108 protein-coding genes, 2 tRNA genes, 3 pseudogenes and 1 riboswitch (2 of these 114 only partly in view) are annotated in these 114,157 nt (G+C 59.4%); of the genes and pseudogenes, 63 read left to right on the top strand and 50 right to left on the bottom strand.

Translation table 11 applies throughout. From position 1 onward, the window contains the following. The 6 genes from E5180_RS09670 to E5180_RS09650 form a co-directional block, all read right to left on the bottom strand. Window positions 1–304, bottom strand: the beginning of a protein-coding gene (locus E5180_RS09670) for an AAA family ATPase (RefSeq protein ID WP_138924196.1). Its footprint begins 935 nt before the window's first position; the window shows 304 of its 1,239 coding nt (coding positions 1–304); the start codon lies at window positions 302–304; its stop codon lies beyond the left edge, outside the window. A 270-nt stretch (window positions 305–574) separates the two neighbouring features. Continuing rightward, complete coding sequence (locus E5180_RS09665) at window positions 575–1,279, bottom strand: OmpA family protein (protein ID WP_138924195.1); 705 nt, start codon at window positions 1,277–1,279, stop codon at window positions 575–577. Further along, window positions 1,266–2,705 carry a type II and III secretion system protein family protein gene (locus E5180_RS09660; protein WP_138924194.1) on the bottom strand — a complete coding sequence of 480 codons (1,440 nt, stop codon included), beginning with the start codon at window positions 2,703–2,705 and terminating at the stop codon, window positions 1,266–1,268. Before E5180_RS09660 ends, E5180_RS09665 begins: the two co-directional genes overlap by 14 nt. 211 nt (window positions 2,706–2,916) lie before the next feature. Then, window positions 2,917–3,780: a Flp pilus assembly protein CpaB gene (gene cpaB, locus E5180_RS09655; protein ID WP_138924193.1), complete on the bottom strand. Its 864-nt coding sequence runs from the start codon at window positions 3,778–3,780 to the stop codon at window positions 2,917–2,919. Window positions 3,781–3,906: 126 nt separating this feature from the next. Continuing rightward, the gene (locus tag E5180_RS15750) at window positions 3,907–4,080 is read right to left on the bottom strand and encodes a hypothetical protein (RefSeq protein ID WP_171048936.1); all 174 of its coding nucleotides are present in this window, start codon (window positions 4,078–4,080) and stop codon (window positions 3,907–3,909) included. 89 nt (window positions 4,081–4,169) lie between these two features. After that, complete coding sequence (locus E5180_RS09650) at window positions 4,170–4,352, bottom strand: hypothetical protein (protein WP_138924192.1); 183 nt, start codon at window positions 4,350–4,352, stop codon at window positions 4,170–4,172. Between the two features lie 364 nt (window positions 4,353–4,716). Between E5180_RS09650 and E5180_RS09645 the strand changes: the two genes are divergently transcribed. Next, window positions 4,717–5,520 carry a lytic transglycosylase domain-containing protein gene (locus E5180_RS09645; protein ID WP_171048935.1) on the top strand — a complete coding sequence of 268 codons (804 nt, stop codon included), beginning with the start codon at window positions 4,717–4,719 and terminating at the stop codon, window positions 5,518–5,520. A gap of 84 nt (window positions 5,521–5,604) precedes the next feature. On the opposite strand, the gene E5180_RS09640 is transcribed toward E5180_RS09645, so the two are convergent. The 6 genes from E5180_RS09640 to tldD form a co-directional block, all read right to left on the bottom strand. Further along, window positions 5,605–6,231 carry a 3-oxoacid CoA-transferase subunit B gene (locus tag E5180_RS09640; RefSeq protein ID WP_138924191.1) on the bottom strand — a complete coding sequence of 209 codons (627 nt, stop codon included), beginning with the start codon at window positions 6,229–6,231 and terminating at the stop codon, window positions 5,605–5,607. Continuing rightward, window positions 6,231–6,926 (bottom strand): CoA transferase subunit A, encoded by a 696-nt coding sequence (locus E5180_RS09635; protein ID WP_138924190.1) that lies wholly within the window; start codon window positions 6,924–6,926, stop codon window positions 6,231–6,233. Before E5180_RS09635 ends, E5180_RS09640 begins: the two co-directional genes overlap by 1 nt. Before the next feature lie 196 nt (window positions 6,927–7,122). Continuing rightward, window positions 7,123–7,695, bottom strand: coding sequence for a L,D-transpeptidase (locus tag E5180_RS09630; RefSeq protein ID WP_138924189.1), 573 nt, complete (start codon window positions 7,693–7,695; stop codon window positions 7,123–7,125). A gap of 102 nt (window positions 7,696–7,797) precedes the next feature. Then, window positions 7,798–10,464, bottom strand: a complete 2,667-nt coding sequence (gene topA / locus E5180_RS09625) for a type I DNA topoisomerase (RefSeq protein WP_138924188.1) — start codon at window positions 10,462–10,464, stop codon at window positions 7,798–7,800. A gap of 246 nt (window positions 10,465–10,710) precedes the next feature. Further along, the gene (dprA, locus tag E5180_RS09620) at window positions 10,711–11,850 is read right to left on the bottom strand and encodes a DNA-processing protein DprA (protein ID WP_171048934.1); all 1,140 of its coding nucleotides are present in this window, start codon (window positions 11,848–11,850) and stop codon (window positions 10,711–10,713) included. A gap of 209 nt (window positions 11,851–12,059) precedes the next feature. Next, the gene (gene tldD, locus E5180_RS09615; RefSeq protein ID WP_138924187.1) at window positions 12,060–13,484 is read right to left on the bottom strand and encodes a metalloprotease TldD; all 1,425 of its coding nucleotides are present in this window, start codon (window positions 13,482–13,484) and stop codon (window positions 12,060–12,062) included. Window positions 13,485–13,663: 179 nt separating this feature from the next. Here tldD and coxB point away from each other — a divergent pair, with 179 nt between their 5' ends. The 9 genes from coxB to E5180_RS09570 all read left to right on the top strand — a co-directional run bounded on the left by coxB (window position 13,664) and on the right by E5180_RS09570 (window position 21,179). Beyond that, on the top strand, window positions 13,664–14,560 hold the full coding sequence (coxB, locus tag E5180_RS09610) for a cytochrome c oxidase subunit II (protein ID WP_093733360.1): 897 nt from the start codon (window positions 13,664–13,666) through the stop codon (window positions 14,558–14,560). Window positions 14,561–14,625: 65 nt separating this feature from the next. Further along, window positions 14,626–15,561 (top strand): heme o synthase, encoded by a 936-nt coding sequence (gene cyoE, locus E5180_RS09605; protein ID WP_138924186.1) that lies wholly within the window; start codon window positions 14,626–14,628, stop codon window positions 15,559–15,561. Continuing rightward, window positions 15,561–15,737 carry a cytochrome C oxidase assembly protein gene (locus E5180_RS09600; RefSeq protein WP_093733358.1) on the top strand — a complete coding sequence of 59 codons (177 nt, stop codon included), beginning with the start codon at window positions 15,561–15,563 and terminating at the stop codon, window positions 15,735–15,737. Before cyoE ends, E5180_RS09600 begins: the two co-directional genes overlap by 1 nt. Next, complete coding sequence (locus tag E5180_RS09595; RefSeq protein ID WP_138924185.1) at window positions 15,737–16,312, top strand: cytochrome c oxidase assembly protein; 576 nt, start codon at window positions 15,737–15,739, stop codon at window positions 16,310–16,312. Before E5180_RS09600 ends, E5180_RS09595 begins: the two co-directional genes overlap by 1 nt. Before the next feature lie 23 nt (window positions 16,313–16,335). Then, on the top strand, window positions 16,336–17,139 hold the full coding sequence (locus tag E5180_RS09590) for a cytochrome c oxidase subunit 3 (protein WP_093733356.1): 804 nt from the start codon (window positions 16,336–16,338) through the stop codon (window positions 17,137–17,139). Between the two features lie 119 nt (window positions 17,140–17,258). Beyond that, entirely contained in the window at window positions 17,259–17,939 is a 681-nt protein-coding gene (locus tag E5180_RS09585; protein WP_138924184.1) for an SURF1 family protein, read from the top strand. 8 nt (window positions 17,940–17,947) lie between these two features. After that, window positions 17,948–19,336 (top strand): threonine synthase, encoded by a 1,389-nt coding sequence (gene thrC, locus E5180_RS09580; RefSeq protein ID WP_138924183.1) that lies wholly within the window; start codon window positions 17,948–17,950, stop codon window positions 19,334–19,336. Then, window positions 19,333–20,595 (top strand): M16 family metallopeptidase, encoded by a 1,263-nt coding sequence (locus tag E5180_RS09575; protein WP_138924182.1) that lies wholly within the window; start codon window positions 19,333–19,335, stop codon window positions 20,593–20,595. The genes thrC and E5180_RS09575 overlap by 4 nt, the downstream gene beginning before the upstream one ends. Then, on the top strand, window positions 20,595–21,179 hold the full coding sequence (locus E5180_RS09570) for a GNAT family N-acetyltransferase (RefSeq protein ID WP_138924181.1): 585 nt from the start codon (window positions 20,595–20,597) through the stop codon (window positions 21,177–21,179). Before E5180_RS09575 ends, E5180_RS09570 begins: the two co-directional genes overlap by 1 nt. 83 nt (window positions 21,180–21,262) lie before the next feature. Here the strand turns inward: E5180_RS09570 and E5180_RS09565 are convergent, their stop codons facing one another. Then, a complete protein-coding gene (locus E5180_RS09565) occupies window positions 21,263–21,859 on the bottom strand; it encodes a GcrA family cell cycle regulator (protein WP_138924180.1) in 597 nt (198 codons plus the stop codon). A 431-nt stretch (window positions 21,860–22,290) separates the two neighbouring features. On the opposite strand from E5180_RS09565, the gene E5180_RS09560 reads away from it, so the two are divergent. The 3 genes from E5180_RS09560 to E5180_RS09550 all read left to right on the top strand — a co-directional run bounded on the left by E5180_RS09560 (window position 22,291) and on the right by E5180_RS09550 (window position 25,445). Next, window positions 22,291–23,466, top strand: a complete 1,176-nt coding sequence (locus E5180_RS09560; RefSeq protein ID WP_138924179.1) for an aspartate aminotransferase family protein — start codon at window positions 22,291–22,293, stop codon at window positions 23,464–23,466. A 78-nt stretch (window positions 23,467–23,544) separates the two neighbouring features. After that, window positions 23,545–24,450: an ornithine carbamoyltransferase gene (gene argF / locus E5180_RS09555; RefSeq protein WP_138924178.1), complete on the top strand. Its 906-nt coding sequence runs from the start codon at window positions 23,545–23,547 to the stop codon at window positions 24,448–24,450. Next, window positions 24,447–25,445 (top strand): 2-dehydropantoate 2-reductase, encoded by a 999-nt coding sequence (locus tag E5180_RS09550; protein ID WP_138924177.1) that lies wholly within the window; start codon window positions 24,447–24,449, stop codon window positions 25,443–25,445. The genes argF and E5180_RS09550 overlap by 4 nt, the downstream gene beginning before the upstream one ends. Before the next feature lie 38 nt (window positions 25,446–25,483). On the opposite strand, the gene E5180_RS09545 is transcribed toward E5180_RS09550, so the two are convergent. Together E5180_RS09545 and E5180_RS09540 are read right to left on the bottom strand one after the other, a co-directional pair. Beyond that, entirely contained in the window at window positions 25,484–26,965 is a 1,482-nt protein-coding gene (locus E5180_RS09545) for an inorganic phosphate transporter (protein ID WP_138924176.1), read from the bottom strand. Between the two features lie 69 nt (window positions 26,966–27,034). After that, window positions 27,035–27,493, bottom strand: coding sequence for an NUDIX hydrolase (locus E5180_RS09540; RefSeq protein ID WP_093733345.1), 459 nt, complete (start codon window positions 27,491–27,493; stop codon window positions 27,035–27,037). Window positions 27,494–27,650: 157 nt separating this feature from the next. Here E5180_RS09540 and gndA point away from each other — a divergent pair, with 157 nt between their 5' ends. Beyond that, window positions 27,651–29,078: an NADP-dependent phosphogluconate dehydrogenase gene (gndA, locus tag E5180_RS09535; RefSeq protein WP_138924175.1), complete on the top strand. Its 1,428-nt coding sequence runs from the start codon at window positions 27,651–27,653 to the stop codon at window positions 29,076–29,078. 14 nt (window positions 29,079–29,092) lie between these two features. On the opposite strand, the gene truA is transcribed toward gndA, so the two are convergent. Further along, a complete protein-coding gene (gene truA / locus E5180_RS09530) occupies window positions 29,093–29,878 on the bottom strand; it encodes a tRNA pseudouridine(38-40) synthase TruA (protein WP_138924174.1) in 786 nt (261 codons plus the stop codon). Window positions 29,879–29,970: 92 nt separating this feature from the next. On the opposite strand from truA, the gene E5180_RS09525 reads away from it, so the two are divergent. The 5 genes from E5180_RS09525 (at window position 29,971) to E5180_RS09505 (ending at window position 36,440) form a co-directional block, all read left to right on the top strand. Beyond that, entirely contained in the window at window positions 29,971–31,383 is a 1,413-nt protein-coding gene (locus tag E5180_RS09525) for a YcjX family protein (RefSeq protein WP_138924173.1), read from the top strand. Then, window positions 31,380–31,835: a GNAT family N-acetyltransferase gene (locus tag E5180_RS09520; protein ID WP_138924172.1), complete on the top strand. Its 456-nt coding sequence runs from the start codon at window positions 31,380–31,382 to the stop codon at window positions 31,833–31,835. The genes E5180_RS09525 and E5180_RS09520 overlap by 4 nt, the downstream gene beginning before the upstream one ends. Further along, window positions 31,835–32,836, top strand: a complete 1,002-nt coding sequence (locus E5180_RS09515) for a YcjF family protein (protein ID WP_138924171.1) — start codon at window positions 31,835–31,837, stop codon at window positions 32,834–32,836. Before E5180_RS09520 ends, E5180_RS09515 begins: the two co-directional genes overlap by 1 nt. 196 nt (window positions 32,837–33,032) lie before the next feature. After that, the gene (gene ileS / locus E5180_RS09510; RefSeq protein WP_138924170.1) at window positions 33,033–35,948 is read left to right on the top strand and encodes an isoleucine--tRNA ligase; all 2,916 of its coding nucleotides are present in this window, start codon (window positions 33,033–33,035) and stop codon (window positions 35,946–35,948) included. Window positions 35,949–35,981: 33 nt separating this feature from the next. Then, window positions 35,982–36,440, top strand: a complete 459-nt coding sequence (locus tag E5180_RS09505) for a methylated-DNA--[protein]-cysteine S-methyltransferase (protein WP_138924169.1) — start codon at window positions 35,982–35,984, stop codon at window positions 36,438–36,440. A 43-nt stretch (window positions 36,441–36,483) separates the two neighbouring features. Here the strand turns inward: E5180_RS09505 and E5180_RS09500 are convergent, their stop codons facing one another. Continuing rightward, window positions 36,484–37,179 carry a CDP-alcohol phosphatidyltransferase family protein gene (locus E5180_RS09500; protein ID WP_093733338.1) on the bottom strand — a complete coding sequence of 232 codons (696 nt, stop codon included), beginning with the start codon at window positions 37,177–37,179 and terminating at the stop codon, window positions 36,484–36,486. 189 nt (window positions 37,180–37,368) lie between these two features. Between E5180_RS09500 and rpmB the strand changes: the two genes are divergently transcribed. The 3 genes from rpmB (at window position 37,369) to E5180_RS09485 (ending at window position 38,677) form a co-directional block, all read left to right on the top strand. Next, the gene (gene rpmB, locus E5180_RS09495; protein ID WP_138924168.1) at window positions 37,369–37,668 is read left to right on the top strand and encodes a 50S ribosomal protein L28; all 300 of its coding nucleotides are present in this window, start codon (window positions 37,369–37,371) and stop codon (window positions 37,666–37,668) included. Between the two features lie 99 nt (window positions 37,669–37,767). Continuing rightward, window positions 37,768–38,112: a hypothetical protein gene (locus E5180_RS09490; RefSeq protein ID WP_138924167.1), complete on the top strand. Its 345-nt coding sequence runs from the start codon at window positions 37,768–37,770 to the stop codon at window positions 38,110–38,112. 46 nt (window positions 38,113–38,158) lie between these two features. Beyond that, window positions 38,159–38,677: a copper chaperone PCu(A)C gene (locus E5180_RS09485; RefSeq protein WP_138924166.1), complete on the top strand. Its 519-nt coding sequence runs from the start codon at window positions 38,159–38,161 to the stop codon at window positions 38,675–38,677. A 39-nt stretch (window positions 38,678–38,716) separates the two neighbouring features. Here the strand turns inward: E5180_RS09485 and E5180_RS09480 are convergent, their stop codons facing one another. Both E5180_RS09480 and E5180_RS09475 read right to left on the bottom strand, forming a co-directional pair. Next, complete coding sequence (locus E5180_RS09480) at window positions 38,717–39,430, bottom strand: NAD-dependent deacylase (protein ID WP_138924165.1); 714 nt, start codon at window positions 39,428–39,430, stop codon at window positions 38,717–38,719. A gap of 57 nt (window positions 39,431–39,487) precedes the next feature. Further along, window positions 39,488–40,453 (bottom strand): LysR family transcriptional regulator, encoded by a 966-nt coding sequence (locus E5180_RS09475; RefSeq protein ID WP_138924164.1) that lies wholly within the window; start codon window positions 40,451–40,453, stop codon window positions 39,488–39,490. Window positions 40,454–40,633: 180 nt separating this feature from the next. Between E5180_RS09475 and E5180_RS09470 the strand changes: the two genes are divergently transcribed. The 7 genes from E5180_RS09470 to E5180_RS09440 all read left to right on the top strand — a co-directional run bounded on the left by E5180_RS09470 (window position 40,634) and on the right by E5180_RS09440 (window position 45,264). After that, window positions 40,634–41,515 (top strand): carbon-nitrogen hydrolase family protein, encoded by an 882-nt coding sequence (locus E5180_RS09470; RefSeq protein WP_093733332.1) that lies wholly within the window; start codon window positions 40,634–40,636, stop codon window positions 41,513–41,515. Window positions 41,516–41,596: 81 nt separating this feature from the next. Next, complete coding sequence (gene infA / locus E5180_RS09465) at window positions 41,597–41,815, top strand: translation initiation factor IF-1 (RefSeq protein ID WP_005851736.1); 219 nt, start codon at window positions 41,597–41,599, stop codon at window positions 41,813–41,815. A 54-nt stretch (window positions 41,816–41,869) separates the two neighbouring features. Then, complete coding sequence (locus tag E5180_RS09460) at window positions 41,870–42,448, top strand: Maf family protein (RefSeq protein ID WP_138924163.1); 579 nt, start codon at window positions 41,870–41,872, stop codon at window positions 42,446–42,448. Beyond that, the gene (locus E5180_RS09455) at window positions 42,445–43,467 is read left to right on the top strand and encodes a ribonuclease E/G (RefSeq protein ID WP_138924162.1); all 1,023 of its coding nucleotides are present in this window, start codon (window positions 42,445–42,447) and stop codon (window positions 43,465–43,467) included. Before E5180_RS09460 ends, E5180_RS09455 begins: the two co-directional genes overlap by 4 nt. Continuing rightward, window positions 43,464–43,655: a DNA gyrase inhibitor YacG gene (locus E5180_RS09450; RefSeq protein ID WP_138924161.1), complete on the top strand. Its 192-nt coding sequence runs from the start codon at window positions 43,464–43,466 to the stop codon at window positions 43,653–43,655. The genes E5180_RS09455 and E5180_RS09450 overlap by 4 nt, the downstream gene beginning before the upstream one ends. A 102-nt stretch (window positions 43,656–43,757) precedes the next feature. Beyond that, window positions 43,758–43,832, top strand: a tRNA-Phe gene (locus E5180_RS09445). A gap of 272 nt (window positions 43,833–44,104) precedes the next feature. Continuing rightward, window positions 44,105–45,264, top strand: a protein-coding gene (locus E5180_RS09440; protein WP_138922942.1) for an IS3 family transposase whose coding sequence is annotated in 2 segments (ribosomal slippage) — window positions 44,105–44,354 and window positions 44,354–45,264 — 1,161 coding nt in all. Because the reading frame shifts where the segments join, the coding sequence is not laid out codon by codon here. A 371-nt stretch (window positions 45,265–45,635) separates the two neighbouring features. On the opposite strand, the gene E5180_RS09435 is transcribed toward E5180_RS09440, so the two are convergent. The 5 genes from E5180_RS09435 to E5180_RS09415 form a co-directional block, all read right to left on the bottom strand. After that, window positions 45,636–46,841, bottom strand: a complete 1,206-nt coding sequence (locus E5180_RS09435; protein WP_138924160.1) for a cation:proton antiporter domain-containing protein — start codon at window positions 46,839–46,841, stop codon at window positions 45,636–45,638. A gap of 41 nt (window positions 46,842–46,882) precedes the next feature. Then, window positions 46,883–47,641, bottom strand: coding sequence for a flavodoxin family protein (locus E5180_RS09430; RefSeq protein ID WP_138924159.1), 759 nt, complete (start codon window positions 47,639–47,641; stop codon window positions 46,883–46,885). A gap of 40 nt (window positions 47,642–47,681) precedes the next feature. Next, entirely contained in the window at window positions 47,682–48,116 is a 435-nt protein-coding gene (locus E5180_RS09425) for a DUF6789 family protein (RefSeq protein ID WP_138924158.1), read from the bottom strand. Between the two features lie 242 nt (window positions 48,117–48,358). Beyond that, the gene (locus tag E5180_RS09420; protein ID WP_138924157.1) at window positions 48,359–49,033 is read right to left on the bottom strand and encodes a cysteine hydrolase family protein; all 675 of its coding nucleotides are present in this window, start codon (window positions 49,031–49,033) and stop codon (window positions 48,359–48,361) included. Window positions 49,034–49,154: 121 nt separating this feature from the next. Then, on the bottom strand, window positions 49,155–49,592 hold the full coding sequence (locus E5180_RS09415) for a MerR family transcriptional regulator (RefSeq protein WP_138924156.1): 438 nt from the start codon (window positions 49,590–49,592) through the stop codon (window positions 49,155–49,157). Window positions 49,593–49,667: 75 nt separating this feature from the next. Here E5180_RS09415 and E5180_RS09410 point away from each other — a divergent pair, with 75 nt between their 5' ends. From E5180_RS09410 to E5180_RS09385, 6 genes are read left to right on the top strand one after another with little or no spacing between them, the layout of a single operon-like run. Next, entirely contained in the window at window positions 49,668–50,057 is a 390-nt protein-coding gene (locus tag E5180_RS09410) for a mercuric transporter MerT family protein (RefSeq protein ID WP_138924155.1), read from the top strand. A 14-nt stretch (window positions 50,058–50,071) separates the two neighbouring features. Further along, window positions 50,072–50,368 carry a heavy-metal-associated domain-containing protein gene (locus E5180_RS09405; RefSeq protein ID WP_138924154.1) on the top strand — a complete coding sequence of 99 codons (297 nt, stop codon included), beginning with the start codon at window positions 50,072–50,074 and terminating at the stop codon, window positions 50,366–50,368. After that, a complete protein-coding gene (gene merF / locus E5180_RS09400; protein WP_138924153.1) occupies window positions 50,365–50,601 on the top strand; it encodes a mercury resistance system transport protein MerF in 237 nt (78 codons plus the stop codon). Before E5180_RS09405 ends, merF begins: the two co-directional genes overlap by 4 nt. Continuing rightward, window positions 50,598–52,013, top strand: coding sequence for a mercury(II) reductase (merA, locus tag E5180_RS09395; RefSeq protein WP_138924152.1), 1,416 nt, complete (start codon window positions 50,598–50,600; stop codon window positions 52,011–52,013). Before merF ends, merA begins: the two co-directional genes overlap by 4 nt. 40 nt (window positions 52,014–52,053) lie before the next feature. Beyond that, entirely contained in the window at window positions 52,054–52,380 is a 327-nt protein-coding gene (locus E5180_RS09390; protein ID WP_254700450.1) for a hypothetical protein, read from the top strand. Between the two features lie 45 nt (window positions 52,381–52,425). Further along, on the top strand, window positions 52,426–53,772 hold the full coding sequence (locus E5180_RS09385; protein WP_138924150.1) for a dihydrolipoyl dehydrogenase family protein: 1,347 nt from the start codon (window positions 52,426–52,428) through the stop codon (window positions 53,770–53,772). A gap of 717 nt (window positions 53,773–54,489) precedes the next feature. On the opposite strand, the gene E5180_RS09380 is transcribed toward E5180_RS09385, so the two are convergent. Continuing rightward, window positions 54,490–55,254: a YiiX/YebB-like N1pC/P60 family cysteine hydrolase gene (locus tag E5180_RS09380; protein ID WP_254700449.1), complete on the bottom strand. Its 765-nt coding sequence runs from the start codon at window positions 55,252–55,254 to the stop codon at window positions 54,490–54,492. A gap of 164 nt (window positions 55,255–55,418) precedes the next feature. Further along, a complete protein-coding gene (locus tag E5180_RS15745; protein ID WP_171048933.1) occupies window positions 55,419–55,595 on the bottom strand; it encodes a hypothetical protein in 177 nt (58 codons plus the stop codon). Window positions 55,596–56,182: 587 nt separating this feature from the next. Here E5180_RS15745 and E5180_RS09375 point away from each other — a divergent pair. Beyond that, window positions 56,183–56,803, top strand: coding sequence for a hypothetical protein (locus E5180_RS09375; protein ID WP_138924148.1), 621 nt, complete (start codon window positions 56,183–56,185; stop codon window positions 56,801–56,803). A gap of 26 nt (window positions 56,804–56,829) precedes the next feature. Here the strand turns inward: E5180_RS09375 and E5180_RS09370 are convergent, their stop codons facing one another. Together E5180_RS09370 and E5180_RS09365 are read right to left on the bottom strand one after the other, a co-directional pair. Further along, the gene (locus tag E5180_RS09370) at window positions 56,830–57,042 is read right to left on the bottom strand and encodes a hypothetical protein (protein WP_138924147.1); all 213 of its coding nucleotides are present in this window, start codon (window positions 57,040–57,042) and stop codon (window positions 56,830–56,832) included. Window positions 57,043–57,243: 201 nt separating this feature from the next. Then, a complete protein-coding gene (locus E5180_RS09365) occupies window positions 57,244–57,525 on the bottom strand; it encodes a hypothetical protein (protein WP_138924146.1) in 282 nt (93 codons plus the stop codon). Between the two features lie 674 nt (window positions 57,526–58,199). Here E5180_RS09365 and E5180_RS15950 point away from each other — a divergent pair. The 11 genes and pseudogenes from E5180_RS15950 to urtE form a co-directional block, all read left to right on the top strand. Beyond that, window positions 58,200–58,792 (top strand): annotated as a pseudogene (locus E5180_RS15950) (IS3 family transposase); the annotation flags it as partial. Between the two features lie 763 nt (window positions 58,793–59,555). Continuing rightward, window positions 59,556–61,008, top strand: a pseudogene (locus tag E5180_RS15940) (Hint domain-containing protein). Beyond that, window positions 60,963–61,571, top strand: a pseudogene (locus E5180_RS09345) (UTP--glucose-1-phosphate uridylyltransferase); the annotation flags it as partial. The pseudogenes E5180_RS15940 and E5180_RS09345, both read left to right, overlap by 46 nt. 230 nt (window positions 61,572–61,801) lie before the next feature. Next, entirely contained in the window at window positions 61,802–62,872 is a 1,071-nt protein-coding gene (locus E5180_RS09340; protein ID WP_138924143.1) for a malate/lactate/ureidoglycolate dehydrogenase, read from the top strand. Window positions 62,873–63,036: 164 nt separating this feature from the next. Continuing rightward, window positions 63,037–64,173: a TAXI family TRAP transporter solute-binding subunit gene (locus tag E5180_RS09335; protein WP_138924142.1), complete on the top strand. Its 1,137-nt coding sequence runs from the start codon at window positions 63,037–63,039 to the stop codon at window positions 64,171–64,173. Between the two features lie 94 nt (window positions 64,174–64,267). After that, the gene (locus tag E5180_RS09330) at window positions 64,268–66,262 is read left to right on the top strand and encodes a TRAP transporter permease (protein ID WP_138924141.1); all 1,995 of its coding nucleotides are present in this window, start codon (window positions 64,268–64,270) and stop codon (window positions 66,260–66,262) included. 350 nt (window positions 66,263–66,612) lie between these two features. Then, entirely contained in the window at window positions 66,613–67,905 is a 1,293-nt protein-coding gene (urtA, locus tag E5180_RS09325) for an urea ABC transporter substrate-binding protein (RefSeq protein ID WP_138924140.1), read from the top strand. A 76-nt stretch (window positions 67,906–67,981) separates the two neighbouring features. Beyond that, window positions 67,982–69,916, top strand: coding sequence for an urea ABC transporter permease subunit UrtB (urtB, locus tag E5180_RS09320; RefSeq protein WP_138924139.1), 1,935 nt, complete (start codon window positions 67,982–67,984; stop codon window positions 69,914–69,916). A gap of 3 nt (window positions 69,917–69,919) precedes the next feature. Further along, window positions 69,920–71,086 carry an urea ABC transporter permease subunit UrtC gene (gene urtC / locus E5180_RS09315; protein WP_138924138.1) on the top strand — a complete coding sequence of 389 codons (1,167 nt, stop codon included), beginning with the start codon at window positions 69,920–69,922 and terminating at the stop codon, window positions 71,084–71,086. Beyond that, window positions 71,083–71,835: an urea ABC transporter ATP-binding protein UrtD gene (urtD, locus tag E5180_RS09310; protein ID WP_138924137.1), complete on the top strand. Its 753-nt coding sequence runs from the start codon at window positions 71,083–71,085 to the stop codon at window positions 71,833–71,835. The genes urtC and urtD overlap by 4 nt, the downstream gene beginning before the upstream one ends. Continuing rightward, complete coding sequence (gene urtE / locus E5180_RS09305; protein WP_138924136.1) at window positions 71,828–72,523, top strand: urea ABC transporter ATP-binding subunit UrtE; 696 nt, start codon at window positions 71,828–71,830, stop codon at window positions 72,521–72,523. Before urtD ends, urtE begins: the two co-directional genes overlap by 8 nt. Before the next feature lie 9 nt (window positions 72,524–72,532). On the opposite strand, the gene E5180_RS09300 is transcribed toward urtE, so the two are convergent. Then, window positions 72,533–74,779 (bottom strand): ATP-binding protein, encoded by a 2,247-nt coding sequence (locus E5180_RS09300; RefSeq protein WP_254700448.1) that lies wholly within the window; start codon window positions 74,777–74,779, stop codon window positions 72,533–72,535. 435 nt (window positions 74,780–75,214) lie between these two features. On the opposite strand from E5180_RS09300, the gene E5180_RS09295 reads away from it, so the two are divergent. From E5180_RS09295 to E5180_RS09285, 3 genes are all read left to right on the top strand, one after another. Next, the gene (locus E5180_RS09295; RefSeq protein ID WP_138924134.1) at window positions 75,215–76,186 is read left to right on the top strand and encodes a mechanosensitive ion channel family protein; all 972 of its coding nucleotides are present in this window, start codon (window positions 75,215–75,217) and stop codon (window positions 76,184–76,186) included. 24 nt (window positions 76,187–76,210) lie between these two features. Next, on the top strand, window positions 76,211–76,726 hold the full coding sequence (locus E5180_RS09290) for a DUF421 domain-containing protein (protein WP_138924133.1): 516 nt from the start codon (window positions 76,211–76,213) through the stop codon (window positions 76,724–76,726). A 73-nt stretch (window positions 76,727–76,799) separates the two neighbouring features. Continuing rightward, window positions 76,800–77,867, top strand: coding sequence for an alpha-hydroxy acid oxidase (locus tag E5180_RS09285; protein WP_254700447.1), 1,068 nt, complete (start codon window positions 76,800–76,802; stop codon window positions 77,865–77,867). On the opposite strand, the gene E5180_RS09280 is transcribed toward E5180_RS09285, so the two are convergent. The 8 genes from E5180_RS09280 to E5180_RS09245 all read right to left on the bottom strand — a co-directional run bounded on the left by E5180_RS09280 (window position 77,864) and on the right by E5180_RS09245 (window position 86,054). Next, window positions 77,864–78,679 (bottom strand): energy transducer TonB, encoded by an 816-nt coding sequence (locus E5180_RS09280; protein ID WP_138924131.1) that lies wholly within the window; start codon window positions 78,677–78,679, stop codon window positions 77,864–77,866. The two genes, E5180_RS09285 and E5180_RS09280, sit on opposite strands and share 4 nt — an antisense overlap. Then, window positions 78,676–79,167, bottom strand: a complete 492-nt coding sequence (exbD, locus tag E5180_RS09275; RefSeq protein ID WP_138924130.1) for a TonB system transport protein ExbD — start codon at window positions 79,165–79,167, stop codon at window positions 78,676–78,678. The genes E5180_RS09280 and exbD overlap by 4 nt, the downstream gene beginning before the upstream one ends. 5 nt (window positions 79,168–79,172) lie before the next feature. Beyond that, the gene (gene exbB, locus E5180_RS09270) at window positions 79,173–80,036 is read right to left on the bottom strand and encodes a tonB-system energizer ExbB (RefSeq protein WP_138924129.1); all 864 of its coding nucleotides are present in this window, start codon (window positions 80,034–80,036) and stop codon (window positions 79,173–79,175) included. Between the two features lies 1 nt (window position 80,037). After that, window positions 80,038–80,721 carry a Fe2+-dependent dioxygenase gene (locus E5180_RS09265; protein ID WP_138924128.1) on the bottom strand — a complete coding sequence of 228 codons (684 nt, stop codon included), beginning with the start codon at window positions 80,719–80,721 and terminating at the stop codon, window positions 80,038–80,040. A gap of 65 nt (window positions 80,722–80,786) precedes the next feature. Next, window positions 80,787–83,219 carry a TonB-dependent receptor gene (locus tag E5180_RS09260; protein ID WP_254700446.1) on the bottom strand — a complete coding sequence of 811 codons (2,433 nt, stop codon included), beginning with the start codon at window positions 83,217–83,219 and terminating at the stop codon, window positions 80,787–80,789. A gap of 186 nt (window positions 83,220–83,405) precedes the next feature. After that, window positions 83,406–83,882 (bottom strand): hypothetical protein, encoded by a 477-nt coding sequence (locus tag E5180_RS09255; RefSeq protein WP_138924127.1) that lies wholly within the window; start codon window positions 83,880–83,882, stop codon window positions 83,406–83,408. Continuing rightward, entirely contained in the window at window positions 83,879–84,043 is a 165-nt protein-coding gene (gene hemP / locus E5180_RS09250) for a hemin uptake protein HemP (RefSeq protein WP_093734290.1), read from the bottom strand. Before hemP ends, E5180_RS09255 begins: the two co-directional genes overlap by 4 nt. Before the next feature lie 367 nt (window positions 84,044–84,410). Continuing rightward, the gene (locus tag E5180_RS09245) at window positions 84,411–86,054 is read right to left on the bottom strand and encodes a BCCT family transporter (protein ID WP_138924126.1); all 1,644 of its coding nucleotides are present in this window, start codon (window positions 86,052–86,054) and stop codon (window positions 84,411–84,413) included. Between the two features lie 397 nt (window positions 86,055–86,451). On the opposite strand from E5180_RS09245, the gene E5180_RS09240 reads away from it, so the two are divergent. The 3 genes from E5180_RS09240 (at window position 86,452) to E5180_RS09230 (ending at window position 89,353) form a co-directional block, all read left to right on the top strand. After that, entirely contained in the window at window positions 86,452–87,183 is a 732-nt protein-coding gene (locus tag E5180_RS09240) for a hypothetical protein (RefSeq protein WP_254700445.1), read from the top strand. A 35-nt stretch (window positions 87,184–87,218) separates the two neighbouring features. Next, a riboswitch (cobalamin riboswitch) is annotated at window positions 87,219–87,396 on the top strand. Between the two features lie 50 nt (window positions 87,397–87,446). Further along, window positions 87,447–88,127 carry a 5,6-dimethylbenzimidazole synthase gene (gene bluB, locus E5180_RS09235; protein ID WP_138924124.1) on the top strand — a complete coding sequence of 227 codons (681 nt, stop codon included), beginning with the start codon at window positions 87,447–87,449 and terminating at the stop codon, window positions 88,125–88,127. 227 nt (window positions 88,128–88,354) lie between these two features. Next, window positions 88,355–89,353 carry a hypothetical protein gene (locus tag E5180_RS09230; RefSeq protein ID WP_138924123.1) on the top strand — a complete coding sequence of 333 codons (999 nt, stop codon included), beginning with the start codon at window positions 88,355–88,357 and terminating at the stop codon, window positions 89,351–89,353. A gap of 189 nt (window positions 89,354–89,542) precedes the next feature. Here the strand turns inward: E5180_RS09230 and E5180_RS09225 are convergent. Further along, a tRNA-Thr gene (locus E5180_RS09225) sits at window positions 89,543–89,617 on the bottom strand. A gap of 84 nt (window positions 89,618–89,701) precedes the next feature. Here E5180_RS09225 and E5180_RS09220 point away from each other — a divergent pair. The 6 genes from E5180_RS09220 to E5180_RS09195 all read left to right on the top strand — a co-directional run bounded on the left by E5180_RS09220 (window position 89,702) and on the right by E5180_RS09195 (window position 94,063). Further along, entirely contained in the window at window positions 89,702–89,902 is a 201-nt protein-coding gene (locus E5180_RS09220) for a hypothetical protein (protein ID WP_138924122.1), read from the top strand. Between the two features lie 3 nt (window positions 89,903–89,905). Beyond that, window positions 89,906–91,174 (top strand): UDP-N-acetylglucosamine 1-carboxyvinyltransferase, encoded by a 1,269-nt coding sequence (gene murA / locus E5180_RS09215; RefSeq protein ID WP_138924121.1) that lies wholly within the window; start codon window positions 89,906–89,908, stop codon window positions 91,172–91,174. Beyond that, on the top strand, window positions 91,171–91,641 hold the full coding sequence (locus E5180_RS09210; RefSeq protein WP_138924120.1) for a DUF2948 family protein: 471 nt from the start codon (window positions 91,171–91,173) through the stop codon (window positions 91,639–91,641). The genes murA and E5180_RS09210 overlap by 4 nt, the downstream gene beginning before the upstream one ends. 81 nt (window positions 91,642–91,722) lie before the next feature. Next, complete coding sequence (gene hisD / locus E5180_RS09205; protein WP_138924119.1) at window positions 91,723–93,024, top strand: histidinol dehydrogenase; 1,302 nt, start codon at window positions 91,723–91,725, stop codon at window positions 93,022–93,024. Between the two features lie 94 nt (window positions 93,025–93,118). After that, the gene (locus E5180_RS09200; RefSeq protein ID WP_138924118.1) at window positions 93,119–93,598 is read left to right on the top strand and encodes a UPF0262 family protein; all 480 of its coding nucleotides are present in this window, start codon (window positions 93,119–93,121) and stop codon (window positions 93,596–93,598) included. Continuing rightward, window positions 93,599–94,063: an arsenate-mycothiol transferase ArsC gene (locus E5180_RS09195; protein ID WP_138924117.1), complete on the top strand. Its 465-nt coding sequence runs from the start codon at window positions 93,599–93,601 to the stop codon at window positions 94,061–94,063. A 38-nt stretch (window positions 94,064–94,101) separates the two neighbouring features. On the opposite strand, the gene E5180_RS09190 is transcribed toward E5180_RS09195, so the two are convergent. Both E5180_RS09190 and E5180_RS09185 read right to left on the bottom strand, forming a co-directional pair. Next, window positions 94,102–94,461 carry a hypothetical protein gene (locus E5180_RS09190; RefSeq protein WP_138924116.1) on the bottom strand — a complete coding sequence of 120 codons (360 nt, stop codon included), beginning with the start codon at window positions 94,459–94,461 and terminating at the stop codon, window positions 94,102–94,104. Window positions 94,462–94,616: 155 nt separating this feature from the next. After that, entirely contained in the window at window positions 94,617–95,711 is a 1,095-nt protein-coding gene (locus tag E5180_RS09185) for a porin (protein ID WP_138924115.1), read from the bottom strand. A 355-nt stretch (window positions 95,712–96,066) separates the two neighbouring features. Here E5180_RS09185 and lepA point away from each other — a divergent pair, with 355 nt between their 5' ends. Beyond that, window positions 96,067–97,866 (top strand): translation elongation factor 4, encoded by a 1,800-nt coding sequence (gene lepA, locus E5180_RS09180; protein WP_138924114.1) that lies wholly within the window; start codon window positions 96,067–96,069, stop codon window positions 97,864–97,866. A 50-nt stretch (window positions 97,867–97,916) separates the two neighbouring features. Here the strand turns inward: lepA and E5180_RS09175 are convergent, their stop codons facing one another. Genes E5180_RS09175 through E5180_RS09150 form a run of 6 tightly spaced genes read right to left on the bottom strand, consistent with a single transcriptional unit; the run spans window position 97,917 to window position 103,902 of the window. Beyond that, window positions 97,917–98,666, bottom strand: a complete 750-nt coding sequence (locus E5180_RS09175; protein WP_138924113.1) for a polysaccharide deacetylase family protein — start codon at window positions 98,664–98,666, stop codon at window positions 97,917–97,919. Further along, window positions 98,663–99,802, bottom strand: coding sequence for a glycosyltransferase family protein (locus E5180_RS09170; protein WP_138924112.1), 1,140 nt, complete (start codon window positions 99,800–99,802; stop codon window positions 98,663–98,665). The genes E5180_RS09175 and E5180_RS09170 overlap by 4 nt, the downstream gene beginning before the upstream one ends. Further along, the gene (locus E5180_RS09165; protein WP_138924111.1) at window positions 99,799–100,380 is read right to left on the bottom strand and encodes a histidine phosphatase family protein; all 582 of its coding nucleotides are present in this window, start codon (window positions 100,378–100,380) and stop codon (window positions 99,799–99,801) included. The genes E5180_RS09170 and E5180_RS09165 overlap by 4 nt, the downstream gene beginning before the upstream one ends. Further along, window positions 100,377–101,453, bottom strand: a complete 1,077-nt coding sequence (locus tag E5180_RS09160; protein WP_368074011.1) for a glycosyltransferase family 4 protein — start codon at window positions 101,451–101,453, stop codon at window positions 100,377–100,379. The genes E5180_RS09165 and E5180_RS09160 overlap by 4 nt, the downstream gene beginning before the upstream one ends. Next, entirely contained in the window at window positions 101,453–102,700 is a 1,248-nt protein-coding gene (locus tag E5180_RS09155; RefSeq protein ID WP_138924110.1) for a glycosyltransferase family 4 protein, read from the bottom strand. The genes E5180_RS09160 and E5180_RS09155 overlap by 1 nt, the downstream gene beginning before the upstream one ends. Next, complete coding sequence (locus E5180_RS09150; protein WP_138924109.1) at window positions 102,697–103,902, bottom strand: glycosyltransferase family protein; 1,206 nt, start codon at window positions 103,900–103,902, stop codon at window positions 102,697–102,699. Before E5180_RS09150 ends, E5180_RS09155 begins: the two co-directional genes overlap by 4 nt. A 426-nt stretch (window positions 103,903–104,328) precedes the next feature. On the opposite strand from E5180_RS09150, the gene E5180_RS09145 reads away from it, so the two are divergent. Next, window positions 104,329–106,761, top strand: coding sequence for a mechanosensitive ion channel family protein (locus tag E5180_RS09145; protein WP_138924108.1), 2,433 nt, complete (start codon window positions 104,329–104,331; stop codon window positions 106,759–106,761). 78 nt (window positions 106,762–106,839) lie between these two features. Next, a complete protein-coding gene (locus E5180_RS09140) occupies window positions 106,840–107,610 on the top strand; it encodes an MBL fold metallo-hydrolase (RefSeq protein ID WP_138924107.1) in 771 nt (256 codons plus the stop codon). 72 nt (window positions 107,611–107,682) lie between these two features. Here the strand turns inward: E5180_RS09140 and E5180_RS09135 are convergent, their stop codons facing one another. Genes E5180_RS09135 through E5180_RS09120 form a run of 4 tightly spaced genes read right to left on the bottom strand, consistent with a single transcriptional unit; the run spans window position 107,683 to window position 113,552 of the window. Beyond that, on the bottom strand, window positions 107,683–108,837 hold the full coding sequence (locus E5180_RS09135; RefSeq protein ID WP_138924106.1) for an ABC transporter permease: 1,155 nt from the start codon (window positions 108,835–108,837) through the stop codon (window positions 107,683–107,685). After that, the gene (locus E5180_RS09130) at window positions 108,834–109,862 is read right to left on the bottom strand and encodes an ABC transporter permease (protein WP_138924105.1); all 1,029 of its coding nucleotides are present in this window, start codon (window positions 109,860–109,862) and stop codon (window positions 108,834–108,836) included. Before E5180_RS09130 ends, E5180_RS09135 begins: the two co-directional genes overlap by 4 nt. Then, a complete protein-coding gene (locus tag E5180_RS09125) occupies window positions 109,859–111,784 on the bottom strand; it encodes an ABC transporter substrate-binding protein (protein WP_138924104.1) in 1,926 nt (641 codons plus the stop codon). The genes E5180_RS09130 and E5180_RS09125 overlap by 4 nt, the downstream gene beginning before the upstream one ends. Continuing rightward, on the bottom strand, window positions 111,777–113,552 hold the full coding sequence (locus E5180_RS09120; RefSeq protein WP_171048932.1) for an ABC transporter ATP-binding protein: 1,776 nt from the start codon (window positions 113,550–113,552) through the stop codon (window positions 111,777–111,779). Before E5180_RS09120 ends, E5180_RS09125 begins: the two co-directional genes overlap by 8 nt. Window positions 113,553–113,713: 161 nt before the next feature. Here E5180_RS09120 and E5180_RS09115 point away from each other — a divergent pair, with 161 nt between their 5' ends. Continuing rightward, a protein-coding gene (locus tag E5180_RS09115) for a class I SAM-dependent methyltransferase (RefSeq protein ID WP_138925178.1) crosses the window boundary here: on the top strand, window positions 113,714–114,157 show its 5' portion. It continues 51 nt past the right edge of the window; only the first 444 of its 495 coding nucleotides appear in the window; it begins with the start codon at window positions 113,714–113,716; the stop codon falls past the right edge of the window.

Here is a 114,157-nt window from a genome sequence, read left to right as displayed (position 1 = left end):
CGGGGGACATGTCTTCGGCGATCAGGATCACTTTGATATGACGTGCTTTTGCCTGCGCGATGATCTCGGACATCATTGGCAGGTTCTCTTCGTCTTTCGAATCGAGCGCCAGCGCAATAAGTTCAAGCGTCGCCGCTTCGGGTTGGCTGAAAAACGCAAGACTTTCAGAGAAGCCCAGATCGCCCCAGGCCTCGCCCAAAGCTGATTCCATATCTTCGATCAGCAGGTCAAAGTTCTGCACATCCCGGCTGACGGTGCACGCGATGATCTGTGGCGCGTCAATCTGTGGTATATGGCTGCTCATACCGAAACTTCCCCTTCTTTTATGCGGGCGCTGGCAAGGGCTGGTCGGGTGTTACCCTTTGTTGCCTTGCGGTCCCCTGCATCCAGACCACAATGGCCGGACGCAACTGTCCTATTGCAGTGAATATCCCTGCTAACTGGGGCAAGATTGGGGCCAAATAGTTTCTATTGTTTGGTCTTTTGAAACGATCCGCACCGTTTAAGCGGATTGAAATGAAAAAGGCCCGACCGTCAGCGACGATCAGGCCCTCTCGAAAAGTTTGAAAAGCGGTTATTCTCCCACAGCGCCGGTGGGGGCGGCACCGCCTGTCAGCAGGGTCGGCGGCACGGCGCTGGCGACATAGTCGCGATAGATAATCTGGGCATATTTTCCGTCCAGCACAGTCGGATGACGCCCGACAAAGCCGCTAACTTCGGTCACAGTCCGGCGGTTTGCACGTGCGCGACCTTGGGTCACGATCAGGGGCTGTGTTTCGCCAAAGGAAACAACGGCTTCTAGGCGACTGCGGCTGATACCTTGTGTGGACAAGAAGGCCACAACGGATTGCGCGCGGCGCAGGCCCAGTGTTTTGTTATAGCTGTTCGACCCGACGGCATCAGTATGGCCATAGACGCGAAAGCGGACTTCGGGGAACTGGCGGATCCATCCGGCCTGACGTCGCAGAACCGACTGCGCGACCCCGTCTAGTTGTGCAGAGTTAAAAGCAAAGGTGACGGTCGATTCGACTTCGCCGGCAAAGCGGTTGGCCAGATCGAATGTATACTGGCGCTCACCGGTCATCACCAAGCGGTTGTTCAAAGTCGCGTTTCCAAAGGTGCCCAGATCGGTCAGCGACCCTGCTTCGCGGTGAAACTGGGTAAAGACCGGATCAGGGCTGCTGACACAGCCTGTAACAGTCATGGCCAAGGCGACGCACAACCCGGTGATTTTGCCTGTCGAAGCGATCGCTGAAGTCATCTGATCAATCCAATACATAGCCATACGACCCGCTAAAGTCCTGCTTGGCAACTTCGCCAGCGGCCCCTTTGGTGGGGGCCGTGCTGCCTTTGGACGTGCGGCCAGACAAGAACAATTCGCTTTCGGTGGGCGGCTTGATCCGGTCGGTGGGCAGGGCCAAGGCCTCGCCACGGGTCGGGGTCACAAGGTGTGCGGTGATAATAATCACCAGCTCGGTTTGGCTGCGCTGGTAGTTTGCGCTGCGGAACAACGCGCCCAATACAGGCACGTCGCCGATCCAGGGCAATTGTGTGGAGGTGTCGGTGAAATCATCTGTCAGCAGTCCGGCGATCGCAAAGCTTTCGCCGTCGCGCATTTCAACCGTGGTCGAGGTTTCGCGGCGGGTAAATGCGGAAATATCAAATCCGTTGCCCAAGGACACGCTGTTGCTGGCATCAATCGCCGATACGGCCGCCTTGAGTTCGAGGTTGATCAGGTCTTTGTCCACGACCCGGGGGATAAAGCTCATCTCTACGCCGAAGGGTTTATACTGAACCGAAATCTGGTCGCCGGTCTGCGCCACGGGGACAGGATATTCGCCCCCCGCGAGGAAAGTCGCCTCTTGCCCCGACAGCGCCACGAGGTTCGGTTCAGCCAGAAAGCGCACCGCGCCTTTTTGCTCCAGCGCCTCAAGCAGCAGACCGACCTGCGTCGATCCGGCGTTGAAGCCAAACAAAACCGCCCCTGCGTTGCCATTCGATGCCGGGGTCGACCCGCCAAGCGAATTGGCGATTGCGCCGGATGTGTTCGTCGAATTGGTGCCGCCATTCAATGCCAGATCGCTGCCCACAAGGCCGTTCAGCGCCAGTGATGCGCTTAGCGACTTAGAGACGGATCGGCTCATCTCGGCAAAACGAACTTTCAACATCACCTGCTGGATGCCACCGACGCTCATCAGGTTGGACACGCGTTCAGGGGCGTAGCGTTCGGCCAGATCAAGTGCCCGCTGCAAGCGTTGGGTCGAGGACACGATGCCCGACAGCACGATACCGTCGTTCGCCGTGCGGACTTCGATCTTTTCGCCGGGCAGGATCTGACGCAGGCGTTCCTTGAACTCGGAGACATCCGCTGCGACGCGCACATCAACGTTCGTGATCAGTTGCCCCGCGGCATCAAGCAGTGTCAGCGTTGTAAGTCCGGGGGATTTGCCCAGAACATAAATCGTGCGATCCGAGAGCGACGAAATATCTGCGATACCGGGGTTGGCAATGCTCAGCTCCGCAAAGGGAATGTCGCTTTCAACCACTACAGCGCGGTTCATAGGGACTTCCAACACGCGGTTGGTACCTTTTTTGACCACGCGCAGCGTGTTTGCCTGAGCGTCAAGCGGGGCGGTCAATGCAATCGGCATCGCGCCAATCGTCAGTCCCAATAGGACTGCTTTGATAAATTTATCAATTTTCATGTGACCTGCCTTTGTGATCACGCCTCAAAATAGGGTCTTTGCGCCCGCCGTTTGCGACACTCTGCGGTTCTTTTGGTTTTTTTGCAAGAATCAATGACGTCAGGCCGCAGTTACCTGTGGATTACGGGCAACATACCCGCGCAATGCCAAACGCCGCACAGGGGGCTGCGCGGCGCGGACATAATTTTGGAAGGCCCTGTTCAAGAGCACATCAGTTGGTGCAGGGGATCGGAATTTCGAGCACTTCGGCACCACGGCGTGTCCGGATGGTGCAGACTTTCTGTGTCGTTGCCTCGACCTTGACGGTTTCTTCGGCGAGACCCAGAAGGCTACGTTGGTCGACTTCGATCTCTGCAGCAACCGTGTCATCCTCTGCCCCGACAAGCGACAGGGACAGATTGCCGGTAGATTGTGCCTGTGCCAATGCTGCCACTTGGTAGGGCTGAACTGCAACAGTCACGGTGTTGGCGATCGCGGCTTCACTGCGTTCCCCGCCGGCGCTTTGGTCAATGGCGATAATCTTGACGCCTGCCTCGATCAGCTTGGTGACGTCACCCGTGTCGCCACGGTCGTTGCCGCCCCGGTTGATCCGGCCCGTCCAGTAAACATCGACACGGTCACCTGGTCGCAGGAAGCCTGACACGCCACTGGATACATCGACGCGGATGGCGAACGCACGGCTGCCGCGTTCCAACTGGGAGGTGAGGCCAATGTCTGCACCGGGCTCGGTTACTTTCACAGCCATGATGGCTTCGTCTTTTTCCATGGCGCGCAGCACGACCCGCAGGTCATCTCTGTTTTCAGGGAATAGCGCGGCTTCTTCGATAAAGGAGCCTTCGGGGATCGCGTTTTCAGGCCAGCTTACCTGACGCACATCCTCGCGGGTCAGACGCTGCCCATATTTCAGCGGTCCGGTGGCGACATAGACGCCCACCGTTGGTACGATTTGCGCCAGGGCTTCTTGTGCCTGTTGGTGCGCCATTTGATATTCACCGATACGGCCCTTTGCCAGATACACAGCACCACCTGCCAAGGCGATACCGGCGAGCAAGACCAGTCCAAAAACCATCCGCATGTTACTTACCTCTCTTGAGTGGGTGCCGGTCCGGGACACGGCGTAAAACCTATACTGATCGATAGGCGGTGATTGTGTTCAGACTATGAACAATCCGCGACCAAGCTGGGTCATTATAGGGGGGGGTTAGAGGCCGCCCGGCGTCTGGGTCATCAGCTTATCAGCCAGTTCGACGGTTCCCGTGGTCATTGTTACGACGATCAATACGGCTAGCGATACGACGGCGGCACATAGGACAACCCAGTCAACCGTGACCGCGCCACTTGGGCTTTTCCAAAATTTAATGAGCTTCGAAAGCATTGTGTTGCCTTGCGTGATGAAGGTCTAAAAAAAACTGGCCGCATCCTGTCGAGCAGAATGCGGCCAGGTCTACCGTCATTGTCGACAGCTTATTTGCTAGGGTTCTGCGTCGCCATGAAGGACTGAGTATTTGCAGTCAGGCTTGTCGCGCCAGTTTGGATCGAGGAGTAGGCTGCGACGGCCAGGCCAACAACGGCGGCGGTCAGAACAACCCAGTCAACAGTCACGGCACCGGATTCGTCATTTTTGAAGTTTTTGATAAAGTTCATCATGGTATGTCCCTCCAAGGATCATAAAGTTTTCAATCTCAACCGTGTCGTCCGTTTCGATGCTTCTCTCTCAATTCCGCATCTGGCTGACTTGGTATGAGCCTATATAGCCCTGCGATTGGGGCACGAATTTGGCGGCAAATGTGACTTTTCGCCTATTGCCGTCACTTTCCAAAAAAATTCACTTAGGCGACTGATCTGAAAGGATTCTCCTCCTTCATTTTTTGTTTGCCCAGTCTCAAAGCGGGGCAGGATTGCATCAATTAAGGCGAAATCGCCATGTTCCTTGCCATGTTTGGTTGGTCTGACAGCAGATTCTGTGCGAGGTTGCTGAAAAAGAGCAATCAAAAAACCAGTGCAGGCAGTGATGTTTCGACGATTGACCGTATCTTTGATGGTGGGGATGCTGGCGGCTTCTGTTGCCTGGGCTGACGTGCCCAAACCGTTTCCCAAATTCGAGGCCAAGCGGGTGAAGCCGCCCAAGGCGGGCAGCACCAATCGCATCAACGTCTTCATCGAACCCAAGGTCGCTGATGTGCCCGAGGTCGTGGCAACCGCGTCCGGTGCCATCGTGCCGGCCTCACCTGGTCAATATGACTGGTTCTGGGATCGGGTGTCTCCGGCGGTCGAGAAATCCGGCCCGGGTCGGCTGGAGACCGCAATGGTGACGCTTGCCACGGCCAGCAGCAAGATTCCCGCGCCGCGCATGCAACAGATGCAAGAGATCGCGAAAGCAAACGGTATCGACATTCTTCGCTCTACGATCGGCACGCAGGTCTCGCCCGCTTTGGTGCTGGCGGTGATCACTGTGGAATCCGCCGGGCGTGCTGATGCCATCAGCGGGGCAGGGGCGCAGGGGTTGATGCAGTTGATGCCGGATACGGCGACGCGTTTTGGCGTGATTGACAGCATGGCCCCGACGCAGAACATCGCGGGCGGGGTGAAATACCTTGATTGGTTGATGGGCGAATTTGACCGCGACCCGATACTGGTGCTGGCCGGGTATAACGCGGGCGAAGGATCGGTGCGCAAACACGCCGGCGTGCCCCCCTTTGCCGAGACACGCGATTATGTGCCCAAGGTGCTGGCTGCTTTTCAGGTCGCCAAGGGGCTTTGCCAAACCCCGCCCGAGCTTATTTCAGACGGCTGCGTCTTCGCCGCAATGAACTGACACGCCCCTCGACCGAGTGCAGGACGTGAAAGAGGGGCGCAGCCAATGCTGGCAGCGCCCCTCTTGGTTCTCTCGTATCGGCGTTTAGACGATGGTCGCTTCGGTCGCCGCGCGTAGTTCGTCTTCGGTCACGCCTTCGGCGCATTCCACGATCTTCAGCCCGCCTTCGACGACATCCAGCACACCAAGGTTGGTGATAATGCGGTCGACGACAGCTTTGCCGGTCAACGGCAGCGTGCATTCCTTCAACACTTTGCTGTCGCCATGCTTGCTGGCGTGGTCCATGACCACAACAACACGACCGACGCCCGCGACCAGATCCATCGCGCCGCCCATGCCTTTGACCAGCTTTCCGGGGATCATCCAATTGGCAAGGTCGCCGTTCTCAGCAACTTCCATCGCGCCCAGAATGGCCATGGCGATCTTGCCGCCGCGGATCATGCCGAAGGACATCGAACTGTCAAAATACGAGGTGCGATCCAGCTCGGTGATTGTCTGCTTTCCGGCGTTGATCAAATCGGCGTCTTCCTCACCGTCGATCGGAAACGCACCCATGCCAAGCATGCCGTTTTCCGATTGCAGCGTCACATCCATGCCTTCGGGGATATAGTTGGACACAAGCGTCGGAATCCCGATGCCAAGGTTCACATACCAACCGTCTTGCAGTTCTTGCGCGGCGCGTGCCGCCATTTGATTGCGATCCCAAGCCATTATGCAGTCCTCACTGTGCGCTGTTCGATGCGTTTTTCGTGATCACCCTGAATGATGCGGTGTACATAGATGCCGGGCAGGTGGATCGCGTCGCCGTCAAGGCTGCCGCGTGGCACGATCTCTTCGACTTCCGCGATGCAGATCTTGCCGCACATGGCCGCAGGCGGGTTAAAGTTGCGGGCCGTCTTGCGGAACACGAGGTTGCCGGTGTCGTCCGCTTTCCACGCTTTGACGATCGCCAGATCCGCAACGATACCGCGTTCAAGGATATAGGTCTCGCCGTCGAAATCCTTGTGCTCCTTGCCTTCGGCGATCACCGTGCCGACGCCGGTCTTGGTATAGAAGCCAGGGATACCAGCACCACCAGCGCGCATGCGTTCAGCCAAGGTGCCTTGGGGATTGAATTCCAGCTCAAGCTCGCCCCCCAGATACTGGCGCATGAATTCTTTGTTCTCGCCGACATAAGAGCTGATCATCTTTTTGACCTGCTTTGTCTGTAGCAGGATACCGATGCCGAAGTCGTCCACGCCCGCGTTGTTCGAGGCAAAGGTCAAATCCTTGGTGCCCGCGTCGCGGATCGCGTTCAGCAGCAATTCAGGAATACCACACAGGCCAAAGCCCCCTGCCGCGATCAGCATGCCGTCCTGCAGCACGCCCTCCAGCGCCTCGGCAGCGCTTCCATAGATTTTTTTCATTCCGGCTCCTTTCACGAGAGGCTCACGGCCCTGTCGTTTATATTTATACGACTTCTATGACGTGGCGTAACGAACGTGTCAAACCGGCGCACCGGCTGTCAGCGCTACCAGCGGAGCCTGCTGGTATTTTGCTAAATCTCGGTGGCCTGCCCCAGCGTAGGGCAGGCACCTCTATTCAAAGGGGGGAGTGACCGTGTCAGACGATACGGACCTGCGTCCCGATGGGGGCAATCTGGTACAGGGCCTCGATCATGTGGTTGTAAAGACCGATGCACCCGTCAGAGCTTTGCCGCCCGATCTTGCGCGTATCATGTGTGCCGTGGATCAAATAGGCAGGCCAGCTGAGGTACATCGCGTGGGTCCCAAGCGGATTGTCCGGCCCCGGAGGCATGTATTTCAGGTCCGGATCGCGTTCGATCATGCTGGAGGTCGGCGTCCAGTCCGGGCCAACACGTTTGCGCACGATACTTGTGTAGCCGCGTTTGGTCAGCTCGTCGCTGCGCGGGACTGACGTCGGGTAGATTTTGTAGGTTTCACCATCGCCGCCCCAATAATGCAGCGCGCGTGACGAGGTATCGGCGACAATGGCAGCCTTACCCAGGGTGTCAAAGTGGTCCTGCCAGTTCTGGCTGGAGAACCCGTTTGTGTTGTGGCGTACCACGTCGATGACTTCAGGTGTCGGCGTCTGCGCGCGCAACACGGCGGGCGTAAATAGCGCCGCGCCTGCCGTCAGGATCAACCCGCGTCGTGAAAATGTCTGCTCTGCCATCTTGATCTCCTTCTACCGTGGCGATTGCCACAGGTAAAAGCATCGCGGGCAGGGTGTGGCAACTCACATATTCATCAAATGACATATATGTGAGTTGCACTCTTACGCGTCTGGAGTCGAGGCCGCTTTGGTCGCGGTTTTAGAGGCGGTCGCCTTTTTGGCCGGAGCCTTCTTTGCCGCTGCTTTCTTGGGTGCCGCCTTTTTCGCAGCGGGTTTCTTTGCCGCAGGCTTTTTGGTCGCGGCTTTGCGCTTGGCGGGGGATTTCGCCAGCTTTTCCTCGATCAGCTCAACGGCGCGTTCCATGGTCAGATCAGCAGGCTCTACCTCTTTGGGGATGGTGGCGTTGACCTTCTCCCACTTCACGTACGGCCCATACTTGCCTTCCATGATGTTCACCTCACCGCCCAGATCAGGGTGTTCCCCCATCTCGCGGATCGGCATGGCAGCTTTGCCACGGCCACCACGGCTGGCGACTTTTTCAGCCAGCAACTGTACGGCACGGTTCATGCCGACGGTGAACACCTCGTCCAGACCTTCAAGGTTGGCGTTGGTCCCGCCACGGTTCGACGTGCTTTCGGCGTGCTTTATGTAGGGGCCGTAGCGCCCGATATTCGCCCAGACCATGACGCCATCCTCAGGGTGCGGCCCGATCTCCCGCGGGAGCGATAGCAGCATGACAGCGCGTTCCAGCTCCAGCTCTTCGGCGGGCCAGTCCTTGGGCACCGATTGACGCGGCGGCTTCTTGTTTTCTTCCGTGACGGGGCCGCGCTGCACATAGGGGCCAAAGCGCCCTTTGAACACACGAATCTCCTCGCCCATATCCTCGCCCAACAGCTTGCCATCCGGCGGGATCGCCGAGGCTTCTGCCTCGGGGTCGGGCGGGCCGAAGGGGCGGGTATAGCGGCATTCAGGGTAGTTAGAGCACCCGATAAACGCGCCGCCGGACCGTGCTGTGCGCATCGACAAGCGCCCGATTTCACAATTGGGACACAAGCGCGGGTCGCTGCCGTCTTCGTTTTGCGGGAACAGATGCGGCTCGAGTACCTCGTTGATCTTTTCCAGCACCTCGGTGATGCGCAGATCGGCCGTTTCGGCAATCGCAGCCGAGAAATCCTGCCAAAAGCGGCTCAGCACATCTTTATAGTTGGCGTCGGCAGAGCTCACCTTATCCAGCTGGTCTTCCAGATCGGCGGTAAAGTCATAGCCCACGTATTTGCGGAAATAATTCTCGAGGAATGCGGTGACCAAACGGCCCTTGTCCTCGGGGAACAGGCGGTTGCCTTCCTTGCGGACGTATTCGCGGTCTTGAATGGTGGTGACAACGCTGGCGTAGGTCGACGGGCGCCCGATACCAAGCTCTTCCATCCGTTTGACCAATGTCGCTTCGGTATAGCGGGGGGGCGGCTGGGTGAAGTGCTGCTCTGGCGTAACGGAGCGTTTGTCCATTTTGTCGCCTTGAGTGATCTGCGGCAGACGCTTGTCGTCTTCGTCCACAACGTCATCCCGGCCTTCTTCATAGACGCGCAGGAAGCCGTCGAATTTCACAACCTGACCGGTGGCGCGTAGGCCGACCTGTTCATCCTTGCTGCCGATCTCGACCGTGGTGCGTTCCAGACGCGCGCTTTCCATCTGGCAGGCCAGCGTCCGCTTCCAGATCAGGTCATAAAGCTTGCGTTGATCCGATTCCGTCAGTTTCAACGCGGCGGAATCTTTGGTCATGTCAGTCGGGCGCACACATTCGTGCGCCTCTTGGGCGTTCTTAGCCTTGTTCTTGTAGATACGTGGCTCTGATGGAACGTACTCCGCGCCAAACCGGTCCGCGATCGCATCCCGCGCCATCGTAATCGCCTCGGGGGCCATGTCGATGCCGTCGGTCCGCATATAAGTAATGTGACCGGCTTCATACAGGCGCTGCGCCGTGCTCATTGTCTGGCGGGCACCCATGCCGAACTTGCGGCTGGCTTCCTGTTGTAACGTCGACGTCATGAACGGGGCCGAGGGGTTTCGGCTGGCAGGCTTTGCCTCGACGCTGGTGACGGTCAGATCGCGGCTGGTGATGGCTTGCACGGCCATTTCGGCCTGCGTTTCATTGGTCAGATCAAAGCGGTCCAACTTCTTGCCGGCCATTGTCACGAGCCGCGCCTCGAATTCCTGCCCGCGTGGCGTGGCGACCAGCGCCTTCACGCTCCAGTATTCGCGGTTGCGGAAGGCTTCGATTTCCATCTCGCGCTCGACAATCAGCCGCAAAGTGACCGATTGCACGCGCCCCGCCGACTTTGCGCCGGGCAGTTTGCGCCAAAGAACAGGCGACAGGTTGAACCCCACCAGATAATCCAGCGCACGCCGTGCCAGATAGGCCTCGACCAGCGGCATATCCACCTGACGCGGGTTCGCCATCGCTTCGGTCACGGCCTTTTTGGTGATCTGGTTGAACACCACGCGGCTGACCGGCGTGTCCTTCTTGATCGACTTGCGCTTGGTCAACGTCTCTTGCAGGTGCCAGCTGATCGCTTCGCCTTCGCGGTCGGGGTCAGTCGCGAGGATCAATGCGTTGTCGTCTTTCAGCGCATCAGCGATGGCTTTGACGTGTTTTTTACTCGCTGTGGCGACTTCCCAGGTCATGTCGAACCCGTTGTCGGGGTCGACCGATCCGTCCTTCGGGGGCAGGTCGCGGACGTGGCCGTAAGACGCAAGCACGATGTAATCACTGCCCAGATACGAGTTGATCGTTTTGGCTTTTGCAGGTGATTCGACGACGACAACTGGCATAAAATTCGGCACCTTGGATCAAATTAATTCGCGTGGCTTATGCTGTGACATGTGGCGTGAAGCGAAGTTTGTCAATCCGCAGAACAGCGCGACCCCTTTGATATACGGGGTTTGAAGCAGCGCCTGAGGCCGATTTGACGACCTGAACGCGCCTCTTCGCCACCTTCCAAATGGTCCAAAATCCCGGGGGAGCTTTGGATGAAATCCAAAGCGGGGGCTGGCCCCCAAGCGGCGGTTGCGCGGTGTTCAGTCCGCTCGGGACACCAGACCGCCCGCATGGCGCAGAATGCGGCCGTTCAGCTCAAGTTCCACCATAACAGGTGTGGCAATAGCCGGTGCCACGGCCAAATCGCGCAACAGTTGATCTTCGGCGACGGGGCTGGGGCCGAGGCGCGACAATATCTCGATGTGCAGGGATGCAGTGTCACGGTCGGGTGACGGTGGTGGGCTGTGGAGGGGCGACGCAACGGGCTGCTCTTGCCGAGCCGGGCCCAAAAGCTCGATCACATCTGCGGCATTGCGCACCAGCGTGGCCCCGTCACGGATCAACATGTTGCAGCCCGCGGCACGTGCATCGAACGGGTGGCCGGGCACCGCCAGCACATCGCGCCCCTGGTCCAGCGCATCGCGGGCGGTGATCAGGCTGCCCGACTTCGCCGCCGCCTCGACCACGACGGTTGCGCGGGCCAGCCCTGCGATGATCCTGTTGCGGCTGGGAAAATGCCGCGCCATCGGTTGCAAGCCCATGGGCTGTTCCGAAAGGCGCAGGCCTTGGGTGGCAATATCGTGGGCAAGATCGGTATTCTCGACAGGATAGATCACGTCGACGCCACCCGCCTGAACGGCGATGGTGCCGGTATCCAGCGCGGCCTGATGCGCCGCGGCGTCGATGCCCCGCGCCAGCCCTGATACGACAGTAAACCCCGCCACTCCCAAGTCGCGCGCCAAGGCGCGTGTCATGCGCGTCCCGAGGGAGGAGGCATTCCGCGCGCCCACAATCGACACCAAGGGGCGGTGCAGCAGGTCGATATCTCCGATGGCCCATAGAAACGGGGGGGCGTCGTCGAGTTCTGCTAAATGAGGGGGGTAGGCTACGCTGTCGTGGGTGACCAGCCGCGCGCCAGCGCCTTTGGCCGCGCGCAACTCTGCCTGCACGATGTTCTCGGGGCAGATTCGATAGTCTTCCACGCCTGCGGCGCGTGCAACCTCGGGCAGAGCCTCCAGCGCGGCGCGGGCTGTGCCGTATTCACGCAGCATCCGGTAATATGTCACGACGCCGACGCGGCGCGAGCGCAACAGACGAAGCTGGGCAAAGCTGTCGTCTTCCAAGGTGGCTGGGACCATGGGGGGCGTGGAAGAGGAAGGAGCGTTGTTCCTGTCAGTCATCCCGTGTCTCCGTCCGTTGCTCCACCAGTTCTAGGCAAAGCTGCTTAACAGAGTATGAACGGCGTCGAACTAATTTGACTTGAATAGAGTTTGTGGACCTTCACGCCCGTGATCTCACGCCCCTGATCTCACGCCGCTGATTTCACGCCCATGTTGGATCAACCGGATGGAGCGCGTCACCCCCGCCCATCCGGTTGCCCATTAGCCCATTATGCAGCGGCGGCACCGCCGACGGTCAACCCGCCGATCATCAATGTCGGCTGTCCAACACCAACGGGCACCCATTGGCCCGCTTTGCCGCAATTGCCCATCCCTGGGTCGAGCGCGGGGTCGTTGCCGATGGCGCGAATCTGCTGCAGCGCGGTGGCACCATCGCCAATCAGAGTGGCCCCTTTGACCGGATCGCCCACGACCCCGTTGCGCACGCGGTAGGCTTCGGTGCAGGAGAACACGAACTTGCCGTTGGTGATATCCACCTGACCGCCGCCAAAGCCGACAGCATAAATACCGTCCTTCAGGTCGGCGACGATATCACCGGGGGCCACGTCACCGCCCAGCATATAGGTGTTGGTCATGCGCGGCATCGGCGCGTGTGCATAGGATTCGCGGCGGCCATTACCGGTCGGGGCAACCCCCATAAGTCGCGCGTTCTGCCGGTCCTGCATATAGCCGACCAGCACGCCGTCCTCGATCAGCACATTCTTGGCCGAGGGCGTGCCTTCGTCATCAATAGAGATAGACCCGCGCCGATCAGGCAGCGTGCCGTCATCCAGCACCGTCACGCCTTTGGCCGCGATGCGCTGCCCCATGAGGCCTGCAAACGCGCTTGATCCCTTGCGGTTAAAATCGCCTTCCAGCCCGTGGCCAATGGCCTCGTGCAACAAGATACCGGGCCAGCCGGGGCCAAGCACCACATCCATCATCCCCGCAGGGGCAGGCACGGCGCGCAGGTTCACGCAGGCGATGCGCAAAGCCTCGCGAATTTTGGCCTGCCAGTCGGCGGGGTCCAGCAGCCCGTCCAGCCCGACACGGCCACCGCCGCCCGCGGTTCCGCTTTCGCGGCGTCCGTCTTGTTCTACGATCACCGACACGTTGACCCGCGTCATGGGGCGCACATCGCGGACGGATTTTCCTTCGGGGCGCAGTATTTCGACTTCTTGGATGGAGGCAGAAATAGAGGCAGAGACCTGCACGACACGGGAATCCAGGCTGCGGGCGAAATCATCGATCTCGCGCAGGGTGTCGACCTTGACGGGGAAGGCCGCGCCAGCGATCGGGTCTTCGTCGGTATAAAGCTTTTGATTGGTCGCTGCGGGCGCGTCCGCCCAAGTGCCACCTCCCGCACCCACGGCCAGCCGCGCCGTCTCGCTTGCGCGGCGCAAAGCGGCCTCTGTGATCTCGGTCGAGTGGGCATACCCTGACACATCGCCGCGCACGGCGCGCAGCCCGAACCCTTCGGAAGCGTCGTAGCTCGCTGTTTTCAGTCGCCCGTCGTCAAACACCAACCCTTCGGAGCGGCGGCGCTCGAAAAACAGTTCCCCGTCATCGGCACCTGCAACAGCGTCACGCAGGATGGACAGTGCGGCGTCACGGTCAAGCTGCGCCTCAAAGGGGTTGAAAGGCGGCTGGCTCATAAAAATGTTCCTTGAATCGTGTCATAAAAATCGCTTCGCGTCCGTTTGACGCAAGCAGAAGTCTTTATCTTGAAGTTAGAATATGATTGTAAGCGTAAAGATTACAACGGGACAGCTGACTCCATTTGCGGGGTGGTGCTGGGATTCGCTTATCAATGGTCACAAGATCAGGACGACATATGAAACATCTTCTCTCTTTTTCGGGTCTCATGGCCGCTTTTTCCGCCGTGCCAGCAATGGCGCAGGAAAACCTTCGCATCGACGGGCTGGAAATCATTGGTGAGCCGATTGACGGCAAGATGGGCTTTCAGCCAGCCGTCACCCGCGTGGCGCAAGACATCCACGATCTGGACTATCTTATCCTGATCATCATCACCTTGATCACCATCTTCGTCACCGGTTTGATCCTTTGGGTGGCGTTCCGCTACAATAAGAAGCGCAACCCTGTTGCGGCTTCTTTTACGCACCACACGCCGGTCGAGATCCTTTGGACCGTTGCACCTATCCTGATTCTGGTACTGATCGGGGCCTATTCGCTGCCAATCCTGTTCCGCCAACAGGAAATTCCCCAAGCTGATCTGACGATCAAGGCAACGGGCAACCAGTGGTACTGGTCCTATGATTATGTCGACGAAGGCTTTGGCTTTGACAGCTACATGATCGGTGCGCCTGCTGTTGGTGGTGAAAACCGCAAAACACCCGAGGTCATCGCCCAGCTCGAAGCCGCCGGCTATACCGAGCGGCAGTTCCTGCTGGCGACCGATACCGCTGTCGTGATCCCCGTGGGCAAAACGATCGTGGTTCAGGTCACGGGGTCCGACGTGATCCATTCGTGGGCAATGCCTGCCTTCGGCGTAAAGCAAGACGCTGTACCTGGCCGTCTGGCGGAAACATGGTTCACCGCCGAGAAAGAAGGCGTGTACTTTGGCCAGTGCTCCGAATTGTGCGGCAACGCCCACGCCTATATGCCGATCACTGTGAAAGTCGTCTCGGAAGAGGTTTACGCACAGTGGCTGGGTAACGCGAAAGAAGAGTATGCGGGCATTCCGCAAGCTCTGACCGTTGCGTCCAAGTAAGGCACAATTGCTGATGCGGGGTGCGCGACGTGCGCGCCCCGGGTTCCTTTTGTATGAGAGATCGCATGACTGATACCAGCACGACACCTGCGGGCGAGTACGAAGCGCAGTTCGGGGATTACTTTGCCCTGATGAAGCCGCGCGTCATGCAGTTGGTGGTTTTTACCGCGCTTGTCGGCATGTTGGCCGCGCCGAACTCTGTTCATCCGGTTGTTGGCTTTGCGTCGATCCTGTTCGTCGCTATCGGGGCAGGGGCCTCTGGTGCGCTGAACATGTGGTGGGACGCTGACATCGACGCGATCATGCGCCGGACCCAAGGCCGCCCGATCCCGTCGGGCCGCGTCCAGCCGGGCGAAGCGTTGGCGATTGGCGTCGCGCTGTCGGGAATGTCGGTTGTGATGCTCGGGCTGGCCGCAAACCTGCTGGCCGCAGGCATGCTGCTGTTCACGATCCTCTTTTACGCTGTTTTCTATTCCATGTGGCTCAAGCGCGCGACACCGCAGAACATCGTTATCGGTGGGGCTGCGGGTGCGTTCCCGCCTGTGATCGGCTGGATTATCGCCACCGGCAGCTTCTCTGTCGAGGCATGGCTGATGTTCGCGCTGATCTTCATGTGGACACCGCCGCACTTCTGGGCCTTGGCGCTGTTTATGCGCAATGACTATGACGACGCGAAGGTGCCGATGCTGACCGTGACCCACGGTCGCCGCTCTACCCGTCGTCACATTCTGGCTTATACTGTTTTGCTGGTCATTCTGGCTGTCGGTACCGGCTTTACCACTATCGGTGGGCCGATCTATCTGGTCACCGCCGGCGTTTTGAACCTGCTGTTCCTGATTGGCGCGTTCCGTATCTGGAAGCGTGACGAAGATGACAGCGAAGCTGATGATTTCCGCGTAGAGCGCAAGTTCTTCCGTCTGTCCCTGTGGTATCTTTTCCTGCACTTCGGGGCCATTCTGGTAGAGGCGACGCTGCGCGGCTATGGCATGGGAGGCTGGTAATGGGCATTCGAGCAGAACACGAAATTCACACCCGTCGTCGCGGGCGCAACCTGGGCGTTGGTCTGCTTTTGGCTGGCTTTGTTGTGCTGGTCATGGCGCTGACTTTTGTTAAAATCACCAACATCGATTTCAACGATCTGCCGGGTGGAGACATCCAAACGCAGGAGAGCAACTGATGGCTTTGTCCGGACCCGCCAAGACTGTCATGCAGACCGTCACTGTCGTGGTTCTGATGGGCGGGCTCGCGTGGGCGTCTGTCCCGTTTTACGACTGGTTCTGCCGCGTCACCGGCTTTGGCGGGACGCCGGGTCAGGTCGCAAGCGCAGACGGCGACGTTCTTGACCAGACGATCACCGTACGTTTTGACGGTAGCCTGAACGACAACATGCCGTGGGAATTCAAACCCGTTGCAACCGAGATGACGCTGCGCATCGGTGAAACAGGGCTAGCCTTTTACGAGGCCTATAACCCCACCGATCACCCGGTTGCGGGGCAGGCGTCTTATAACGTGACGCCCTATGCCGCCGGGGCGTTTTTTGAAAAGATCGAATGCTTTTGCTTTACTGAACAGGTGCTCGCCCCCGGTGAGCGCGTTCAAATGCCCGTCAGCTTCTTTGTTGACCCCGAAATCGTCGAAGACCGTGATGGCAAGTATGTACATACGATCACACTGTCTTATACGTTCTATGAAATTGACCTGCCCGAGGGCTATGAAGCCCCCGATCAGGACAGCGCGATAAACCTGAATTAAGAAAAAGGTGAGGGACTGAACCAATGGCCCATGAAAAGAACCATGACTACCACATTCTGCCGCCGTCCACATGGCCATTGCTCAGCTCCATTGCCGGCTGCGTCATGCTGGTTGGTGGTGTTTTCTGGATGCACGATGTAACCCCCTTCGTTTTCTTGGGTGGTCTGGTTGCTGTGCTGTATTGCATGTTCGGATGGTGGTCCGAGGTTGTCGCCGAAAGCCACGTCGGCGATCACACCAACGTCGTGCGCATCGGTCTGCGCTATGGCTTCATCCTGTTCATCATGTCCGAAGTGATGTTCTTTGTCGCGTGGTTCTGGACCTTCTTCAAAGAAGCCCTGTACCCGATGGACGAATTTCCGGGCTCCACCTATGTGCAGCCGGATATCATCCCGGTTGACGCCTTCCACCTGCCGCTGATCAACACGCTGATCCTGCTGCTGTCGGGCTGTGCCGTGACTTGGGCGCACCACGCGCTGGTCCACGAGAACAACCGCAAAGACCTGATCGCCGGCCTGTCCATCGCGATCGTTCTGGGCATGCTGTTCACCGCGTTTCAAGCCTATGAGTATTACGAACTGCTGGTCCACGACGATTGGACCTTCGGGGGCGACCTGTTCTTCTCCAGCTTCTTCATGGCGACGGGTTTCCACGGTTTCCACGTTGCAATCGGTACGATCTTCTTGGCGGTCTGTCTGGTCCGCGCGATCAAAGGCCACTTTACCCAAGAGCAGCACGTCGGCTTTGAGGCCGCTGCTTGGTACTGGCACTTTGTGGATGTGGTCTGGCTGTTCCTTTTCTTCGCCGTCTATATGTGGGGCATCTAAGCCCGCAGTCGGCTTGCAAATCGGGCCGCAATCACTAAAAGCAAAGGCGCGCGAGGGGGACCTTGCGCGCCTTTGCATTGCCGCCACCCGACCACGGGTGCCAACCTCAAGAGAGCTTTATGCGTCGCACGCTATTCCTGCTGATTGTCGGCCTTGGCGGCGCCGCTACCCTGATATGGCTGGGCGTTTGGCAGTTTCAGCGGTTGGCCTGGAAAGAGGCGATCATCGCCGACATCAACACCCGCATCGCTGCCGCACCGGTTGACTTGCCTGCGTCGGTGAACCGCGACCTTGACGCCTATCTGCCCGTGACCGTGTCGGGCGCGTTCGAACAGGGCGAGGTGCACGTGCTCGTGTCCCAGAAGGACGTCGGTGCAGGCTACCGGATCATCACACCCTTCGTGCTTGAGGATGGTCGCCGGATCATGGTGGATCGCGGTTTCGCGGTGGCCAGCGCCAAGGGCGCCGCGCGCTCCGATGGCCCCGCAACCATCACGGGCAATCTGCAATGGCCGCAGGAAACCGATAGCTTCACGCCCGAGGCCGACCTGAAGGGCAACATCTGGTTTGCCCGCGATGTGCCAGCCATGGCCCAAACCCTTGGCACGCAGCCTGTGCTGCTGGTCACACGCAGCAGCACCCCGCCGGCAGCGGGGATCAGCCCGTTGCCTGTTGATACCGCCCGAATTCCCAACGATCACTTGCAATATGCGATCACTTGGTTCTCTCTTGCCGCGATCTGGCTTGGGATGAGCCTTTTCTTCCTGCGCCGCCGCCGCGCACCCAAAACCGAAAGCTGACCAACCCTATGCGTTATGTCTCTACCCGTGGTTCCGCCCCCGTTTTGTCGTTTGAAGAGGCGCTGCTGACCGGCCTTGCCCGTGACGGCGGTCTGTATGTGCCCGAAACGATCCCGACACTCAGCACCGATGAACTGCGCGAGATGGCCGCGATGTCCTACGAGGATGTCGCCTTTCGCGTGATGAAACCCTTTGTTGGTGACACGTTCAGCGACGAGGAATTCAAGACGCTGATCGCCAAGGCCTATGCCGGGTTCAATCACACCGTTCGTGCCCCATTGGTACAGCTTGAACAGGGCCACTTCCTGCTAGAGCTGTTCCACGGCCCCACGCTGGCGTTCAAGGATTTCGCCATGCAGCTGATCGGCCACATGTTTCAGGCCGCGCTGTCACGCAAGGGCGAACGGGTGACCATCGTTGGTGCGACTTCCGGCGATACCGGCTCTGCCGCAATCGAGGCGTTTCGCGGGCTGGACAACGTCGATGTGTTTATCCTCTTCCCCCATGGCCGGGTGTCCGACGTGCAGCGTCGCCAGATGACCACGCCATCCGAAAGCAACGTTCACGCGCTGGCGCTGGACGGTGATTTCGACGATTGTCAGGCCCGTCTGAAGGATATGTTCAACGATCACGCCTTCCGCGACGGGGTGCAACTGGCAGGGGTCAACAGCATCAACTGGGGCCGCGTGCTGGCGCAGGTGGTCTATTACTTTACCGCAGGGCTGGCCATGGGCGCGTTGGACCGCAAAGTCAGCTTTACCGTGCCTACGGGCAACTTTGGCGATATCTTCGCGGGCTATATCGCGCGTGAAATGGGGCTGCCGATTGCCGATCTGGTCGTCGCCACAAACCAGAACGACATTTTGCACCGCTGCCTGACCACGGGCGGATACCACAAGGGCGAGGTCCATGCCTCGATCAGCCCGTCGATGGATATTCAGGTGAGCTCCAACTTTGAACGCGCGTTGTATTTTGCCTATGGGCAGGACAGTGACGCGATCAACACCCTGATGGACGATCTGGCCAAGGGCGGGTTTGACGTAGGCGACAATGCCCTGCGCGATCTACAGAACACCTATAAATCGGGCCGCGTTTCCGAAGACGAAACCAGCGAAACGATCAAGGCTTTCTACGCCGACACAAACGAGCTGCTGTGCCCGCATTCCGCCATCGGTGTGCGTGTGGGGGCCGCTTTGCGCGATCCCGCGACGCCGATGATCACACTGGCCACTGCGCATCCGGCCAAATTCCCTGATGCCGTGGAAGCCGCCACTGGCGTGCGCCCGCCGCTGCCGGAACACATGGCCGATCTGTTTGACCGCGAAGAACGCGTGACCCGCGTGCCGAACGATCTTGAGGCGCTTAAAGATATTATCAAAGGGGGCATTGCTCAGTGAGCTTGCAACAACACCGCCTGTCCAACGGCTTTCGCATTGTAACCGAACATATGCCTGGGCTCGCGTCGGCGTCTATCGGGGTTTGGGTCTCGGCGGGTGCGCGGCATGAAACGGCCACGCAAAACGGTATCGCGCATTTCCTTGAGCATATGGCGTTTAAAGGCACGGCCAAGCGCACATCGCTGCAAATCGCCGAGGCGATAGAAGACGTAGGCGGCTATATCAACGCCTATACCTCGCGCGAAGTGACGGCGTACTACGTGCGCGTGCTGGAAAACGACGTGTCGCTCGGGCTGGATGTGATCGCTGATATCCTGCGCAATCCGGTGCTTGATAACGGTGAGATAGAGGTAGAGCGCGGCGTGATCCTGCAAGAGATCGGCCAAGCGCTAGATACGCCGGACGACGTGATTTTCGATTGGTTGCAGGAAAAGGCCTATCCCAACCAGCCCATCGGACGCACCATTCTTGGGCCGTCCGAGCGCGTGTCGAACTTCACCCGCGAGGACCTGTCAGGCTTTATCGGCGAGCACTACGGTCCCGACCAGATGATCCTCGCCGCAGCCGGTGCCGTCGATCACGATGAGATCGTGCGTCTGGCCGAACAGCTGTTTGGTGATATGCCACCCAAACCCTTGTTCGATGTCGATGCGGCCAAGTTCAGCGGCGGCGAAGTGCGCCAATTGAAACCGCTAGAGCAAGCCCATTTCGCGCTCGGCTTCGAATCCCCCGGCTACCGCGCTGATGATATCTATGTCGCGCAAATCTATGCCTCCGCGCTTGGGGGCGGCATGTCGAGCCGCCTGTTCCAGGAGGTCCGCGAGAACCGTGGACTGTGCTATACGATCTTTGCGCAGGCAGGGGCCTATGCCGATACAGGCATGATGACGGTCTATGCCGGCACAAGTGGCGAACAGCTGCCCGAACTTGCAGGCATCACCATTGACGAGATGAAGCGCGCTGCCTCTGACATGTCCCCGGCCGAGGTCGCGCGGGCACGGGCGCAGATGAAGGCAGGGCTGCTGATGGGGCTGGAAAGCCCGTCAAACCGTGCCGAACGACTGGCGCGTCTGATCCAGATCTGGGACCGCGTGCCTCCGCTGGAAGAAACCATCGCGCAGATTGATGCCGTGACCACCGGTGACGTGCGTGATTTTGCCCAGAACATGGCCGCAAGTGCACCTGCCGCGCTGGCACTTTATGGTCCGGTCGATGGGGCCCCCACTTTGGAAGAGCTGCAGGAGCGTCGCGCTGCCTGATGCAACTGCTGAAACGAAAGCTGGCCATTGAAACCGAAAGGCTGACCTTGCGCCCGCCGGTGCATGCTGACTTCCGCCCTTGGGCAACCTTGCGGTCGGACAGCAGCACCTATCTTTCCCCGTGGGAGCCGTCTTGGGCACCGGACCATCTGTCGCGCAAGGCATTTACCAATCGGGTCTATTGGGCGAACCGCTCTGTCTCTGCGGGCACCGCGCTGCCGTTGTTCCTGATCCGGCGCAAAGACAACATGCTGATCGGTGCGATCACGCTTGATAACATCCGCCGGGGTCCCGCACAGGCGGGGACATTGGGCTATTGGACCGGCGAACAATTCGCTCGCCGTGGTTATATGCGCGAAGCGATCGAAGCGACAGTGCACCACGCATTCACCCGTCTGGACATCAGCCGGGTAGAGGCCGCCTGCCTGCCTGAAAACATCGCCTCGCGCGGGTTGCTGGAAAAAACCGGCTTCAAATACGAGGGCGTCGCCCAAAGCTATCTGCAAATCGACGGTCGCTGGCGAACCCATGTGCTTTATGCGCAGCTGCGCGGCGACAGACGGGGCAAAACCGCCGCGGGGTAGACAAGCCTTCCACGCACCGTACGAATACGAAAAAGGCCAGACATCGCTGTCTGGCCTTTCGTTTGTCTGATGTCCGTTGCGGTTTAGCGGCGGCGGTCGCGCCGCGCGCTCATCGGCTGGAACGCGACGCCAACGTGGGCCTCGCAATAGGGCTTGCCTTGCTGCACAGGCAGACCACAGAACCAGAAATCATCTGTCGCGGGGTCACCGACAGGCCATTTGCAGGTCCGCTCTGTCAGGTCCATCAGGCCGATCTTCTTCGACTTTTTCTCGACTTCGCTGACTTTCGCCAATGCTTCGGGGCTGATCTCGTTGGCCGAAGGCTGCGGGGGCAGCGGCTGGCCGGCGGGAATGATCTTGGCGCGCGCTGGCAGGTTGGGGCGGGGCGCTGGCACGGCCTCTGCTGCTTCGGGCTCTGCCGCTTCGGGGGCGGGTTCTGCCTTTGCCTTAGCGGCGGCAGGTTTCGCTGCGGGCTTGGCCTTGGCTTCGGGCTTGGCGGCAGCAGCAGGGGCGGCCGCGGGCGCTGCGGTTGCGGTCCGGTTGGACAGGCCCAAACGATGCACCTTGCCGATTACGGCATTGCGGGTCACGCCGCCCAACTCCTTTGCAATCTGGCTTGCGGATTGGCCCTCGCCCCACATTTTCTTCAGGATCTCTACGCGGTCATCGGTCCAAGACATTTGGCGTCCTTAGCTATCAAGCGGCCCTTCTCAGGACCGCCTTGGAAAAATCTCAAGTCCCTATACTAATCACTGACAGCTTGGGTGCAAGGCGGGAACGGGCGATTGGGCCTGCGCTGAGGCCAATCGCTCCTTTAAAACAACAGCAAAAGACCTGCAGCACGGCCCGCGCCACGGTTTGCGGCCATCACGGGCATGTTTTTTGCTTTGCAAGGCGCAAAAAGCTGCCTATGCAAACGACATGATCAACCGTTCAACATCTTCTTTGCGACGACGCCAAGGCTAATTGGCGACACCGGCCCCTGCATAGGGGCGCGGCTTTGATCATTTGCGACATAAATTGCGTCGCTCCCCTTCAAATCATATTGACCCTCTCCGTCACTCATGGCCTTTTGTGCCTTTGATGCGGCCAACCTATAAGGATGATCCTGATGTTCCCATCTGTTCTGCCGACCTATTCCCGTGCCCCCCTGAGCTTTGTCAAAGGCGAAGGCTCGTGGTTGATTGAACAGGACGGCCGCCGATTTCTTGATCTGGGCGCAGGCATCGCGGTGAACGCCCTTGGTCACGCGCATCCTGCGCTGGTGGCCGCGCTGACCGAACAGGCTGGCAAGCTTTGGCATACCTCGAACCTGTACGAGATTCCCCAGCAACAAGAACTGGCCGACCGGCTGGTCGCGCTCAGCTTTGCTGATACGGTGTTTTTCACCAATTCCGGCACAGAAGCCTGCGAGCTGGCGGTCAAAATGGCGCGCAAGTATTTCTACGACAAGGACCAGCCTGACCGGACCGAGATTATCACCTTCTCGGGCTCTTTCCACGGGCGGTCCTCGGCGGGGATCGCGGCGGCGGGGTCTGAGAAAATGACCAAGGGCTTCGGCCCGCTCCTACCCGGTTTTAAGCATATCGAATTTGGCGATATGGATGCGCTGACAGCTGCCATTACCGATACGACAGCTGCGATCATGATCGAACCGGTTCAGGGCGAGGGCGGTATCCGTCCCGTTCCCGATGCTGATCTCAAGCAGATGCGCGCGCTGTGCGAAGCAAACGGTCTGTTGCTGATCTTTGACGAGGTACAATGCGGCGTGGGCCGGACCGGCAAGATGTTCGCCCACGAATGGGCAGGGGTCACACCCGACATCATGATGGTCGCCAAAGGCATCGGCGGCGGCTTCCCTCTGGGCGCGGTGCTGGCCACAGAAACCGCAGCATCAGGAATGACAGCGGGCACCCACGGGTCGACCTATGGTGGCAACCCTCTGGGCTGTGCCGTGGGCAATGCGGTGGTCAACATCATCGGCACCGAAAAGTTCCTTGAGGACGTGAACCGCAAGGCAGGCCTGATGCGGCAAAAACTTGAGGGTCTGGTCGCAAGCCACCCCGACGTGTTCGAAAGCGTGCGCGGCAGCGGATTGATGCTGGGCCTGAAATGCACCGCCACCAACAGCGACGTCGTTGCTGCGGGCTACCGTCATCAGGTCATCACAGTGCCTGCGGCGGACAACGTTATCCGCCTGCTGCCTCCGCTCAATATCACCGATGAAGACATCGCAGAGGCCGTCTCCCGCCTTGATCAGGCCGCCAGCAGCCTTGCTGCCGGCTAACCTTCATTTTGCCCTACAAACTCCGGGGGGCCGGGGGGCTGGCCCCCCCTAACTCTGGGAAAAATTAAAAGAATACCTATGAAACATTTTCTCGACATTCACCAAACCGACCCGGCTGACCTGCGCAGCATCATCGATAACGCCGCCACGATGAAGGCAGCCCGTCTGGGTCGTCCGCGCGGTGCACCTGATGATGACCAGCCGCTCAAGGATCACATGGTCGCGTTGATCTTCGAAAAACCCTCGACACGGACACGGGTCAGCTTTGACGTGGGCGTGCGTCAGATGGGCGGGCAGACGATGGTGCTGTCCGGCGCGGATATGCAGCTGGGCCACGGCGAAACCATCGCCGATACGGCGCGCGTGCTCAGCCGCTATGTTGATCTGATCATGATCCGCACCTTCGAAGAAGCGACCTTGCTTGAAATGGCGGAATACGCCTCTGTGCCGGTGATCAACGGTCTGACCAACCGCACGCACCCTTGCCAGATCATGGCCGATATCATGACCTTCGAAGAGCATAACGGCCCGATCAAAGGCAAAAAGGTTGTCTGGTCCGGTGACGGCAATAACGTCTTTGCCAGCTTTGCCCATGCCGCCAAGGCGTTCGACTTTGAACTGGTGTTCACCGGCCCGCAAACGCTGGACCCGGAGGCCGCGCTGAACGGGCTCTACACCACCGAACGCGACCCGAACAAAGCGGTCGAGGGCGCTGATCTGGTGGTCACGGACACGTGGGTGTCGATGCATGACCCTCAATCGGCGCGCGAACGTCGACACAACCAGCTGCGCGGCTATCAAGTGAATGACGCGCTGATGGCCAAGGCAAAGCCCGACGCGCTGTTCATGCACTGCCTGCCAGCGCACCGCGATGACGAGGTCACAAGTTCCGTCATGGACGGGCCGAGCTCGGTTATCTTTGACGAGGCTGAGAACCGGTTGCACGCGCAGAAATCCGTCATGCGCTGGTGCTTGGGGAAATGACCGACCGGCGGCCGATCGTTGTCGCAGGTGCGGGGGCGATTGGCTGCTTTGTGGGTGGCATGCTGGCCGCCCACGGCCACGACGTAACGCTGCTGGTCCGCCCGGGCGTGGCCGGTCAGATCAGAACGCATGGCCTGCGTCTGACGGACTTCGACGGGCTGGATGAACATGTGCCGGCGTCAAAGCTGACCTTGTCCCAAGACCCTGCCTGTCTGGCGGGGGCGGGCATTGTGCTGGTCACGGTCAAGACTGCCGATACGGCGGGCATGGCCCGTCTGATCGCACAGCACACCCCTGCGCTGTCCACCGTGCTGAGCCTGCAAAATGGTCTCGATGCGGCAGAGATACTGCGCGAGGTGCTGCCCTTGCATGATGTGCGCGCAGGTATGGTTCCTTTCAACGTCGTGCCGCATGGGGACGGGCGATATCACCGCGCGACAAGTGGCGATATTGTGGTCGAAACAGGCCGGATGCCGCTGTCGGGGTACCTGTCGGCGCCGGGGCTGCGCATGATCGGAACGGGGGCTATCAATGGCGTGCAATGGGGCAAGCTGCTGCTGAACCTGAACAATGGCCTGAACGCCCTGTCGGGGCTGACATTGCAAGAACAACTGCTTGACCGGCGCTGGCGCCGTGTCATGGCCGCGCAGATGGCCGAGGCGCTTGCCGTCTTGAAAGCCTACGGTATCTACCCCGCGTCCTCGACGCCGCTGCCTGCACGGTTGATCCCTTGGGTGCTACGCTTGCCGACACCCCTGTTTTCGCGCGTCGCGGCCAGGATGCTGACGATTGACCCGATGGCGCGGACGTCGATGTCGTATGACCTAGAGGCGGGCAAACCGACCGAGATTGACGCGCTGCAGGGGCGCATCATTGCGATGGGCGCGCAAGAAGGGGTGGCCACCCCGCTATGTCAACGCGTGCGCGATCTGGTGAAAGAGGCGCAGGCGCGCGGGCCGGGGCTGCCAAACCTTACCCCGTCCGATCTGCGCTAGCCGCCAAGGCGGCTTCCAAGGCGACGTCGCACGGGGACTTAGTTCACCAGCGCGTTCAGGCCCAGAAAGATCATCGCTGACATGGTCGCCGCGGCAGGCACGGTAATAACCCATGCGGCTACGATGGTCATAAAGTGGGACCGGCGCACCAGTTTGCGGCGGCGGCGTTCCTCTACGGCGATGCGTTTCACCTCGCCGGCTTTGGCTCCGGGGCGACGCAGGCGGCGCTCCATGTGCCATTCGCGGTAGAAGCCCACACCAAAAACGCCACCCACTGCGATATGGGTCGAGCTAACGGGCAGACCCAACCACGAGGCGATGATCACGGTGATTGCCGCGGATAGCGCTACGCAATAGGCGCGCATCGGGTTCAGCTTGGTGATCTGGCTGCCTACCATGCGGATCAGCTTGGGACCGAACAGGAACAGACCAAAGGAAATCCCGAAGGCCCCGATCACCATCACCCACATCGGGATAGAGACCTTGGCCTCGAAGCCGCCAAATTCAGAGGCGTGAACAATCGCGGCGAGTGGTCCGACCGCGTTGGCCACATCATTGGCCCCATGCGCAAAGCTCAGCAGTGCGGCAGAGAACACCAGCGGCAGGCCGAACAGCACTTTGACGGATTTGTTGCGGTTCTCCATTCCCTCGGAGGCGCGGCGGATCGCGGGGTAGGAAATGGCATAGGCCAGAACACCACAGGCGAGACCGATCAGCAGAGCAGAGCCCATGTTGATCTCGATGATCTTCTTGAGGCCTTTGAGCGCCAGATAGGTGGCGAAAACGCCGGACATGACCCCGATCAGGATCGGCACCCACCGGCGCGACGCGGCGATCTTGTCTTCTTGGTACAGGATCTGCGACTTGATCAGCGCGAGGAACATCGCCGCGACAGCGCCACCTAGCACGGGCGAGATGATCCAGCTGGCGGCGATCATGCTCATGGAAGGCCAGTTGACGGCTGCCATTCCCGCAGCCGCGATGCCCGCGCCCATAACACCCCCCACGACAGAGTGTGTGGTCGACACAGGCGCGCCCACCCATGTCGCCAGATTGACCCAAAGCGCGGATGAAATCAGCGCGGCCATCATCGCCCAGATGAACACTTGGGAATCTGCGACCGACGCGGGATCGATGATCCCCTTCGAGATGGTCGAAACAACGTCCCCGCCCGCCAGCAATGCACCCGCGCTTTCGCAGATCGCAGCGATGATGATCGCCCCGCCCATGCTTAGCGCTTTGGCACCGACGGCGGGGCCCATGTTGTTGGCCACATCATTGGCGCCGATGTTCACAGCCATATACGCCCCGAAGGCCGCAGCGGCGATCACCACAAAGTTCGACGGCTGCGCACCGAGGAAGAGGCCGGCGATCAGTGCCGCCAAGACGATAAAGGCAAGCGCAATGCCAAGTCCGACCATAGGCCGCGCGACATACGTCGTTGCTTGTTCCACCCGCGAGATGCGGTTCAGGTCAGAATCCAGTGTTTTCCACTGTTGGCCTTTGGGTCCGTCGGTCATTGCTGCCTCATTCTCTTGAACCATGCGCTCGTGGCACAGCGAAAAAGGTTACGCAAGGCCGCAGAGCGGCTATAGTTTCAGAAGGATTTCCCGAAGATCAGGTTCTGCAACCAGTTCTGCTGCTTCTTTCGGGGGCATCCAGCGGCGCGTGCGGACGTCGACCTCGGGGTATTCATCCTCGATGTGGCGCACACGCGTCAGATAGACCTGAGCGATCACGGGCGTGGTGAGACCCTCGGACAGGCCCTTGTCGTAATCGTAATACCCCATCGGCTCGGACTCGATGTCGGCCTTGGATACGCCGGCTTCTTCCCAAGCTTCGCGCAGGGCAGCGCCAGCGCCGTCCAGCCCATCAATCGGCCAGCCTTTCGGCACGATCCAGCGGCCGGTATCCCGACTTGTGATCATCAGCACCTCTTTGCCATCGGGCGTTTCGCGGTAGCACAATGCGGCGACCTGAATACGTTTCGGGCGGCGCCAGATGGGGAGGATCATTCCCTCCCAAGCGCGTTTTAGTTCTTGTAGCATTTCTATACCGTTAACCTGTAAATATGTTGTTCTTGCTTTTATCCCGACATCTTAACTGAAAAAGATACGATAATCAATTTCGCTGCCCCGCACCCTTGTGCAGCACCGGTGCGCATCCTTAAGTTTGACGAACCCTTGACCCACAGGAGATAAGCCGATGGACGCAGATATAAAGGCCGCAGATATTGGCGTGTATGGTCTGGGCACAATGGGCAGTGCGCTGGCGCTTAATCTGGCAGAGCAGGGGTTTCGTGTGGCGGTCAGCAACCGCGAGGCAGACTGGATTGCGCCGTTTATCGACGAAGCCGGCACGCTGGCTGCAAACCTGTCGGGCCACACCACGCTTGAGGATTTTGTCGACAGCATCGCGCCGCCGCGCAGTATCTTGTTCATGATCCCGTCGGGGGCACCGATGGATGCGATGATCGACGCCGTGATGCCATTGCTGGACGAGGGCGACACGATCATCGACGGTGGCAACGCCGATTTCCACGATACACGCCGTCGGTCGGCTGCGTTCAATGGCACGGGCCGGCATTTCGTCGGTATGGGGGTTTCCGGCGGCGAAGAAGGCGCACGGCACGGCCCATCGATGATGGTGGGCGGGACGGATCACAGCTGGACCCAGCTGCGCCCCATGCTCGGCGCGATTGCGGCAAAGTTTCAGGGCGCCCCCTGCGTCGATCATCTGGGGCCGGATGGGGCGGGGCATTTCGTCAAGACCGTGCACAACGGGATCGAATATGCCGACATGCAAATGATCGCGGAAGTCTACGGGCTGCTGCGGGATGCTGGCGGGCAAAGCGCGCCGCAGATCGGAGCCCTGTTCGAGCGCTGGCAGAAGGGGCCTCTCGGCTCGTATCTGATCGAGGTTTCTGCCGCGGCATTGCAAACCGTCGATGCAGACAGCGGTACCCCGATGGTGGACCTGATCCTTGATAAGGCGGGGCAGAAGGGCACTGGCCGCTGGACCTTGATAGAGGCGCTGAAGCTCGGTCAATCCGCCAGCGCGATCGAGGCGGCAGTCGGCGCACGAGGCTGGTCCAGCGAAAAGGCGCTGCGCGTTGCGGCGGCCCCCTTGTTGCCGGATGCGGTGACTGGCGGCGATTTACCTTCAGACGCGGACTTGCACTCCGCCTTGCTGGCCGCGCGTATTCTGGGCCACGCCCAAGGGTTTCGCGTGCTTGCTGCCGCGTCCGATGAATTCAACTGGCACCTTGATATGGCCCGCATCGCAGAGATCTGGCGCGCGGGATGTATCATCCGCTCTGCCTTGCTGGATGATCTGGCCGACGCCTTTCACGCGGGGTTGCCAGAGGGGGCCTTGATCCTCGCGCCTGCAATTCGCGAGATGCTCGGCGATCATTTGGCGGGGCTGCGCAAGACGGTGGCGGCAGGGGTGTCTTTGGGTATCCCGATGCCTGCGCTCAGCGCGTCACTCGCTTGGTACGATACGATCCGCACGGCACGCGGATCGGCCAATTTGATACAGGCGCAGCGCGATTTTTTCGGGGCGCACGGATTTGAACGCGGCGATATCGCGGGGGCACATCACGGGACGTGGAACGCGATTTTTCGGGGCTGATGACGCGGGGGTTATTACTGCCCCAGTGTCGACTGCGCGAAAGGGTCTGTCTTGTAGGTCACATGCGACAGATAAAGCCCGTGCGGCGGTGACACCGGCCCGCAGGCGGTACGTTCGCGCGCATCGCGAATCTTTCTGACATCATCGGGCGCAAAAGACCCCGCGCCGACACGCTCTAACGTGCCGACGATGCTGCGCACCTGATTGTGCAGGAAAGACCGCGCGCGCACGTCGAAATGCACCTCTACGCCGCCGCTCACCGGCACCTCTTTCATCTCAAGAAGATCCAGCGTTTTGACCGGTGTCTGTGACTGACATATCGTAGAACGAAAGGTGGTAAAATCGTGCTTGCCGATCAAATGGGATGCGCCTTCACGCATGAGGTCTATGTCCAGCGGCTTTTTGACCTGCCAGACCAGACCCGCCTGATGGGTGGCCGGCGCGCGGCGTACCAGCACGCGAAACAGATACCGGCGCTCTTGGGCGGAAAAACGGGCGTGAAAGTCGTCATCCACAGCCGCACAATCGACGACCGCAACCGGCAGGGGTTTCAGGTGATAGTTGATCGCTTCGGACAGGCGGAACGGGGTCCAGTCACGCTCCATATCGCAGTGGGCGACCTGCGCGAGCCCGTGAACGCCCGCATCGGTGCGCCCTGCGGCGGCGATATTATGAACGCGCGGCTCGATCTTGGCCAAGGCGTCTTCGATCGCCCCTTGCACAGAGGCAAGGCCGATCTGGCGTTGCCAACCGACAAAGGGCGCGCCGTGGTATTCGATCTTAAGGGCATAGCGTTGCATGGCGGGCGTTTACATGGGGGCGGCTGATCTGGCAATCCCTGACCCGCGCACCTATGTTACCCCTTAACGAAAAGTTAAGGCGGGCATGGGCTTTGGTACTCTCAAGAATTGCCGATGGAATTTGGCGGCAGGTTGAAAATGTTCAGGACGGTGTGTCCGAGACGTTTTTCGAACCCGTGATCCGTTTGGGTGTCACCGGACTGGCGCGGTCCGGCAAAACCGTGTTCATCACCTCGCTTGTGGCGAACCTGCTGGATCGGGGTCGAATGCCGGGGCTTCTGGCCGCATCCGAAGGCCGGATCGAGGCTGCGTTCCTGCAACCCCAGCCCGACGATACCGTGCCGCGGTTCGAGTATGAAAACCACCTTGCCGCGCTGACCGGTCCCACGCCGCACTGGCCCGAAAGCACCCGCGCCATATCAGAACTGCGCCTGTCCTTGCGGGTGCGGCCCAATGGCCTGCTGGCCGGATTTCAGGGGCCGCGTACGGTGCATCTGGATATCGTGGACTACCCCGGAGAATGGCTGCTGGATCTGGCGCTGATGGATGTGGATTATGCCACGTGGTCGGCGCAGGTGCTGACCCGTATCGTGGATCGCGACGAGGCGGCGGGCTACCGCGCGCTGGTGGCCGGCACTGACGCCGACGGACCGTTGGACGAACCCGTCGCCCAAGCGTTGGCGGCCAGCTTTGCCGATTACCTGCAGACCGCCCGTGCAAATGGTTATTCCGACTGCACGCCAGGGCGGTTCCTGCTGCCGGGTGATCTGGCCGGATCGCCGGTGCTGACTTTCGCGCCCTTGCCCGGCGGTGAGGGGCCGCGCGGGTCGCTTTTGCGGGAAATGGCGCGGCGGTTCGAGGCCTATAAACGGCGGGTGGTGAAACCCTTTTTCCGCGATCACTTTGCACGGATCGATCGTCAGGTCGTGCTGGTGGATGCGCTTGGCGCGATCAATCAAGGCCCTCGCGCCGTCGAGGATTTGCGCGGTGCCATGAGCGATATCCTTGGCAGTTTTAAGCCCGGGCGCAACGGTTTCCTGACCCAGCTACTCCGTGGCAAACGTGTCGAGAAAATCCTGTTTGCGGCGACCAAGGCCGACCATCTGCATCACAGCCAGCACGCCAGTCTAACAGCCATCATGGAGGCTTTGACCCGCGACGCCCGCGACCGGGCGCGCTTTGCCGGTGCGGGGACATCGGCGATGTCGATGGCATCGTTGCGGGCCACCACCGAGGCCACGATGACCCACAACGGAGAGACGCTGGATGTCGTGCGCGGCAGCTTGCTGGACACTGGCAAAGAGGCGGCGTTCTATCCCGGCGAACTGCCCAAGGACCCCGCGCATCTGCTGAGCCCGGCGCGGGCGGGGGCGGCTAAATGGCTGGATCGGGACTATCAGATCATGCGCTTTGCACCGGCGCGGCTGAATCTGCGCCCCGGCGATGGCCCGCCCCATATCCGACTGGACCGCGCCGCTGAATTCCTGATCGGGGACCGTCTGTGACCGTTGATGAAGTGACCATCGCGCCTGCGCGGGTGCTGGATGCCGGCCGCCTGTCAGTGGTGATGACCTGCGCCAACGCGGACCACGACTGGCTGCCCCAAGCCTACAGCCGCGCCGAAGAGATCGGCACCTTGGGTGATATGATCGACGTCGGCTGGGTGCAGGTCGCGCGGACAGAGGGGCATGTCGTGGGCTTCCTGGCACGTCGTGCGGCGGAGATTCACGGGCTGTATCTGCACCCCAAGGCGCAGGGCAAAGGCGTTGCACAGCGGCTGTTGGACGGCGCCAAGGCGCAAAGCGACCGTCTTGCGCTCTGGAGTTTTGAGGCGAACTTGCGTGCCACACGGTTCTACCGTGCCGCAGGGTTTGTCGAGGTAACGCGTAGCGACGGTTCAGGCAATGATTTCGGGCTGCCGGATGTGCGGTTCGAATGGGTAAAAGGGGCGGCGTGATGGCCAAGGGTCCGGTTTTATTTGATCTCGAGGAAGACACGGCCACGCGGCCCTCTGTATCGGATGCGCCGCCGGTGCCGGATGACGGTGCAGCCGCACCGCAAGGGCAGGCAATGCAGATCGCGGCACGGCTGGCAGCGCGCAAGCCGTCAAAGCTGGTGCGGCTGTTCTGGTGGCTGCTGACCACGCTGATCGGGGCGCTGGTGTCGATTGCGGCGTGGAATTTCGTCATAGGGCTGCTGGCGAGTTACCCGTTGTTGGGGATGGTAATGACCGTCCTGATTGGTGCGGTGCTGCTCGTCTTAGTGCTTTTGTGCCTGCGCGAACTTGCGGCCTTTAGTCGTCTGGCGCGGCTTGACGGATTGCATCACGACGTCGGCGAGGCGCTGGCACAGAATGACCTCAAGTCCGCTCGGGCAGTCACTGATCGGCTGGTTGGGCTGTATCAAGGACGCGAAGATACCCGATGGGGACGCGACCGTCTGGCAGAGCTGCGCGGCGATCAACTGGATGCGCAAGCGTTGCTGGCCCTGACCGAGGCAGAGCTGCTGGGGCCGCTGGATATTGCCGCCAGCCGCGAGGTCGAAGCCGCCGCTCGTCAGGTTGCAACGGTGACGGCGCTGGTGCCTTTGGCGTTGGCCGATGTGGTCGCGGCGATGACCAGCAACCTGCGCATGATCCGCCGTGTGGCCGAGGTCTATGGTGGGCGGTCGGGCTTTTTCGGGTCGTGGCGCCTGACGCGGGTGGTTTTGTCGCATCTGGTGGCGACGGGGGCTGTGGCCGTGGGCGACGACATGCTGGAACCTATCTTGGGCGGGACGATGCTGGCGAAACTGTCGCGCCGCTTTGGCGAGGGGCTGGTGAACGGCGCGTTGACCGCCCGTGTCGGTGTCGCCGCGATGGAGGTCTGCCGGCCCATGCCGTTCTCTGAAGCACGCCGCCCCAAGGTGCGCAGCATCATCAAACGCGCGCTGTCGGGGCTGTTTTCCAAGGCCAGTTAGGTGCCCGGGAGAGGGGGCTTGTCGGTCGATCTGCTGCGGCCTATAAGGCTGAATATGACCCGGAACTCCGCGATCATTATACGAATTATTTTCCCGGCGCTCTGATTGACGAGACGCCGGGCAGAGGTGCTTGAGTTCTTCGCATCGTATCCGAACATTCACCATTCCGAAATTCCTTTGCCAAAGGACGCCCGCCATGTGCGCCGACACCCCCGAAACGCTTGACTATAAATCCACGCTGAACCTGCCGAAAACCGATTTCCCGATGCGTGCGGGCCTGCCCAAACGCGAACCCGAATGGCTGGAGCGGTGGGCAAAGATCGGCGTCTATGACCGCTTGCGTGAAAAGCAGGGGCGCACCCCCTTTACGCTGCACGATGGCCCCCCCTATGCGAACGGCAATCTGCACATCGGCCACGCTTTGAACAAGACGATCAAGGATATGATCGTGCGGTCACATCAGATGATGGGCTTTGATGCGCGCTATATCCCCGGTTGGGACTGCCACGGCCTGCCCATCGAATGGAAGATCGAAGAGCAGTACCGCCAAAAAGGCCGCGACAAAGATGACGTGCCGATCAACGATTTCCGCGCCGAGTGCCGCAAGTTTGCCGCCGGCTGGGTCGACGTGCAGCGCGAGGAATTCAAACGTCTGGGCATCACCGGCAACTGGGCTGATCCCTATCTGACGATGGATTTCCACGCAGAGCGTGTGATCGCCGAAGAATTCATGAAGTTCCTGATGAACGGCACACTGTATCAAGGGTCCAAGCCCGTGATGTGGTCCCCGGTCGAAAAGACCGCGCTGGCCGAGGCCGAGGTTGAATACCACGACAAGGAAAGCTTTACGATCTGGGTAAAGTTCAAGGTTGTGGGCACCGATGATGCCTCGCTTGACGGTGCAAATGTCGTGATCTGGACCACAACGCCGTGGACCATGCCGTCCAACAAGGCTGTCGTGTATGGCGAGGAAATTTCTTACGGTCTGTACGAAGTCACTGCCCGCCCCGAGGAATCCTGGGTCACCATCGGTGACCGTTATCTGCTGTCGGACAGCATGGCGATGGATGTGTTCGGGCGTGCGCGTCTGGACGAAACCATGGTGCGCCGTCTGCGGGATGTAACGCAGGACGAGCTGGCTAAAATCTCGTTGCAGCACCCGCTGGCTGGTGCCGAAGGCAGCAATGGCGAATGGGATGATCTGCGCGACTTCCGCGCCGCTGATTTTGTGACCGACACCGAAGGTACGGGCTTTGTGCATTGCGCGCCGTCCCACGGTCTTGAAGAATATGAACTGTACCGTGGTTTGGGGATGCTGGACCAGGTGATCACCTATAACGTGATCGAAGACGGGTCCTTCCGCGCGGATCTGCCGTTCTTTGGCGGCAAAAAGATCCTCAAGCCCAACGGCAAGGAAGGCGACGCCAACGCAGCCGTGATCAACAAGCTGGTCGAGGTCGGCGGGCTGCTGGCGCGTGGCAAGATCAAGCACAGCTATCCGCATTCCTGGCGCTCCAAGGCACCGGTCATCTATCGCAACACGCCGCAGTGGTTTGCTGCGATCGACCGGCCCGTTGGCGACGGGCAGGACACCTTTGGCAAAACCATCCGTGAACGTGCCCTGACCGAGATCGACAACGTCAACTGGGTGCCCAAGAAGGGCCGCAACCGTCTGCATTCGATGATGGAGGCCCGCCCTGACTGGGTGCTGTCGCGTCAACGTGCATGGGGCGTGCCGCTGACCTGCTTTACCAAAAACGGCGCGCTGCCGACGGATGATGACTTCTTGCTGCGCAACCCCGAGGTCAACCAGCGCGTCGTCGACGCGTTCGAGGTCGACGGCGCGGATGTCTGGTACGAAGATGGTGCGAAAGAGCGGTTCCTGGGCGGGATCGTGAACCCTGACGAGTATACTCAGGTGTTCGACATTCTGGACGTGTGGTTCGATTCCGGTTCAACCCATGCGTTCGTGCTGCGCGACCGTGAAGACGGCTCTGAGGACGGCATCGCAGACGTTTATATGGAAGGCACCGACCAACACCGCGGCTGGTTCCATTCGTCGCTGCTGCAATCCGTAGGCACCACGGGCCGCGCGCCCTACCGCAACGTCGTGACGCACGGGTTCACATTGGATGAGAAGGGCATGAAGATGTCCAAATCCATAGGCAACACCATCGTACCCGAAAAGATTGTCCAACAGTATGGCGCCGATATTCTGCGCCTTTGGGTGGCTCAGACGGACTATACTGCGGACCAGCGGATCGGGCCGGAAATCCTGAAAGGGACCGCCGACAGCTATCGTCGGTTGCGCAACACCATGCGGTATATGCTGGGGGCGTTGTCCGACTTTACCGATGCCGACCGGACAGAACCTGCAGATATGCCAGAGCTTGAACGCTGGGTGCTGCACCGTGTGGCTGAGCTGGATCAGGTCGTGCGCGAAGGCTATGCGCGCTATGACTTCCAAGGTGTGTTCCAAGCGGTGTTCACCTTTGCCACCGTTGATCTGTCGGCGTTCTATTTCGACGTGCGCAAAGATGCGCTGTATTGCGATGGCGACACGCTGCGCCGCCGTGCTGCGCGGTCGGTGCTCGATATCCTGTTCCACCGTCTGACGACATGGCTGGCACCTGTGCTGGTGTTCACCATGGAAGAAGTCTGGCTAGAGCGGTTCCCCGGCGATGAAAGTTCGATCCACCTGACGGATATCCCTGAAACGCCCAAAGCGTGGCTGGATGCTGATCTGGCGGCGAAATGGGCCAAAGTGCGTGCCGCACGGCGGGTCGTGACATCTGCGTTGGAAGTGCAGCGGGTGGAAAAGGTGATCGGTGCCTCGCTCGAGGCAGCACCAATGGTGTTCGTCGCAGATGATGCGCAGCGTGCAGCGCTTGAGAGTGTGGCGTTCGAGGACGTCTGTATCACGTCAGCCATTGCGATCACCGGCGATGACGCTCCGGCAGAGGCATTCCGCATGCCCGAGACCGACGGCGTTGCTGTCGTGTTCGAGAAAGCGGCGGGCGAGAAATGCGCACGCTGCTGGAAGGTCTTGCCCGACGTTGGCACACACGATCACGCGGGCGTTTGTGCCCGTTGTGACGAAGCCGTGTCCTAAAATGACGCTGCGCCGCTTTATCCGGAGTTTCGGGTGAAGTGGCGCAGTATCCCCACGCGGTTTGGTACCTTGGTCGTAACCGAGGATGCAGGCGCGATCACCCACCTGCATTGGGGGCAGGGTCCCTTACATGCTGACGCTGGCACCTTGCTGGACGACGCAGAGGCGCAGCTGCGCGCCTATGATGCTGGACAGCTGACACGGTTCACCCTGCCGCTTCGGATCGGGGGGAGTGATACAGTGCGCGCCGTCTGTGCAGAGATGTCGGCGATCCCTTTTGGGGATACTGTGACCTACGGCGACATTGCCACAAAGCTGGCGATTCCTGCGCAGGTCGTGGGACAGGCGTGCGGGCACAATCCGATTCCCGTCATTGTGCCGTGCCATCGCGTGATGGGGGCAAAGGGGCTGACCGGATATTCTGGGGACGGCGGGGTGGAAACGAAAGTCGCCCTGCTGCGCCATGAAGGGGCCGCAGGGCTGCTGATCTAGATCTTGAAATTATGTGCCGTAACGTTGATCGCGGGGCGTCGGTTCAGGCCTTGCGATCGTACAGGTATTGTTGCGCCACACCGGCAAACATCAGGTACAGGCTGGTGATGACCAGACCCCAATGTGCCCAGCTTTGCGGGTGGAAATCGACCCAAGCGGCCCAGCCTGCAAAGAAGGTCCAAGCCAGCGCCATCGGCAATGTAACCGCGCGCCAACGCTCTGTCCGGACGGGGTGCACGAACTTGAGCGGGGCGAACATGGTCACGGCCAGAACCGTCACCAGCACCAGCGATACCCACCACGGCGGCGACAGGGCAAACAGCACCAGCACCAGCATGTTCCAGCACCCTGGAAAGCCCCAAAAGGAATTATCTTTTGTTTTCATGCGTGTATCGCAGAAGTACATGGCGCTGGCGAAGGTGACGATGATGATCATGACCCAGCCGCTCCACCCGTCCATGAGGCCGGATTGGAACAGCGCAAAGGCCGGAATAAAGACATAGGTCAGGTAGTCGATGATCAGATCAAGCAGTACGCCATCAAACTCGGGCGCGTTGGTCTTTACATTATATTTACGCGCCAGTGGCCCGTCGATCCCGTCTACGAAAAACGCAACCACCAGCCAGAGGAACATCATGTCCCAACGTTCCTCGGCGGCGGCGAGCATGGCCAGCATGGCGAAAATCGCACCCGTTGCAGTAAACAGATGGACGAGAAGGGCGCGGGAATGAATGTTCATGCGCGACAGATGGCAAATCTTTTAGACGGATGCAAAAGGAAAAGCGTGCGATGCCGTGCAGGCTTGGGTTGACCCCGCTCTCGATTCCGCCTAAAGCCAGAAAACCAATTTCAGGGTTTGCCGTAGCGCGGCCCATATGGGTATTGCTCCGGATCGCCGGAAAATGCCCCGCAGCAAAAGGATAGACCCATGTCGCGCGTTTGCGAATTGACCGGAAAAGGCCCGATGACGGGCAACAACGTAAGCCACGCCAAGAACCGCACACGTCGCCGGTTCTTGCCAAACCTGAACGATGTTACCCTTCAGTCCGAAGCACTGGGCCGCGGTTTCAAGTTTCGCATCTCGGCAGCTGCTCTGCGCACTGTTGATCACCGCGGTGGTTTGGACAAGTTCATGGCGAAGGCAAAGGACACCGAGCTGTCCGTCAGCGCGTTGAAAGTTAAGAAAGCAATTGCAAAGTCCAGCGTCACAGCCGAAGCGCTGTCGTAAGACTTTTCAATCGTTACGATGTTGCAGCCCTGGCCCTTGGCCGGGGCTGCGTCGTTTTGGGCAGGTGTATTTTCACCAGCTTTGGCTAGGGTGCGGCCCATGACCCTGCGTTCCCTTTCAACTTTGCTGTTGGCGTTGATGCTGGCCCTGACGGGGCAAGGCATGGCCGTTGCACGTGGGGCGTCGGCCGCTACGGGTCAGATCGTGCTGTGTACCGGCGCTGGTCCCGTAGCGATCTATGTGGACGCGCAGGGCAAGCCCACGACGGCCCCGCATATATGTCCTGATTCGGCGCTAAACGTTGACCTGACAGATGCCGTGGCTCTGGCTGCTGCGCCGGCGCGGATCGTGGCCTTTGTCGCACCATCGTTGCAGGTCCTGACAGCTGATGTGCCGCGACGCAAAACGCGCTATGACCCCAGAGCACCGCCTGTCGCTGCCTGACGTACGACTTTCACGGACATTTTGAATATTACGACAGGATACATCAATGACACCTGCTTTGCTGACCCGCGCCGTTTGCGCGCTATTTCTCTTTTCTGCCCCTCTCGCCGCCGAAGGCATTATGGTGGATGACGCCTACATCCGCAGCTCTACCGCGAAATCCACATCTGGTGCGGCGTTTATGGTAGTGATGAACCACAGTGGCGCAGATGACCGTTTGATCGGTGCGTCATCTGACGTGGCCGATAAGGTCGAGCTGCATTCGCACCGTTCTGACGATAATGGCATCATGCGAATGGGCGAGATCGAAGGCGGCGTGGCCATCGCTGCGGATGAAATGCACGCGTTTAAACGCGGCGGCGATCACCTAATGTTCATGGGGCTGCAAAAGCCGCTGGTGCAAGGGGCTATGGTGCCCGTCACGCTTGAGTTCGAAAACGCGGGCGCGGTCGAGGTCGAGGTGATGGTCGATCAGGACCGCAAACCGAACCATGACAAGATGAAGCACGACAAGATGGAACATGGTGACATGGAACACTCCGGTCACGAGATGCCGAAAGACTAAAGTCTTTTCCACACACGAAGGGCGGCGGCCCGGCGTTTGTTAGAACGCGGGCCGCTGTTTTGCGGGGGTGTCCAGCAATTCCTCTACCCAGTCGGTGACGACGCGGGTCGCGGGGCCGGTGCGGTGCTCTGCAAACTGGTTGCCCACGGCGGAACGTTCTAGGTTCAGTTCTATCGTGTGTGCCCCGTTGCGGCGGGCCTCTGCGACGAAACCGGCGGCGGGGTAGACGTTGCCCGATGTGCCGATTGCCGCGAAAATATCGGCTTCGGCCAAATGGTCAAAGATTGCATCCATGTCATAGGGCATCTCGCCGAACCACACGATGTCAGGTCGCGCGGCGGGGGCTTGGCAGGCGGGGCAGGGATCCCCCACAGCCATCACCATAGGAGCGGGCCAGCGGTGATCACACGCCGCACAAAGTGCTGAATTCAACGCGCCGTGCATATGGATCACCCGCGCACCGCCCTGTTCATGCAAGTCATCGACGTTTTGGGTCACGATGACGACCTGACCCGCATACTGCTGCTGCAGCTTGGCCAGCGCTTGGTGCGCGGCGTTCGGCGATACCTCTGCTGCCTGCTTGCGGCGGCCATTATAAAAATCGACGACCAGCTGGGGATCACGGGCAAAGCCTTCGGGGGTGGCGACGTCCTCGACGCGGTGCTGCGCCCATAGCCCGTCTTCGGCACGGAAGGTTTCAATGCCGCTTTCCGCAGAAATGCCTGCGCCTGTCAGAATAACGATTTTGCTCATGTCAGCCCCTGTATTCTTGGCTTGAGTGAACCAGTCCCGCACGTCTTGCGCAAGCGGTCAGCCCGCTAACGTGTCAAAACTGGGGGCGAGCCACGGCAATTGCGCGACCGTCGGCGCGATCATATGCGACCGGAGCAGTTGGCGCATCGTAGCAGCGATATTCTGCGGCACAGGCCCCGTCCAATCCGACCCTGCGAACAGGGAAATCTGACGCGACAGCCCCGGTACGGGCAGGGGATGCACCGCGAGCTGTTGGTGAAACCGTTGGGCGCGACAATAGCCGAAAGGCGTCGTGATCGCCCAGCCGATGCCCCGTGCCACCATCGCCATCAGGGCAAGGTGGCTGCCGATCTCGAACTGGGAGGGCAGGGTGATATTGCTGCGGGTGAGGTGGTTGGTGATCTGGTCGGAAATCAGCTGGTCGGTGGCGTATTTCACGAACGGCAAAGTCGATCGCCCCGCCATTAGGTCCGCGCTGTTACCCTCAAAACCGGCAGGGGTCACGATCACGAATGGGTCGCGTGCCAGCGGAATTTCGATGAGCCCGCTTTTGGCATCCCCGCTGGTGGCGGCGATAGCAATGTGAAGGGATTTGTCCTGAACCGCCTGAATCAACCCCTTGCTGCCGTCGGTGACCATCCGGAAGCGGCAGCCTGCCATGCTGTCGGCCAGAAGCGTTGCGAGGCGGGGGGTCAGGTCATTGTCAAAATCGTCGATCACCCCGAGGCTCAGGTCGCTGAGGTTTGCAAGGTCCATCACCGTCAGTTCGGATTGCGCCAAGCGGATATGGGCAAGCGCTGCACCGCTGTGACGCAGAAAGCTTTCGCCCGCAGCGGTCAGTTTCATCGGGCGCGTACTGTGATCGACAAGCGCTGCGCCCATAGCGGCTTCGAGGTTGCTGATCTGTTGACTGACGGCGGGTTGGCTTAGCCCTGTCAACGCAGCGGCCTGCGCCACAGACCCACGGCTGGCCAATGCCTCGAACACTTCTATGCCGCGTAGGGTGATGCCCTTTTTGATCATGATGTCCCGCCCTTGGTCCTTTCGGATTTAGTGAAGCATGACCAATATTTTGGCAAGGTTCGTGCGTATTTCTAAGCATTGGTTTCACAAAACTGAAATGAACTGCGGAAAACACGCGTTCCCCTTGAAGCTGCCCCGTGCGCAGCGCACCATATGGCTCATCACGCACCGGAGGCTTTCATGAAAATCGCAACAGCCGCATACCCGCTGGACGTTTTGTCCAGCTGGGCACATTACGAAGATAAATTGGCAGGCTGGGTCGCAACTGCGGCGGCCAGTGGGGCAGAGCTGCTGGTATTCCCCGAATATGGCGCGATGGAACTGGCCACGCTCGCGGGGCTGGATGTAGCTGGCAACCTGGAGGCGTCGCTGTTCGCTGTATCTGACCGGCTGGCGGATGCAGATGCGACACATCAGAAACTTGCAGCTGAATATGGCGTGCATATCGTCGCAGCGTCCGGACCTGCGGTCACCGATGCAGCCCCCCGTCCGGTAAACCGCGCCCGCCTGATCACGCCTTCGGGGCAAATCGGGGTGCAGGACAAACAGATCATGACCCGATTCGAACGTGAGGTCTGGGGCGTGGTCGGTGGAGAGCCTTTGCGCATCTTCGAGACGGCTTTGGGCAAGATCAGCATCCTGATCTGCTATGATAGCGAATTCCCTTTGCTGGGTCGCGCCTTGGCAGATTGCGACATCATCGCCGTCCCCAGTGTGACCGAAGCCTTGGCAGGCTACTGGCGCGTCCGCATTGGATCCATGGCGCGCGCGCTGGAGAATCAATGCGTTACGGCCATGTCATCCTGCGTCGGGCCTGCGGATTGGTCCGACGCGCTTGGTGATTCTTATGGGGCAGGCGGCATATTCTGCCCGCCGGATGTTGGATTTCCGTCAACCGGCGTACTTGCCGCCGCAGAGATCAACGTGCCCGGCTGGACCTTTGCCGAGGTCGACATCGCACAGATCAGCCGCGTGCGTGCAGATGGGGTGGTTTTGAACCGAAACCACTGGGAGGACCAGTTCGGGCGTGACGCAACGGCCATAAACGTGCCTTTGATGTGAATACCCCTTGAAAAAAGGGAAAATTGCGCCCATTTAAGCCTGCGTCCTGAAATTGCAGGACAAAGTGTTCAAGGAGAGACCATGGCCAAGGAAGACACGCTCGAATTCCCCGGTATCGTGAAAGAACTTCTGCCGAACGCGACGTTCCGGGTCGAGCTTGAAAACGGCCATGAGATCATCGCGCATACGGCAGGCAAGATGCGTAAGAACCGCATCCGTGTTCTGGCTGGCGATAAGGTACAGGTGGAAATGACCCCCTATGATCTGAGCAAAGGCCGGATCAATTACCGCTTTAAATAAAATGCTTATCCGAAAATCACTTCGTGGTTTTCGGGCAGCGATCTAGGATCCCATATGAGTTTCATCCTCGGATCAGGAAGCCCGCGCCGCAAGGAATTGCTGGCGCAAATTGGCGTTGTCCCAGACGATATTCGCGCTCCCGATATTGACGAAACCCCGCTGGCTGCCGAACTGCCGCGCCCCTATTGCGCGCGCATGGCCCGTGAAAAGGCCGCCGCCGTGCAGGCCGGGGGGGATGATATCGTGCTCTGTGCCGATACAACCGTCGCTGTCGGCCGCCGTATCTTGGGCAAACCCGAAGACGAGGCCGAGGCGATCCGCTTTTTACGTCTCATGTCGGGGCGTCGTCACAAAGTTATCACGGCAGTCGCGGTCAAGCGCGGTGACAAGCTGTGGCAGCGTGATGTGGTCAGCACCGTCCGCATGAAACGCCTGTCTGATGTAGAAATCTCGGCTTATCTGGCAACAGGTGACTGGCAGGGTAAGGCCGGCGGCTATGGCATCCAGGGACCGGCTGGCGCGTTGATCCCTTGGATCAGCGGATCTTTCACCGGCATCGTCGGCCTGCCATTGGCCGAAACCGCAAACCTGCTGCGTGCTGCAGGATATGTTTTCGCAGGAGAGACCTCATGAAGGGCCGTACGATCGTTCTGGACCATTTTGGCGACACCGAAGCCGCCGCGCTGATCGTGGACGGCAAGCTGGACGATCTTTTGATCGACAGTGACGGGCCGCGCCCCGGCACGATCTACCGCGCCATTGCGGACCGTCCGGTCAAAGGGCAGGGGGGTATGTTCCTAAAGACGCCTGATGGCTCTGCGTTCTTGCGCCAGATCAAGGGGCTGGCACCCGGACAGCCAATTCTTGTGCAGGTTTCGGGCTATGCCGAACCGGGCAAAGCCATTCCGGTGACGCAAAAGCTACTGTTCAAAAGCCGCTATGCTATCGTGACCCCCGGCGCGCCCGGCACCAATATCTCGCGCAGCATTCGCGACGAGGAAGAACGCGACCGGCTGCTCGAGATCGCCCATGAGGCCGCAGACGGGGCCACGCACGGGCTGATTCTGCGTTCCTCTTGCGCTGGCGCAGATGCGGATGACATCGCTGATGATATCGACGCGATGCTGACGCTGGCCGACAAGGTGCTGGACGACTCTTCCACCGAGATGGAACTGTTGTCCGAAGGCGACGGGCCGCATATTCTGGCGTGGCGCGACTGGGTAGCGCCTGCCGACATTGTGACCGATCCCGGCGGGTTCGACACGCATGGCGTTTTGGATACTGTCGATAGTCTTTCGCAGCCGCGCGTCGCTCTTGACGGCGGTGCCTCCATGTTTGTGGAGCCGACACGCGCCTTGGTCGCAGTTGATGTAAATACAGGGGCTGATGTGTCGCTCGCGGCTGGTATCAAGGCCAACATGGCTTGCGCCCGCGCCTTGCCCCGTGCCTTGCGTCTGCGCGGTCTGGGGGGGCAGATCACGTTGGATCTTGCACCCATGCCCAAGAAAGACCGCCGCCCCTTCGAGACCGCCTTGCGTCAGGCGTTTCGCGCCGATGACGTCGAAACCACGTTGGTGGGTTGGACACCGCTGGGGCACTACGAGCTGCAGCGCAAACGCGCCCGTATGCCCCTGGCAGAGGTGCTAAAGTGACCTGCCCGATCTGTAACGGTGAAACCGCTCCAAAGTATCGCCCCTTCTGTTCGGGGCGCTGCGCGGATGTGGATCTGGCGAAGTGGCTAAACGGCAGCTACGCCACACCAAGCCGTGATCCCGAAGATGTCGAGGCCGCACTAGAGGCCAGCGAGGCCGCTTTAAACGCTCCGGACAAGCCACATTAGAACTTTCCGAAAAAACCTTTGCCAAACATGGCGAAAGCCTCTGGACACCCCCGCCGCAAAATCCTAGAACGCGCACACCCGACCACTACGGTGGTCTCCGGTGCCCGGGTAGCTCAGGGGTAGAGCAGTGGATTGAAAATCCTCGTGTCGGTGGTTCGATTCCGCCCCTGGGCACCATTTTTGACTTCGACATAAAGAGCTTTGAGTTCGGCCAGTTATTCATCTCTGATCAGAGTTGGGTGTGACTGCGCAGAGACTGCATTGTGGATTTGCAGCCCTGAAAGTTTATCGGGACCTTTGTCATAGAAGCAATCAACTTAAATCAGAGCTACTGTTAAAAAAGTGGTTTTAGCTTTTTCGAACTGCATCGTTATATCCGATGTGACCTGCCCCCCGAAACTTCCCTCAGTTTAATGTAGAGTTTGCTCAACCTTCGAAGGAGCAAACAGATGCGACAGAGCCGTTTTACTGAAGCCCAAATTATCGGAATGATCAAAGAACAGGAAGCTGGCATGCCGACGGCAGAGGTGTGCCGCAGGCATGGCTTGAGTCCCGCGTCGTTCTACAAGTTCAAAGCCAAATATGGTGGCATGAACGTTTCTGATACTCATCGCCTTAGATCGCTGGAGGATGAGAACGCCAAGCTGAAGCGCCTTCTGGCGGACACGATGTTGGACAATGTTGTGTTGAAGGATTTGCTGGGAAAGAACTGACGACACCGAATGTGCGACGGGCCGCAGCACGCAAGGCAATGCGAGACCATGATATCTCGCAGCGCCGGGCGTGCAGGCTTGTCGGTGTCGATCCCAAGACCGTCCGGCGCGATCAGTCACCGGATAATCCAGAAGTTCGCGAAGAGATGAAAGCGATTGCCAGCAAGCGACGGCGCTTTGGCTACCGCCGGATCGGTGTGCTGCTGGAACGCAAGGGAAGGATCATGAACCACAAGAAACTGTATCGCCTTTATACTGAAGAAAAGCTGGGCGTTAGACGGCGCAGGGGCCGCAAGCGTGCGCGTGGCTCGCGGACACCAATGCCGGTTGCTTTGCGTCCTGGCGAGCGTTGGTCCTTAGATTTTGTGTCGGATACGTTCGGCGCGTCACGCAAGTTCCGCATGCTGGCTGTAAACGACGATTGTTGCCGCGAGAACCTCTGCTTGGTGGCTGACACCAGCATCTCGGGCGCTCGTGTCGCGCGGGAACTTGACGCGCTTGTCCGTATTTATGGAAAGCCTGCCTGCATTGTCAGTGATAACGGCACGGAGTTTACCAGTCGTGCGATCCTAAAATGGGCCGGTGATAACGACGTTGATTGGCATTACATCGACCCCGGCAAACCCCAGCAGAATGGCTTCATAGAAAGCTTCAATGGCAGCCTGCGCGACGAGCTGTTGAATGAGGAAATCTTCGATACGTTGGATGACGCCCGTCGCAAGCTGGCACTCTGGCGATACGACTACAACAACGTCAGGCCGCACTCATCGCTTGGGAACCAAACACCGGCAGAAGCTCGTCGAGCGCTTGAGCAATTTGAGGGCTCCGCGCAAGACGCGCTTGCCCAAACTGACGACGAAGAATATGAAACCCAGACCCGCAAACTCTCGTTATGAATGAGGGAGCCTCGGGGGGCAGGTCAGATGCTCTACCCATCGGTGCGTAAGCAGTCCCAAGCATTATGTGCATATCGCGATATTGCTATCTCATAAAAGAGTGATGAAGATTGAGAGCCTCGTTAACGTGCTCTCGGGATGTGAAATCTGCGGATGGGTGTTTAAAGGTTGTCTGTTTTATCCATTGGTTGCCAACATTGCTGATAAAGCCCGCAATTGTAGACATGTACGGACTCTAGGGAATGGGTTCGATTTTCGAAGATTTATATGGGTCTGACTGAGCTACATTGAATAGGCTTCTCGCAAGCCCTTTTTGCCGCCGATGAAGCTTGGCGCAAGCGCGTAGACAAAAATCAAGTTTCCATAAAAGGCTACCGCTGCGATGTCTTCATGCTCTGGTGCGCGGCGAAGGCTTTTGCCATCGGCACTGCCGTGACACCATGCAGCAGGGCACTGATCCAGACTGTATTGATAGCGAAATGAAGAACGAAGTCTCCAAGCTCAGGAGCGAACTTTTCGACCACCAATAACGCAAAGAGCGCCGTTGCCAGTCCGCGCGGGCCAAACCAACCGATAAACAATCTGGTAGACGGATCTGCATCCGAGCCGATCAGAGATATCCAAATGGCCAGGGGTCGAACGACCGCAAGGCTGAGAGCTATGGCTGCGGCCATTGGAACATTGAGGCTCGCAATTGCTTCGGGGACGAGCAAAGCACCGATGCCGAAGAACGCCGCCCATGAAAGCAGCTGGCCCTCGCTTTCGCTAAAGTCATACACGAACTGGCAGCGGTCCCGGACAATGCAGGCGAACCCGATACCGGCTGCAAACGCCGCGATAAACCCGTTCCCGCCGACTGCAGTCGCCGCGAAATAAGCCGCAGCGGCAAGCGACAATGTGGCTATTCCTTCATACAATGGGGATGTCAGGTCGCGCTCCTGCGCCGCAAGCAACCCGATCCCTCCCAGCACACCTAGCCCTGCGCCGACCAGTGGCCCGAGCGTCACCTGCAGTACGGTGTATAATATCCAGCCACCGGTTGGCGCGGCCGCTGCCGGAGCACTTAGCGCCGCCAACATCAAGATCATCGGCAAGGCGATCCCATCATTAAGACCGCTTTCGATGGTGATCGCGCGGCGATGGCGTTCAGGAACATCCTCGTTCGTCACGACGGATCGGCCAAGGGCAGCATCGGTCGGCACAAGAATTGCCCCAAGCAATGCGGCCACGGCAAGTGGCCATCCAGGAAAGAGCAGCCAGATGACTGCGGTACCACCGACGAAGGCCAGCGGCATGCCGATAATGAGGGTGCGTAATGGCCAGCGATGGCGTTTGAGCAGGCTTTGAATATCAATGCGGGCGGCATCCAGGAAAAGCAAAATGACGAGGGCAATCTCGGCCAATACATGCAGGTGCGCCTTGGCAATCTGCTCAGGGACGAGATTACCCCACGCCAAAAACGCCCCGAACCCCAGCGCGAGCATGGGGGCCGTGACAATTGTTCGGGCAAACCATCTGCCCAACAAGCAGAACGCCATGAGGAAAATGGCGATGAAAAGAAGCGGTAACTGTTCCAATCAGCGCGACTGTTCTAAGCGCGTGCCCAATACCGGTAGGTTCATACCCGATGCTCGGGGTTTTCGTAATCGAACCGGCAACCTGCCTTCCAGGCGTTGCGGTCGTTTCCGTGATTGGGCAGACCGCCCGCATCTTTCAGCATGCGCGCGGTGTGCATCAGGTTCCACGTCATAATTGTCGCATTGCGCTGTGTGAAATCGTTGTCAAAGCCTGCCGGGCCGCCTTCGATCTCATCGCCGTAAGAGGGGCCGGGGCCTGCCTCTCCGATCCAGCCACAATCGGCCTGCGGGGGGATCATATACCCCAGATGGCCAAGTGCATAGAGGATCGACATTGCGCAATGCTTGATCCCGTCTTCGTTGCCGGTAATGACCGCGCTACCGGTCTTGCCGTAGAAGATGCTTTGCCCCTTGTCGTTCAGCATGCCCGACATTCCGTAAAGCCGCTCAATCAGGACACGGCAAAGGGAGCTTTCCTCGCCCAACCAGATCGGCGTTCCGATGATCAGGATATCGGCTGCGGCGACTTTTTCCCAAAGTTTGGGCCAGTCGTCCCGATCCCACCCATGCTCGGTCATATCCGGATAGACGCCGTAGGCGATCTGGTGAGAGGCCGCGTGGATATGCTCCACGCTGACCCCATTGCGAGACATGATCTCGCCCGCCACAGAGAGCAGCAGCTTGGTATGCGATTTTCCTTCTTCGCGTTTTAGGCTTGTATTGAAAACGACGGCCTTTAAGTCCGAAAAGTCGGTTTGGTTATCATCGCATAGCTTTGACTGGGTCTCGTTCAAAGTCATATTAGAGGTACTCCTTTGGCGTGAGGTGAGATTGGGTGGTTCAGGCAACGTGTCCAGTAGCGGAGTAAGCTGCATAGACCTTGCCAAGGACAGCCCCAAAAATGAGATGCAATACCAGCGTCATGACGGGTGCCATTATGCCAAAGCTCATGCCGAACAGGCCAGCACCAGCCATCGGCATGATCACAATCATCATGCCCAGCCAGGCCGCAATACCAAATACGATGCCTTTGATCACTGCGGTGTTGCCGGGAATTGCACTATATAGAATCGCAAACCCGCCGCCCCACGCCAGCGTTCCGATCAAGAAGTGGGCGATCCAACCGACAACAATCGAGGTTCCCATCATCGTGGCAAGCATCGCTGCAACATCAAGCTCTGGCATCACGCCCATCATCCCCTTTGCAACCATCAACACCGATAGAACGACGGTTGCGGCGAAACCGGCCACGATGCCACTTTTGAGATTGGTCATAATTTGATCCTTCATATGTGTCATTGGCCATTTCAGCCTCCTGACTGTTTCTCTCAGTTAAACGCAGCAAAAATGGGGTCTGTTCGACTATCGGCTTGGTCGTCGTTTCGGCTTACCCGCTCACAATCTGCATCGCTGGCAATCAGGTTGCGCGTAGCGCGTCGGAATGACTGAGACAAAACGCGGGAATTTCAGTCGGTGCAATAAAAAAGAACTCCGCCAAGCGAGAGGCTCCAATACCTTTAAGCCTGTTTCATCTTGTCGATAATTTCTGAGGTGACTGTGACTTCATTCGCTATATAGCGAAAATTGGTCATGGCAGCTTCATATCCGTCGCCCATTTCCGGGTGCTGTGCGGCGGCAGTTGCATCGCTAATCACAATTACTTTGAAGCCTTGTTCAAGCAATTCTCGCATATGCGACTCGATACACAAGTTTGCCGACATCCCAGCGAGCAGTACGGTATCAATGCCGCGTTTTCGAAGCTGTAAAACCAGATCGTTGCTTTGAGGCCCATAAACTTTGTGGGGACTGACAACCACTGTATCCGAATGGTCAATAATTGGTTTGTAGCTTTCGACCCAATCGGCACCAGAACCCTCAAAATTTTCGACTGAAAGAGGACCCTTTCTATCAAACATACCGATTTCGTGCATTTTCTCTTCGAGAACGCCGCCAAATTTCCACTCATGGTCGAAAGGGTAATAATAATGCGGCGAAATAAATATCAGGAAATTGTTTTCCCGGGCAGTCTCAAGCAATCGGCCGAGGTGCTCTACAGTTCCGTTCTCCTGAACGCTTTTTCCGACCAAATCCCATGCGACACCGGATTCAGAAAGAAAATCATTCTGGGGATCGACCACAACTAAAGCGGCAGATTTCTTGTCGATCTCGATGTTCGAGTTTGAATTTCCCATTTAGACTTTCCTTTATATTTCAAAGGGACAACGAACGTTCAACCAGATCAGTTCCAAGCTCTTATTGGGCTCCAGCTTCACACTCTGCGTACTCTCGCCTCGATATTTCAGTCAGAGAAAATCAACCTGTTTCGGCCACTGCGCCATCTGATAGCACGGTGAGGAGCGGGCATTCTGGCGTGTCCGCACCGCTGCACTTCGCAATTGTCTCCGCTAAGGTAGCTTCGATGTTCTGAAGATCACTTATCTTAGCGCGCACGACGTCGAGATGATGCCGCCCACGCTTCTCAACTTCCGCGCAGGTATGGCTGCCGCGATCTACCATGCTGAGCAGACCTCGAATTTCCTCCATTGTGAACCCCAGCTCACGCGCCCGCATAATAAAGCCAAGTCGGTCTACATGCGCCGGCCCATAGCGGCGGTGTCCGGCGGGGCTGCGCGGTGGGTCGGGCATCAGACCGACGCCTTCATAATAGCGGATGGTCTCAAGGTTGCAGCCGGTCAGGCGCGCAAGGTCGGAGCGTTTAAGGTCACTCACAACACCGTGATCATCAGCCATGCTTTTTCTCCTTGATCCTGTAGTTGCTACAGACCCTATCTTGCAAGTCATCACAGGGCAACAAAGAGCAAAGCGATGATAGATCACACCACCGCGACCACAGACCAGCACGAGGACCGATCCGGTTGGTTCGCCACAGGCGCTGGCGTGGTCGGCGCGCTCGCCATGACCTCCTGCTGCATCCTACCACTTGTTCTGGTCAGTCTGGGTGTGACCGGGGTCTTTATCGGTCAACTTACTGCCCTTTATGCCTACAAGTGGGTGACCTTGAGCTTCGCGGCAGTGGCGCTCGCCTACGGGTTCTGGAAAGCCTACCGCCCGGTCCCTAGTGACGCCTGCGCGGACGGCACCTGTGCGCGCCCGATCGATCGCGGGCTGATGCGCGGGCTGCTTTGGGGCGCTTCGCTTGTTGTGCTTCTTGCCCTGACCTTTCCGGCACTCTCGCCCTTCCTTTTGACATTCTGACCATGAGGTCTCCCATGAAACTTCTTATCTCCACCACTGCGCTTATCCTTTCTGCCGGCGCAGCAATGGCCGCAGAGGCCACCACACGCGTCGATGTCGAGGGGCTCACTTGCCCTTCGTGCAGCTACATCGTCGCCACCGCCATGAAGCGCGTGAAAAGCGTCGAAATCCTTGAGTTCATTGAGGGCGATGCGGAAAACGGTCTTTATGTCCTGCGCTATGATGATGTGCTCACCGACCCGGAGGCCATCGTCGCTGCCGTGACTGGCGTTGGCTATGGCGCGTCATTGGCCGCGGAGAGCGGATCGTGAAGGAGGCAAAGGCAGCCGACAACCAGAGCCGTCTGCTCAAGGTTGGTCTTATCGGCACGGTGATTGTCGCCCTTTGCTGTTTCACGCCTGTGCTGGTCATTTTGTTCGGCGTGGTTGGACTTTCGGCGATGCTGGGCTGGCTCGACTACGTGCTGCTGCCCGCGCTCGCCATCTTTATCGGTATTACAATTTACGCGCTCTGGAAGCGCCGCAATGCGGAGAACCCCTCATGAAAGATAGCAATTCACCCCAGAACGGCCTCTATGATCTCGCCGTGATCGGTGCCGGCTCCGCTGGCTTCTCCGCCGCTATTACCGCCGCCGAGGCCGGTTCCCGCGTGGCGCTGATCGGTGCAGGCACCATCGGCGGCACCTGCGTCAACGTGGGCTGCGTGCCGTCCAAAGCCCTGATCCGCGCGGTCGAGAGCCTGCATCACACGCGTGCGGCGGGTCGATTTGATGGAATTGAGGCCGAGGCCCGCGTGACCGACTGGGCGGCTACAGTTGCGCAGAAACAGGCGCTGGTCGAAGAGTTGCGCAGGGCGAAATACGCCGATGTGCTGCCCCGTCATGAGAATGTCGATTACGTCGAAGGTCGGGCGACATTCGATGATGAAGGCAAGTTGAGGGTCGATGGCAGCCTCTTCCCAGCGGGAAAACTCATCATCGCCACCGGCTCCCGCCCGCATGTGCCGGCGATCCCGGGGATTGAAGAAGTTGATACGCTCGACAGCACGTCAGCGCTGGAGTTGACCGCTCTGCCAGCCTCCATGCTGGTCCTCGGCGCGGGCTATATCGGTGTGGAACTGGCGCAGCTTTTCGCGCGCGCCGGTGTCGACGTAACACTTGTCAGCCGCCGTGGCGTGCTTCCCGAAGCGGAGCCCGAGGTTTCGGCGGCGCTTGAGGGCTACTTGGCCGACGAGGGCATCCGACTGGTGCGTGCAAAAAGCTATGATCGCATCTCCAAGCAAGACGCCGCCATCGCGCTGCATCTGTCAGAAGGTCCCGTGCTGACAGCAGAGAAGCTCGTCCTCGCAACTGGCCGCGTGTCAAACAGTGACGGGCTGAACCTCGCTGCCGCAGAAATTGCGGTGGATGCGCGCGGGAGCATCGAGACCGACCCCCAGATGCGCACCACGAACCCCAACATCTGGGCGGCAGGCGATGTCACCGGCCGCGACCAGTTCGTCTATATGGCGGCTTATGGTGCCAAGATCGCCGCCCAAAATGCCGTGGCTGGTGGAACACGCAGCTACGAAAACGCATCCATGCCTTGGGTCGTCTTTTCTGATCCGCAGGTGGCCGGTGTCGGGCTTAGTGAGGCGCAGGCCCGCGCAGATGGGCTTGAGGTCGTGACCTCCGTTCTGCCACTTGATGCCGTGCCGCGTGCGTTGGCGGCCCGCGATACGCGCGGGTTGATCAAGCTGGTGGCCGAAGCGGGAAGCAAGCGTCTGCTCGGCGCACAGATCATCGCGCCGGAAGGGGCCGACAGCATCCAGACCGCGGCCATGGCCCTGAAGGCCGGGCTGACTTACGAGGAACTTGGCGATACGATCATGCCCTATCTCACCACCGTCGAAGGGCTGAAACTGGCGGCACTGACCTTTGAGAAGGACGTGGCCGCCCTGTCCTGCTGCGCGGGGTGAAAATATGATAGACCGATCTTCGAAAGACCTGCTCGGCACGATGCGAAACAGTATCCTTGCGTGGTGGCTGCCGCTTGGTGCCATGCTGGTAGCCATCCCCCTTGGCGATGGGGTCAAAACTGTCATCTGGGTCGCCGCGCTGGCTTGGATGGGTGGGGCCTGCGTGGCAAACTCTCGCCGCTGCGGGCGTGTGCATTGCCGCTATACCGGCCCGTTTTTACTGGCCATGATTCTGCCGGTGCTGGGCCATGGGTCCGGCTTGCTGTCGCTTGGGGAACAGGGCTGGCTCTGGTTGGGCCTAACGACGGGTCTCGGGATGGCTGTGATCTGGTGGCTCAGTGAACGAATGCTCGGCCAATATCGTTGAGCTTGCAACAGACGCCTTCCGGACTCTCGAATACAAGGAAACTTCATGACTGAAACTGTTGATCTGATCGTAATCGGCGCCGGCATGGCCGGGGTCAACGCCGCAAAGAAGGCCGCGCGCGCGGGCTGGTCCGTCGCCATCGTGGACGAATTGCCCTACGGCGGCACCTGCGCCCTGCGGGGCTGCGATCCAAAGAAGATGCTGCGCGCCGGGGCCGAGGCGATCGATGCTGCTCGTTTGCTCAAGGGGAGGGGCGTTACGGGTGACACGCGGATCGACTGGTCTGCGCTTATGAGACACAAGGAAAGCTTCACCGATCCGGTGCCGGAGAATATGGAAGACGGGCTGAAGAAGGCCGGTGTGCAAACCTTGCATGGGGCGGGGCGATTCACCGCAGAGGATCGGATCGAGATCGAAGGCCATGGCGAAATCACTTTCGGTCATGCATTGATCGCCACAGGTGCCAAACCGCGGCCACTGGATTTTCCCGGTGCCGAGTGCCTCATCGACAGCACAGACTTTTTGAACCTGCCGGAACTGCCAAAGCGCATCATCTTCGTTGGGGGTGGCTACATCTCCTTCGAATTTGCTCATATCGCTGTCCGTGCGGGTGCCGAGGTCACGATCCTTGATCACGGCGCACGGCAGCTCAAGATGTTCGATCCTGATCTTGTCGAGATGCTGCTGGAGCGCAGCCGCGCGGCGGGGATCGAAATCATTTCCGGAGCAACCCCCGAAAAGATTGAAAATGCAGGCAAGGCGCAGCGCATCTTCTACAGCAAAAACGGCAATACTCATGTCAAAGAGGCCGACCTCGTGGTCCACGGCGCAGGTCGAGTGCCGGCTGTCGATGGGTTAGATCTGAACGCTGCGGGGATCGACACGGATAATGGCGGCGTGAAGGTCACCCCTTGGCTGCAATCCACCTCCAACCCCCGCGTCTACGCCGCCGGAGACGCCGCGGCCTCTCCGGGCAAACCTTTGACTCCGGTGGCTGTCTTCGAAGGCAAGATCGCCACCTCCAACATGCTGAAAGGCAAGCAGATCGAGCCGGATTACACGGGCGTGCCCAGCGTGGTATTCACCATTCCCGAACTCGCACGGGTCGGCATGTTGGAAGAGGAAGCGCGCGAGACCGGCGATGTAGAGGTGTCATTCACGGATACTTCCGGCTGGTTCTCTCAGAAACGCTTGGGCGAGACCCATGCAGGTGCCAAGATCATCTCGGATACAGAGGGCAAGATCTTGGGCGCACATATGTTCGGTCCGGACTACGCGGAGCTCATCAATATCTTTTCTTTGGCGATCAAGTTGGGGCTCACCGTCGATCAAATCAAGATGATGCCGGCGGCCTATCCAACGGGGGCATCGGATATCGGTTCGATGCTATAGAGACGCGCGCCATTGACTGTTATTCGCTGCTTCACCGCTTTCCCAAGTCAACATGATCCTTTTTGGCTCTTGGCAGTCGGTCGAAAGAAGGGTCCGGCACCTTTCGGCCCCGACCCAGAAAGCTTCGCGTTGAAGCTGGGGGGCAGGCCAGCGTGGGTCGTTGCCCGCTCCAAAGCCGCCTTAGGGGAAACCTTCGCCCATACTGCTGACAGCGCTACGGGTGGAGAGGTTGGCCGTTGGGTGACTGCCTCGCGTGAAGGTTTGAGCCGCAGGTCGCCGGGGCGGCTATCGGGTCGAGTAGGGCCGGCGCCTTCAGCATGGACGACGCTGGTGGTAACGGAGGTATCAAGACGGAGGTCTTCGTAGCCGGTACGGCTTTTGACAAAGTAACTCGGCTCACCGATACGTGTCGCTACGATACCGGCGAGACGAGAATGTAGCAATTTAGAGGTTCCATTAATTGCATTACTATTCGATGGCTTGAGCGCCAGCTGGAGGCAGATTCATGGCCAGCTATTTCGTGCAATCCACGTTGCCAAGCCGATATGGATTTTGTCGCGGGATCGTGACCCACCACAGCGCCGCGCAGGCCCATCGTCCGTGTGATTTGTTACAGTGAAGAAGGGGGGGTGCGCGTCTGATGCGGGACGGGATTTGCAGCTGACAGATTAGCTAACATCGCTTGCTCGGCCCATCTGCGTGTCGCCCCCCGTTCGTTTAATCTGCCGGAGCCCCGACAACCTGCGCGGACGAAGCCTCTTCAGTGGACCATTCCAAAAGGTGAGGATCAAAGCCCTCGTTCAGGCGTGGTTTTACGATCTGGAAATAAGGGGATAGGTCGAAATCTCGCGGTGCAAATAGCGAGTGGTGCCGGATATGCAGGACCTCCTTGCGGGCGAACCGCGATCCTTGGCGCGCCTTTATGGTGCGCGCATCGGGCAAGATCGGATAGCGGACGGATTGAAACGCCTGCGCGATCAGCGACGAACAGATGGCCCGCGTCGGGTCGCCCGACCCGAACGCCAGCATGCGCCTGCGCCACCTGACCGGAACTGGCGGGGTCGGAAAGAAATAGCGCAAGAGATCGAAGATGTGCCGCAAGTCGTACTTCATTCCCACACGCGCTTTCATAAAATCGGTAACCGCGCGGCACTCCTGCGGCGTCAGGCCAACGGGGCGGCAAATCCGGGTATTGAAGCGCGCGTATTTCGATACCGGCGCAGTGACACATCCTTCGCCGAGATTGACCTCAATCAGGCGATGGGGCTCCGCGTCATTGGAAAGGGTGTCAAGGCTGTCCCCGATGTACATCGCCGCATGAGACCAAGTGGATTGGGTCAGATACTTGATGGCGTTTGAAATGCGTTCCTGTCCTTCCACCAGCAGCACATCGCCGGGACGCAAAGTTTGGCACAGGGTGTTGAAATCAGACGGGGTAAAAGGGGCATAGCCGACGCTTGGCCGGTTCAGAGCGCGCGCCATGCGTCGTCCAACTCGGCTGAGCAACCTGTCGCAGCGATTTTTCAACATAGATGGCATCAAGGTTCTCCGGTTACAGGTCGGGGTCACGTTCTCACCCCGATGAGGCAGTGCGCCCCGCGCCGGTCAGACGCAGGTCTCCCTATCCACTGCTTAGAAGCAATGGCTCAGGCAGCGAGGTGGCCGGAAGCAAAAACCATATCCTCCCCTGCAGACTTGTGGCAGGCGATGCAGCCCTCGTCCATTCCCTTAGCCACCCGCCGAGCCATCGCGACGCCATCAGGTGTTTGATCAAGCGCGCCATCGGGCAGGTGTTTGACCCAGTACCAATCCGGGTTGCGCATAACTTCGTCTTCAGCGACCCCTTTGGGGCCAAAGTTCCGCTTTACGATGAGGTCGCGCTCGTGGCCGTCGATCTCTGCGGTGGTGTAGGGGTCTCAAGCATCATGCGATGTGGATCAGTGCCCTCATAGGGTGTGGCACGGATCATGCCCGGCCCGGCGAGTTTACTTTCATCCAGGTAAGTCCACATCTTCTTCTAAGCCGAAAGGCATGCCCTGCGCGACCGACCCCGTCGCAGCCAAAGACAGAACCAACGTGCCGGGCATCGTCGATCGTTTCACTTGTCATCCTCCTTGTTGTCATAGATGGGTGACATCTGAACAGACGGAACGTTTCACCATGGGGCGACACCATTCCGTGAGGACAGGCAGGGATAAATCTAATCCTCCTCGTTCAAAGGCAGGTTTTCTTGATAGGATAGTACTTGTCTTCGCTTACCGGATCGCGGGCCAAGATTGATTGCAAAAAGGGAGATCACCCGTGCGAAGTATGACCCATACCAAGCCCACCGATTGCCACGTCGCCTTGAAGCGAGATGGGTAGGTCCTCCGACCTCCATCCGGCCAGCCGACGCGTGCGGTGGGTTTGGTTGGGCCTGCGCCTGATCCTCTTGCTGCTGTTGATTTATGGCATTCACTTGCTGGTCGACTGGTTCCTTGCCCGGACGGCTAATATCCATCCTGGGGTGCAGATCAGCATGCTGGTGGGCGTCTTACTGGTCTATGCGCTGTTAATCGCTATCCCCTTCGTGCCGGGGATCGAGATCGGCCTGATGATGTTTGCGGCTCTCGGATCGTGGATCGCGCCGTGGATCTATCTGGCTTCGGTTGCAGGGCTTTTGATCGCCTATAGCGCGGGTGAATGGATGCCCTACAGACGGCTGCGCAGGATGTTCGAGGATCTGCACATGCGCCGCGCTTCAGACTTGCTCGATAAAATGCACCAGATGACCCGCGAAGAGCAGGTCTCGATGCTCTGTGAGCATGCGCCGAGGTGGTTGCGACCTGTCATTTCGCGGTATCGGTATTTTTTCCTCGCGGCGCTCATCAATCTGCCCGGCAATGCGATCATCGGAGGCGGAGGCGGCATCCTTTTTCTTGCAGGTCTCAGCCGCCTCTTTCGACCGTTCGGTGTCGCCCTGACCCTCGCTTTGGCAGTTTTACCCGTGCCGCTCGCAGTCTGGGGGTTCGGACTGAATATACTACCTTGAAGCTTCGTTTGCGCGGTAGCCGTCTGTCAGGCGTAGGTAACCTCTGGTGTCACCAACCGGTCAAAGATAAGACCCAGAACAACGCGATAAATGATATGCAACGCCAAAGTCATGATCGGTGCCATCAGCCCAAAGGGCATGCCGAACAAGCCGGCCCCGGCCATCGCCATGACCAAGATCATCAAGTCATCCAGTGCGGCTCGCACCCCTAAACGTACCCGATGGAGCAAAACGCGCATGTTGCTTTCGCGACTGCCAAGCAGGCCGCAAACCTCCTACGCCGCCAACCCATGTTGCGCGCGTAGAATGATGACCGCACGTTGGCCGGACGAAGGGCATCAATCGCAGTGTTTACGTGTTGCATGACACGACGCCCGAGCAGAAAGCGTTCAGGGGCCAGACTTACTGCCGTCGCACCAGCCGCGGGCATCTTCAGAGTTCTAAAATTCGTCAAACCCCGGAACGTTTCCCAGCCTTACAAGGAAGCTTGGATCGGCAACTTCGCCACTGTCCTGATCCTCAACGATGGCGTAAGCGTCGGCACCCGCACAATCGTCAGATAAGGCCTCTCGTTCGGCACGGTTCTGGGCCTCCTGCGCTGAGGAATACTCAAATTGCTTGTCAATTTTCAGGACTGTCTGCCCATTGCGTCCGGTTTTTACCTCAACATATGTTTGGCAGATATAGTGGATTTTTTCTGATGAATGCTCGGGGTTTGTCATGAATGGGACCTCAAAGACGGTTTGTTGAAATAAAAGATCATAGTGCGGCCTAGCCAATTTCGGTGCGCTTGAAGTGTTGGTTGCGCAGTTCAGCATCTGACTTAAAGAAAGGCTGCCGGAGCCTGATTGCCGCTATGAACCAGTTTCAGTGCGGCGCGTTTTGCGCACTGGTTTGATTGTCGTCTCGGATGGCGTGTGCGCTTCTCTTTCAAGGCGAGCGGTACGCAATCTAGAGTTCTTCGCATGTCGCTGCTCCGCTTCTTCGTCGACCATTTGTCTCACGACACGCGTTGTCTTTTCCATCGGGGTTTCCGGTTTGGAATCATAGACTTTAGACAGATTTTTTTTTGTATGCTTTGACAATTTTCAGTTTCCTTTGTGGTTTACGCCTAGGTGGCCCAAACGAGCCCTTTCAAACCTGCACCAAGTGTCCGAACTTACCTTCGGTGCGCCTTGGAAATCCTGTGGGTGGATAGTCTAGAAGGCTAATGTCGATGTCTGGCGCAGCCATAGCATGCATCAACGCGTTATAGTTCATCTGGATTTTCACCTCGGAACCCACCGGCAGCGGGGATCGGCTCGTTCCAACGACAAGATGATCACTGGTCGCACCAATCAGCTTAGTCCCGACAGGCAATGAAAGCCCAAGAATGTCGGTGTCCTGATGTCCGATTGTTTACCCCTACCTGCTGTGGGGGCTACGTGTGGACAGACCAAACCAAGTCTGGTGCGTGGACATCACCTATCTGCCGATGCGTCGCGGGTTCCTTTATCTGGTGGCGATCCACTGTCCGTCAGGGCATCGCGAAGCGATGTCCCGAGAGGAATGGACTGGCATACCCGGATGGTTCTGTCGTGGCGGATCTCGAACACGCTGGAGGCCGATTTCTGTGCCGAAGCACTGAACGATTCGATCTATCGGTTCGGACCGCCCGACATCATGAACCGCGATCAAGGATCTCAGTTCACGTCGTTTGCCTAGACAGATTGCCTGCGCCGGTCCGGCATCCGCATCTCAATGGACGGAAAGGGTCGCTACCTAAATAATATCTTCATCGAACGCCTGTGGCGCACCCTGAAATACGAGTGCGTCTCTCTGCACGCTTGGGACACCGGATCGCAGGCACGCGCCGGTGTCCGCAACTGGATGGAGTTCTACAATCAACGCCGCCCGCACAAAGCCCTTGGCGGTCGACCACCGGCAGTGGTCTACTCACTACAAATCGAAGCAACGCAACCCGATCAGCAGGAGCAAATCAGAGCTTAAAAAGCGCCAGATCCTGTCCAAGGAATGGGGATCACCTCAACGTGCGCGCCGAGGATGTTACCGGTGCAGGCTTTACGCTTGTGGTTGCGACACCCAGGCCAACCACAACAGCCCGAAAAGCCCGGGTGGTCTGGAGGGCACTCGGCGTGCCTGTCGAAATGGAACCTTTAGTGCCGCGGTCTCGACAGCTGGCGTGAAGGTAAGGCCACCTCCAGATGGTTGTACGGCATTTGTTGGCTTTGAAACGCTGCGTAGGTCGGCGCTACTTTTGGCGCGAGATATGCCTGTTCGCGATGAGATTTACCGGGTGTGATATGAATCCAGTGAATCCCATCTGTAAAGCTTAGCCGCTCATATCTTCCCACGGGGTCTCACTATCGAATTATGGGCGCTAGTATCGCAATTCGGAATTTATCGGTTTTTCCCTTTTATCTGCATGACTTTTTGCAAGACAGATCAATTGAACCCGACAATACTTATAATACGTCAATTGAGTGCAAAGTTAACTCTAAACTATTTCAGTGCACAAAGAATGCCGCGCATGGGCCAGTAGGGTTGAACGGGTATGGTATCAATAGCTTTTCTTCTTTTTCCCTTTAATTTCGAGGCGCTTAAGGGCGTTCTACTCAATTAAATTCGAATGGGTGCAGTTGGAAGCCCTAATAAAAAACATACTGCCATATTCTCATATCTGAGTGGGGTGGAATACTTGCGGCCGGCGTATCGCGACGGAATATACGCTACCCCCTGAATTAATTCGAGGATGAGAAGAATGTCTGAAACGCTTGATATCACTAGTGACCTATATTCCTATGGCGGAGATCTAATATCACTCGTCGACGTTACAGTTCTGCCTAACTTCGGAAACGTATCCGGGGATATAAGTATCACAGATGATGACGGCATGCTTGCACCCGCTGAAGCCACCACGATCTCCATCGACGGTTCCGCCGAGGCGGCGACTTATGTCGGTATTGCTACTTTTAACGGTTACGATTCAGGCCTATTGGGTGGGGAACTGGGTGCGCTGCTTGGGTCCACGGAAGCCGCTGTTTTCCAAACGTCGACGGGGTTATATCTGTACGCGCCCGATGGCTTTCCCGTAGCGAGCGGATTAGAGACCACCATATCGATAGACACATCTGCGTCGTTTGATCTATCGCCAAGCAACCCCGGCATCGTCGATGGTACAAGCGGCGATGACAATATGGATGTCTATGAGGGTCCCGGCGACTACGAAGATGGCGATGGTGACCGAATTACTGATTACGATGCCGGCGGTTTCCTTGGAATCGGCTCTCAATCAGGTGACGATACGCTATCCGGTGGTACCGGCGCAGATGAAATTTACGGCGGTGCAGGCATCGATCAAATTGATGGCGGAGATGACGATGATATCATCGATGGGGGCGCGGGCGCAGATATTTTATGCGGTGGTTCAGGGGACGATACATCCGTTGTGCAGTCTGCCGCTGATGCTCAGGGCTATGTTGTCGTTGGCGGGACGGGCCCTGATGACACGACCGATCAAGACCGCATCGACCTAAGCGCTCTGGATCGCGGCAGCTACACCATCAATGCAACGGAAGATACAGCAGACAGCGGCGCGCTGAAGGGCACTGTAAACTTCGACACTGGCGAAACGCTTACCTTTAGCGGGATTGAAATTATCTGTTTTGCAGCGGGTACGGAAATCATAACGTCAGAAGGTCCGGTAAATGTCGAAGACCTAGCGGTCGGTGCTCAGGTGCTGACAATGGATCGGGGGATGCAGCCTGTGCGTAGGATCGGTAGCAGGGGCGCTTGGAAATGGCACGCCGATGAAAGATCTGGTCGTTTCGCGGCAGCATAGAATCCTTGTTCGTTCAGTGATCGCAGAGCGCATGTTCGATGTGCAGGAAATTCTAGTAGCCGCTATCAAACTAGTTGGACTGCCGGGGATCGAAGTGGTCGAAGACGCCGATAGTGTGGAGTATTTTCACATACTGTTCGATCAACACGAAATCATCTTTTCCAACAGCGCCGCGACGGAAAGCCTGTTCACGGGGCCCGAAGCTTTGAAAGCCGTGACCGAAGATGCGCGCGCTGAAATTCTTGAGCTATTCCCGGATATTGCAACACGCACAGCGTTGCTGCCGGTGCGGCACATCCAGGAAAAGGGAGCGTGGGTAAAACGCTTGGTCTGGGCCACGCCGTATGGTGTGCCCGTCGTCTGATCGGCAACGAACCTTTTGCGGTGATGCTGCCCGATGACGTGATCGCAGCTGACAAGCCCTGCCTGCAACAGATGATCGAAGCCTATAATGAAACCGGCGGCAACATGGTTGCGGCGATGGAAGTGAACCCTGAGAAGTCCTCCTCTTACGGGATGTTGGACATTGATGATGGTCAATCCGATGGGGCCTTGGTCAAGGTCAAAGGCATGGTCGAAAAGCCCAAAGCCGAAGACGCACCGTCAAACCTTGCCGTGATCGGCCGCTATATCCTGACGCCGAATGTGCTGAAGAACCTGAACCAGCTAAAGTCCGGCTCGGGCGGGGAAATCCAGCTGACAGATGCCATCGCGGCGGAGCTGACCCAAGGCAACGATGTCTACGGCTACCGCTTTAAGGGCCAGCGTTTCGACTGCGGCTCTAAATCTGGGTTCTTGCAGGCGACGGTTTCCTTTGGGCTGGCCCGCGAGGAACTGCGCGATGATCTTTTAGATTATCTTAAGGTCATCTTGACGGCTGACGAGTGGCACACTGAACTGCTCCGGTTATACCTGAGGTTTTTATAGCGCCCGTGCGCAAAAACATAAACCGCGCGGTATTCCTCCACAAACAGAGCCCTCGGCAGTTCCCAATCAGCTCAGCGGCCCCCTCTGTATCCCCCCCGCACGCAACTACGTATCTCCGATATCGCAAAAGCTTGCAGTTCATCCGTCTTGGCGCGAGGTTGCAGGTCAGTGTCGGCTACGCGCTTTGGGAGAAGCGGCGCGGCTGACGGTATAAACGGGAGGAAATTTTGATGGCGGTTGATGCAGATCAGTTAAGAAAATTTGCGACGGCAATTCTGGCGCATGCAGGTAAAGATAAAGACAGGGCCGAAAAGGTTGCCGCACGCTTGGTTGGCGCCAATTTAGCGGGGCATGACAGCCACGGTGTCGGGATGATCCCTGCGTATGTGGATGGCATCCTTGCAGGGCAGCTAGACCCTTTGGCTGACATTGAACTGGTGCAGGACAAAGGGCCGTTCCTGCTGGTGGACGGCCATCGGGGCTTTGGTCATATCATCGCAGAGCAGGCGATGGCGCTTGCGATTGACCGCGCCCAAAGCAGCCACTTTGCGGTGCTGTCCTTGCGCAACAGCTTTCATCTGGGTCGGCTGGGGGATTGGGGCACCATGGCGGCAGAGGCGGGCTTTATCTGCATTCTGTACGCGAATGTTCAGTCCTCGCGGCCTCTTGTCGCGCCGTTTGGCGGTAGTGACGCACGTTTTGTCACCAATCCTTATTGTACCGCGATACCTGCGACCGAAAAGCACCCGATGTTTGTGCTGGATATGGCGACCAGCACGATTGCCATGGGCAAGGCACGTGTTGCGCAGCTGAGCAGGAAGCCGGCACCCGAGGGGGCGTTGATCGATGCGCAGGGTGTCGCGACGCGCGATCCGTCGGTGGTGTTTGATGGTGCGGGTGGGGCGCTGACGGCGTTTGGACAGCACAAGGGGTTTGGCTTGGCCTTGCTGGGGGATATTTTGGGTGGATCGTTCAGCGGGGGCGGGGCCTATGCGCCGACCCGCGAAGTGCCGGACCGGATCGTGAATAACATGATGGCGATCCTGATCGATCCGAATGTCTTTGGTCTGGCAGAGAGCTTTGGCGTGGATGTGGACAGCTATACCGATTGGGTCAAGGCGTCGCCGGCGGCACCTGATACATCCGGCGTGCAGTTTCCGGGGGACCCTGAACGGCGCAGCACGGCAGAGCGGACCGCAAACGGGATTCCGCTTGATGCGGGCACTTTGGCGCAGTTGTCAGAGGCGGCGCATAAGGCGGGGGTTCCCGAGGCCGCGCATCTTTTCTCTACCCCAGATTGACAACGCCCCGCGGCAGCGCCTTTCCCGCGGTCTTTTGTTGACATGACGAAAGCTGCGCACTTATCCTTTTCCACAGGGCGGAACCACGTTTCACAAGAAAACGGGCCGCTAACCCTGCCGCAGACGCGAATGTTTTGCGCGGCAGGATTTTCTGGGAGGAAAATATGAACGTATTAACAACGACGGTCGTGGCCTTTGGTCTTACGGCTTCTATCGCGGCTGCGCAGGATTTTGATCTGCCCAAACAGCTGAGCTGGACGGCCTATGACACCGGTTCTGCGGGCTATAACCAAGCGGTGGCGATTGGTGCCGCGCTGCAAGATGCGACAGGGGTCAACCTGCGGGTTCTGCCTGGCAAGAATGACGTGTCGCGCACAGAGCCGCTGCGTCAGGGGCGGGTTGAATTCTCGGCCACGGGCGTGGGCGGCAGCTTTATGGCGCAGGAAGGTGTGTTTGATTTCGGCGCCGAAAACTGGGGCCCGCAGCCCATCCGCGTGCTGCTGGCGAACAACGGTGGCGCGATTAACCTCGCGGTCGGTGTCGCGGGCGATCTGGGGATCGAAACCTACGCTGACCTCAAGGGCAAACGCGTTTCCTATATCGTTGGCGCACCTGCTTTGAACGTGAACACCGAAGCCTATCTGGCCTATGGCGGCCTGACATGGGACGATGTGGAGCGGGTTGATTTCGGTGGCTTTGGTGCCAGCTGGACCGGTCTGATCGAAGGGCAGGTCGATGCGGCCTTTGCATCCACCAACTCCGGCAAAGCCTATGAGGCCGAGGCCGGTCCGCGCGGGCTGTTCTGGCCCCCGATTGATCCCGAAGACACCGACGGCTTTGCCCGTATGCAAGAGATCGCGCCCTTCTTTAATATCAACAAAGCCAAGGTCGGGGCCACCATTGACGGCACCGACGGCTATCAGGGGGCCGGCTATGCCTATCCCGTGCTGACCGCGATTGCGGCCACGGACGAAGGACTGGTCTATAACATGACCAAAGCGATGGTAGAGCTGTTCCCGAAATACGACGGCAATTCCCCCGGTATCGGTGGCTGGGCGCTGGACAAACAGAACATGGAATGGGTGGTGCCCTACCACGAAGGGGCGATCCGCTACTTCAAAGAGGTAGATGCGTGGTCCGATACGGCGCAGGCGCATAACGACAAGCTTGTGCAACGCCAAGAAGCGCTGACGGCTGCGTGGGAAGCGACCAAAGCAGCAAACCCTTCTGATTGGGAAGCCGCCTGGTCCGAGGCACGCCGCAAGGCGCTGAAAGATGGCGGGTTCACCGTCGTTTTCTAAACCTTGCTAAAGTTAAGGGCGGGCTGACCGTTGTGTCGGCCCGTTCCTGCTATGCCCAATGCCGGCCCGTATCCCCAAACAAGAGAGCCCACTTATGACCGATCCCGACACATCGCGTGCCCCGCAGCCAAAGTTTGAGGAAGTGGCGATTGACGGTGCCACCCCGGCCGAGCGTATCTCGGGGCTGGCGCGTTGGGTTGTGGTCATCACGACGCTGCTGTCGCTGGTGTTGGTGGTGAACCAGCTGTTCAACCTTCAGCTTATGGGGATCGTCCTGATTGACGGACGGTATCTCTATATCCTCGGGGGCATGTTTCTGGCACTGACGTTTCTGATCTTTCAGGCGAAGGGCGGCAAAGGCGGGGAGCCATCATTGCTGGACTGGGTTTTTTTCGCGGCTTCGGTCGGGACCACGGTCTATCTATCGCAAACTGCGCAGCAGAACCTGTCGCAGGGGTGGGAATATGCGGCCCCTGATACCGCGCAATATGTGTCGGTCGTCTTCTTCTTTCTGATCCTAGAGGCAACGCGGCGGGCAGGCGGTCTGGTGCTGTTCCTGATTGTCACGCTCTTTGCGTTCTATCCAACGTTCGCGGGCCACGTACCGGACCCGTTCTCGGGCTTCCAAAGCACGTTCCTGCAAACCGTACCTTACCACATCTACTCTGCCGAAAGCTCTTTCGGCATTCCGATGAAGGCGTTTGGCGGCGTCGTGATCGGGTTCATCCTGTTCGGCGCGGTGCTGCAACGGACCGGCGGCGGGCAATTTTTCAACGATCTGGCCCTTGGCCTTGTGGGCGGCTACCGCGGCGGGGCGGCGAAAGTGTCGATCTTTGCCAGCGGCTTTATGGGCTCCATGTCGGGCTCTGTCATTTCCAACGTGCTGACCACGGGTGCGGTCTCCATTCCCGCGATGCGCAAGACCGGATTCTCGGCCAAGACCGCTGCCGCAACAGAGGCCTGCGCCTCTACCGGCGGGGTGCTGATGCCGCCGATCATGGGGGCGACCGCCTTTGTCATGGCGTCCTTTCTGTCACGTCCTTATGTAGAAATCGCCTTGGCCGCGGCCATCCCCAGCGTGTTGTTCTACTGGGGGCTGTTTACCCAGATCGACGCCTATTCCGCGAAACGCGGGCTGCGTGGTTTGCCCAAGCCCGACCTGCCGCGCCTGCGTCAGGTGATGATCGAAGGCTGGCCCTATATCTTCGTCTTCGCGCTGCTGCTGTATATGATGATCGGCCTGCGCAAGGAATCCTCTGCCCCGTTCTATGCCACGGCTTTGCTGCTGGTAGTGAACCAGTTCCGCGCCAGCCACCGTCTGAACTTTAGCCGACTTGGCAATATGATCGTCGGTGTTGGCATGGGGCTGTCAGAGCTGACGGCGATCCTGCTGGGTGTCGGCCTGATCGTCGGGTCTTTCTCGGCCACCGGACTGGCGGGGACTTTGGTAAATGAACTGGTGTTCCTTGCCGGCGACAGCACGTTGGTCCTGTTGCTGATGGGCGCGATCACCGCGTTTATCTTTGGCATGGGGATGACGGTCACGGCCTGTTATATCTTCCTCGCCGTGGTGCTCGCCCCTGCGCTTGAGGCAGGTGGATTGAACCAGTTGGCTGTGCATCTGTTCATTCTGTACTGGGGTATGGTCAGCTACATCACGCCGCCGGTCGCCCTTGGGGCCTTTGCCGCCTCTACCATGGCGGGGTCAAACCCGATTTCCACGGGGTTCGAGGCGATGCGCCTAGGCGGGGTGATCTATATTGCACCGTTCTTCTTCGTCCTAAACCCTGCGTTGATCGGCCAAGCCCCCGCGTGGGAGGTTGTCGTCGCGCTGAGCTGTGCGATGATCGGGGTGACGCTGATCTCGGCGGCATTGCAGGGCTATATCAGCCTTGTCGGTCCGATCGAGGGCCGCGCCGCGCTGCCGATGCGGGTCGCGCTGTTCTTTGGTGGCGTGCTGATTGCGATGCCCGAGAATGATCTGGCCGGCTTGGGCTATAGCCTGTCCTTTATCCTTGGTGCCGCCCTATGTGCGCTGCCCATGATGCGCGCGTGGCAAGCCACATCAGCGGCGCGCGTGATGCCCTAACCAAAGGCCCCCGGCGCGCGCAAGGTGACGCGCGCCCATGCCTAGGCCCGCACCTGCGTGCGTCTGTAGGCTATATTTTAAGCGTTCCTGATCTCTATCGCCAAAAAATGAGGCGCGAGAGGTGGTGTGTCTGGTGACATGCCATTTTTTCTAGCGACTCTGCCGCTGCCCTAGGCATCTTGGCTCTGTGCCGAGAAAGGCAACACCGTCGCACGGCCAGCAATCCTGGCAGATGTAACAAGCCATGCGACGATCACAACAATATGCTGCGCCTCCTGTTTAACGTGCTTGGGGGCCCCGGAAAAGTGCGTTCTGACGCAAGGGGTAGCAGCGCCAACAGGGGATAGAAAATGACAACATTCACCAAACTCGCTGCCTGCGCGACTGCCGCGCTGATGGGCTCCACCTCGCTGGTGATGGCGCAGGACTGTGCCGATCCGGTTAAGGTCGGCGTGCTGCACTCGCTGTCGGGGACCATGGCGATTTCCGAGACGACGTTGAAAGACACCATGCTGATGTTGATCGACGCGCAGAACGAAAAAGGCGGCGTACTGGGCTGTCAGATCGAGGCGGTCGTGGTTGACCCTGCCTCCGACTGGCCCTTGTTCGCGGAGAAAGCACGCGAGCTGCTGACCGTGAACGAAGTCGATGTGATCTTTGGCAACTGGACATCCGTGTCGCGCAAATCCGTGCTGCCCGTCATCGAAGAGCTGAACGGCCTGCTGTTCTACCCCGTGCAATATGAGGGCGAGGAATCGTCCAAGAACGTGTTCTACACCGGTGCTGCCCCCAACCAGCAGGCGATCCCTGCGGTTGATTACTTCCTCGAAGAACTGGGCGTCGAGAAATTTGCCTTGCTGGGCACCGATTATGTGTACCCGCGTACCACCAACAACATTCTGAAATCCTACCTGATGTCCAAGGGCATTGCCGAAGAAGACATCTTTGTGAACTACACACCGTTCGGTCAATCCGATTGGGCAACGATCGTGGGCGATGTCGTGGCACTGGGCGAGGACGGCAAGCAGGTCGGCGTTGTATCGACCATCAACGGCGACGCGAACATCGGCTTTTACAAGGAACTCGCAGCGGCGGATGTGTCGGCGGATGATATTCCGGTTGTTGCGTTCTCGGTTGGCGAAGAAGAGCTGTCAGGTCTCGATACGTCAAACCTTGTCGGGCATCTGGCGGCGTGGAACTACTTTATGTCCGCAGATACCCCCGCGAACGCCGAATTTATCGAACAGTGGAAAACATCCATTGGCGACGACAAGCGCGTGACGAACGACCCCATGGAGGCGCATTATATTGGCTTTAACATGTGGGTGAACGCGGTTGAACAAGCCGGGACCACCGATGTCGATGCCGTGCGCAGCGCCATGTACGGGCAGACCTTCCCGAACCTGACAGGCGGCACCGCCGAGATGCTGGTGAACCACCACCTGTCCAAGCCCGTCCTCATTGGCGAGATCACAGCCGACGGGCAGTTCGACATCATCAGCCAGACTGATCCTGTCGCAGGCGATGCGTGGACAGATTTCCTGCCCGAAAGCGCTGTGCTGACCTCTGACTGGAAAGAGCTGGAATGCGGCATGTACAACACTGAAACGGAAACCTGCGTTCAGTTGACCTCTAACTACTGATCCTGAACGTCGGGGCGGGCAGCATGTCTGGCCGCCCCCACCATCTTATTCACCAGACTTACCACAAGGGTTTCCTATGTTCCGCCACCTGTTAATGCTCCTCTGTTGGGTGGGCATCGTGGGCGCGGCACGGGCGCAAGATTTGCAGCCCGTGCTTCAAGCCCATGCCGAAGAAATCGCCAAACCCTCGCGCAGCTCTGTGTCTGTCGCGCTGGACGATCTGGCCGCCTCTGGCGCGCCACAGGTCAGTGTTTTTCTAGAGCAGTGGCAGGACAAAGGGGTCTGGCAGCGCGACGCTGACGGTGTGTTCTTTTTCGGGGTCGAGACAGGCGGTGATCTGGCCTTGCGTAATATCGACACCGGTGCGGAAAGTTCGGCACCGACAAATGGCTTTTCGCAGCTAAAGCCCAATGGCGGTGTGCGCCGGCTGATCGGGACGGCTTTGGTGCAATTCCAGCTAACCGATCCTGATCTTGCGCGCCGCCAAAGCGCTGTCGACTCCATCGCCCGCCGGCCCGAGGCCGACCAGCTTGCCCCCCTGCGCGCATCGATAGAGGCAGAGCCGGACGCGGCATTGAAGGCGCGAAAAATACAGTTGACCAATTTCCTCTCTGCCAGCTTTGGCGACACATCCGAGGACCGCATCGCGGCGATCACATCAATGGCGACCGATACCTCGATCGAGGCGCGGGCCGTGATGAACCAGATCTTGTCGACCAAGACGGCAACCCCGTCTCAAACGCCCTCGGGCAATGTCGCGCGGGTGCTGACGTCAGGCGATGATCTTTCACAGGCTGATGCCTATGCCCAGCTTGTGGCAGCGGGTCTTGCACCGACCATTATTTCCGCCGCTGCAATCCGCGATGCCTTGGCTGCTCATGTCGTCGGCGGGCGGGTCGGGGGCATTCCTACGGCGCAACTGGATACCGATGCCGGACGCGCCAAAGCCTATGCCGCACTTGCCGCGGCAGGCACCGTGCCGCCGCTTGTGACAGAGCTGGACCAGCAAAGCGCCGTGGCAGAGATGACGTTTTTTGAAGCCTATGACGAGCCTGACAGCGCCGTGACCGCTGCTGCGCGTGTCACATTGGACAGCATCGAGACCCGCGTCGCCGCAGCGCAAACTGTTGACCTGACGCTGGATGCATTGTCGCTCGCGTCGATCTACTTCCTCGCGGCGATTGGTCTTGCCATCACCTTTGGGGTGATGGGGGTGATCAACATGGCGCATGGCGAGTTTATTATGATGGGGGCCTATACCGGCTATGTCGTTCAGCTGTTCGTGCCAGATTACACGCTGTCGATCATTATCGCCCTGCCGCTGGCCTTTGCCGTGACCTTTGCCGCTGGTGTGGTGATGGAGCGGTTGGTGATCCGCCATCTCTATCACCGCCCGCTAGAGACGTTGCTGGCGACCTTTGGCATCTCGATCGCGTTGCAACAGCTGGCCAAGAACATCTTTGGCACGCAGGCACGGCCACTTACATCTCCGGGCTGGCTGGACGGGGCTTGGGTGATCTCGGATGTGATCCAGATCAGCTATATCCGCATTGCTATCTTCGTGCTGGCACTGCTGTTTCTGGGGCTGATCCTGTTTGTCCTCAAACGCACGCGACTGGGGCTAGAGGTGCGGGCCGTGACGCAGAACCCCGGTATGGCGGCCAGCATGGGGATCAACCCCGACCGGATCAATATGATGACCTTTGGCCTCGGGTCCGGCATCGCGGGGATCGCGGGTGTGGCCATCGGGCTTTATGCCAAAGTCACGTCTGAGATGGGGGCCGACTACATTGTGCAATCCTTCATGACTGTGGTCGTGGGTGGCGTCGGGAACGTCTGGGGCACACTGGCCGGTGCCTCGTTGATCGGCTTTTTGCAAAAAGGGATCGAATGGTTCAACCCGTCCAATACCCTCGCAGCCCAGACGTATATGGTGCTGTTCATCATCCTGTTCATTCAATTCCGTCCCAAGGGCATCGTTGCTCAAAAGGGTCGGGCAGCGGCGGATTGATCCATGCGTAAAACATTCCTTTCACAAAACCCCTCTGTCATGTGGTTCATCGCCTTTCTGGGGCTGTTCACTTTGGCTGTCGCAATCGGGTCAGAGGCAACAGGCACCGGCCTGATCTCCACGTCGATGGTCAAGACCTTGGGTAAGACCCTGTGCCTATGCTTGATCGCCATCGCAATGGATGTGGTCTGGGGGTATTGCGGTATCCTAAGCTTGGGCCACTTCGCCTTCTTCGGCATCGGCGGCTACGCCATCGGCATGTGGCTGATGTATGCGCGGACCGAAGGCATCGTTATGACCAGTCTCGAAGGCCACGTTATCCCGCCCACGCCGCAAGAGGTGCAGGACGCCATCGGCAACCAGATTTTCGGCGTCGTTGGCAGCTCTGACTTTCCGTGGCTCTGGGCTTTCTCGGACAGTCTGTTTCTGCAACTGCTAATGGTGGTGATTGTGCCGGGGCTGCTGGCGCTGGTCTTTGGCTGGCTGGCGTTCCGCAGCCGTGTGACGGGTGTCTACCTGTCGATCCTGACGCAGGCGATGACGTTGGCCCTGTCACTGTGGCTGTTCCAAAATGACAGCGGCTTGCGCGGCAACAACGGGTTGTCGGGTTTGCAGAATATTCCAGGCTACGAGAACACTTCGCAAGCAACCATCAGCCTTGTTTTCTTTATGGGATCGGCACTGGCGCTCGGGCTTGGGTATATTCTGTTCGCATGGGTGGTGTCGGGCAAGATGGGCAGCGTTGTGCAAGGCATCCGCGACAACGAGGCCCGCGTGCGGTTCCTTGGCTACCGGGTGGAGCGCTACAAGCTGTTCATCTTTACGCTGACCGCTGTTGTCGCAGGGATTGCCGGGGCGCTCTACTATCCGCAGGCGGGCATCATCAACCCCGCAGAGATCGCGCCGATTGCGTCGATCTATCTGGCCGTCTGGGTCGCCATTGGCGGGCGCGGGCGGCTGTATGGGGCGGTGATCGGGGCGGCGTTTGTGTCGTTGCTGTCCAGTTGGTTCACGGGCGGCGGTGCCCCTGCCATCAACCTCGGCTTTTATACGATCCTGTGGACCGACTGGTGGCTGGTGCTGCTCGGCGTGTCCTTTGTCTGCGTCACCTTGTTCTTTCCCAAGGGGATCGGCGGCTTGTTTGACTATCTGGTGAGGAAACCGTCATGAACGATACCCTTTTGGAAGTTTCGGGCGTGTCGAAATCCTTTGACGGGTTCAAGGCGATCAACAACCTGTCGATCCAGATCGCAGAGCCCGAACTGCGCGCCGTGATCGGCCCCAACGGGGCGGGCAAGACTACCTTTATGGACATCATCACGGGCAAGACCAGACCTGACAGCGGTCACGTCGTCTGGGGGGAACGCAACATTTCCCTGCTCGGTATGTCAGAGGCGGATATCGCCAACGAAGGGGTGGGGCGCAAGTTTCAAAAACCCACCGTGTTCGAGGCGCAGACCGTGCGGCAGAACCTCGCCATGGCGCTCAAGAACCCACGTGGGCCGCTGGCAGTGTTGCTGCACCGCAAGACGGCATCGAATGCCGCGCGGATAGAAGGCATCGCGGCAGAGATCGGCCTGACCGACAGCCTGACCCGTATTGCCGGTGAGTTAAGCCACGGCCAGAAACAATGGCTGGAGATCGGGATGCTGCTGGCACAGGAACCACGTCTGCTGTTGGTCGATGAACCCGCCGCGGGCATGACCGTAGAGGAACGCGAAAAGACCACCGATATTCTGAAACGCGCAGCCAAGACCCGCGCGGTGATCGTGGTGGAACATGACATGGAATTCGTGCGCAGGCTCGACTGCAAGGTCACGGTGCTGCACGAGGGGTCAGTTCTGGCCGAAGGCAGTCTGGATCACGTGACATCAAACCCGAAAGTGATCGAAGTTTATCTGGGGCGTGGCCATGCTTGAAGTCGAGAATCTGGACCTGCACTATGGCCAAAGCCGCATCCTCTACGAAGTGTCTTTTCAGGCCCCCAAAGGGCAGATCACGACGCTGATCGGCAACAACGGGGTGGGCAAGACATCCACGCTCAAGGCGATAGCGGGGCGGCATCCGGCCTCTGGCGGGACGATCACCGTGGACGGTACGCCCGTGCGGATGACCACAGCCTTTCAGGCGGCGAACGCAGGCATTGCCTATGTGCCACAGGGGCGCGAGGTCTTTGCGATGATGACAGTCGAGGAAAACCTTGAGACGGGGTTTGCCTGCCTGCCCAAGGCCGAGCATCAGATTCCCGACCATATCTACGATCTGTTCCCCGTCCTGCGCGACATGAAGGCGCGGCGCGGGGGCGATCTGTCGGGCGGGCAACAGCAACAGCTGGCCATCGCGCGGGCGCTGATCACGCGGCCTCGGGTCTTGCTGCTGGACGAACCCACCGAAGGCATCCAGCCCAATGTGATCCAGCAGATCGGCGATGCCCTTCGGTTGCTACGCGCCCAAGGTGATATGGCGATTGTGCTGGTCGAACAGAACGCCGATTTCGCCTATGCGCTGGGCGATAGTTTTATCGTGGTCGAGGGCGGGCGCAACGGCACGCGCAAGCTAAAGGCGGATTACACCAAGGACATGTTGATTGCCGATCTGGCGCTTTAGCCCGCGCACTTAGGCAACAAGCGCGACGTCGGGGTCTTCGTCGGTGGAGGGACAGGTGAACCAAAACACGGTTTCCTCGCCCGGGACGCTATCATACCCGATCTCGCCGCCCATTGCCTCGACCAGATGGCGCGAGATATTGAGCCCCAACCCGGTCCCGCCGCGTTGCCGCGTGTTAGAGGCCTCGGCCTGCGAGAAGGGTTGGAAGATACGCTCGCGGAATTCGTCCGAGATGCCGTTGCCCAAATTGCTGACCGAGATTTTCGTCATGTCGCCCATCGGGGTGGTGGTCACGGTCACGGCAGTATCAGGATAGGCGAATTTACACGCGTTCGACAGCAGGTTTGTCAGCACCTGCATGATGCGGTTCTTGTCTGTCAGCACGTGGTGGTTGGGGGCAGGAGGGGCGACGTCGATCTCGACCTTCCATTCGGTGGCATAGGGTTCGACCTGCTCGGCTGCCAGTGCGACAATATCACCAAGCTTTTCGGGTTTGGGGGCAACGCTCATGCTGCCCGCGTTGATCTTTTCCATATCCAGAATGTCGTTTACCAACGCTACCAGACGGTCGCAGTTGGCCGAGGCGATTTGGACCAGACGAACGGCACTTGCGTTCGGGTCGTTCTGAGTTTGCGCTTCAAGCAGGCCCAATGCGCCCCTGATAGAGGTTAGCGGCGTGCGCAGTTCGTGGCTGACGGTGGCGACAAAGTCGTGCTTCATCTGCTCGAGCTTGTAGGTTTCGGTTATATCGATCTGGATGCCCAGCATCCGCAGCGCGGTCCCGTCCTCAGCTCTTTCAACCACGACGGCGTCAGATTTGATCCAGCGCCAGTTGTCGCGACCGACCCGAACGCGAAAGCGGGCCTCGGCGCGGTCGGTCATACCGTTGATGCAGGCCATTTCGGTCTTTTCGACAATTGCGATGTCGTCGGGGTGTATATGCTGCATCTTGCTGGCATAGGGGTTCGGGCGATTGGGGTCGGCAGGGCACTGCATGATCTCGCGCCATGTGTCCGATACCACCGACGTGTCGTTTTCCAGATCCATGTCGAAAACACCGATATGCGCACTGCTCAGCGCGAGGCTCCAGCGTTGTTCGGTTTCAGCGATCTTGAGCGCGCGGCGCTGGCTGTCGGTGATATCACGCAGCATCAGCGTAATGCGGGTTTCTCGGTCGGCGGTTAGCCAGGTGTTTTTCTCGACCTCCAGCGTGCGCGGCTCGTTGCTGCCGGGCAGGGGCGGCACGACGATCTTGGTGCCGCCATCCGCGCGGTAGATGTTGACTTGGGGCAGATGGTCTTGAATGAAATCGCCGGTGGCATCCTTGGTAAAGCCTGCGGCGCTCAAATACCGGCGGGCGGCATTGTTGAGATGCAGGATCTCTCCCGACTGCCGCACCGAGATGATGGGAAGCATTGCGTTCTCGAGAATCGAGCGTTTTTCCTGATGCTGCGTCTCAAGTTCGCGGGTTTTGTCGGCAACGGTCTGGCTGATCGTCAGATTGCGTTTCAGGATCACCGACTGGATCACGAGGATCAGCGTGGTAATGACCAGTGAAAGCCCTAGCACAATCCACTTGGCCCTGTTGGGTTGCGCCGCTTCGAAGATCGGGGTGCTGCCCCAACTAAAAGTCATGCGCTGGCCATAGCCATAGTGATCGCGCTTGTAAGAAAACTGGGGAACGTGATCTGGATAGGCGCTTGTTGTTCCGGGCTGAAAGGCCGTGCTGTCGGATCGATAGAAAGACACCTCTAGGTTAATAAGGTCCTTTTGAGACGGGAATAAATCGCGAAATATTTCCGGGACATCCAACATTGCAAAAGCAAACCCAAAGAATGATCCCTCACGATCGGGCGTGCTTTCGCCCGACGCAAGAGGCAGGAAAATGGGCTTGATCAGCAATGAGTGCCATATGCCGCCATGCTCCATAGGTAAGCTGGACAGGGTTTGGTCGCTATCGCGTGCTGCTATTGCAGTGGCCAGAAAATCGGGATGATCTGAAAAAATGTTTCCCAACATGCCATCAAAAGCATTCAAGGGTGCCATATGACGCACTGTAAAATCTGTGCGGCTTGAATCCGCTTCCAAGTTATCGGGCGTGGCAAAACCAATGCCATCAAGCACATAGGAACCGTCGGCGACATGGACAGATGCAGCATAGGTCAACATATCCTGCGCCGTCACCTCGTCAGAGGCCGCAATAAACCCCCCAACCCCGTCCAGCGTTCTGCCGTATTCTTCTGCGCGCTGTCCCATGGCGGCTAGTCCTTGGTCCACCAATGCATGGAACCGGTCTTGTGCCTGAACGTGCACGGTATTGCGCGCGACGAAAAAGAACAGGAACGATAAGCCCAGGCAGACGCAGAGGGTGATCAGCTGAAAGTGTGCGAGCTTGCGCGGAATTATCATCTTTGCCCTGTCATCAAGGAGAGCGCCGTGGGTCGCGCGCTCTGGGTCGTTAAAGGTATCTTTGTCACGTATTGGGTGGGGAAACTGGCGGAATTATGGCGCTGTTGCGCATTTCACACAAGGCCTGCGCAGCGTTGGTCGTAGTTTGGGCGCATATCCCAGAGGTATTTCGGAACCCGCGGGTTGTCGCGTCGTTTGTCCCTGAAATGTGATTAAAAAGCCACATAGGTTCTGCGAGACGAACCGCTTAGGCTTGGTCGCGAACAATTAAGGACCGCCCCTATGGAAGAAGTCGATGCGAACCCCGGCCTGATTTTTGATAAACTCGATGGCTGGTTGGACGGCTTCTTTCGATTGCTACCAAATATCGGGGTCGCACTGGTGGTGGCAGTCGTCTTCTGGTTCTTGGGAATTGGCATCGGTGCATTGATCCGCAAGACCGCAGGGCGGCGTGGGCGTGACAATCTGGGGAACGTTGGCGGATCGCTGATGCGGTGGGCCGTAACGGTTGTCGGTTTTATGCTGGCCGTCACCATCATCGCGCCAACCGTCACCCCGGGGGATCTGATTGCCGGGCTCGGCGTCAGTTCGGTTGCGATTGGTTTCGCGTTCAAGGATATTTTACAGAACATGCTCGCCGGTATATTGATCCTGCTGCGTCAACCGTTCGAGGTTGGCGATCAGATCGTGTCGGGGGGCCATGAAGGCACTGTCGAAAAGATCGAAACCCGCGCCACGATGATCAAAACCTATGATGGTCGTCGCGTCGTGATCCCCAACTCGGACATCTATACCGACAGCGTGGTGGTCAACACTGCCTTTGACACGCGACGGTCCGAATATGACATTGGTGTCGGCTGCAATGATGACTGGGATACGGCCCGCAAGGTCATGCAAGACGCCTGCGCTGGCGTTGAGGGCGTGGAGACAGACCCCGCACCCGAGACAATCCCCGTCGAGCTGGGGGATTCAGCAAATATTATCCGACTGCGCTGGTGGACGAAATCTGACCGCGCGTCGCAAATCCATACGTTCGGGGCCGTGCTGCAGGCGGTCTATAAGGCGCTGGATCAAAAGGGGATCGACATGCCTTATCCAACTCAGGTGCATCTGTTCCACGACCAGACAGAGGAAACAGACGGCAATCGCCGTGCTCAGCGCGAAGGGTGGCCCGCGGGCGAGGGCGACGTTCCGAAATCGCGTGCCCAGAAACGCGACGAACAAAAGCCACAAGACCGATCCAGCAACGCCTAGCGACCCCATCAAAGGAGGAATTACATGTTTTTCGACAACACGGTACTCGACGTTCTGGCGCGCGGCTTTGTCCTAAGCGGTGTGGCGTTGTTCTGGATCATCTTGATGGTGCGGATTGTCGGGCTGAATTCATTCTCCAAGATGACCAATTTCGACTTTGTGACGACAATCGCCTTCGGCTCTTTGTTGGCAGGGGCGGCGCAGGCATCGGACTGGAAGGCGTTCTTTCAGACGTTGGTCGCGACGGCGTGCCTGTTTCTGTTCCAGTTTACGTTGTCGTATTTTCGGCGGCGCTCTTCGACGGTGCTTCATACCATTCAGAACGCGCCGGTATATTTGATGAAGGACGGTAAAATCTGCGAAGAAGCCATGCGGGTAATGCGTGTGTCGCGCAGCGACCTGATGGAGAAACTGCGCGAATCCAACGTCTCGCGATTAAGCGATGTACGTGCTGCGGTGTTCGAGACGACGGGCGAGGTTTCTGTTCTGTGTGGGGACGAGATCGATGACGCCATGCTAGAGTTTGTTAAAGACGTCTAAGCCGCATACCTGAGTGTTTTAGTCGCTTGTGGTGGCGGTCGTTTTGCGCGATCTATGGGCTATGCCTGTTACCATGTCAGACTTCGAACAAACCGCCCATACGACCCTCGCCAATGACGTGTTTGCCTACCTCGAAGGCGGCGCGGAGGCAGAGCTGTCGCTACATCAGAACCGTGCCGCCTTTGGCCGGATCGGCTTGCTGCCGAAATTGCTGGCCGATTGCGGGGGCGGGCATACGCGCGTCACGATATTGGGGCAACCTGCCGCGCATCCTATCATGGTCGCACCCATGGCGTTTCAGCGGCTTTTCCACGCGCAGGGCGAAAATGCGACCGGGCTGGCTTGTGCGGCGCAAGAGGCGGTGATGGTGCTGAGCTGCCAGACCAGCACAGCGCCCGAAGAGATCGCAGCCATTCCCGGACGACGCTGGTTTCAACTTTATATGCAAGCCGATCACGACAGTACGATGTCTTTGGTCACCCGCGCCGTTGCCTGCGGAGCAGAGGCGCTGGTGGTCACGCTGGACGCGCCGATTAATGGCCTGCGCGACCGCGAAGTCGCGGCCGGTTTCGCCCTGCCGGACGGGGTGCGCCCCGTGATGCTGGATCCTCTGCCGCAACCGCATCGACCTCAGTTGCAGGATGGGCAAAGCGTGGTGTTCGACGGCATGATGGTCTTTGCGCCCACGTGGAAGGATCTGACACGACTGATCGCGGACAGCCCCGTTCCGGTAATCATCAAGGGGTGCCTGCGTGCCGAGGATGCCCGCCGGTTTGTCGATGCCGGTGTCGCGGGGATCATCGTGTCGAACCACGGGGGGAGGGTGCTGGATACCGTGCCCGCACCGGTGACGCGGCTGGCCGCCGTGGTGCAAGCGGTGGGGCAGGATGTGCCGGTCTATCTGGACGGCGGCATCCGGCGCGGGAGCGATGTGTTCAAAGCACTGGCGCTTGGGGCCGAAGCGGTGCTGGTCGGCCGCCCCGTGATGCATGGGTTGATCGTCGACGGGGCGCGGGGGGCCAGTCAGGTGCTGCGGCGTCTGCGTGACGAGCTAGAGGTGACGATGGCACTTTGTGGCTGCGCGACGGTTGCAGACATTACCCCCGACATGCTCACCCCGTTCGAAGAGTCGCGCCCCTAGCGGAAGCGGTAGCTGATCGGGATCGCCAGATTGAACGGACCGGCCCCCATCGTCGATGGCGGACGCGGCAGAGTTTCAAGGCGGTCAAAGATGTTCAACGCGGCTTGATCCAGCACGGGCCAGCCCGATGATTTCGACACCTCGCGCGCTTTGATCTGACCGTATTCATCCAGCGCGAACGCCACCGTCGTTGTGCCCTCGGCTCGGGCGTCGCGGGCGCGGCGGGGGTAATCCTTGGCGGCGTTCAGTGCCAGTACCAGCGACTTTTGCCAATCGGTGATCTCTGCCCGCTCTGCGTCTGTCAGACCCTGTTCCTTGGCAGAACTTTGATCCTGTTCATCCTGACCGGGGCTCGCCTTTGGGGCCGCTGCGGTGCTTTGTGCGGCGTTTTCGTTTTGGGTCTCTTCCTGCAACTCGGTCGGCGTTTCTGTCGCTTCTTTGTCCGTGTCGACCTCTTGATCGGGGTTGGCGATCTTGAACTGCAGCTCGGGGTCGTCGGGAGTGTGCGGGATCTGGGCCAGCAGCGGGTCGTTGGAGGCTTTGGCTTCTTCGCGCTCGGCAGGGCTTTCCAATGTGGCTTGGCTATCCTCGGCGGGCGGGCCATCGGGCAGGTCCGTTTCGGGCGCAGCCATGATCATCTCGACCTCGGCCAGATCAATCAGCTCTCGGCCCTGAATGCCCGCTTCTTCCGGCGGCTCGTAGGCAGAGGCCTGCGTCAGCCACAGTGCGACCAGCGCACCGTGTAGGCCGATGCTCAGCCCCGCACCCAGCATCAAACCGGCTCCGTATTTCGGGGCGTAGGCAAAGCTCATTCGGGTGCGTCCTGCGCAGCGGCGGCAGGCGGAAAAGTGGCAAGGTCGCCAGCCGTAGCGGGGGCCGCGCCGCCCTCCTCCTCAAGCCCGACCAGCCCGATCTTCAGATAGCCTTCGCTGCGCATGCGGTTCATCACCGCCATCACTTCGCCATAAGGGACAGAGCGATCAGCATTGATATAGATGCGCGTGCCCAGATCCAGACGGGTCAGGATACCAAGACGCATGTTGAGATCACCCAAGGATACATCCTCTTCGCCGACACTGAGGCTCAGGTCCTGATGAATGGTAACAAAGACCGGATCATCGGGGCGCGGCGTGGGGGTGCCGGTGGCGACCGGCAGTTCCACGTTGACGTCCACGGTGGACAGCGGGGCCGCCACCATAAAAATGATCAGCAGCACCAGCATCACGTCGATGAACGGGGTGATGTTGATATCTGCGTTCGGGGCTAGGTCGTCGCCGCCGTCTGAAAGTCGCACGCCCATGGGGGTTACTCCGCTGCCAGTTTGGTGGCGATATCGGCGGTGGTGTGGGGCACGTCGGTGATACGCTCGGCGCGGTCCAGATCGCGCGACAAGCAGCGTTCAACCAAGGCCGCCGCATCACCGACACGCGCACGGTAGCCGGTCACGACGCGGGTAATATGATTGTACAGCAGCACGGCAGGGATCGCGGCGACCAGACCGATGGCGGTGGCCAAAAGCGCTTCGGCGATACCGGGGGCCACAACTGTCAGGCTGGTGCTGCCGCTTTCCGCGATGCCGATAAAGCTGTTCATGATGCCCCAGACCGTGCCGAAAAGCCCGATGAACGGCGCTGTCGACCCGATGGAGCCGAGGACCATCGCACCCGATTGCATTGACCGTGCAGCACCGGCCTCGATCCGCGAAAGTTCGGATGCGACGCGTTCCTTGATGCCGGCCTTGTTCAACCCGTCAGAGATAGCGATCTCTGCCAAAGCGGCGCGGACCATGGCGCGCATAGGCCCGGAAAAGGATTTCGCAGCAGCGCCTTTGACAGCACCTGCCTTGGCGAGCTTGCGATAGGACCGGCGCAGCCGTGCGTTGGCCCAGCTAACTTGTACAATCTTGCCCGCCCACACGGCCCAGCCCAGAACCGAGGCAATCGCCAGCCCGAACATCACCGCCTTGACGACAATATCCGCGCCCATGAACATCGCTAATGGAGAATGACCGCCCTGCTGCGCAGCAATGCGCATGGGGTCGGACAGGGCAGGCCCGATCCATTCATTGACCCATGTGATCAGCGCGATATTGACCGACGCGGTGTCGGCTGCGGCCAGTTGCGGCGTTGCGACAAGGACAGCCGCCAGAAGGATACTCGGAAATTTCATGTTAGGTCTCTGCCCATTGCCGGATGAGGTTGTGATAGATGCCGGTCAGGCGCACGGCGGTCGGGTCGTTCAGGCCCGCGCTGGCTGACAGCTCTTGGATGGATTGATCCAGATCGAACAGGATCTCGCGCTGGCCGCCGTCGCGCACCATCGATTGGACCCAGAAAAAAGATGCGACGCGTGCGCCACGGGTGACGGGTGTGACCTGATGCAGCGAGGTCGACGGGTAGAGCACACAGTGCCCCGCAGGCAGCTTGACCGATTGGGTGGCGTAATTGTCTTCGATGACCAGTTCGCCGCCGTCATAGTCTTCGGGGTCGTTCAGGAACAACGTGCACGATAGATCCGTGCGCAGGCGCTGGCCGGTTTGCGGGTTCACGCGGATGGCATTGTCGACATGCACGCCAAAGGTCTCCGCCTCTTCGTAGCGGTTGAACATCGGGGGCAGCACATGCAGCGGGAGGGCCGCGGAAACCCACGTCGGGTGGCCCATCAACCGTTGCAGCACCAATGTCTGCAGGTCGGGCAGAACGGGGCTGTCGAGCGGAATTTGCTGGTTGCGTTTGGTTTGCGCCGACTGCGCGCCGGCGGTGTTGCGACCATCATCCCATTGGGCCGTATCAATGACAGATCTGATATGGGCAACTTCCTGCGGTGACAGGATATTTTCGACGCAGAGCAACATGGTGTATCCTTTCGAGGGGATCAGCTGGCGGCGCGGGTCTGCGCCGCCAGCCAGTGGTGTGTAGCTTAGAACTTCATGCTGACAGAGATCGACGCAGAGCGACCCGGCGCCACATAGACGAACGGCGTGCCGGAGCGGTACAGCGCGTCATAGTAGGTTTCGTCCAGCACGTTATCGATGCGGAAATTGACCGAGGCATCATCCGTGATGTGGTAGTCCGCCATCAGATCAAAGCGCCAGTGGCTGGGCAGCTCGTTGCCGTTGGTGGCCGCGAATGTGCCGCCCTGAACACTGCCGCGCCATGTGGCTTGACCGCCAAAGCTCCACTGGTCGTTGACGTCGTAACGGGCCAGTACGTTGAACTGCTCGTGTGCGATATTCGCGAACTCTTCGCCAACGTTGTCGGGGTTGCTGCTTTTCAGCACTTCGCTGTCCATCAGGGTCGCACCGCCAAAGAGGCTCAGCTTTTCGGTGATGTTGCCGCCAAAGCCCAGTTCGATCCCGCGGACGCGGTATTCACCGGTCGCCGTGGTCACAACAGGCGCGCCGCGACCGCCGGAGCTTTCACGGGCGTTGTCCTTGGTGGTCTGGAACAGCGCTGCGGTGGCGGTCAGGTTGCCGAACTGCCATTTGGTGCCCAGTTCGATCGCGGTGTTTTCTTCGGGCTCAAGCAGAAGGTTCGAGGAATCGATCCCGTTGTAGCTACCGCCCCCGGCATCCAGTTCGTCCCCGACAGGGTTGGATGAGGTGGCATAGGACAGGTAGACCGACCCGTTCTCACGTGGCTTCCAGACAACACCCGCGTTCCAGTTGAACAAGGTGTCATCGCGCGACAGCGTTTCAGCACCGGCTTGGGTGGTGGTCCGGCTGACGCTGTAATCATCCAGACGGGCACCAAGGTTCAGCTGCCACTGCGGGTTAAACGTGATCGTGTCATTCAGGTACAGCGACCGCGTCGTGACATCGGTCAGCGTCGCATCCGCGCTGCGTACCGGTGTCGCTGTGGAACAGCCGCTGGTGTCGGGGTTGTAGATCGAGACAGTGCACCCTGCCAGACGGTCTTCTGCGGTGCCGCCACCGACTTCGGAGGACAATCCGACATAGCCACGCTGGCTGATCTCTTCACGCGACAGCGCGAAGCCCGCGATCATGTCGTGGCGTGCCGATCCGGTGTTAAAGCCAAAAGACAGCTCGCTGGTGTTGGAGGCCACTTCGTTCACCTGATACCGGCTCTTGGGGGAGGCGGTCAGGGTCCAGTTCTGCGGATCGGCATCCGAAGTGTTGGGACGCTCAGGAGCAGACACGATATAGTCGTTTTCTGTCCGGCTTAGTCGGCTGCGGTTGGTAAAGGTCATGCCCGGCGCGATTTCAAATGTCGCGCCAAAGGTGGCAACGCTTTGTGTCGCATCGTGGAAGTCGCGGTCGGGGTTGCCGTAGAAGGTGTCGCGATCCAGCGTCGGACGACCCGCACCGGCTTCGGTGAAGGGCACGTTGTTGGTGCCATCCCATGGAACGCCCCAGTCGGGCATCTGCTTCATCTGCAGCTGGTAGGCTTCGAAATCCAGTGTCAAACGGTCGGTCGCTTCGTATTCAGCGGCAACCGACAGACCCAGACGGTCGTCTTTGCTACCATCGCGGCCTGCAACGTCGCTGACTTGGGCGACGGCACCGATGCGGGTCTTGAAACGGTCGTTCCAGACCTTGTTCCAGTCCACTTCCTGCCGTGCCAGATCGGCGGTGCCAAGGGTTGTGGTGGTTTTGACGAAGTCCGTATCTTGCGCCTTTTTGGTCACCAGATTGACCGCGCCGCCTGTGGTGGAACGCCCACCGATGGAGCCGGACGGCCCTTTGGTGATCTCGACCTGTTCGGCCATAAAGGTTTCGCGCACGGCAACGCCGGAGTCCCGCACGCCGTCGATGAAGACGTCGTTAGAGGACCGGAAGCCACGGATGAATAGAACGTCGCCGAATGCGTTGCCGCCTTCGCCTGTGCCCAGTGTGATGCCGGGTGTGGTGCGGGCAAGTTCGCGGACCGACGTCGCATTCTTGTCGCGCAGCACGTCTTGCGTCACGGCGGTAACAGTGCGCGGCGTGTCCACCAGCGGCTGCGTCAGCAGCGAGTTGCCCGACCGAACCGCCTGATATCCGGCTTCGGGATTGGCGAAAGGCGACAGGCCGTTCTCGCCGGCAACCGGCGCGGCAGGTGCGGCGGGGGCTGCGACCACGGGGGCTTGGGCTACGACAGGCGCGGGGGCAGGTGCAGGTGTCACGCGTGGCGCTGGCGCGGCCGCGCGTTTCTTGGCGGGTTGCGGCTTGGGCTTGGCGGCCTGTGGTTCAGAGGTTTCAACTTCGATCCCAGGGAGCAGGAGCGGCTCGTCGCCGGATTGCGCATAAAGCGCTGCTGGAGAGGCCGCACTGATTGCGGCGGCGGTCATCATGCCGATGCTGCGGCTGGCCGTGTGGCCCCGCAAGCTGTGGGGTGTTTTCGTCTGTGTCATATCGCCCTCGTCATTGCCCATTCGGGCTGCTTTTAGGGGGCTGGTCACGACGATTGGCTACCTGTTCTAGGGCGGGGTACTAAAGCCGATAAAAACAATCAAGTATTAATGTTCAGTTGCCTTATGAAATTTTCGAAGGGTTGCCGCCCTGCACGTTTTGCGGCGAAAGGCCCAGGCCTGCGTTGATCAATGCAGCGTTGGTGCTGCCTCTATCCGGGCGATGTCGCGTGGCGCACTCAGGTGCATTCGCTTGAGCGCGAGGCCAAAATCAGCCGCAAGCGATGCCACCAACGGGGCCATATCTGCGCGTACCAGCAGGGTTGCGATCAGCATTGCATCTTCGCGCTGGCCCTCGGTGGCTGTGGAGATGAAATTCGCAAAGCAGGATTCATCAGCGCCAAGACATTTGCACGTCACAGAGTGGCGCATCAAAGGACGGCGACCGAACCGCGCACAAAGTGAGCAGAGCTGTTCAAACGTGGCAAGCGCCTTGGACCCGCTGGTGTGACCCAGAACGCTGGCCAGATCGCTGCCGACTTTTTCCTGCGCATCAGGCCCGTCACACCACATCCGCAAGTATATAACCGACGCAGCCTGAAGGCTGTTTAGCTCTGTGATAAATCCTACCGGCGCACCGCCGGGGTGCTGATGTGCATCCCTCATTTGGTCAGGATCAACTTGCCAGCACGCGTGATTCGCAACGTGTAGGTCTGGGTATCCAGCACGATTTGCGCCAGATCTCCGCCTTCGGTCAGGTCGCGGGCGGAATAGGTCGGAAGCGCGTTCATCGGGGTCTGGGTCTTTGGGGGGGCGTGAAAGGTCATAGGGCTGCTCTATCGGTTGGCGTGAATAGGGAGTGCGGCACGCGGCACGCAAGATCAGGCGGTCCGCTGGCGCAGACCTGTCGGATCACGGCACTATGCGTTTTGGAAATTGGGATCATCATGGGACTCCTCACATCAAATGTGTCGGGCGTCCCCGTGATCGTGCGCGGGGTGGCTAGACGTTGCGCTAAACCTGATGGAAATAATAGGGTATGTCAATCCGACAGTTTTAGTCGGAATATAGAGGGTGGAGGAGTGCCAGTGATATTGCCCCGAGGCGGGGCATAAAAATACCCCCCGCAGCGCAGGGCCACGGGGGGTATTGATCTTGTCGGCGCTCAGATAATGAACGCATCAGGTTCAGGTGTTACTGCGACTTCATCTCGTCGAGCAGGCCACGAATGATGGCATAGCACAAGAACAGCAGAACCACGGTGAACGGCAAACCGGTCGAGATAACCATCGACTGCAAGGATTTGAGCCCGCCTGCCGAAAGCAGCAGCACGATCGCGACCGCACCTTCGAAGATGCACCAGAACACGCGCTGTGGCACGGGCGCATCGACTTTGCCGCCTGCCGTGATCGTGTCGATCACCAGCGAGCCGGAGTCCGACGAGGTCACAAAGAACACGATGACCAGCACAATGCCGATCAGCGATGTGATCCCGGCGAGGGGCAGCGCATCAAGCATCGCGAACAACTGGCGCGGCAGCTCTGCATCTTGCGCGGCGGTGTAGCCGTCGCTGACCACTTGGTCGATCGCTATGCCACCAAAGACGCTCATCCACAAAACGCAGACCACGCTTGGGATTAGCAAGACGCAGGTGAGGAATTCACGCACGGAACGGCCACGGCTTACGCGGGCGATAAACATACCCACGAAAGGCGACCAGCTGATCCACCATGCCCAGTAGAACGATGTCCAGCCTTGCATAAAGTTCACGTCTTCACGGCCAACGGGGTTGGACAGGGCAGGCAGGTATTCGGCATATGCCACCAGGGATGACCCAAAGGTCGACAGGATCGCCCATGTCGGCCCCACCAGAAGCACGAACACCAGCAGCAGGAACGCCAGACCCATGTTGATCTCGGACAGGATTTTGACGCCGCCGTCCAAGCCGCGCAGCACAGATACTGTCGCAATCGCGGTGATACCGGTAATCAACAGAACCTGAGCCGTCGGGCCGACTGGCAGGCCAAAGAGCTCGTTCAGACCCGCGTTGGCTTGCGTGGCACCGAGACCCAGCGAAGTCGCCAAGCCAAAGAGCGTGGCAAATACCGCAAGGATGTCGATCAGGTGACCCGGCCAGCCCCAAACACGTTCGCCCAAGATCGGGTAAAACGCAGAGCGGATGGTCAGGGGAAGACCCTTGTTATAGCTGAACAACGCCAGCGCCAGACCCACGACGGCATAGATCGCCCAAGGATGCAGACCCCAGTGATAGATCGTTGCCGCCATGCCCAGACGTGTCGCTTCGACCTGATCGCCTGCCGCTCCACCCAAAGGTGCCCAATCGCTGCGCAGCCCATCTTCGCCCAAAGCGGTGCCGCCCATAGAGCTTGAGAAATGCGACAGCGGTTCGGAGACACCATAGAACATCAGACCGATGCCCATGCCCGCTGCGAATAGCATCGAGAACCACCCAAGGTAGGTATAGTCGGGGATCGCATCCGCACCGCCAAGACGCACACGACCCAAAGGCGTGACAATCAGCATCAGGCAGAAAATTACAAACACGTTGCCGGCAGAGATAAAGAACCAGTCAAAGCCCTTTGTCACTGACGAAAACAGCCAGGTGAACAATGCGCCCGAGTGTTCGGGCAAGGCGAGCGTGTAGAAAACAAAGGCGATGATGAACACGCCCGAGATCGCAAAGACCGGGTTGTGAATGTCAAAGCCGAAGGGCCCGACGCTGCCTTCTTTGTTGTCTTGGCCAATCTCGTAATCGGTATCGATTACGGCAGCGGCCCCGTCGGGTGTCGGGATACCCGGCGACGTTTCATCCGTCATGAGATGCACTCCATTCTAAAGTATATGCGACCGAACATAGCGCAACTCCGACAAAACAGCCACCGTTGCGGGTCGGATTAAGCAAGTGAATATCATGGCTTAGGTTCTGAAAGCAGGCTTGACGGCTCGGAAGGGGGTCATGGGGTATACGTTTTTACCCCGATTTACCGCGAATCCCCTGTTTGGGTGCCAGACGTTCGCGGCGGGCGGTCTGACGTGTCGCGCCGCCAAATCCCGTCTGAACGAAGGGGGCAACCGCACGGCGGGATAGCCCTCTATCCCAAAAGATACCGCCCCCTATCCGTCGATGCCCCCGACCCACCTGCTTGCGCAAATGAAAGCGCAGCCGTCAGCGGTCACGATAGGTCCATGACAATTTTTCATCATGGGGGATGACATGAAAGTTACACACACACTGCCAATTCTTGCCACGGCCGCACTGATGGCCGCCACCGCTGCCAGCGCTGATAGTTTCAGCCTCTCGGGGGCCCGGTCGGCCATGCAAAGCGATATTTCGTTTAACGCCATGCAATCCGCGGGACAGGGGCAGATCAAACTGCGCCACAAGGTCCAGCCCAAAGCGCAGGCTCGTACCCCCACCATCAGCAGCCGCAGCCGTTCCTTTCAGGCGTTCAGCGGTGTCAGCACTGCGGCTGACCTCAAAAGCCTCATTGCTTGGGCCGAGGCCGGCCCCAAAGGGTACGACGCCGTGCAGTACGGGGCCAAGCGCCTGCCGCCGCAGCGCCCGACACAGATGACCATCGGCGAAATCTATCGCTGGATCGACCGCACACCCGGACAGCAACACGCCATTGGGCGGTATCAGTTCATACCTGCCACCTTGCGCAGCCTTGTGCGTCAGGCAGGGCTCAGCAAAAACGACCGCTTTACGCCAAAGCTGCAGGACGGGCTGGCGGATATTCTCTTGGCTGATGCAGGGTTCGTGTCCTTCAAGAAGGGCGAGATCAGCCGCCACCGCTTTATGGAAAACCTTGCGCGTATCTGGGCCGGGTTTCCCACTGCTAGCGGGCGGTCCTATTATCACGGCTATGCCGGCAATAAGGCGGTCATTTCATGGAACGAGTTTGACGCCGTCATGAGAAAGATTTTCGCGACCAAACGCAGTTGATCCCGCGATAGGGCTTGTTCCGGGCGGATAGCCGTGGCCCAATAGGACGGTCTGGTGTCCGCGTGGCGGAAGAATCGGGAAGCGGGTGAAAGTCCTGCACGTGCCCAACGCTGTAATGGGGATGGTTTGCGCCTAGGCCACTGGAGATATCCGGGAAGGCGTGCAGACCAGACGACCCTAAGTCAGAAGACCGGCCAGACAGTACAGCTTGCCCCGCGTGGACAGCGGGATAGGCGAAGAAATGTATTGTTGGGGAATGAACAATGCCGATATCGTCCGCGCTGGCACCCGCCGCGCCTTTCTCAGATGCTGAACGCGACGCCGTGTACAAGGCAATCTTTACCCGCCGTGATGTGCGCGATCAGTTCTTGCCCGATCCCGTTGCAGACGATGTCCTGCACCGAATTTTGACCGCCGCGCACCACGCGCCCTCGGTCGGCCTGTCACAACCGTGGAATTTCATCGTGATCCGCGACCAGCAGGCGCGCGATCAGGTCTGGCAGGCCTTCAACACCGCAAACGAGGAAGCCGCCCAGATGTTCGAGGGGGATCGGCAGACGACCTACCGGTCGCTCAAGCTCGAAGGCATACGCAAGGCTCCCGTCAATATATGCGTGACCTGTGATCGCAGCCGCGGCGGCAAGGTGGTACTGGGCCGCACCCACAATCAAAGTATGGACCTTTATAGCACCGTCTGCGCGATCCAGAACCTTTGGCTTGCCGCGCGCGCCGAAGGCATCGGCATGGGGTGGGTCAGCGTGTTCCACGATGCGGATTTGCGCAGCTTGCTGGGTATCCCCGACCGCATAGAGATCGTCGGCTACCTGTGTCTGGGGCACGTCGACGAGATGTATCAAACGCCCGAGCTTGAGGTGAAGGGCTGGAGCAAGCGGCTCCCCGTGGGCGAAATGATCTTTGACGGCAAATGGCAGGGTGACCCCTAGGCGGGTATTCCCCCTGTGTCATGGGACACGTCGAATATTTGAGCAACTGGCGGAACTTTGCCGGTTCCATGACGTTCCCCCTCTGAAGCCTGCGTATGTCGCGCGGGCGCTAACAGAGGATTATTTCTAATGGGCGGTATCATTTATCTCGTAGGTCTTGTGGTTGTTGTCATGGCGGTTCTTTCGCTCATCGGCCTAGCGTAATTCAATGCCGGGGAGGCAATTACATGAATACGACACTTACTGACAAAACACCCGACGGATCATATGTCGACTGGCCTGCAATTTTCGCAGGTACCGTTGTCGCTGTGGCCATTGGCCTGTTGCTGACCAGCTTTGGCGCGGCGCTTGGCCTGTCGTCGATCACGCTGGACGGGACAGACAATTCTTCCACACTTGAACTGGTGCTGACGGCGCTGTGGCTGGTGATCACGCTGATCGCGTCTTACCTAGCAGGGGGCTATATCGCTGGCCGTATGCGCCGCCGTGTTGAAAGCGCGACGGAAGACGAAGTGACTGCACGTGACGGCATCAATGGTCTGGTTGTTTGGGGCCTCGGGTCGGTTATCACTGCCGTTATGCTGTCCACTGCCTTTACATTTGCCGCCAACACCGCAGGCAATGTTGCTGCTGGTGCAGGCAAAGCAGCCGGTACTGTTGTGGAAGCTGCGGGCTCTGCCGTGGGCGGTGCTGCAGCCGGTCTGGCTGATGCTGCTGGTGCGGCGATTCCGGACGAGGCAAAGAATGATCCGACCGACTATCTGTCGAACCAGCTTTTGCGTCCAAATCAGGTTAACCCGACCACCGCTGATCCAGAAGAGCTGGCACAGCAGACAGCCAGCATCATGGCAAATGTCTACCGCACGGGTGAAGTGAGCGAAGAGGATCGGACCTATCTTGCCGGTGCCGTCGCTGCACGTACCGATCTGACACAAGCACAGGCGAAGAAACGTGTCGATACGGTCGTGACCGAAGCGCAGGAAGCGCGCCAGAAGGCCGAAGAGGCAATCGCCGCAGCCAAGGCCGAAGCCGAGCAAGCTGCTGAAGCGGCGAAAGAAGCTGCAATCGATGCAGCTCAGGCGGCCCGTAACGCGGCCATTCTGGCAGCCTTCGTTCTGGCTGCTGCGTCGTTGATCGCCGGTGTCGCATCGGTTGCAGGGTCTGTCCACGGTGGCCGTCACCGCGACCAAGGCCGCTTGTTTGCCGGTCTGACATACCGCGGTTAATCCGCATAACGTGGAAATTGAGACCCCGTCTGCGCAAGTGGTCGGGGTTTTTTTATTCCAGCGGCGATTCGCGAGAGTGTGCACGGCATGGATCAGTAGCCGGTCAGCGGAACGCCGATCAGATGGGCAACTCAGCTGCGAAAGCTGAGCAGAGGCAAAGGCAATAAGATATGATCATTCAGGGGGATCTGGTGCTGAAGGGGAGGATTGAACTCCCGACCTCGTCATTACCAATGACGCGCTCTACCACTGAGCTACTCCAGCACTGTGGGCGGGTGATTAGCCCCATTCGCAATATGGTGCAAGCGTAATCTGGACCATATCGGTTCGCTACGCTAGACAATCGACATGTCAAAGGATACCGCCCCTCAAAAGCCGCCAAAACCCAATGAATTGCGGGAAGACAGGCTAAAGGCCGCGCTGAAAGCCAATATGGGCCGACGCAAGGCACAAGCGCGTGCGCGCAACGACAAAACCCAAAGCGACGACGCGCAGAATGATAGCACGCAGACAGATAACGGCCCGACCGGCCAAAGCAAGGAAGGCTGAAGGATGGATTCTATTGTGGTCAAAGGCGGCGGTGAGCTGTCCGGACAAATTCCGATTGCGGGGGCCAAGAACGCCTGTCTGACGTTGATGCCCGCGACCCTTCTGTCCGAAGAGCCGCTGACGCTGACCAACGCGCCGCGCCTGTCCGATATTCGCACGATGACCGAATTGCTGCGGTCCCTGGGCGCAGAGGTGACGTCGATGCAGGACGGTCAGGTTCTGGCGATGTCATGCCACGGAGAGATCAACACACGCGCCGAATATGACATCGTGCGCAAGATGCGGGCGTCGAACCTTGTGCTTGGCCCGCTGTTGGCCCGCGAAGGGCACGCGCAGGTGTCATTGCCCGGGGGGTGCGCGATCGGTGCGCGTCCGATGGACATTCACACTGATGGTCTTGCGCTGATGGGCGCTGAAATCGACCTGCGCGACGGGTATCTGCATGCCAAGGCGCAAGGCGGGGCCTTGAAAGGTGCGGTTATCGACTTTCCGTTTGCCTCTGTCGGGGCCACAGAAAACATCATGATGGCTGCGACGTTGGCCAAGGGGACGACGGTGATCAACAACGCCGCCCGCGAGCCCGAGATCGTGGACCTTGCCGACTGCCTGCGCGCTATGGGCGCACAGATTGACGGCGACGGCACCAGCCGGATCGAGATTCAGGGCGTGGACCGTCTGCATGGTGCCACCCACCGGGTTGTGACCGACCGGATCGAACTGGGCACCTATATGCTTGCCCCCGCGATGTGCGGCGGCGAAGTCGAACTGCTTGGCGGGCGCATCAACCTGCTATCGGCCTTTTGTGAAAAGCTGGATGCCGCAGGGATCGATGTGACCGAGACCGACAAGGGACTCAAGGTCGCGCGGCGCAATGGTGTAATCAGCGCAGTTGATGTGACGACCGAACCTTTCCCGGGCTTTCCAACCGACCTGCAGGCGCAGATGATGGCGCTGCTCTGTACGGCGGACGGCACTTCGGTGCTGGAAGAGAAAATCTTTGAGAACCGCTTTATGCACGCGCCGGAGCTGATCCGCATGGGGGCAAATATTGAAGTCCATGGTGGCACCGCGACTGTTCATGGCGTCAAAAAGTTGAAAGGTGCGCCGGTGATGGCGACCGATTTGCGGGCGTCGATCTCGTTGATCCTTGCCGGTATGGCCGCCGAAGGTGAAACACGCGTCAGCCGCGTTTATCATCTGGATCGCGGGTACGAACATGTGGTGGCAAAACTGCGCGGCGTGGGCGCAAATATTGAACGGATCAAAGAATGACCGAAGATGCACGTTTCGAAGACGGGCGCGAAGCCCCGCTGAACCTCGGCGCGTTGGACGTCGAAGACCTCAAGGTGATCTCGTCGCTGGCGCAGGATGCTGTGTTTCCGGGGTCGGAAATGCGTTGGCTGCAAAAGGAAGGGCGCTTTGCCTTGCTGCTGAACCGCGTTCGCTGGGAGGACGCCGGCAAGTCGCGTCACGTCCCTGAGCGGGTGCAAACCATTTTGATGTTCAGCAACGTGCAGCGCGTCTCAAGCCAGGGCGTGAACAAGGGCGATGCGGATACCATCCTGTCGCTGTTGCAGATCGAATTCACCGAAACCGACGCGCCATCGGGTGACGTGCTGCTGACCCTTGCAGGGGATGGCGTGATTCGTCTGACCGTCGAAGCGCTGGATGTGACGTTGAAAGATGTGACGCGCCCCTATGCGGCCCCGTCACGCAAGCTTCCGGAACATCCGGCCTAAGCGTTCTTTCTTGTCCCTCGTCGCGCAGCCTGACTGTGCGACGATTCTTCAAAGCCCATTGCGCCGCGCAAAGGACATCCGATGCCCCAATTCCTTGACTTTGATCAGCCCGATTTTGAACAGGCGTTTACAGCACTGCTGTCGGCCAAACGCGAAGACAGTCCCGATGTGGACGACACGGTCGCCGACATTATCTCGCAGGTTCGCGCGTCGGGTGATGTCGCTGTGATCGCACTGACCAAGAAATTCGACCGTATCGCCCTGACGCCCGAGACCCTGCGCATCACGGTAGCCGAAGTTGACGCAGCCGTCGCCGAAGTATCGACCGAGGACCGCGCCGCGCTTGAGCTTGCCGCCGCGCGTATCCGCGCCTACCACGCGCGCCAATTGCCCGAGGATGCCGAATGGCAAGACGACACGGGTGCAACGCTCGGCTGGCGGTGGAGCGCGGTTTCTGCCGCAGGGCTTTATGTGCCGGGCGGTCTGGCGAGCTATCCGTCCTCTGTTTTGATGAATGCGATCCCTGCCAAGGTTGCGGGCGTCGAACGGCTTGCGATGGTTGTGCCCACGCCGGATGGGGTTTTGAACCCGCTGGTGCTGTTGGCCGCACGGCTGGCGGGCGTCGATGAAATCTACCGCATCGGCGGGGCGCAGGCGGTGGCCGCGCTGGCCTATGGGACCGACACGATCCCGCCCGTCGACAAGATCACCGGCCCCGGCAACGCCTATGTTGCTGCCGCGAAACGGCGGGTGTTCGGCAAGGTTGGCATCGATATGATCGCGGGGCCGTCAGAAATTCTTGTGATCGCGGATGGGGATAATGACGCCGATTGGATCGCACTTGATCTGCTCAGCCAGGCCGAGCACGATGAAAGCGCCCAGTCGATCCTGATCACCACAGACCCCGCTTTTGGCCGTGCTGTATCGGATGCCGTAGATGCCCGACTGGAAACGCTGGAACGGCGCGCGATTGCGGGCACCAGCTGGCGCGAGAACGGGGCGATTATCACCGTGCCGGATGTGGCGACGGCAGCAAAGCTGAGCAACCGTATCGCGCCTGAGCACCTTGAACTTTGCGTCGCGGATGTGGATGCGCTGAGCGCGAAAATCACCCATGCGGGCGCAATCTTCCTTGGGCAGTGGACGCCAGAAGCGATTGGCGATTACGTTGGCGGGCCGAACCATGTGCTGCCCACGGCACGCTCTGCACGGTTTTCCAGCGGGCTGTCCGTGCTGGATTTCATGAAGCGGACGACTTTGGCGCGGATGACACCGGATGCGTTGCGCGCCATTGGCCCGTCGGCAGAACGACTGGCGCGATCCGAAAGCCTCGAGGCACACGGATTGTCGGTTACCGCGCGGTTGCGCAAATTGAACGACTGACGCAACGGCCCCATGTTCGGTCTGCCGATGCCAATTGTAGAACCCCGCCGCCCGGTCTAAGGTCGGCGGGATTGACACTAAATGAGACGTCCCCATGTCCCGGATCACGCATATTGCGCTTGACGACGCGAACCTGCCCCCACCCACGCCCGAGATAGAACAAGAGCGCAAGGTCGCGATGTTTGACCTGCTGGAGGATAACGTTTTTACCCTGCCAGTGCGCGACGACCGTCCTGTGCCACAGGGGCCGTACCATCTGGGACTGTCGATCCGTGACAAACGGCTGGTGTTTGATGTGAACACTGAAACCGCTGAAAAGGCGGCAGAATTCCATCTGTCGCTGGGGCCATTCCGGCAGGTCGTCAAAGACTACTTCCAGATTTGCGAATCCTACTTTGAGGCCGTCAAGAAATCAGCGCCAGCACAGATCGAGACCATCGACATGGCGCGGCGTGGGATTCACAACGAAGGCTCTCGGGTGCTGCAAGAACGGCTTGAAGGCAAGGCCGAGATCGACACCGACACGGCTCGCCGCCTGTTCACCTTGATCTGCGTTCTGCACTACGGCGGCTAGATGACCCAGAAACTGCCCCAATCGGTGCTGTTTTGCTGCGATCACAACGCGGTGCGGTCGCCTATGGCCGAAGGGTTGATGAAAAAGTTCTACGGCACGGGCACCTATGTGCAATCCGTCGGCGTGATGAACGACCTCGAGATCGACGGTTTTTCGATCGCCGTGTGCCAAGAACTGGACGTTGAACTGTCGCGCCATCGGTCGCGCAGCTTTGACGAGATGGAGAATTGGGGCGATGATCTAAGCTCGTTTGACCTGATCATCGCGCTGAGCCCTGCCAGCCAGCGCCGCGCGCTGGAGCTGACACGCTTTTATCATCTGACGGTGGAATATTGGCCAATTCTTGATCCGACGGGCTTGGGTGAAACCCGTGACGCCAAGATAGAACAGTATCGGGCGGCCCGCGATCAGATCAAGGATCGCCTGATCGATCGTTTCGGCCCGGCAACGCGCACAAAGCCCTAGGGCAGGGGGCGTCCCCCTGCCGCCGGAGCGTTAAATATTCAGGTGGCGCTGCACAGGGTCGATGCGGTCTGCCCGTAGGCTTTCCAGACGGCCCAGAAATCATTGTCGCTTTTGCTGTCCGACTGGCGCGCCTCTTGCAGGGTGTGCGGGTCGTCGAATACGCGCGCACCGCGGCGTTGATCGGAGGAGGAAAGCTCTCTGTCGGCGACGGCCTGAATGCATCCGCAGCGTGCGACGCTGGCCTGTTTGCGACCCGACTGCAAGCATGCGGAATTAATCGGCCCCGTGGCAAAGAGCACAGCGCCCCGGCCCGGCCCGCCGCTGGGGTTATAGCCGCGCGGTCCACCGCAAGCGGCCAGCGTGCCAACAACACAGAAAATCGTGAAAAGTCGTACCATCGTTTTGCCTCATCTCTTGGACGCCGGGTTGATCCCGAGGCTGCCCTAACTGCTGCTGGCATTTATGCCGTAAAACTGCAGGTTGGGCAATTCACGATTGATGATGCAAACGGAAATGCCTTTGCCCGAAGGGATCGGGCAAAGGCGAATCTTGCTTAGAACTTCCAGCGTGCGCCGACGAAGGTCACGTCCAGATCCTGATAGGAGGCCGACGAGTCGTCGAAGTCATAGCTGCGGTGTGTCGCGTAAAGTTCGGTGTTATACGCATCAAGACGCTGCACAACGGCGACACCAACCGAAGACGTGCTGGAGCCTGCGACGACAAAGTCGTTGCCGTTGTAGTAATCAACCGAGAAGGATGTCGCGCCCGCGGCGATGTAATCGCGCGTGATGCCTGCTTTAATGTAAGCATAATCTGCGTCACCCGCGACTTTGCGGCCAGCGGAAACGGCAAGGTTCAGACCGGTTGGTTGGTGCAGAACAGCGGCGGAGCCCATGACCAGATCATTGGTGGTGTCACGGAACGAATAGCCCAGACGTGCGTCGACCGAATAGTCGCCGTAGTCTTGAACGTAGCGTGTGCCAACATCGTAATAGTCGTTGTCATTGCCCGAGCTCAGGACTTCTTGACCGTAGGATACGGAGGCAGAGAAGCCGTTGAAGACTGGGGTGTCATAGCGGACGCGGAAACGACGGCTGCCATCAAACGACCCGTTGGTGTCCCCGATTGCGACGGACGACAGGGTGCCGTCTGCAAAACGCAGCAGCTGGCTGCCCGCGATGTCGCTGATGCCCACATAGGCTGCAACGCCGGTACGCGAGAAGTCGGCTTCGGCGGAACCGTCAGTCGACGTGCTGCCTTGACCAAACGAGAAAATGCCCGCGTTTGGCGTGCGGTAGGTCAGGTCCAGCTTGCGCAGCTCGGTGCGGTGGTAGTCGACGTCCAGGCTGTCGTCGGAACCGTTGATGGCGGAAGACCCGGTCAGGCCAAGGCCCGCTTCGAAGGTCAGGCGCAATTCAGAGCCGTTTTGCAGCGCTTGGGTCATGGTCAGGCCGACGCGGCTGTTGGAGTTATCGTTGTCGATAAACGTGGTGTTTGTATCGACGCCGTCGTCAACGCTCAGAACGCCAAAGTTCAGCTGGCCGTAAACGTCCCAGACGGGGCCTTCTTGGGCCTGAGCCAACGCGGGAAGCGACGCCAAGCCAAGAGCTGCAACGGTCACTGTTCCAAGAGGGTGTTTCATCTTCATCTCAAAATTCCTTATTCGCCCGATCTGCGAGGGTGCAGATCATTTGAGAAGGTTCCTCTAACAGGAAGCTGAGGGCGGTAAAGCTGTAAGGCAGCCATACTAAACGCCTGTGTTGCATCCTTGCGTGGGGCGCGGGTACCGCCCGGTACTGCAAACTGCCTTGCTACATTGGCCCGAACGGCGGTATGCGGAATTTGCATGCCAGATGCCCGCGAAAAAATCGCATCCCCCCTTTGACAGCCGCGATCAGAATGCAGGTAAATCCGCCGATGAGTCTCAGCTGCCCCAAGGATCAACGGGAACAGGCGATCCAGCCCATTGACCAGCGCATGAATCCGCACCATATCGTTGATCCATGATACCACTTTCACATATCCGCAATTTCTCCATCGTCGCGCACATCGATCATGGCAAATCCACGCTCGCCGATCGCCTGATCCAAGAGACGAACACCGTTTCCCTGCGCGATATGAAGGCGCAGATGCTCGACTCGATGGATATCGAGCGCGAGCGCGGGATCACGATCAAGGCCCAGACAGTGCGGATCAATTACACCGCCAAGAATGGCGAGGAATACGTCCTCAACTTGATCGATACCCCCGGTCACGTCGATTTTGCCTACGAGGTTTCGCGGTCCATGCGCGCGGTCGAAGGATCGCTGCTGGTTGTCGATAGTACCCAAGGCGTAGAGGCGCAGACGCTGGCCAACGTCTATCATGCGATTGACGCGGATCATGACATCGTGCCGGTTCTCAACAAGATCGACCTGCCCGCATCAGACTGCGACCGTGTTGCCGAACAGATCGAAGACGTGATCGGCATCGATGCCTCCGAAGCGATCCGTGTCTCGGCCAAGACGGGTCAGGGCATTGTCGAAACGCTCGAAGCCATCGTGCACAAGCTGCCCGCGCCTAAGGGCACGCAGGACGCGCCCCTAAAGGCGATGCTGGTGGATTCGTGGTACGACAGCTATCTGGGTGTGATCGTTCTGGTGCGGATTATGGATGGCCAGCTGAAAAAGGGCGACCGTATCCGCATGATGCAGAACGGGTCGGTGCACCATGTTGAGCGCATCGGCGTTTTCCGCCCCGCCATGACCGAGATTGACAGCCTCAACCCCGGTGAAATCGGGTTCCTGACCGCGTCGATCAAACAGGTGCGTGACACGCGGGTCGGCGATACGATTACGCACGAGAAAAAAGGCACCGAAACCCCGCTGCCGGGCTTTAAACCGGCGCAGCCTGTGGTGTTCTGTGGTCTGTTCCCCGTGGACGCCGCCGAATTCGAAGACCTGCGCGACAGCATCGAAAAGCTGGCACTGAACGACGCTTCGTTCAGCTTCGAGATGGAAACATCTGCCGCTCTTGGTTTCGGTTTCCGCTGTGGTTTCCTCGGCTTGCTGCACCTCGAGGTGATCCGCGACCGGATCGAGCGCGAGTATGACATCGATCTGATCACGACCGCGCCGTCGGTTATCTATGACATCCACATGAAAGACGGCACGGTCGAGCAGTTGCACAACCCCGCCGACATGCCCGACCTGACTTTTGTCGATCACATCGAAGAGCCGCGCATCAAAGCGACGATCCTTGTGCCCGATGAATATCTTGGTGATGTGCTGAAGCTCTGTCAGGACCGCCGCGGGATGCAGATTGACCTGACCTATGCGGGCAGCCGCGCCATGGTGGTCTATGACCTTCCGCTGAACGAAGTCGTCTTTGACTTTTATGACCGGCTGAAATCGGTAACCAAGGGCTATGCCTCTTTCGACTACCAGATGATCGGCTACCGCGAGGATGCGCTGGTCAAGATGTCTATTCTGGTGAACGACGAACCCGTTGATGCGCTCAGCACCATGGTGCACCGTGACCGTGCCGAAATGCGGGGCCGTGCGATGGTTGAAAAGCTCAAGGATCTGATCCCGCGCCACATGTTCAAGATCCCTATTCAAGCGGCCATCGGCGGCAAGGTGATTGCGCGCGAAACCCTGAGCGCAATGCGCAAGGATGTGACCGCGAAATGCTACGGCGGCGACGCCTCGCGCAAACGCAAACTGCTGGACAAGCAGAAGGCGGGTAAGAAAAAGATGCGCCAATTCGGCAAGGTCGACATCCCTCAGGAAGCGTTCATTTCCGCGCTCAAGATGGACAACTAAGGCAGATTATTCAAAAAGGGGGCGCATCAAGCGCCCCTTTTTTCGAACGATTAGGGCAGGCTGCGCATATCCGCCGGCACCGCCCCACCGTCTAGCAACCGCGACAGACAGGCGTGTGTGAACCCCCAGATATCTTCGTCATGCACAAGGTGGTGCGTCAGAAACCCTAGCGGTTCGTGCGGGTCTGTCCTCCCGCTGCGGCGGTCTTGCAGCAGTTTGGTAATCGTCGCGATCAGCGTCTCTGGCGGAACTAGCCCGCGTGTGCCGCGCCAGTAAATCGGGTCGATATGGGTGTTGATCTGTACCAGATCCGGTGCTGCCATGCGGCTCACGCGCGGCAGATACGTCGACACCCCGACATAGCCCGCCTGCGCCAGAACCGGCAGCAACCCGTCGTCCAACCTGTTCCACGGCGGCACAAATATCGGCAGCAGGTCGTCGCCAAACAGGCTTTGCATCCGGTCTAACCCTTGGGTTAGCTCGTGTGCCGCTTCAGGGCGGGGGTGGCCGAATTCTGCCTTTTTCGCCCCTTCGGGCGCGTGGCTGATGTGTTGCCAGCCGTGGACCAGCGGGCGGACCAGCGGGCGCTCTTGGCAAAGTTGTGCCAGCGCGGGGTCTGCATGTTTCGGGATCACGGCGATATGCACGGGGAGTGAGAGGTCACCGGCCATTGTAGCCAGACGGTCCAACGCGGGCGTCGGCGCAATGGCATCATCGTCACGCCACCAGAGCGGCAGGGTCAGCCCCTGCGCGCGCCAGACGGCAAGCTCCGTGTCCAGACTGGTCCAATCCACTGTCATGGCGCTGACTTTCTTATGTGTTCGGTCAAGGTGACGGTCATCGCCGCCCCGTCAAACCCGTCGGTCTGTGCAGGGCGAGGCGCATCATCCATTACCATGCGTAAGGTTGACAGCAACGCATCCGGCGTAAGGGCCGCACTTCGCAGCACCTCGATCCCCGGCAGCGCGGCGAGGGCATCGGCCCGAAGCCCTTGTTCAACTTCATTGCCCGCATCAAAGGGCACAAACACGGCGCGCACCCCGCTTTGCAGCACGTCCAGTGCAGTGTTGTACCCGCACAGCGACACCGAAGCGGCGGCGTGATACAGCATCTGCCGGAACTCGGGGCGGGCGGGTTCGATCATGACATTCGGGGGGGCATTCTGCATCAGTTCGGCGCTGCGCCGCGCAGCGTCCTGACCGCCAAGCAGCAAGCGCCACACTCTATCCGGATCGCGCGTAGCAGCAGCAAGGCAGGTGTCAAAGACATGCGTCCCCACGTCGCCGCCACCAGCGCTGACGATAATTTCATTGTGACCCAGCTGGTCGGGATGGGGGCTGGCGGCGGGCGGTGCAACGAAGCCGGTATAGCGCAGCTTGGCCTGCAACGCGGGTGACACCGGCCAGCTGAGCGACAGCGGTGTGACGTCGCCGTCTGCGTGCACCATCACCGCGTCATAGTATTGCGCGATCAGCTCATCTGCCAGCTGCGCCTTGGCGGATTTTGACGGCGGGGCGAGGATATCCCGAACCGAAGCGCAGATCAGGGGCCGCACGCGCAGCGCCTGTGCAGCGTCAAGAAGGGCGACGAATTCTGCCTTGAGCGTGCGGCGGCCAAAGGGGAACAGCTCTGTTATCAGAAGATCAGGCTGCGAAGACTTGATATGTGTCACCAGCATCTCGCGTCGTGCCGTCATGACCGCATCCGAGGCGACGTCCCCGCGATCATCCAACAAACGCGCGAAATCCACCCCGTCGGACCGCAGGGGCGGCAATTGGACCATATCAACGCCATCCCTGTCTAACTGTGGCGCAGGCATCCCACCCGAGACGACCTGCACATCGTGTCCCGCGGCCGTATAGGCACGGCCAAGGGTCAGGGCGCGGGCCAGATGACCGGTGCCCAGCAGATGGGTGACGACGATGCTAACCTTCATAAGCGCGGCTCCAGTCGGATCGGGGCGGGCAGGGCGGACCAGCCGCTCGGTGAAATCTCTAGGAGATATAAGCGGTTGCGTTTGATCTGAAAGGGGGCGGGGCCGTCAAAGTCCCAGCCGATCGCATGGGCCAGCAGTACGCGCATGACGCCGATATGGCAGACGGCAACGGTATCGCGGGTCAGGCTGCCCGCCCAAGGGATCAGTCGTTTGCGCAGGCTATCGGGGCTTTCGCCGTCCGGCGGGGTATAGTGCCAGCCCCAATCCTCGATGTCGCGAAATCCACCGGCCGGGTCCGCCTTCAGGTCGGTGCCGTGCAGCCCTTCCCATTGGCCCCAGTTCATTTCCATTAGGGCAAAGGAGGTCTCTGGCGTGCGCGCTGCGACAAGCTGGGCGGTTTCAACCGCGCGGGTCAAGGGGCTTGATACCAGATCAGCGCGGTCCCAAGGCGCGGGTAGCTGTTGCGCGGCCAGTTGCACACGCGCCTCGTCGTCCAGCGGGATATCCGTGCGCCCCTGAATCCGGCCAGCGCGGTTCCACGCCGTATGGCCGTGGCGCAAGAGAGCAAGGCGGATCACGGGTGCACCCCGCATTCGGCCAGCCCCGCCAGCAAGGTCGCCGTCGCCGAGGGTAACAAATGCTGGCCGGCGACAAAGGCGCGTGCGGCAGTGCTGCGTTGCTGGCGCATCGCGTCATCCGTCAGCAGCGCTGTGATCTGGGATGCCAGCGGCGCTTCCCCGTCCTGAGGCGTGGGATAGGCGGCAGGGGCCAGAACATCGCGCACGCCGGGACGGTCTTGGGCCACGACGGGCAGACCCGCGGCCTGCGCCTCCAGATAGGCCAAGCCAAAGGCCTCGTTCACACCGGGCCAGAACAAGAGCGCGGCCTGTTGATAGGCCTGTGCCATCGCCGGCGCATCGAGCTGGCCCAGAAACCGGACCGCGTTGCCAAAGGGGGCCATCAATGTCGCGATCTCTGCACGGGCGGGGCCGTCGCCTGCGATGTCCAAACGCCAGGTGTCACGGGCAAGCAGCGCCAGCGTGTCGGCGATGATTTGGTAAGAGGCGCGCTTGTCCCCCCCGCGCAGCATGCCGACGGCCAGCATGGCGCCGTCCAGCGTCGAGGGCGGTGGCAAGGCTTCTTTCGCCAGAAACGGGCGCAGATGGATAAGGCGTTGGTCGGGCGTCTGGTCGCGGCGCAGCGTCTCGGCATCGCGGTGGGTCAGATAAAAAATCACATCCGCCGCGTCACTGGCGGCCTCTGCGGCTTGGGCAAAACCGGCCCAAGGACCGGTCAAACGTTTGCGCGCGCGACTGGATTCGACAAGCAAATAGGGAATGCCCAAGGCCCGTGTGACAGCGGGGCCAACGAGGTCGGGGGCCTTGTAGTAATTGTGATAGGTGATCCACGCCTGCCAGCCTTCGGCGTGGCCGCGGGCGATTGCGTTTGTGATTTCGGTCTGTGCGGCGTCAATGAGGTCGCGTTGAACCGCGCTGTCGCCTGCGCCGTCGCGGCTGCGCAGGGTGCTGGACATCGCTACGGCCGCGCCGCCGCGTTTCAGCGCTGCGATCAAACCCCGCGCCATCGCCCGATCCCCCGACGGGACCGGATGATCCGGCGATTTCAACGGAGCGTAGAACGCGAGCTGCATCAGCCGCCCTGTTCCAGCATTGCGGTCAGCCTTTTGTGCAGCTGACGGATGCCGGGGGCCATGGTGAATTCGGCGTGCAGCCGGTCGTGGGCTGCGTCGGCCAGTCGCGGGCCAAGCGCAGGGTCATCGGCGAAACGCCGCATCGCATCGGCCAAGGCGGCGGGGGCGTCATCGCTGAGTATGCCGGTACTGCCGCTGGTGATAAATTCGGGGATGGCTGACACTGGCGTGCTGAGCATAGGGAGCTTCTGGCTCGCGGCCTCCATCAACACATTGGGCAGGCCGTCGCGGTCGCCGTCTTTGGCAATACGCGATGGCAGCACGAACAGGTCGGCGGCCCGCATGGCGTCGATCACCTCTGGCTGGTCGCAGGCCCCGCGCCACGTAATACGGTCGTTGATTCCATGCGACTCTGCCCGCGCCTTCATCGTGTCCGACAGGTCACCGCCGCCGATGTGGGTCCAGTGCCAGTCAAAGCTGTCTGGCAGCAGCGCCAGCGCGTCGATCAGATTATCAAAGCCCTTCTTTTCTACCATGCGCCCGACCGACATCATCTGGAACGGGTCGCTTTTGCCGCGCGGGACTCGCGTTGGCGGTTCGGGGAAACGTGCCAGATCAAGCCCGTGATAGACCAGATCAATCCGGTCGGGATCGCCAGAGAGACTGCGCAGATGTTGCGCGTTGAAATCTGTGCAGGTGGCCCCGAAGGCGGCTCCGTGACTGGCGGGGTCAAGCTTTTCGCGCAGCTCCCACTCGGGCGAGGTCCAGATGTCCTTGGCGTGTGCAGAAAAGCTCCATGGGAGGCCGCGCAGGATCGCCGCGTATCGCGCAACAGACGAGGGCGTATGCAAGAAATGGGCATAGATGCCCCGCGTGTCGGCGGGCAGCTCGTGGGCCATGACACAGGCCTGACCAAAGCGGCGACGCCGGTTGGGCGTGTCATCGCGTGCCAGATCCTGCTGGAAGACATCCCACGCGGCAGCGTAGCCGGGCATGGATTGCGCGGCTTCCTGCGCTGCGGCCACGCGTTCGGGATCGTCGCGCAGGTATTCGGGCAAGTAACGCACACGCGCCTTCAGCCGGTCGTGCAAGGGGTGGGTCTTCACATCGGTCGGGTGGCGCAAAGACCATATGTCAAACCGCAATCCCGCTTCTTCCAGCGCGACGAGCTCTTGCGCGATGAACGTCTCTGACAGGCGCGGCCAGCCTTTGACGACAATGGCGAGGGGGGCAGGGGTATTGTTCATGCGGCACCATCCATCAGGGCGCGGCCCCGTTCGACAACCACGTCCAACCCGTCCAGCAGCCCGTTCGCACCCGCCTCGGATGGTTTGTTCTGATGGGGCAGGTTGCGGATCGCGGCGATCATCGCTTGTGGCGTCATGCCGTCGCGGGTTTCGTCAAGCATGCGGACCAACCCCAATTCTTCGGCACGGCTGGCACGGATCCATTGTTCCAGGCGCGGCACGGTGCGGGGCACGATCACGGCGCGTTTGTCAAAGGAAAGCACTTCGCAAAAGGTGTTATAGCCGCCCATGCAAACCACGCCCTCGGCACCGACATACAACTGCTCAATCCGGCTATCAAAGCCAAGCGCGGTTACGCGTCCACCCAGCTTGGCCACCCGCGCATCAAAGGCTTCGCGCACGTCGCCCGAAAGGAAAGGCCCATAGATCAGCTTGGCATTGGGGGTCAGGTCGGGGTCTTGCTCGTAGGCGTCCAGCACAAGCGACACCATCGCCGCCCCGTCACCACCGCCACCCGGCGTGATCAGCACATAGGGCTCTTCGGCCGGGGGTGTTTCATCGGGGGCTTCGCGGCGTAGATATCCTGTCCAGTGCATCCGGTCGTGCGCCGCCTGTGACAGGGGCAAACCCTTGGTCGGGTCATAGACGTCTCGCATGCCATAGACCCAGATTTCGTCATAGTATTTCTCTGCCGCTTCGACGGCACCTTTACGTTCCCATTCGGCGGCCAGTACATCCGGCTCGTCCAATACGTCGCGCAGGCCAAGCACGACTTTGGTCGTGCCGTTCTCGCGCAACCAGTCAAGGCTGGGCAGCAGCTCTCCGCGGAAGCCAGTGGGCTCTTTGTCGACGATCAGCAGGTCGGGGGTATATTCCTCGAGGGCCGTGCGTATCAGGTTGGCCCGCAAAGAGGTTACCTGGTCGATATCAAGATGCAGCGACTGCGCCACATAGCTGCCGTCAACTAACTTGGTCACGCCGGGCAGACGGATGTGGTCGACCCCTTTTGGGAAGGTGAACCGGCCTGCTACAGGGGATCCGGTCAGGATGATGGCCGAGGCGTCTTCGTCCCCATCCATCAAAGCAGCGGCCAGTGCCCGCGAGCGGCGCAAGTGCCCCAACCCAAAAGTGTCATGACTGTAAAATAGGACCCGCCGCGCAGGTTTGCCGTTGCGGGTATTCTTCGAGACCGTCTGGCGCATGGGCCGATCCTAACTTGGTAAATCATTCGTGGCCGCGCAGATCGTGTCGGCGGCGAGAAAGCGTATTAATGTCAAAGGCAGGAAAACCCGTCCCGCCCGATGCACCCAGAAACCGGATAAACTAAATCACCTTGCAAATTCACCTTGGTCTGCCGACGCAGCAGGCCACTGGAAATACCTTAGGCATCTAAGGCGAACATGTCATGCTTTTCAGCACGTTCCGACCCAACGGTCCTTGAATGCGGCCAGCTGGCCAGTGTTGATACGGGGGGCGGGCTGCCCGGAGGATGCGGCGCGTGTCATGGTCGTCTTCCTTCCCGGTTCATCGTCAGGGGAACTAGGTGGGGCCGCGGGGTTCATATTGCAATGGTAACGGGGGTCGCATAGCGTTCTACTCCTGCTCCCCCACATCACGAGCGAGGACATATGCGGCATTTTATCTTCACCCTCTTTTTGTCGCTTTGGTTCCTATCCCTAGCTAACGCCTCAACGGCGCAAGGGGTTCTATCCCTTTTGCCAAAAGCGCAAGAAAAAGCCGCCAGCGACACAGATACCGACGCCGCACGGCTGCAAGAGGTCATCAAACAGGCTGCCGAAAGCGGCGTAAGCGTGGTGGTCGTCGACAGCGCAGGCGGGCTGCTGAACCAGCCCGCCCCTGCCCAAACAGGCGAGGGTGCGCAGCCAGAGGACGTGCTGGCGAAAGACACCTCTCCGCTGATGCACCTGCAAGAACGCGGCAACCAATTCCGCACCGCCTTGATCGAGCGCATCGTGCAATTGCCCGACGCGATCAACGAGGTCGTCTATATCCTGCGCGCCGCAAGCCCGGATGGCACGCTGTGGGCCTTTGGTAAGACGCTGTTGATTGCGCTCGCGCTTTTTGCTGTCGGGGTCGTGGTCGAGGTAGAGGTTTTTGGCAAACGGATCGCGCGCAGGTTTGTTACCGCCAAGGTTCAGGAGGCCCCCGTCGGCTATGCCGAAAAGATGCCGTTCCTGGTGTTTCGCTTTTTCATGGGTATCATCGGCGTGCTGGTGTCGATGCTGGTCGCCTATGTCCTCGGGGCGTTGTTGTTCGGCCCACTTGAAGATACCGCGATCCAGTTCACTGCGACGTTGATCAACATCGGCTATTTTGTCTGTCGCGTGGCGGCAGGGCTGTGGCGGATGATCCTGTCGCCGTTCCTGACGCAATACCGCATTCCGGTGTTCAGCGACCGCGATGCCAAACGCCTGCATCGCTGGCTGTGGATGATGGCCAGCCTAGACACTTGCGCGATCCTGTTCGGGATATGGATCGGAGAGCTGGGACTGAACTACGACGTCTACGCGTTCATTGCGTCGCTGATGTCAGCGGCAATTGTGGTCGCCAATATCCTGATGATCTGGGTCAACCGGCGGGCCATTTCAAACGCGCTTCGGCAGGGCAAACCCGCTTCGGAATGTAGCGCGGTTGGGCGTTTCATGTCGCGGGTCTGGGCCCCGCTGGTGGTGGCCTATGCGCTTTTCGCCTGGGTCGAACTGACCTATGATCTGGTGCTTGAAAACCCTAGCTCTGTGCCGCTGATCGCGGGGGCTTACGGTATCTTGGTGTCGATCATCGTGGTCTATGGCGTGATCAACTATGCCATCGAGCGCGGCTTTGCGCGCGCACGGATGATGCGCCGCCTGAACGCGCTGCGCCGCGAGAAACAGGCCGGTATTTTGCCGGACGATGGCGATGCGATAGCCGCAGATATCGCGGGCGCGGATGGCACGAATGCGCTGGATACTGCCGCTGAACAGGCCGCATTGGCACCGCGTCAGAGCCTGACCAGTTTCGAGAGCTTGGCCCGGCGGGTGGCCGGTATCCTCGCTTTTGTCAGTGGGGCTTACGCGTTTTTCTTTATTTGGGACACCGAGGCCACGGTGATGGTCGAGAGCCACGCGGACAAGCTGCTGGACGTGATGGTGATCCTGTTTATCGGCTATGTCATCTATCACGCCTTCCGCATCTGGATTGATAGCAAGATAGAAGCCGAAACTGCCGATCAGCCGGAGGCAGAGTTGGGCGACGAAGGCAGCGGGGCGTCCTCGGCCAGCCGACTGGCAACGCTGCTGCCGCTGTTTCGCAACTTTGTGCTGATCGTCCTGATCGTGACCATCGCCCTGATCGTGTTGATGGAATTCGGGATCAACGTCGGCCCCTTGTTTGCCGGCGCAGGGATCGTCGGCGTTGCTGTCGGCTTTGGCAGTCAGGCGCTGGTGCGCGATATCTTTGCCGGTGCATTCTTCCTGTTCGATGACGCCTTTCGCAAAGGCGAATACCTCGACGTGGGCGGGGTGAAGGGCACCGTAGAGAAAATCTCTGTCCGGTCATTCCAGCTGCGCCACCATCTGGGCGCACTACACACCATCCCATTTGGCGAGCTGCAGGTGATGACGAACTATAGCCGCGACTGGGTGATTATGAAGCTGCCCTTGCGTGTGACCTATGACACGGATGTCGAACGGGTTCGCAAGCTGATCAAAAAGCTCGGCATCGAACTGCTGGATGATCCGGTGATCGGCGATAACTTTATCCAGCCGCTCAAATCGCAGGGCGTCATCGAAATGCAGGACTCTGCGATGATTATCCGGGTCAAGTTTATGACCAAACCGGGGGATCAATGGTTGGTGCGCAAGAAGGTCTACGAGGAAATTCGCGCCCTGTTCGAACGCGAAGGCATCCGTTTTGCGCACCGCGAAGTCACGGTGCGTCTGGCGGATGGAAAGGTGCACGACCTTAGCGATGAGGAACGCAATGCGGTGACCGCCGCGGCACAGGCATCGATGGAAGAAGAGGCAGACGCAGGCCCCGCGCAGAGCGAGGACGACCGTTAAGCGCGTTTGACGCAGTTGTGACATTGAAACGGGCTCCGCTGGCGCTAGCATCTAGGCATCTGCAACAGGAGAGTTCCGATGAAACAGTCCAGACGCCAATTCCTGACGACCACAGCTGCTACAGCCGGTGTCGTGACGCTACTGCCCTATGCCGCACAAGCCGCAGCCCACGGCGGCAACATGTTCCCCGTCAGCGGTGGCGAGGTCAAAGTTCACCCCGTCGACCACGCGTCCTTTGTGATGGAGACACCAGCCGGCGTGATCTACTGCGATCCCGTGGGCGACGTTGCGAACTACAGTGATTTTGCCACGCCCGATCTGATCTTGATCACCCACGAGCACGGTGATCACTATAATGCCGAAACGCTGGCCGGTATCGTGGGTGACAACACGCAAATCATCACCAATCCCGCCGTATTCGACATGCTGCCCGCCGCGCTAAAGGCCAAGGCGAACGCGCTGGCCAACGGCGAGAATGCGATGTTCAACGAAGTATCGATCGAAGCGATCCCCGCCTATAACACCACCGAAGAACGCAAGCAGTTCCACCCGCAAGGCCGCGACAACGGCTATATCGTGAACCTCGCCGACTTCCGCGTTTATATCTCTGGCGATACCGAAGCGACGCCGGACATGCTGGCGCTGGAAAACATCGATCTGGCGTTTGTTTGTATGAACCTGCCGTTCACCATGGACGCGACCTCGGCTGCCGCTGCGGTGTCGACCTTCAAACCCGCGTTCGTCTACCCCTATCACTACCGCGGGCGCGATGATGGCACGCAAGACCCCGCCGCCTTTGCCGCAATGGTCGGCGAAGGGATCGAAGTCAAAATGGGCGAATGGTATTAAGCCAGCGCAGCGGGGGGGCAGCCCCCCGCACCCCTTGGGATTTAGGCCATCTGGAAGGGTAAGCCGACCGGATCAGGATTTATACGGGTCAAGGCTGGCCCGCAGGCCGTCGCCTAGGAAGTTGAACGCCAGAACCACCACGATGATTGGCAGCATGGGGATGGCGGTCCACCAGTAGATTTCGATGCTCGCGAGGTTTTGCGCATCATTCAGCATGACGCCCCAGCTCACGGCAGGCGCGCGCAGGCCCAGTCCAAGAAAACTCAACGCGGTTTCACCAAGGATCATCGCAGGGATTGATAGGGTTGCGCTGGCGATCAGATGCGACATGAAGTTCGGCAGTAGGTGTTTGCGGATCACCCGCGCGGGCGAGGCACCCATCATCTCGGCTGCCTTGACGTATTCCTCTTCGCGTAGGCTCAGGAATTTGGAGCGTACGGCGCGCGCCAGCCCTGGCCAGTCCAGAATTCCGAGGATGATCGAGATGATAAAGAACACCGACACCGGCCCCCAGTTCGACGGCACCGCCGCCGACAGCGCCAACCAGAGCGGCAACTCGGGCAAGGACCGCAGGATTTCAATCGCGCGGTTGACCAGCCAGTCCGTCTTGCCACCGAAGTAGCCCGCCAGTGACCCAAAAAAGATGCCCAGTACAAAGCTGACCGTGATGCCGATCAGCCCCACCGTCAAAGACAGCTGCGCGCCATAAAGGATGCGGCTGAACACATCGCGGCCCAGCCGGTCCGAGCCCCAGAGAAACACTGTGGCCCCATCCGGGGCGCAGAACAGATGGGTATCGGTTGGGATGAGGGCAAAGAGGTGGTAGGTTTCACCCTTACAAAAATACTCAATCTTGCGCGGCTTGCTGGTATCGGTGTCGTAGACCCAGCGAAAATTGACCAGATCCGCCGTTCCCGTCGTCTTGTAGACATAGGGGCCGATGAAGGCACCATCGTGCCAAAGGTTGATGCTTTGCGGCGGCACATAGATGTGTTCGGCATTGCGTTCGTTGGGCGTATAGGGCGCGATGAACCCCGCCACCGGCAATATCAGATAGCAGAACGCCAGAAACAGCCCCGACACGAGGGCAAGCTTATGTCGGCGGAACTTGCGCCACATGAGCCGCGCAACAGAGGCGTCCATCTCGGCCCGTTCGGGCGCAGATAGGTCGGCATCATCAATCCAAGGGGTCGTGTCAACAAAACGGTTGTCGGGCTGGATGCTCATGTGGTGCGTGCCCCGTAACGGATGCGCGGATCAAGCAGGACCAGCAGCATGTCAGAGATCATCGTGCCAATCAGCGTCAGCAGGGCCACGAACATCAGGATGAAGGCGGCGAGGAATTGGTCTTGGGACTTCAGCGCAACCAGCAGATAGGGGCCGATTGTTTGCAGGCCTAGGACAACCGATACCAGCACCGACCCCGAAATCATCGCGGGCAGCAGATTGCCGATATCGGCGACAAACGGGTTGAACGCCACACGTAGCGGGTATTTTGACAGCAGCCGTGCGGGGGCCATGCCTTTGGCTTTGGCGGTTTCGACATAGGGTTTATCAAGCTCGTCCAGCATATTCGCCCGCAGCCGCTGCATCATCGCGGCTGCGCCCGCTGTGCCGATCACAAAGGTTGGTACGATCAGGTGCAGCAGCACAGAGCGTACTTTTTCCCATGACATCGGCTGGCCTTCAAGCTCGGGGGCCATCAGCCCGCCAATCGGCAGGTCAAAGTATTTATGCCCGTAATAGAACAAGATCAGCGCCAGCAGGAAGTTCGGCGTCGCGAGCCCGAGGTAGCCCAGAAAACCGGCGGTATAATCGACCCACGTCTCGGATTTAGCCGCGGCGAGCACCCCCAGCGGTAATGCGATAAGATAGACGAACAATACGGCGGCCAGATTGACCAGTACGGTCATCCAAAGGGCGTCCCCGACAATTTCGCCAACGGGGCGGTCGAATTCGAACGACCAGCCGAAATTGCCCTGTATCAGCCCCGCAAACCCCTGCGGCCCCGGCACCATGCCGACCCAGATCAGGTATTGTTTCCAGATCGGTTGATCCAGCGCGTATTCGTGCCGCAAAAACTCGGCCTTGGCGACGCCTTCGGCCTGACCTGTGGCACGCAGCTCAGCGATCTGGTTCGACAGGTAATCGCCGGGGGGCAGGTTGATAATGACAAACACCAGCAGTGAGACCACCAGAAGGGTCAGCAGCATCGTGATGAAACGCCAGACGGCGTATCTGAGGAATATCATCGGCTTACCTGCACATGGGGGTCTTTGAAGTAGAATTCATCGATACGATGGATGCCGAAATGCGCGCCGGGATCAAAGGCCCAAATGCCTTTTTCCGGCACGTTCATCAGATCATTCGATACAACGACGGGCTGCGGCGCTTCGGAGAGGATACCGATACCGAACTGCTGTTCGGCATGGATGGCCAGCATCCGTTTCCAGATGTCTTCGCGGACCTGCGGATCGTCGGTGTGGTTCCAGTCATTCGCCAGCAACATCAGACGTTTGGCCGGCTGCATGTCAGGGGGCGATCCGGCTTGCCCAACCGTTTGATAATACTGCCCCCACATCGGCCAAGCAAAGAATTCCTGATCGGTGGGCGCAAGATAGGATGGCGACGTCGACGGCCCCGGAAGCCCGTTGTCCCAACCATACCAGACCGAGGCCATCGTCCGCCCCGCATAGATCCGATTGCGCAGGATGTCGCGGTCCAGCGGGCGCATGATCAGACGGATGCCCAGATCTCGCCATGTGTCCGTGATGATCGCCAGCGCGTTTTCTTCCTCGCTGCGTTCGCCTGCGGTCTCGATCACGAACTCCATCGGGCGGCCGTCGGGCAGTTCGCGCAGGCCCGCAGGGGTTCGCTCTGTCAGACCCATATCGTCAAGCAGCGCATTGGCATGGGCAAGGTTCATCGCTGACCACGAATGGGTGTTGTCTTCGTCATAAAGCGCACTTTGGGACAGGGCGGACATGCCGCCTTCGCTGGCGAGACCAAAGTACAGGGCGCGGTTGATCATCCGCCGATCGATGCCAAGGCTCAGTGCGCGGCGAAAGCGAACGTCGCGCATCACTTCGCGCCAGACAGGGTCGGCGAAGTTCAGGTTGGGGTAAATCGCAATCTGGCTGGCGGCACCATTGGCCCACAGCAAGGTGCGGTATTTGCCGCCGTCGACCTCTCCCTTTTTGAGGATCGCCACATCGGGAAAATCGAGCCCGCGTGCCTGTAGGTCGACCTCGCCCGCGTTTGCCTTGGCCGCGATCAGCCCACCGCCGACGACGGTCATCTGCACCACGTCGATATAGGGTAGTTGCACGCCGCGGCTGTCGATGCGGTGGAAATAGGGGTTTCGCACGAACAGTTTGCGCGAGCTGTCCGTGTCCGACGTGTTGATCCACGGCTGCAGCGTTGGCTGCGCGGGATTGTCGAACTTGTACATGTTGTCGCGTTTATTGTGCAGCGCGGCCCAGCTTTTGACGCGGGCGGATTTGACCTTTTCGATCAGCGCGTCAGGGTCGGCGAACTTCACGTGGAACTGTGACAGATAGTGGGCGGGCCGGTAGATGAACGGCGGGCTGGCCTGTGCCAGCAGCGGCAGGAAATTGGGGTTGGGGGTCTGCCATTCAAACACGACCGTTTGCGCGTCGGGAAAGGTGACCTTGCCCAGCCGGTTGTCCACGATCATAAAATCAGGCGGCCCGCTGGGGGTAATATCGGGATCGTTGGCGACGTTCTCCCACCAGTATTTGAAATCATCCGAGGTAAAGGGCACGCCGTCGGACCAGCGGTGGCCGGGGCGCAGACGGAGCGTGAACTTGCGGCCTTCTTCCACATCAACAGCGGCAAGAAGATCGGGGGCGAGCGTGTAATCGGATTGGTACCCGACCAACCGCGCATAGCCGTAGACGGCCATCTGCCGCACGTCCTTGGTCCGCGAGATCAGCGTGCGGAGTGTACCGCCCTGACGACCAAAGCTGCGGCCCTTGGCTTCGAGATCGACGACCAGCGGCTCTGATGGAATGCGGTCAGCGACGTGGGGCAGGTTGCCGGAGTTAACCTCTTGTGCCCAAAAACTGCTTTCCTGCAGCACGGGGCCGTCGCTGTGGGCGGCAATGGGCGCAAGTACGAGAGAAGCGGAGAGGGCGAGTAAGAGCTTACGCATGGCAACGTACCTTATGGCCGGGCTCAAGCTCGCGCAGGGCAGGGGCGTGGGCACCGTCAAAGCGGAACTGCTCTGGCCAAAGCGTGGGCGATCCTGCACCCTTGGCGACCAGATCAAGGTCGATGGGGCGGCTGATATCGGGTTCAGGCTGTGCCGCAATCAAGGCGCGGGTATAGGGGTGTTGGGGGTTGTAGAACAACGTATCGGGCGAGGCCTGTTCGACAATAACGCCTGCGCGCATCACCGCGACCTCATCCGCAATACGGGCAACGACGGCCAGATCATGGCTGATGAACAGATAGCTCAGGTTGGCACGGTCACGGATGTCTTCGAGCAGGGTCAGGATCTGTTCCTGAACCGACACATCCAGCGCCGAGGTGGGTTCATCGCAAATCAGCAGCTTCGGATCGAGCGTCAGCGCGCGGGCGATCGACAGACGTTGGCGCTGCCCGCCTGAAAAGGCGTGAGGGAAACGGCCGAGCATATCGGGGTTCAACCCGACCCAACGCAGCATTTCCGCCGCCTTTTCGCGGCGGTCGCGGGCTGTGCCGATGTTGTGCACCTCCATCGGTTCGGTCAGGGCTTGTTGTACGCGCATGCGCGGGCTGAGCGATGAATACGGGTCCTGGAACACCATTTGCGCCTGCCGTTGAAACGCTTTCCGCTCGGCGGGGGACAGGTCATGAACGGCCAGCGACGCGGCAGCGGGGTCAGGGCGAAACAGCACCTCGCCGCCAGCATCGGGGCGTTCGGCCCCCATCGCGATGCGGGCGCAGGTGGTTTTACCCGATCCGCTTTCGCCGACAATCGCCAGCGTCTTGCCGCGCGGCAGTTGCAGGTCGACGTTCTGGCAGGCGGATACGGTTACGGGTTTGCGCCAGCCGCCCGCCCGCATGGTGTAGGTCTTGGATACATTGCGCAGTTCAAGGATCACGTCGTCAGGGGCGGCCGAAAACGCAGGCGCGGGGGCGGCAACGGCCGGGATCATCGGGGCGGCGGCGAAAAGCTTGGCGGTATAGGGATGGGCGGGGCTGCCCAGCACATCCTGTGCATTGCCCCGTTCCATCACGCGCCCCTTGTGCATCACGACGACTTTTTGCGCCATATTAGCCACGACGCCCAGATCGTGGGTCACAAGGATCACGCCCATGCCGGTTTCAGCCTGAAGCGACCGGATCAGCCCCAGCACCTGCGCTTGCGTCGTCACGTCCAGCGCGGTTGTCGGCTCATCCGCGATCAGCAGCTCGGGTTTGGCGACCATTGCCATTGCGATCATTGCACGTTGGCGCATCCCGCCCGACATCTCGAAGGGATAGCTGCGCCACGCCCGCAGCGGATCGGCAAAGCCGACCTTTTCGAACTGGTGCAAAACCGCGCGTTTGGCGGCACCGCGCCCCATGTTGCGGTGCAGACGCAGCACCTCGGCGACTTGGTCGCCGATGCGGTGCAAGGGTGACAAGGACCGCATCGGTTCCTGAAAGATCATCGAAATGCGGTCACCTCGAATGGCGCGCATCTTTTTCTCGGGTAGCGCCAAAAGGTCGACCGGGCCTTCCGCTCCGTTAAAGCGGATCGATCCACCGCGCATCTGCGCTGCATCCGGCAGCAAACGCAGCACAGACCGGCACGACAGCGTTTTGCCAGACCCGCTTTCGCCGACCAGCGCAAGGGTTTCGCCTGCATTCAGCGCAAAGCTGACGCCATCCACGACTAACGGGCCGGCACTGAAACCGATCGACAGATCATTTACTTCAAGAAGGGGGGCCATGGTCATCCCAAGCGCATCAAAGCGAAAATTACCAATCGAGTGAAGCCGATAAACGCCTAAGCGTCTAGGGGGGCAGCGTGAAAACCAAGCGTCAGCGGTACACAATTGGCGGCTGCGTCCCCATGTTGCATCAGTACGACCCAACCCGAAGGAGAACCGTGATGAGCCGCCTGGAAATTTTTATCGACCGTATGGTGTCACAGCGCGCGTGTATCGATCATGCCGCCGCATTGACGCAGACATTGACGGGGCCAGTGTTTGAATTGGGGTTGGGCAACGGACGGACGTTTCACCACATCCGCGAAACCCTGCCCGAGCGCGATATATTCGTGTTCGAACGGGCCGTGGCGTCTAACCCCGATAGTACCCCCGAGGACCATCAGCTGATTTTGGGCGATGTGCATGAAACCTTGCCGGCCGCGTTAAACCGGTTCGGGCCAAATGCCGCGCTGATTCACGCGGACCTCGGCGGTCATAACCTCGCGAAGAACGATGCTTTTGCGCGTGCTCTTTCGCCTCTGATCGAGCCTTTGTTGGCTGTTGGAGGCGTGATGGTGTCGAGCGATAGGATGTATTTCGACAATTTGACCGAAATTGCTTTGCCG

It is taken from the genome of Sulfitobacter sp. BSw21498 (assembly GCF_006064855.1).
In the GTDB taxonomy this organism is placed as follows: domain Bacteria; phylum Pseudomonadota; class Alphaproteobacteria; order Rhodobacterales; family Rhodobacteraceae; genus Sulfitobacter.
This window is presented reverse-complemented; position numbering and strand designations above follow the sequence as displayed.

Bases quoted from the DNA above. Each gene is read 5' to 3' on its own strand.
- E5180_RS09140 (WP_138924107.1), top strand. From the start codon at position 106,840: ATGAAACAGTCCAGACGCCAATTCCTGACGACCACAGCTGCTACAGCC.
- E5180_RS09590 (WP_093733356.1), top strand. From the start codon at position 16,336: ATGGCCCATGAAAAGAACCATGACTACCACATTCTGCCGCCGTCCACA.
- murA (WP_138924121.1), top strand. From the start codon at position 89,906: ATGGATTCTATTGTGGTCAAAGGCGGCGGTGAGCTGTCCGGACAAATT.
- E5180_RS09490 (WP_138924167.1), top strand. From the start codon at position 37,768: ATGACCCTGCGTTCCCTTTCAACTTTGCTGTTGGCGTTGATGCTGGCC.
- exbB (WP_138924129.1), bottom strand. From the start codon at position 80,036: ATGAAATTTCCGAGTATCCTTCTGGCGGCTGTCCTTGTCGCAACGCCG.
- E5180_RS09470 (WP_093733332.1), top strand. From the start codon at position 40,634: ATGAAAATCGCAACAGCCGCATACCCGCTGGACGTTTTGTCCAGCTGG.
- E5180_RS09380 (WP_254700449.1), bottom strand. From the start codon at position 55,254: ATGGCGCGCGCTCTGAACCGGCCAAGCGTCGGCTATGCCCCTTTTACC.
- E5180_RS09195 (WP_138924117.1), top strand. From the start codon at position 93,599: ATGACCCAGAAACTGCCCCAATCGGTGCTGTTTTGCTGCGATCACAAC.
- E5180_RS09335 (WP_138924142.1), top strand. From the start codon at position 63,037: ATGAACGTATTAACAACGACGGTCGTGGCCTTTGGTCTTACGGCTTCT.
- E5180_RS09390 (WP_254700450.1), top strand. From the start codon at position 52,054: ATGCGAAACAGTATCCTTGCGTGGTGGCTGCCGCTTGGTGCCATGCTG.
- E5180_RS09475 (WP_138924164.1), bottom strand. From the start codon at position 40,453: ATGATCAAAAAGGGCATCACCCTACGCGGCATAGAAGTGTTCGAGGCA.
- E5180_RS09130 (WP_138924105.1), bottom strand. From the start codon at position 109,862: ATGATATTCCTCAGATACGCCGTCTGGCGTTTCATCACGATGCTGCTG.
- E5180_RS09385 (WP_138924150.1), top strand. From the start codon at position 52,426: ATGACTGAAACTGTTGATCTGATCGTAATCGGCGCCGGCATGGCCGGG.
- E5180_RS09230 (WP_138924123.1), top strand. From the start codon at position 88,355: ATGAATACGACACTTACTGACAAAACACCCGACGGATCATATGTCGAC.
- E5180_RS09265 (WP_138924128.1), bottom strand. From the start codon at position 80,721: ATGTTGCTCTGCGTCGAAAATATCCTGTCACCGCAGGAAGTTGCCCAT.
- E5180_RS09245 (WP_138924126.1), bottom strand. From the start codon at position 86,054: ATGACGGATGAAACGTCGCCGGGTATCCCGACACCCGACGGGGCCGCT.
- E5180_RS09560 (WP_138924179.1), top strand. From the start codon at position 22,291: ATGTTCCCATCTGTTCTGCCGACCTATTCCCGTGCCCCCCTGAGCTTT.
- E5180_RS09570 (WP_138924181.1), top strand. From the start codon at position 20,595: ATGCAACTGCTGAAACGAAAGCTGGCCATTGAAACCGAAAGGCTGACC.
- E5180_RS09185 (WP_138924115.1), bottom strand. From the start codon at position 95,711: ATGAAGATGAAACACCCTCTTGGAACAGTGACCGTTGCAGCTCTTGGC.
- E5180_RS09190 (WP_138924116.1), bottom strand. From the start codon at position 94,461: ATGGTACGACTTTTCACGATTTTCTGTGTTGTTGGCACGCTGGCCGCT.
- E5180_RS09480 (WP_138924165.1), bottom strand. From the start codon at position 39,430: ATGAGCAAAATCGTTATTCTGACAGGCGCAGGCATTTCTGCGGAAAGC.
- E5180_RS09515 (WP_138924171.1), top strand. From the start codon at position 31,835: ATGGCCAAGGGTCCGGTTTTATTTGATCTCGAGGAAGACACGGCCACG.
- E5180_RS09145 (WP_138924108.1), top strand. From the start codon at position 104,329: ATGCGGCATTTTATCTTCACCCTCTTTTTGTCGCTTTGGTTCCTATCC.
- E5180_RS09210 (WP_138924120.1), top strand. From the start codon at position 91,171: ATGACCGAAGATGCACGTTTCGAAGACGGGCGCGAAGCCCCGCTGAAC.
- E5180_RS09135 (WP_138924106.1), bottom strand. From the start codon at position 108,837: ATGAGCATCCAGCCCGACAACCGTTTTGTTGACACGACCCCTTGGATT.
- E5180_RS09150 (WP_138924109.1), bottom strand. From the start codon at position 103,902: ATGCGCCAGACGGTCTCGAAGAATACCCGCAACGGCAAACCTGCGCGG.
- E5180_RS09365 (WP_138924146.1), bottom strand. From the start codon at position 57,525: ATGACAAACCCCGAGCATTCATCAGAAAAAATCCACTATATCTGCCAA.
- hemP (WP_093734290.1), bottom strand. From the start codon at position 84,043: ATGACCTTTCACGCCCCCCCAAAGACCCAGACCCCGATGAACGCGCTT.
- E5180_RS09630 (WP_138924189.1), bottom strand. From the start codon at position 7,695: ATGGCAGAGCAGACATTTTCACGACGCGGGTTGATCCTGACGGCAGGC.
- E5180_RS09635 (WP_138924190.1), bottom strand. From the start codon at position 6,926: ATGAAAAAAATCTATGGAAGCGCTGCCGAGGCGCTGGAGGGCGTGCTG.
- E5180_RS09545 (WP_138924176.1), bottom strand. From the start codon at position 26,965: ATGACCGACGGACCCAAAGGCCAACAGTGGAAAACACTGGATTCTGAC.
- coxB (WP_093733360.1), top strand. From the start codon at position 13,664: ATGAAACATCTTCTCTCTTTTTCGGGTCTCATGGCCGCTTTTTCCGCC.
- E5180_RS09160 (WP_368074011.1), bottom strand. From the start codon at position 101,453: ATGCAGCTCGCGTTCTACGCTCCGTTGAAATCGCCGGATCATCCGGTC.
- E5180_RS09155 (WP_138924110.1), bottom strand. From the start codon at position 102,700: ATGAACAATACCCCTGCCCCCCTCGCCATTGTCGTCAAAGGCTGGCCG.
- cyoE (WP_138924186.1), top strand. From the start codon at position 14,626: ATGACTGATACCAGCACGACACCTGCGGGCGAGTACGAAGCGCAGTTC.
- E5180_RS09330 (WP_138924141.1), top strand. From the start codon at position 64,268: ATGACCGATCCCGACACATCGCGTGCCCCGCAGCCAAAGTTTGAGGAA.
- E5180_RS09200 (WP_138924118.1), top strand. From the start codon at position 93,119: ATGTCCCGGATCACGCATATTGCGCTTGACGACGCGAACCTGCCCCCA.
- E5180_RS15750 (WP_171048936.1), bottom strand. From the start codon at position 4,080: ATGCTTTCGAAGCTCATTAAATTTTGGAAAAGCCCAAGTGGCGCGGTC.
- E5180_RS09540 (WP_093733345.1), bottom strand. From the start codon at position 27,493: ATGCTACAAGAACTAAAACGCGCTTGGGAGGGAATGATCCTCCCCATC.
- infA (WP_005851736.1), top strand. From the start codon at position 41,597: ATGGCCAAGGAAGACACGCTCGAATTCCCCGGTATCGTGAAAGAACTT.
- thrC (WP_138924183.1), top strand. From the start codon at position 17,948: ATGCGTTATGTCTCTACCCGTGGTTCCGCCCCCGTTTTGTCGTTTGAA.
- E5180_RS09660 (WP_138924194.1), bottom strand. From the start codon at position 2,705: ATGAAAATTGATAAATTTATCAAAGCAGTCCTATTGGGACTGACGATT.
- E5180_RS09500 (WP_093733338.1), bottom strand. From the start codon at position 37,179: ATGAACATTCATTCCCGCGCCCTTCTCGTCCATCTGTTTACTGCAACG.
- rpmB (WP_138924168.1), top strand. From the start codon at position 37,369: ATGTCGCGCGTTTGCGAATTGACCGGAAAAGGCCCGATGACGGGCAAC.
- E5180_RS09175 (WP_138924113.1), bottom strand. From the start codon at position 98,666: ATGACAGTGGATTGGACCAGTCTGGACACGGAGCTTGCCGTCTGGCGC.
- truA (WP_138924174.1), bottom strand. From the start codon at position 29,878: ATGCAACGCTATGCCCTTAAGATCGAATACCACGGCGCGCCCTTTGTC.
- E5180_RS09650 (WP_138924192.1), bottom strand. From the start codon at position 4,352: ATGATGAACTTTATCAAAAACTTCAAAAATGACGAATCCGGTGCCGTG.
- E5180_RS09255 (WP_138924127.1), bottom strand. From the start codon at position 83,882: ATGAGGGATGCACATCAGCACCCCGGCGGTGCGCCGGTAGGATTTATC.
- E5180_RS09120 (WP_171048932.1), bottom strand. From the start codon at position 113,552: ATGGCCCCCCTTCTTGAAGTAAATGATCTGTCGATCGGTTTCAGTGCC.
- E5180_RS09420 (WP_138924157.1), bottom strand. From the start codon at position 49,033: ATGGGAAATTCAAACTCGAACATCGAGATCGACAAGAAATCTGCCGCT.
- exbD (WP_138924130.1), bottom strand. From the start codon at position 79,167: ATGGGCGTGCGACTTTCAGACGGCGGCGACGACCTAGCCCCGAACGCA.
- E5180_RS09170 (WP_138924112.1), bottom strand. From the start codon at position 99,802: ATGAAGGTTAGCATCGTCGTCACCCATCTGCTGGGCACCGGTCATCTG.
- urtC (WP_138924138.1), top strand. From the start codon at position 69,920: ATGCGTAAAACATTCCTTTCACAAAACCCCTCTGTCATGTGGTTCATC.
- bluB (WP_138924124.1), top strand. From the start codon at position 87,447: ATGCCGATATCGTCCGCGCTGGCACCCGCCGCGCCTTTCTCAGATGCT.
- E5180_RS09595 (WP_138924185.1), top strand. From the start codon at position 15,737: ATGGCTTTGTCCGGACCCGCCAAGACTGTCATGCAGACCGTCACTGTC.
- E5180_RS09405 (WP_138924154.1), top strand. From the start codon at position 50,072: ATGAAACTTCTTATCTCCACCACTGCGCTTATCCTTTCTGCCGGCGCA.
- E5180_RS15745 (WP_171048933.1), bottom strand. From the start codon at position 55,595: ATGCGCAACCCGGATTGGTACTGGGTCAAACACCTGCCCGATGGCGCG.
- dprA (WP_171048934.1), bottom strand. From the start codon at position 11,850: ATGACTGACAGGAACAACGCTCCTTCCTCTTCCACGCCCCCCATGGTC.
- hisD (WP_138924119.1), top strand. From the start codon at position 91,723: ATGCCCCAATTCCTTGACTTTGATCAGCCCGATTTTGAACAGGCGTTT.
- gndA (WP_138924175.1), top strand. From the start codon at position 27,651: ATGGACGCAGATATAAAGGCCGCAGATATTGGCGTGTATGGTCTGGGC.
- E5180_RS09260 (WP_254700446.1), bottom strand. From the start codon at position 83,219: ATGACACAGACGAAAACACCCCACAGCTTGCGGGGCCACACGGCCAGC.
- topA (WP_138924188.1), bottom strand. From the start codon at position 10,464: ATGCCAGTTGTCGTCGTCGAATCACCTGCAAAAGCCAAAACGATCAAC.
- ileS (WP_138924170.1), top strand. From the start codon at position 33,033: ATGTGCGCCGACACCCCCGAAACGCTTGACTATAAATCCACGCTGAAC.
- E5180_RS09460 (WP_138924163.1), top strand. From the start codon at position 41,870: ATGAGTTTCATCCTCGGATCAGGAAGCCCGCGCCGCAAGGAATTGCTG.
- E5180_RS09295 (WP_138924134.1), top strand. From the start codon at position 75,215: ATGGAAGAAGTCGATGCGAACCCCGGCCTGATTTTTGATAAACTCGAT.
- lepA (WP_138924114.1), top strand. From the start codon at position 96,067: ATGATACCACTTTCACATATCCGCAATTTCTCCATCGTCGCGCACATC.
- E5180_RS09665 (WP_138924195.1), bottom strand. From the start codon at position 1,279: ATGTATTGGATTGATCAGATGACTTCAGCGATCGCTTCGACAGGCAAA.
- E5180_RS09125 (WP_138924104.1), bottom strand. From the start codon at position 111,784: ATGCGTAAGCTCTTACTCGCCCTCTCCGCTTCTCTCGTACTTGCGCCC.
- E5180_RS09485 (WP_138924166.1), top strand. From the start codon at position 38,159: ATGACACCTGCTTTGCTGACCCGCGCCGTTTGCGCGCTATTTCTCTTT.
- E5180_RS09280 (WP_138924131.1), bottom strand. From the start codon at position 78,679: ATGAGCTTTGCCTACGCCCCGAAATACGGAGCCGGTTTGATGCTGGGT.
- cpaB (WP_138924193.1), bottom strand. From the start codon at position 3,780: ATGCGGATGGTTTTTGGACTGGTCTTGCTCGCCGGTATCGCCTTGGCA.
- E5180_RS09290 (WP_138924133.1), top strand. From the start codon at position 76,211: ATGTTTTTCGACAACACGGTACTCGACGTTCTGGCGCGCGGCTTTGTC.
- E5180_RS09285 (WP_254700447.1), top strand. From the start codon at position 76,800: ATGTCAGACTTCGAACAAACCGCCCATACGACCCTCGCCAATGACGTG.
- E5180_RS09340 (WP_138924143.1), top strand. From the start codon at position 61,802: ATGGCGGTTGATGCAGATCAGTTAAGAAAATTTGCGACGGCAATTCTG.
- E5180_RS09600 (WP_093733358.1), top strand. From the start codon at position 15,561: ATGGGCATTCGAGCAGAACACGAAATTCACACCCGTCGTCGCGGGCGC.
- E5180_RS09430 (WP_138924159.1), bottom strand. From the start codon at position 47,641: ATGACTTTGAACGAGACCCAGTCAAAGCTATGCGATGATAACCAAACC.
- urtE (WP_138924136.1), top strand. From the start codon at position 71,828: ATGCTTGAAGTCGAGAATCTGGACCTGCACTATGGCCAAAGCCGCATC.
- urtA (WP_138924140.1), top strand. From the start codon at position 66,613: ATGACAACATTCACCAAACTCGCTGCCTGCGCGACTGCCGCGCTGATG.
- E5180_RS09425 (WP_138924158.1), bottom strand. From the start codon at position 48,116: ATGACCAATCTCAAAAGTGGCATCGTGGCCGGTTTCGCCGCAACCGTC.
- E5180_RS09640 (WP_138924191.1), bottom strand. From the start codon at position 6,231: ATGGCTTGGGATCGCAATCAAATGGCGGCACGCGCCGCGCAAGAACTG.
- E5180_RS09370 (WP_138924147.1), bottom strand. From the start codon at position 57,042: ATGCGCGTTTTGCTCCATCGGGTACGTTTAGGGGTGCGAGCCGCACTG.
- E5180_RS09585 (WP_138924184.1), top strand. From the start codon at position 17,259: ATGCGTCGCACGCTATTCCTGCTGATTGTCGGCCTTGGCGGCGCCGCT.
- urtB (WP_138924139.1), top strand. From the start codon at position 67,982: ATGTTCCGCCACCTGTTAATGCTCCTCTGTTGGGTGGGCATCGTGGGC.
- E5180_RS09220 (WP_138924122.1), top strand. From the start codon at position 89,702: ATGTCAAAGGATACCGCCCCTCAAAAGCCGCCAAAACCCAATGAATTG.
- E5180_RS09645 (WP_171048935.1), top strand. From the start codon at position 4,717: ATGTTTCGACGATTGACCGTATCTTTGATGGTGGGGATGCTGGCGGCT.
- tldD (WP_138924187.1), bottom strand. From the start codon at position 13,484: ATGAGCCAGCCGCCTTTCAACCCCTTTGAGGCGCAGCTTGACCGTGAC.
- argF (WP_138924178.1), top strand. From the start codon at position 23,545: ATGAAACATTTTCTCGACATTCACCAAACCGACCCGGCTGACCTGCGC.
- E5180_RS09565 (WP_138924180.1), bottom strand. From the start codon at position 21,859: ATGTCTTGGACCGATGACCGCGTAGAGATCCTGAAGAAAATGTGGGGC.
- E5180_RS09410 (WP_138924155.1), top strand. From the start codon at position 49,668: ATGATAGATCACACCACCGCGACCACAGACCAGCACGAGGACCGATCC.
- E5180_RS09240 (WP_254700445.1), top strand. From the start codon at position 86,452: ATGAAAGTTACACACACACTGCCAATTCTTGCCACGGCCGCACTGATG.
- E5180_RS09455 (WP_138924162.1), top strand. From the start codon at position 42,445: ATGAAGGGCCGTACGATCGTTCTGGACCATTTTGGCGACACCGAAGCC.
- E5180_RS09300 (WP_254700448.1), bottom strand. From the start codon at position 74,779: ATGGGACAGCGCGCAGAAGAATACGGCAGAACGCTGGACGGGGTTGGG.
- urtD (WP_138924137.1), top strand. From the start codon at position 71,083: ATGAACGATACCCTTTTGGAAGTTTCGGGCGTGTCGAAATCCTTTGAC.
- E5180_RS09415 (WP_138924156.1), bottom strand. From the start codon at position 49,592: ATGGCTGATGATCACGGTGTTGTGAGTGACCTTAAACGCTCCGACCTT.
- merA (WP_138924152.1), top strand. From the start codon at position 50,598: ATGAAAGATAGCAATTCACCCCAGAACGGCCTCTATGATCTCGCCGTG.
- E5180_RS09550 (WP_138924177.1), top strand. From the start codon at position 24,447: ATGACCGACCGGCGGCCGATCGTTGTCGCAGGTGCGGGGGCGATTGGC.